Origin of the sequence: Kitasatospora sp. NPDC057595 (genome assembly GCF_042800875.1) — a bacterium.
In the GTDB taxonomy this organism is placed as follows: Bacteria; Actinomycetota; Actinomycetes; order Streptomycetales; family Streptomycetaceae; genus Kitasatospora.
On the sequence record NZ_JBHVGL010000003.1, the window covers coordinates 287,513 to 402,855 of the forward strand.

A 115,343-nucleotide genomic window follows, 5' to 3' on the forward strand; every position below is an offset into this window, starting at 1 on the left:
GGATTGGCCCAGGCCATCGAGCAGTTGAAGACCGAACTCCAGCAGGCCATCACGGCCAATGAGCCCGGGTCCCTCCAGTTCCCGGTGAAGGGCGTGGAGATCGAGCTGCAGGTCGGCGTCACCAAGGAGGGCGGCGCGAACGGCGGCATCAAGCTTCACGTGCTGTCGCTCGGCGCCTCCGGCAAGTACGCGAAGGAGTCCGTCCAGACGGTCAAGCTGTCGCTCGGCGCGCCGGTCACGGCGACCGGGGAGCCCGTCAAGGTCTCCGAGCGGGCCAAGACGCTGCCCAAGTGAGCAGACGGCACACGTGAGCTCTCCGAGTTTTCAGCCGCTCTATGTCGAGACCGCGCAGTACGACGGCGAGTTCTGGGTCCTGGGGTCCGGCTATCTGATCGGCGGCCCGTGGGTCCTGACGTGCAGCCACAACCTGACGTCCGGGGACGTCATGGTCCGCGGCTACGAGGCTTCCGACGAGTCCGGCTGGTCTCCTGATGCGGCGCCGAAGCACACCTGGCAGGCGTCCGTGGAGCTGTCCTGCGATCCGGACGTCATCGACCTGGCCCTGCTGAAGCTCAAGGACGGGCCGGCCGGGATCCCGCGCGCCCGCTTCGCGCGGCTACCGCGCAACCAGGTCGTCCGCCATGCCCGGAGCATAGGCTTCCCGCACTACGGGCAGACGCGGGACGACCAGGGCGAGCAGGTGAGGACCCGGGTGCATCTGTACGGGGACATTCCGACCGAGGACTCCAGGGACAGCGGTCTGCTGACGTTCAACGTGGAGAAGCCGCCGAGGTACCTCCCGGAGGGCTCGCGCTACAGCGGCATGTCGGGTGCCGCGGTCACCGTGGGCGGGCAGGTGGTCGGCGTGGTCCGCCAGGACGCCAAGCGTGATGCCTGGGCCCTCTCGATCGTGCCGATCACCAGCCTGGGCGCGCTGGACTCGGAGACGCTGGGTCGTTGGCAGGAGGTTCTGGGCGAGGAACTCGGCACCCTCACCACGGTGGAGAGTCCGCCCGAGGACAGGCCGGTGCCCGCACCCCGGGTCCCATCGAACCGGCTTCCCCTCGCTCCGCCCGGCACGTCCGCGACAGTGCTCGTGGTGCCGGACTTCGCGATCCTCACCCGTCCCGACAGCGCCGAGGTCTTCGAGAGCATGCTCGCCGACCTGCTCAGGCTGAGGGACACCTACGGCTACCTCAAGCCCCAGGTGCTGCTGATACCCGGAGGGCTGGTGCACGAGCCGTCGACCGAGGCGTACCGCGCGGGGAGCCTGGCGCTGAGCCGACTCCTGACGGCCCTCGAACTGACGCCGGACCAGCTCGTCGTCGCGCCAGGGCCCAACGACGCCTGGTTCATGCCGGACGGGGAGAAGCGCTGGGACGACCTGATCGGCATGCTCAACGGCCTCGGCGCCGTGCCGGCACCCGACCGGCTCACCCGGGAGCGTCCCTGGGCCTGGCGGGAGTTCGCCGCGCAACGGATGGCCATTGCCGTGCTCAACTCCGGCATGTCCCGACGGGGTGAGCTCCGGGCCCGGCTCGGCCGGCCCCAGCTCGACGACCTGGCCGAGCGGGCCAGGCTCCGGCGGGCGGAGGGCTGGCTCTGCGTGGGCCTGGTCCACGGCTCGCCCGCGCACCCCGAGACCGAACGCATCGTCGACTCGGACCTGTTCGGCGAGCTCCTCGGCCCCCACCTCCATCTGGTCGTGCACGGCAGCCCACGGCCCTATCCGCACCGCTTCGACCATCTGGGTTCCCTGCCGGTGATCGGCGCCAGCGGCTACTCCACCGGCGGCTACCAGATCCTGGACCTCGGGCCCAACCCCACTCTCTGGGCACGCGTGTACAACCCCAACCGCGAGGAGTGGACCGGCGACACCGATGTCGGCGTCGAACCGCACCAGTGGTCACGTCGGCTCTGGTGAACCGGGTGTCGCCCGTCGCAGGTCTACTCCTCGTCGGGTTCCCGTGCGGCCGAGTACAGTCGGTTGAGGGCCCGCAGCCGGAAGTTGATCCCCAGCGTCCGGTCGGCGCTGACCTCGGCCAGCTCCTCCTGAACCGCGGCGGCCAGGCTGGGTTCCAGGGCCACCAGACGCAGGGCGATGTCGACCTGGGCCTCGCTACGGGACGCGAACAGCCGGCTGACGGTCGCCGCCCCCGTCTTGTCGTTGCGCAACTGGTCCCTCAGCAGGCCGAAGTTCTTCCGGTAGAGCAGATCGACCCGGTTCAGCAGTGCCGTGCGAAGGCGTCCCCACCCGCTCTCCGGCCCGTCCTCGGGCTCCAGCGCCGCGGTCATGTCGATGAACTGCTGCCAGCGCAGCAGTTCATTGATCTTCTCGGTCGAGGAGGAGCCCCTTCCGCCGATCCCCCCGAAGGATTCGGTTTCGACGTCCTTGATCCGGGTGAGCGTACCGTCGGCGTAGTAGCGCTCGATGCTGGAGAGCCGGTCCCGCGCGGCCTCGCCCAGTGGGACGGGGATGCGGGTATCCGGCCCGAACCGGTTCTGGAGGATCACGTCGACCGACAGCTCGCCGCGTGCGAGCCGGTCCCAGTCGAGGTTGACGGTCGGCTTGAGCGTCGTCCCGGTGAAGTCGGCGACGAGTGTGAGCGAGGCGCCCAGCTCCGACTCGATGCCCTGCTCCAGCTCCGCACCCACCTCCTCCTCGGTCACCGGCGCCGACGGCTCCGCCTCCGGTTGTCCCGCCGGTCGTTCGGGGACGGGAAACCGGTCCGCGCTCCGGTCATTCATCACCGTCCTCCTGGCTCTCCGGCGGCTGAACGGGCGGGCGGGGCCTGATCTTCATCGCGAAGTCCGTCTCGCGCAACTTCGGGACGATGACGAAGTCCTCGTCATCGTGCCCGATCCGCCCGATTCCGGTCGCCGCTTCGAGGTACCGGTCGACCACGTTGTTCCACGTGTCGTCCAGCTCCGTCGCCGAGACCACCCGGCGCTCCGAGCGTGGGTGCGCCGACTGCACGATGTCAAGCACCAGTGTCTCAAGCGCCTCCTCCTCGAAGCCGGGGGGAACCGCGTGCCCCGACGCCTCCGGTTCCGCGATGTCTCTCGCGAACCTGTCGAGGGAGGCGCTGTCGGCCGACAGGTCGTTCTGGTCGAGGCTGTCACCGAGCCACAGCTTGACGTTCTGGTAGCGGCGGAAGTGGGACTGCGCGAACACGCCCTCACCACGCCACTGTTCACTCGCCCACTGCGACATCCAGGTCGGGCAGAACAGCGTCAGACGGCAGCTGCTCCTGCGTCGGCACTCCTCCACCCAGAGCTCGGCCGCGTTCTCCAGCAGTGTGCGCCAGGAATCGTCGCCCTCGGCCGGCAACTCGCCGGTGTAGCAACCGATCACATGCTGCTCGACGGGTCCGGCGAGCTGAGCCGTCAGGGCGATCAGCAGGTCTCGGAGATGTCCGCCCTCCTTCCGCACGGTCACCCCGCCGCCTACGGCCAGCTCGCGATCCAGCCACTCCGCGGCGCTCCGACGCACCTGCTCGCTCTCCACACCCACGATCCTGATCTCGCGCTGCTCCTGGTGCCTGGCGAGATCGTCCAGCTCGGCCCGGGCCAGCATCGGCTGGACCGGGGAGCTGCGCGGGCGCCACAGGGCACCCGTCCCGCGGCCGTGGGTGGCGGCCACGGAGCCGAGCAGCGGCATCGAGGCCTGGTTGAAGGCGTCGGCGACCCTCTCGAACCAACCCCCGTTCGCCATGACGCGGACTTCCTCGTCTCCCTCGGCCTCCTCGTACTCGAACAGCGGATTGGCCTGGAAGTCGTCGAAGACCGTGTGCCGTCCGATGCGGTGAACGGTGAGATCGTGCGTATCGGGGACCATCCAGTGCAGCGGCGCGTTCTTGCTGCACCATCCCCAGCAGTAGACGTCCCGGTAGTCCTTCAGGTACTCCTTGAGCTCCGACTCCATGTCCGTGATCCGCGTCTTCAGCCTGCGAAGGTCCTCCGACTGCGACTTCTTCAGACTGTTCCAGTAGTCGGTGAGCAGCGCCGCGCCGATGTCGACGAAGAGCGGCCTCGACCTGCCGCCGCGACGGAAGGCCGAGCGGATGGACTCCCGGGAGTGGGTCTCCAACGAGATCTGCTCGAGGTCGTCCACACCGTTCTGCAGGGTACTGAACAGCCTCAGGCCGGGATCACCCGCGATCACACAGCTCAGCCGGCCGGAATTGAGCAGGCCGGCGACAACCTGGATCGCCCTGAGATCGAGGTTGCCGACGGGCGCGGTGATGCTCCTGGCGAAGTCCAGCGCATCACTCACCAGGGCGTTCCGGTTGGTCAATCCGGCCACGGGGCCTGCGATACTGGCGTAGCTGTCGCCCGCCAGGGTCTCCGTCAACCCGAGGTGGTTGGGATGTCCGAGCAGCCGGGCGGTGCCGTCGAAGCCCAGGATGAGCACGCCACGGTGGGTCCTGTCGGTCAGCAGGTAGGCGATCAGCTCACTGATTCCGTCCACCGGTTCACCCGCCCAGCTGCCGGAGGAGCGAGAGGTCCAGCGAGGGCGCCTCGGTCCAGGCGTCCAGGGGCACCACACCGTTCTGCCGTTCGGCGGACAGCGGATCGAGGTACGGCCCGTACCTGCGGTCCAGATCGGTGGCCATCGTGTCCTGGCCGATCCTCTTGAGCGCGGCCCGCGACTCCCGGACCCACTGCTGCAGGTGCATCCGGCCCTGTCCCTTCTTCTCCTCGTCGAGGGCGCGCATCAGCGCCTCCTGACCGAGTACGGCGTCCGCGCCACCGTCCGCGCCACCGTCCACGCCGACGAGCAGGTTGTCGACGGCCCGTGAGACGGACTTCTGGATGTCACCCGGAGTCAGGCCGTGCGAGTGCCGGGCCAGGGCCGGGATGTCGATGTCGGGCGAGCACAGCCGTTGGGCGACCCGGGCGAGGTGGATCCGGAAGATCTCCACGCGTGTCGACTCGTTCGGCAGTTCCACCGGGATCACCCGGTCGAAGCGGCGCAGCAGCGCGAGGTCCACCGACCACAGGCGGTTGGTGCAGCCGAAGAAGAGCAGCGCGGCGTTCTGCTCCTTGAGCCGGTCCACCTGCTGCAGGAAGTGGCCGGCGAACTCCTGGCGGAAGTCCTGGCTGATGGACTCCCGGTTCATGCCGAGCCCGTCGATCTCGTCGCAGAACAGCAGGGAGGGCTGCGCGTTCAGGGCCCGGTCGAACGCCTCGGCCAGTCTGGACTCGCTCTCGCCGACGTACTTGCCGTAGATCTCCTCCATGCGCAGGCGGAACAGCGGCAGCTCCCGTCCGTGCCGACGGCGGTACTCCCCGGCGAACGCGCGCACGACGTAGGTCTTGCCACAGCCGGAGGGACCGAAGAGCAGCAGGGAGCGGGTGGCCGGCTGGCCGAACTCGGCGAGCCGGCGTCGTGTCTCCCCCGCGTCGGGGTCGCCGAGGTAGACGTCGAAGATCTTGCGCAGCTCGGAGCTGAAGGAATCCGCTCCGTCGATGCCGCCCACGGTGTCGAAGGCCGGCTCCTGCGAGGCCGGGCCGACCGCGCCCGCGTCACGCGGTCGCGCGGCGGGGAGCGTGGCCGGGAGGCGGGGGTGGTCGGGTACGAGGCCGGCGAGCAGCTGGAGATCGGCCAGCGAGCGGGCGGAGTCGCCGGCGAGCTGCCACCGGTGGGCCCTGGCCGCGAGGACCTCGGCGCGCAGGCCGTCGCGGACGACGGCGGGCAGCGTGGAGACCTCCAGCATCCGGTCGAGACGGTCGCAGAGGCCGGTGTCGGCCTCTTCCGCTCCCCGGCCCGACTCGACGTCCCCGAGCAGGCCGTGCAGGGTTTCCGCCAACCGCCGGCGGACCTCCGTCTGCTGGGTACTGCGGCCGAAGGCCATGAGGAGGTAGCGGACCGCTTCCTCGGGCTCGCCCTGTCTGAGGGCGACTTCCGCGCGCAGCGCCGCGGCGTCGGAGGCGGCGCCGTTGATCTCCAGTGCCCGGTCCAGGTCCGCGGCCACCAGCTCCAGGACCTCCTCGTCCAAGTCCTCCTCGTCCTGCATGAACACGTATGCCCGGGCGTAGTAGGGCTCCCACGCCGAACCGTCCTCGATGATCGCCTCGGTGAAGGACTGCATGGCCAGGACCGGGTCGCCCGAGTCGAGGGCCGCCAGACCTTCCTCGTACGCTTCGCTCGACTCGCTCATGCCGCTCCCCAACCCGCCGGCTCCGTGGGCCAGACGACGAACCTCGGGCCCTGTTCCCTGCCTTCGGACATCCTGAAGTGTGCTGCGCCGCCGAGTCCGGGCGGATCGGCGGACAGGCTGTGAAGTCGGGCTCCTGCCGCGATCTCCAGGAGCCCGACGCGCTCGCGGGGAAGCGCGCCGACCAGCAGCTCGTCGAAGCCCCGGACCGCACCGAGCGCGGCGGCGGTCGGCTCGACGGCCGAGGCGACCAGCGCGTGCCGCCCCGGCCGGACCAGCGCTGCCGGCAGGTCCGCCTCCACCGCCGCGTCGACCAGCACGCAGACGCCGGGCGGACTGCCGAACCGCTGTGCGTCGCCGCGCCCCCACAGCCGGGACGGCCGAGGGCGGTCGCCGCCGCTGCCGCTCCCCGCCGGGGACGACGGTTCGGGAGAGGGCGCGCGCTCCTCCGCGGCCTTGGCCGCTTCGATGATCTCCCTGTCCAGTGCTTCCTCGCGGCGCTTGAAGGCGAGCGGAGTGGACATGAAGTCCTCGTCCGCGCTGCCCGGGGACGGCGGGTCCGCGGGCCGGTCGGCGTCCGCCAGCAGGGTCTCGGCGCAGAGGGCGAGCTGGAGCGTCGCGGTGAGCCGATCACCCACCGGGACCTCCAGACACGCCGCCATGCCCGCCCCCGGGACCGGCCGGGGCGGAGTCGCCCAGGCCAAGGACAAGGCCCGGGCCACGGCGCGCACCGCGAGCTCCACCCGCTCGACCAGGAACACGGCGCGGCGCAGGTCCAGTGCCCTGTCGTAGCGCAGGCCGGCGGCGCTGTCGACGGCGGCGCAGGCGAACTCGCGGACCTTCTCCGCCGAATCCCTCCACACCGACCGGGTGCTGTCCTCCAGCGCCTCGACGACCGGATCCAGGCAGGCCGCGGCGGCCGGATCCGCGCACGGCGGCAGTCCGTCGGCCAGCACCGTCCGGACCGTCGCACGCAGTGCGGCGGACCGTGCGATCTCGCCGGGCCAGGGCCGGTCGGCGCCGCGCCTGCCGGTCATGTCCAGCCGGTGCCACCGGTCGTTGACGCCCGCTTCGACCGAGCGCTCGGGCCGCACCAGCAGGACCGTCCAGCCGGCCGCGGCCAGGTGGGCTCCGACCCGGGCCGGTACCCGCCCCTCGAAGGGCGGCCCGAGGAGAAGGACCCTGCTGCCCTCCCCGACCCGCAGCGCGGCCTGTCCACCGCCGTCGGTCATCCCGATCGGTACGTCGACCCGGGGCGCGGCCGACGAGGGCCGGGGGGCGCCGCCGCGGGCCGGCGGCCGGGCCGGTCGCAGGGGGCGGCCTCCGGTCCGGTCCACGGCGCCGATCGCCACCCGCCGCGGGCGTCCGCCCAGGACCGGACCTCGGGAGTCCGGCCGGAGGGGCACCTTGGGTGTCCGGAACCAGCCGCTCTCCCGGGCGGCCCAGGCCACCTGCCGCCGCAGCGCGTTGTGGTGCGTGCCGAGCGGGACGGCACCGAGATTCCCGAGGAAGTCGGGCACGAATCCGGCGGAGTCGTTCTCCAGGAGCCAGGCCACCAGCCGGAGCCCACCGTCGAACACGGCGAACTCGCCGTCGGCGGACCGCGGGTCCAGGGTGACGTCCTTGAGGAAGCCGAGCTCCCGCGCGGCCTCCGCGAGCACCTCCTCGTCCCGGCTCAGCTCCCGCTCGCTCCGCTCCGGGACCCGGTCGGTTCCCACGGCGAGGCGGAAGCACGCGTAGGCTCCCGGCCGGTCCCCCGCGCGCTGCAGGCTGAGGCCGGCCAGGACGAGCAACTCCCGTCGATGGGTGTTCCGTACCGCGATCCCGCGGGCCGCGATGTCCAGCAGCACCTGTTCGACCACGATCCGCGGCTCGCCGAGATAGTGGAAGGCGTGGGCCAGCCAGGCGGTGAACTCCCCCTCGGCCCGGGGCAGTCCCCAGGCGATGCGCGACAGCGGCAGGGTCCGGTTCTGCCAGGGCTCCAGCGGTGCGTCACCGAGGATCGCGTTCAGGCGCCTGAGGTCGGCGTCGGCGTCCCGGGGGCCGATCGGCCAGGGCGAGGCCTGCCGCGGGGGCGGTTCGCCCTCCGCGCAGATGCGCGCTTCGAGCCGGACCAGCGCGGCGATGTCCTCCCACGCCACCGCTCCGTCCGTCCTGAGTTCACGGGCGTGCCGGGCGCACCTCAGCGCGAGCCCCGGCGACCCGCACGCGTACCAGGCGTCCGCGAGCGACCGCCACCACGCCAGGTCCGTCCGGCGGTCGTCCTCCAGCACCCGCTCCAGCGTGGGCAGGTGCGCGGCGAGGTCGGGGTGCGACGGCTCCACGCCCTGCGCGGACGCGGTCGGCGCGGGCGGAGCGGCCCAGCCCATGGTGTCGGTGAACGCCTCCGCGAGCCGGCCGAGGCGGGCCCCGGCCGGTTCCCCGGTGCGCGGGTCAGCCACGGTGGAGGACCCCTTCGGTCTGCAGGTAGACCTTTCCGGAGCCGTCGCCGCTCAGCCCGGTGATGCGGTCCTCCTCGTCCTCGCACACGACGTGGTGGACCAGTTCGAGGGTGTGGAGATCGAAGAGGCACAGTTCGCGCGCTCCCCCGTCGTCGAACAGCACGTGCCATCCCAGACCGCTGACAGCGGCCTGGACGACCGGCTTCCCGTTCCACGGCCGTGGGAGCTCGGCGGCGGCCGAGGGGGCCCAGCCGTCCTCCACCGCCTTCCAGGTCCGCAGCGTCCCCTCCTCGTTCGCGAGGAGCACGGGGGGCGCGAGCGGGCCTCCCAAGCCGTTGTCGCCGACGAAGACGCTTCCGCGGCCGGGCAGCGGCCCGGACGCGCGAGCGGCGAGGAGGATCTTTCCCTCGGACCCGACGGTGCACTCGTACCGGTACCAGGTCGTGGCGGAGCGCAGCCAGAGCCCGCCCTCGACCGCCACGATCTGCTCCGGGGCGCCGTCCGTGTCGGGCAGGTCGGCACCGCTCACCTCGAAGCTGAGGTCGCCCTTGCGCAGGGCGGCGGTGTCGATGACGGGGAACCGGATCAGGCCCGACCCGGTCAGCACCCAGACGTGGCCGTCCGGCGCGTGGGCGACACAGACCGGGGGCGACTCGGCGCGCACCGAGAAGGTGAAGAGCGAGGTCAGGTCCAGTCGTTGCAGCTTGTGCTTGTCGAGGGAGTAGGCGCAGTAGTCCGTGCCACCGATCGAGATCAGGCCGCGCAGCCCGGGCGCCCTGGCGAGCGGTGTCAGGACGTCCGACGGCCGCCTGAACCGGGCCAGTCGGCGCTCGAACTCCTCCAGGTCCGTGACGGCCCGGGGATCGGCGGACACCGCCTTCGCCGCGCGGACCAGGAACCGCACCGTCGCCAGGCCGGATTCCTCCGCCCGGTCCTCGGCGAGCTCGTGGAACAGGCGGGCGACCGCGCCGTCCGCCGGCATGCCGAGTAGGGGCAGCAGGTCCGCGAGCGCGGGCGGGCCGTCCTGCTGCTCCCGCAGTCCGCAGGAGGCCAGGTACCTCTTCTGCGCCGACGCCGGATCGCCTCCCGTGGCGACCGCGAGCTCGTAGTCGCTGATCTCGACGAGCTCCGCGCCGCGCATCCGCCAGAACCCGGCCGACCGGCCGCGCGAGCCGATCGAGGCCACGCAGGAGACGTACCACGGTTCGGGGAAGTGGTCCTGGTGCAGACGGTGGTCCAGGTCCGACATGAAGGGGTCGCCGAAGGTGTGCGAGTGGTACCAGCCGACCACGTACTGGTCCGGCCGCTTCTCCAGCCGTTCGAAGATCGCCCGGATGGACCGCTGGTCGAACTCGAAGTGCGAGGCGCTGCTGTCCCGGCTGGGCATCGCGACATAGTCGTCGACCTCGACCAGGTAGCGGTCGCCGGTGCGGTAGTGCCGCCCCACCAGGACGCCCCCGATCTCCTTGGTCGGGCTGGCACCGGCCTGCATGCGGATGCCGTTGAGCATCCGCTCGCGCACCACCAGGCGCAGGCCCGGCCCGGCCTCCAGGAACCGGGCCAGCGGCGGTGGGTTGTCCTGCGGCAGCTCCCGCCGCACCGGTGAGATCGTGAAGCCCGACTCGTCGACGCTCATCGGGCATCGGCCGCCTGGCCGGCCCGGGCCTGCCGGGTCATGACGAGCGTGTGGTGCGGCTGCACCCCGGCGCCGGCCAGTGTCTCGGTCTCGTTGAGGAAGCGGTCGCCCTCGCGCCACAGCAGCCGGTAGGGCACGCGCCTGCCGTTGTCGTCCTGCTCCCGGAAGGGCATGCCGGGGGTGGCGATCAGCTTGACGATGATCGACTGGACGAGCACGGTGTCGGGCAGTTCGAGGTCCCACTGTTCGGTGACCATCGTGGTGGCGAGGACGACGGGGATCGGGTTCTGCGCGGTCATGGCTGGCACCTCACGGGGTGTCCGGTGAGTCCGGGAATCGGTTGGGGGTGATGTCGAAATCGAGGTCCGCGTCGGCCAGGGACAGGGGCTGGGCCCAGGCCGGAGGCCGGTTCTCCCCGATCACCTCGTCGAGTTTCTTGCGCAGCGAGGGGTTGGTCGCGACCGCGGCGATCTCCGTTCCGGCCAACGTGCTGTAGCGGCAGACGGCGGTGAGGCAGAGCAGGAACTCCTCCAGGGACAGGCTTCCCGCCGGGATCTCGGCCTGCACCACGACGCAGTCGCCGATCAGCACGAACCGGGCGCGGTAGCTCAGCACGTTCCACTGCGAGACGAGTTGGAGGACGGACTCGCGTTGCGCGTGGTCGAGGCTCCGCTGCAGCAGCGCGCGCACGACGATCCAGTGCCGGCCGAGGACGACCTCGATGCCGACGGCGTAGAAGTAGGCCGGAACCGGGCAGCGGTAGGAGGTGACCACCTGGTTCGGGCCGGTCACCTTGTACGACCACTCGATGGCGTCGAAGTACCCGGAGATGGTGTCAGTCGTCGTCACGGTCCCCCGCCGCGTCCGGCCCGGCGCTGGTCCGGGCGGTGATCTCGAAGTCCAGGTCCCTGAGCGGCCGGGTGTCCACCGGGATGCCGGGATTCTCCTCGTCGAGCCTGACCACGAGCCAGAGGCTCGCCTTCACGTCCAGCGGATCGTAGATGTTGAAGGACTTGTACTGGATCAGATTGCAGATCTCCACGCAGAACTCGGCGACCGAGATCCCCGGGTACCAGATGTCCCCGGTGCAGATGTGCGGAGGTTTGAAGTTCGGGTGGAAGATCGGCGTTCGCCACACCACGGTCGGGGGGAACTTGGGAAAGCCCGCGCCCAGGGTGATGTCGAACTCGTGCCGGTCGGTCTCGTCCACCCGGTCGTTCCACCGCATCAGCCCGCGGCAGGTCAGGGTGACGCTGTACTGGGTGGGCGGCACACCCGTGCTGGTGAAGCTCAGCATCGAGCTGGAGGCGGCGAGGCTCTTCATCTCCTCGAACTCGCTCTGCAGCCGCCGGTCGCGCGGGCTCATCACCACGGCGAGCCTCCTTCCGGTGCGTCGGATCCCGCGGCTTCGGATCCCGCGGCGTCGGGCAGCGGTCCGCGGGTTCCCGACAGCTCGAACGTCACCACGGCGCCCTCGGCCCGCAGTTCGAGCCACGTCCACGGCGGAACGCCCATCTCCGCCGGCGACAGGTCGATCCACGGCTCGCCCCCCTCCACGTGCGCGGCGAACAGCGGGATCACATCCGCGTCGCAGTGCGGACAGACCGGCGGACCGTCCGCCGCGTGGGCCCGCATCACCTGCTCGGAGCGCCCGCAGACCGGACACTCCCAGCTCAGCAGCAGCCGGGCCGGGAGCTGGAGCACGCCCTCCGGCAGGCGGGCGGAGGTGCGGCAGTGCGCGAGCACCTTCCGCCAGCTGTCCCCGGCGTCGGGCCCGGCGGCCGCGTCCGGCGCGGCCGGCTCCCGGTGCAGGACGCAGTCGGGATCGATCGGCAGCGCGTGGTTCCAGAACCGGCCGTTGGCCATGTCGATCCGGAGCTCGCGGCCGAGCGCCGACCGCTGGTCGTGCCGGTCCCGGTGCAGGTACTTCAGCGCCTCCTGCACCATCAGCGCCGCGACGGCCGAGGTGAGCGTCGGCGTGGTCGGGACCCCGCCCTCGGCGAGCGCGCGCCGCTCGTAGGCCAGGCAGGACTGACGGAGCGCCAGCTCCTCGACGTCGGCCGAGCTGAGGCCGCAGGCGAAGCAGGGCTGCGGCGCGTCGGCCGTGTCGGGGCCGAAGAGCTGGACCGTGCCCTCCCACGTGGTGAGCCCGCCGTCGATCATGAGTCGGCCGGCCTGCCGGGCGAGCTGGCTCAACGCGACCCGCCCGCCCAGGTTGTCCAGGCAGCCGAAGACCACGTCCGACCGCTGGACGAGCCCGGCCCCGAGCAGCAGGCGCAGGTCCCCGTCGAGCCCGAGGACCCGGCAGTCCGGATTGAGCCGCCCCGCGGCCGCGGCGAGGGCCGGAGCCTTGGGCCTGCCGACGTCGGCCTGCCCGAAGAACACCGACCTGCTCAGGTTGCTCTCCTCGACGGTGTCGAAGTCGACGACCACGACCTCCCCCCACCCGAGCATCACGAGGTTCTTGACCACCTCGTTGCCCAGGGCCCCCGCGCCGGCGACGACACAGCGCGCTCCGCGGACCCGGGCGGCGTCCCACCACTCGATCTGTTCCAACCGCTCATACCGGCCGGGCGCCACGATCGGTCACCCCCTTGTCCGGCTCCGACGGGCTGTATGAACAACCGCGGGAATAGCACCGGTCCCGATCAAGGAATTTCCAGCAGTCGTCGCAATACGCACCACCGCAGAGCGGACACTGCACGACGCCGCCTCCCGCGGTCAGCCGCGTCCGGCACTGCTGGCATTTCGACCCGACCAACCGCGAGCCCGCGGCGAGAATGACACGCTGAACCTCATGGAATACGACCGTGTGACCCGCGAAATAGAGTTCGTCGCCATGGTGCAGCACCGCGAGGAAAACCGGCTTCACGGACCCCCGGACGACTTCCAGCCGCACCGGGAGAACGACCGAGGCGCCGGACTCGGTCCGCCCCAGCCAGACCCCGGATTCCTGGGCCGTCGGCGGATTGTTCTGTGCATGCTGGAGCGAGTCGCTCCGAAGAAAAACGTAATGCCCTCGATCGGGAAAAGGCACGACCCACTCACCGAAATCCAGACGTGGAATCGGAAGGGAGTCCCTGTCCATGCCGCCCCCTCACCCTCGGTGCCGGACGGGACCCGGTCAGGCTAGCACCCTGCCCCATGAAAATGACCAGGCACGGAGAAAATACGATCGCTTCGACAGACATACCGGGGCCCGTGGAACATCGCTGCCCCGGTGCGGGAGTCGTTCTCCCATACCGGGGCAGCGATGCTCCACGGGACCGTCACGCGCGAGCGGCGCCGGCACCGGCTCTCTCGTCGAGGGGAATGATGCGGCTCTCGGCCGTGCCGATGAGCGGGGTCTCGGAGTACACGTCAAGTTGCCCGGTCATGGGCCCGATCCCGATCCGGTGCACGGTGGTGATGCCGATGGTGCTCACCGTCGCGCTGTGCCCGTTCAGGTTGACCGACGGCACCAGCAGGGAGAACGACGTCGATCCGCGGTCGATGCTCGTCTCGATCGTCACGCTCACCACCCGGCCGAGCGCGCTCTCGACCACGCTCACCTCGTCACCGCGGAAGACGTGGGACCTCGTCGGGTCGGCGTACTCGAAGGAGCTCAGGCCGCCCGCTCCGAGCGGCATCCAGACGACGTGGATCGGGGCGTGGTGCCCGTGGGAGGAGTGGAACTGGTAGTAGTCCGGCTCGGTCACGGCTTCTCCGTCTCGGTTGGCGATCCCCCCACCTGACACCCCAGCCTCCGCCGGGTCCGCCGCCGGTCCCCCGAGGGCGCGCGCGCTTGGACCGAACGTGCGACACGGGCTCGTCCGAAGGCAGGCAGCGGTCCCCGCCGGCCGGCGTCGGTGCCTCAGGGCCGAGCGGTGTCGACGAGGGTGTCGAAGACCAGCCCGCTGGAGCCCTCGCCGCGACCGACGCCCCGTCGGGCGCCGAGCCAGACGGAGACGCTGCCGTCGTACCAGCGGGTGCGGTGGTAGGCGAGGGCGAGCGTGGTTCCGGTCGGAGGCACCTCCTCCTCGTTGACGAAGTAGGGGTTTCCCGCGTCGATGCCCTCCCTGAGCAGACTGGTGTGCGGCCGGACCGGTTTGCCGTCGATCACGCTGGGCATGGCGGCGCGCTGCAACCGGATGGCCCGGTCGCCGCCGGGGACGTGCACCGCGAGGAAGGGCACCCAGTTCTCGGGGACGACGCTCATCGCCTGGTAGCCGATCGGCGCGCGGGGAGCGTCGGCGGCCGGGGCGGGCACGAAGCGCCGGCGGTGCTGGAGGATCTGCGCCACGACCTCGCTGCCCCGGCGGGCCTCGCCGGTGGGCAGCGGGACGGTCTTCTCCACGCCCCAGACCATGTTGGCGTTCTCGTCGCGGATCAGCGCGATCTCTTCCAACGGCGCCCCCTCGGCCACCTTCGGTACGGTCGGGGGGAGGAAGAGGCTCAGGTCGGCGGGAACGTCGGCGGTGCCGATCGTGTCCAGGGTGTACATCGACCAGCGCTGCCAGTCCTCGTCCTGGCCCGCCCCCGCCGGGCTGATCCACTGCCGCTGCCCGAACACGTCGGTGACCGCCAGTCCCCGGATCGACGCGAGCACTCCGGCCGGGAGGTCGCAGGGCAGCTGGTACCAGTCGTTGCTGTAGACGAGCGCGAATTCGAGGAAGACGAGCTTCGCCAGGTCGGTGCTGTCCGGCTGGACACCGGCGAAGTTGGTACGGCCGTCCTCCACCGCCCACCAGCGGGGCAGGGGCATGCCCGAGTACCGGACCGGCGCCGGGAACACGGTGCGGTTGAGGGGCGCCGGCGGCGGAGCCGTCCCGCCGAGCGGGGCACCCGGGTCGACGGAGAACGCGTGCCAGTCCAGGTGGCCACCGGGGAACTCCTGTGCGGTCAGGACCTTCTCGGTGCCGGTCGGAGCGGCGGAGATCGAGAACCGGTGTTCGAGCCTGGTGGCGTCCCAGGTCGCGTCGCCGCCGGGCTGGTCGAACAGGTCGTCGAACCAGGCGACAAGACGGACACCCAGGCCGTCCAGTTGCGCACGTGCCGGCCCCGAGGCGGAGATGCCGTCCGAGGCCTTGCCGTTGTCCACCTTGATGTGCCGGTAGAGCGCGTACCCGTCCATCCGGCGGCCGGCGACCGCCTGCAGGGTGGACCACACCTGAGGGTCGGACGTGCGCGGGGTGTCGGCGTCCACTCCCGGATCGGGCAGGGCGATCGGGTACTTGGCGATGTAGGTCTTGCGCAGCTGCTTGAGGCCGAGCTGCGGGCCGAGGAGCTTCATCCAGCGCCGTCCGATGGCCAGGCGCAGGTCGAAGGAGATCGGATCCGGGCCGAACGCGAACGGCAGGGCCCGGCGCTCGGCCACCACCTCCAGCGGCCGGTCGGTGGGCAGGGCCTCGGCCGCACCGGACCCCGGCCGGAACCTGGACGGCACGGAGGTGGCCACCGAGTAGGTCGCGGTGACGGGCGACCCGGCGTCGGTGCCCCGGAACTCACCGAGCTGCCATTGGCGCGTCAGCATCCAGAGCGGGTCGCGGACCTCCGCACGCAGCGCACGCTCGAACGACGTGGTGCGCGGGCGGCCCTCCAGGCGGTTCCAGAGTCCGACGGTGGGGAACAGCCGCTGGTCGAGCGCGGCGCGGAGGTCCTCGATACGGGTGGGCTCAGGCATCGGCTTTTCCTCGCAGGTTGGCGGTTGCGAGATCGGTGCTGATCGTGATCGGCCGCCGGGTCGCCGACATCACCGTCGCGGGCAGGAGTTGTGCGTAGGCGGTGGTGTCCAGGTGCGCGGGCTCGACGGCGCGGGTCTTCGCCAGGTCGAGGGTCTCGCCGACGGCGCCGAGCAGGTCGTCGGCGCTCCAGTTGCCCGTCCGCTGCGGTGGGGTGACGAGGAGCATGGCCTGCGGCGGCTCCGCGTCCGGGCCGTTGTAGTGGAACGCGATCCCGGTGGTCTCCTGCTGGGCCGGGACGACTTCGGTCCATTCGTCGAGCAGCAGCCCGCAGTGCCGGTTGACGCCCAGCAGCGGCTCGGGAGCGTAGTGGGCGGTGAAGAGCACCCGGTCCTCGGTGATCCGGGTGCCCGCCGCGAACTCCATGCCCAGCCAGTGGTCGTTCGGGCGGTAGGGCAGCTGGACGGGCACCAGCTCGGGTTCCTGCCATCCGAGGAGGTCGCCGAGCAGCCCGCCCGGACCGCGCAGGGCGTCGGCGACGAACACGGCCTGTTCCCACAACCGCGGCTTCTCGCGCACCCGGGCGATGCCGTGCACCCAGTCGTCGACCGGAAAGTCGCGCCGGAAGTCCTGGACCAGATGGCTCAGCAGCTGGTCCTTGTCGATGCGGGCCTTCTTCCAGTCCGTCTGGAGCTGGTCCGGCGCGGTGAACTCGGGCACCACGAGGAAGTCGCGGCCGAGCATCGCCTGCAGCGCGTCGGTCGCGGCCCGCACCCGGTCGGGGGCGGTCAGGGCCTGGTCGTACGCGGCCAGGGCCTTGTCGGCTGCGGCGAGCCTGCTGGTCACCTCGGTGAGCAGGGAACCGGCCCGGTCCAGCAGATCCCTGGCGAAGCCGACGATCCGGTCCTGGAAGGGCGTCAGGTCGAGGCCCGCCGGGTCGAACGCGCTCAGCGGCAGGAGAGCGGCCACGTCCGCGAGCAGCGCGCTGAGCGTGGTGTCCGTCGTCCTGGCGACGGCGCGCAGCGCCAGGAGGCGCGAGTTGAAGGCGGCGCGCTCCCCGCCGACGATCGCGCGCAGCTGCCCGGGCTGGGCGGGACGAGGGGTGGTGGGCTTGGTGGTGAGCCGCCATTCCGCCTGCTGGAGCAGCCCGAACCGCCGGTCGACCGTGGCCGAGGAGGGGAGCTGGTCGTACGCGGCGATCAGGGCGTCGGCGGCCGCCAGCGAGGCGGCCATGCGGTCCGCGGTCGCCGCGACGGCCGTCAGCACGTCGCCGAACACGGCTCCGCGCCACAGGACCGCCTCGCCCCAGCCGCTGCGCGGCATGCCGAAGCCCCCTGCCGTCCGGGCCAGGTTCGCGTAGCCGGTCAGGAAGGTGTCGATGCCCGTGACGAGGGCGGCCCGGTCGGGCTTGGCGGGCGCGTCGGGAAAACGGGGGGCCAGCGAGGCGACATAGGAAGCGGTGTCCTGGCGCAGCTGGTCGAGGACGGCGCGAACCGCCGCCGGCCGGCCCCGGTCCAGGGTGACGGCGTCGTCCGTGGTCCGGTCGACCGGCTGTCCGGCGGCGCCCGGGACCAGGTCCGTCGGCCGCAGCGGACGTGACCGGGTCAGCAGCGAGCGCAGTGCGCCGACCAGGGGCGACACCTCGAAGAAGGTCAGTTTGCCGGTGATCCGCTCGGTGTGGCGGATCACCAGCTTCGCATCGGGTCGTGGCCGCTCCTGGGCCACGACCACGGCGACGATCCGGTCGTCCAGGTCGGTGAGCGCCGCGTCGTCCGTCGGCTGGACGCCCCACAGCATGTCGAGGGGCTGGAGCCCGAGGTCGGCCTGGGTGACCACCCGGAGGCGGTGGGCCCCGGTGACCGGGTCCTGCCATTCCACGGTGGTGGCCACGTCCGTCGCGGACGGCAGCATCGTGGGCAGCCAGGCGTTGACCGCCGGCTCCCCCAGCGCCCGTGGAGCGGTGCCGGGGAGCACCACCGGACCGAGCCCGTGGCTCAGGCCGGGAGTGAACATCAGGCCCAGCCGGTGGGTGAGGGTGACGCCGCTGCGCGGGGTGCGGACCACGGCCGGATCGGGCGGGAAGCCCTCCTTGGCGTAGGCGTCGAGGGTCGCCGACGCCCGTTCGGGGTTTCCCCGGAGCGTCTGGTGGGTGGCTTCGGCGACGGCGAGGTCGGACACCGCGTCATGGAGGTCGAGCAGGTGCTGCACTTCGGCGTTCATCGCCTGCTGCTCGGGGTCGGTCGCGGTGGGCAGGTTCGCGACGCCGAAGGGGTACTCGGGGTGGGCGGGTTCCCGGGTCGCGGCGCGGACGAGCGCCAGTCCGTCGACGACGTTCCGTGCCTCGACCAGTTCGACCGGAGTGCCCGGCGCGGCGGTCGAGAGCTTTCCGGAGCGCAGCGGGAACGCCCCGCGCAGCGCCGGCAGGAACTTGTCCAGTTCGACCTCGGGGTGCCCCTCGTGCAGGCCCCGTTCGAACCGGTAGCCCAGCATCGCGCCCAGCGACTGGCCCTGCCGGAGCCCGTCCAGCAGGGTGAGCGCGACCCGGACGCGGTCGGAGCTGAGGTTGACGGCGAAGCAGCCGGGGTTCCCGGGCGAGCCGTTGGCGAGGTAGCCGGCCCGCAGGACGGCCGCGGTGGTCGCCTGGGCGGGCGACGGAGCGTGCACGTAACCGCCGTTCCCGGGATCCTGCAGCAGCGGGCTGGACCCGCTCGGGGTGAACAGCGCGCCGAGACTGCCCGTCAGGTGGACGGGGGTGAGGGCCGCGGTGGCGGGTCTGACCTCCTCCAGCCATCCGTAGGCACCGAGGTGCAGCCCGGGACGGGCCGGGGAGGTGCCGTCGGCTCCGTACCGCAGTTCGGCCAGGCGTTCGTTGACCAGGCCGAGCCGCCAGGCGTCCAGCCGGTAGGTCGCGCAGTCCAGGTGCTCGGCCAGCACGCGTTCCAGCCGGGCGGTGGGCACGTCGGCGAGCAGCCGGAGGGCGGCGGTCTGCTCGGCCAGCTGCCGGGCCGCGGGATGGGTGGCCAGCACATCCGGAATGAAGTCGACGACGAGCTTCGACGGGTCATGGGTGATGGCGGGGTCGGGAGCGTACAGCTTCCGGTACCGGCTCTCGCTGGGCTGGGGCGGCTGGGTGTCGCGGATGTGGATGAACAGCGGGTCGGCGGCCGACAGCGTCTCGCCCGCCGCGGCGGCCAGCCCGCGCGCGGTCTGCTCCCAGCCGAGCAGCACCGCGTGCCGCAGCAGCAGGTAGAGCACGGCCGCCGGGGGCCGGTCGTCGGTGAAGCCCTTCTCCAGACGGACGGCCTCCAGGTCGCGCGCCGCGTTGTCGGCGAGCCACTGCAGGTAGTTGCGCCCGTCGGGCACGTACGACCGGATCGTCCTGCTCTCGGACAGCGGCTGGTCGTCGACGAGGGGACCGAGCAGCGGGTACTGCTCCTCGGTGAACAGGCGGCGGACGATGGCCGGGTCGACGGCGGGCTGTCCGGGCGGGGCCAGCCGGTGCAGGAGGGCGAGGATCGGCTGCGGCATGCCGAGCCGGTCCAGCGCCGGCAGCACCCGCGGGCCGTTGCTGCCGAGGTTCTCGCGGTTGTAGATGTCCTCGACGCTCTGCGCGTAGCGCTGGTGGTACTCGGCCGAGGTGGGGTGCAGGGCGAGGATGTCCAGCAGCAGCTGGTGCGGATCGGCCGCCGGTGTCCCGGGCGGGGTGTGCTTGCCCAGGTACGACACCTGGGCGGCGGCGTTCCTCCAGTCGACGGCGGCCGCGGACAGCAGGGCGCCCAGCGCCCGGCGGTGGGTGGCGGTCTGGGGCCAGGTCAGCCGGGAGAAGACGGTCGTCGGCAGGATGCCGTACGGCTGGCGTCCGATCCTGACCGCGGGAATCGGGCCGCGTCCGGAGACGTAGCGGACGAAGAAGTCCCGGGTGTCGCTCACCGTACGGTCCGGAACCGTCGGATACAGCATGGTCTGCAGATAGGAACCCCAGGTGGCGGGCCACAGCGCGAGGTTCGCGGCCCGGGCCTCGCGCTGGTCGGTGCCGTCCGCACCCGCCACGCCGGTCATCACGGCGGGGTCGAGGCCGAGGAGTTCGGCGAACCACCGGCCGTCCGTCCTGGTCGTCCAGTCGTCGGCCGCCGCCGCGGCCGTGGGGGCGGACGCGGCACGCAGCACCGCGGCGGACACCGCGCGCGGGTCCTGTCCCGCGGGTGTCTCCTCGCTGTTGTTGGTCGGGGTGCCCTGCGGCAGCAGACTGAAGCCGGCCTGGCTGCGCAGCTGGCGCGTCAGCAGGTCGGCGAAGTCGGTGGCGGTCTGTCCGGCGGTGCTGTTCACCCGCAGACCGAGGACGACGAGCCGTTCGACGCCGCCCCGGAAGCTGTCCTGCAGCGGCACCCGCACCGCCATGCCGACGCCGACCGCCGTGTCGAAGTCGGTCAGCCAGCGCAGCGCGGCGGGGACGGTCAGCACCCCGGTCTGCTCGTCGACCTTCGGCTTGTCGGCGGAGCCGGGGTCCGGTCCGACGTCCAGCGTGGCCGGCACCGGCGCACCGGTGACGGAGAACACCTGGGCGGCGCCGACGTACCCGGTCACGGTGAACCGGTCGGGCAGCAGCCGGGCCCGGGGGGCCTGGGTCCAGGAACGCGACGACACGTCCGTGGCGGCGGGAGGCGGCAGTACGAGGAAGGCCACCAGGACGCTGTTCCCGGTCGCCGTCGACGCGCCGTCGATGCCGACCGGCCGGCTGGCGCGGACGGCGTCCGCGCGGGCGGCTCCCACCGCCGCCAGCAGCGCCGCGTCGGCCGCGGCGATCTTGGCCCGGTCCCCGTGGGCCTGCCACACGGCGGTCCAGTACGTGGTGGTGGGCTGCCGGTCGGCCGCCGCCACGGGCTGCGGGGTGACGAGCACCAGAACGGCGGTGCCGGGGTCCACGCCGGTGGGCTGTTCGGTCGGGTTGGCGGGGCGCCGGTTCTGCAGCAGCCAGTTCGCCCGCCCCGCCGGCACCCTCGCCGTCAGCTCCTGCCACGCGGCCTGTTCGGCGGGCGCGTTGCCGCCGGCCCGCCACAGCGCGGTCCAGTAGGCGTCGACCGCGCCGATCTCCGCCTGGGTGGGCAGGGGCTCGAAGGACTCCACCGACCATTCGTCGGGGAAGATCCGGACGAGCAGCTCGGCGGCGGTGAAGCGGGTCTCGATGCGCACCGGTCCGAGCAGGACCGGGAAGTCGTCGCTGAGCGGCAGGGCCGCGGTCGGGTGGAGGGTGGTCACGGCAGCATCTCCTGTGCGTGCACGGCCATCAGGACCGGTGCCCGGAAGAGGACGTAGGCGATGTCGGCGGAGCTCAGTCCCGCGTGCCACAGCGGCAGGGACAGGTCCTCGGTGTGCTGGTCGTGCTTCTCGGGGTCGTCCTCCGGGTGGGCGAACTCGCGCAGGACGACGGGCACGGTGCTCCCGTCGAGCCGGACGAACCCGGTGGACGCGGGGTCGATGTCCGGCCAGGAGAGGTCGTTCCAGACCTCGACCCGGGGCGGGGTCGCGTCGGGTTCGACGTCCGCGCCGAACCGGGGCTCCCCCGGTCGTTCCTTGATGACGAAGAACCAGCCCGCGCTGCCGGGTGGTTCGGCTCCCTTGGCCTCCGTGGCGGTGAGGTCGAAGCCGAGCAGGTAGATGTCCGGCTCGATCTTCGCCTCGTACAGCGGAAGCCGGATCTCGTCGTGCGAGGGGTTCGCCTCGTCGACCAGGTCGACGGGCAGGCGTTCCTTCCGGGGGTCGGGCTGTCCGTCGGTGAGTTCCCAGCGGGCGCGGTGGGCGTAGATCGCCGCGTTGGGGTACTTCTTCAGCAGCTCGCCGCGGATGACCAGCACCAGCTCGTTCGCCTGGACGCCCGTCTCGCGGTTGTTGTGCTCGCCGAGCTTGGACTCCTGCGTCCAGGTGGCGACCGGCGGGACGTCGTACAGCCGTTCGCGCCGTTCGCCGGCGCTCTCGCCCGGCAGGGCGGGCGCCGCGCGGACGTCCCAGAACTGGCGGAAGGGCGTGCCCCGCTGGTCGGTGGGGTACTCGCGCCAGAGCAGCTCGTTGGCCATCTCGTGGTTGAGCCCGACCAGGTAGGCCTCGATGAACTCCTGATCCGTCTCCAGCAGGGTGATCGAGTTGGGCGGGACCAGGTTGATGTTCGGCATGAACAGGTCCACCGACATGTCGAGCAGCGCCCGGTACATCGGCATGTCCAGGACCGGGTACGCCATGGCCTCGAGGAACTGCTCGGCGAAGGGCGCCAGTCGCCCGGGCAGCCGGACGGAGCTGAGCAGGCTCCGCGGCACGGTGTCGTCCGGCCGCAGTCCGGCCAGGGTCGCCGCCGTGGTGCCGAGGACGTCCAGCGGGCGGCGTGCGCCGTCCTGGCCGCCCAACTGGGCGTCCGAGTAGCCCTGGTAGATCTCGTGCAGCGCCTGCTTGAAGGACTGCGCCTCGGGGCTGTCCGCACCGCCCGGGGAGGGGATGAAGGTGTCCCCGGGGAGCGTCAGGACGAAGTCGTGGCTCGTCGGCAGCTGGTCCACCGGGTCGGTCGGGGCCGCGGCCGCGGCGACGGCCGGGGTGGGGTGGAGCACCTGGTCGAGCCGGGTGGGCGTGATCACGGCGGCCGGCCGCACCTTGGGGGGCGCCGCCGTGACACCTCCGGTGTCCGCGTCCATCCTGACGATCAGGTCGTGCGGCGACCGGTCCGCGGTGAACGGCAGCCCGCGCACCAGCCGTGATCCGGGCCGGGCGATGCGGCGCATCGGCGCGGACACCGGGGCGGTGGAGACCCGGCTCTCCGAGAAGTGGAAGCCGACGGCGAGCTGTTCGGCCGCGCCCGCCGACCGTCCGCTCGCCGTCGCCGCCTGCTGGGTGGTCGTGACGACCCGGGAATGGGCCGGCGCGGTCAGCGTGAGCGCCCTCCCCGACGCGGGAACCGCGGTGAGGGCGGCGGCCGGGGGGTCCAGGTGCTTGTTCTGCAGCACCGTGCTCACTTCGCGGGCCAACTGTGCCGCCCGGATGCGCGCGTTGGCGGCCAGGACGTCGCCGACCTGGGCCCAGGCGGCCTGCATGAACTCCTCCTGCCGCTTCTGCACCACCTGGGCGCCGAGGCCGGCCGCCACCCGGAACCTGGGGTCGAGGTTGAGCCGGTGCACCCAGTTGCGCTGGTTGGCGGCCGGGCTGCCGTCGCGTTCGGTCAGCAGCCGGGAGGCCGGCGCGTGCCAGCGTCCGTACAGCGGCGGGGTGACCACCGGATCGGCGGCGCCGACGGGCGGCGCCGCGAGCGTGGTCGCCAGGGCTCCGTGGGCGGCGGCCGGGGTCCGGGTGAGGTAGTCGTCGGCCAGGTTGATCAGACCGGCCAGAGCCTGCTGGAACGGGTGCGGATAGTGGAATCCGAGCCGCTGGAGATCGTCCCAGGTGTCGTAGTCGTCGCTCGGACGGTCCGGCTGCCGCAACGCGCCGCCGAGCTTGAGCACGCCGCCGAGCACCGTCGGCACGGTGATGCCGGGCAGTCCGGGCCCCGCCGACCGGTGCACGTCGAGGTCCCGGCGGCCGACCCGGGGGTCCAGTTCGGGAACGGGGTCCAGCAGACGGACCAGGTACTCGAAGTCGCCCGCGCTGCCCGTGGAGAAGAACCAGCGGTGGTAGTACGGCAGCTGCCCCGGAGCCTGCTGGCCGTTGTAGCCCTTCCCCCAGCTGGGGTGGAGCGCGCCCGGTGCGGCGGCCGGGTCGAGACCGAGGCCGGCCAGGCGTCCGGTCTCGAAGGCGGGTACGAGGAAGGCGTGATAGGCGGTGTCCGGAGTCAGCCGACGTGGACACAGCAGCCGGGCGCACGCGTGGTCGGCGTTGGTGCGCAGCACCTGGGCGAGCGCGGGCAGCACACTGCCCATGTCCTCGGACACCACGGGTGAGTCGAGCGATCCGTTGACGTGGACGTGCCCCCAGGCGCCCAGCTGGTCGGACGGCGGCAGGGCGCTCGGGTTGCTCACGGCGATGTACGGCAGTGGCCGGCCGGCGGCCCTGCCGTCGGTGAACTCGGCGCCGTCGGTGGAGCGGGAGTCCGGCCCCGCGGCGAGCACGACCAGCGCCAGCCAGGGCAGCAGCCGGCGTGTGGTGGCGTCGGGGGCGGCGGGGCTGTAGCGCCAGGGGAAGTCCTCGTCCTGGAACTCGATGTGCGCCAGGTAGTTGGGTTCCATGTTGGTGATCCAGGACCGCGGCTCGGTGCGCGAGACGGCGCGCGGATCGATCCCGATGACGTCGCCGGGACCGTAGATCTGCACGGTGCGCTGCACGTCACGGCTGAGCGGCCCCGCGCCGGTGCCGTCCTCCGCGGTGACCCGCAGCGCGACCGGAACGCTCGCCCGGGCGGCGGTCCCCGGGTCGGTGGTGATCCTGGTGGCGATGCCGGCCCGGAGCCAGGGCAGGAACGTGTAGGCGTTGTCCGTCACGGGCTGACCGCCGCGGCCACGTCGAAGAACTCCGCCTTGACGGTCAGCTCCTGGACAGCGGGGTCGGCCGCGGCCTGTCCGGAGCGCACGACGCCCCCGGCGACCAGCACCAGGGTGTCCGACAGCGGTGCGGCGGCGAACGCGAACCGGCCCGTGCCGAGCCCCGCCGCGGCGCTCCAGCCGCGGGTCGTCGCGTCGAAGAGGGCGGCGCTCGCAAAGCCGACGTCGTCGCCCACGCCGTCGCCGCCTCCCACCACCAGGACCTGCGTCCCCCCGAGCGGAACGGCGCGGTGCAGGGCACGACCGCCGGGCATGTCCGGTACCGCGGTCCACGTTCCGGTGTCCTGGCTGTAGAGCTCCGCCCCGGCCCGGCTGAACGGGTCGAAGGTGCCGTCGCCGGGACCGCCCGGCGCCCGTCCACCGGTGACGAGCACCGCGGCTCCCGCGGAGAGCGCGGTGGCCTGGTGCTCGGCGCGGGGGGCGAGGAGGGCGCCGGTCGGGCTCCAGGTGGCGGCGGCGGGGTCGAAGAGTTCGCAGTACGCCAGTGCGGTGTCCTCGTCACGGGCCGTGGGCAGGGTGCCGCCGGAGACCAGCACCCGGCCGTTGGCCAGCACGACGGCCGGGTGCCCGCTGCGGGCGTCGGTCATCGGCGCCGTCTCCGTCCACGTACCGGTGGCCGGGTCGAACAGCTCGGCGGAGGCCAGGGCCTTGACCGACTGGGCGGAGCGGATCGTCGTCCCGCCGGCGACGAGCACCTTGTCGCCCACGAGGGCGGCGCTGTGTCCCCAGCGCGCGGTGTGCATGCTCCCGGTGCTGGTCCAGGTGCCGGCGACGGGGTCGTAGATCTCCGCCGCGGCCAGGCCCGGCGCCGGGAACTGGGCCGTTCCGCTGATGCCTCCCGCGACCAGCACCTTGCCGTCGGACAGCCGGGTCGCGGTGTGCAGCCGACGGGGTGTCTGCAGACTTCCGGTGGCGGTCCAGGCCTTGGTGGTGTGGTCGTAGACGGCGGCCCGGGCGAGCGCCGCGGCCGATCCGTCGGAGCCGCCCATGACGAGGACCTTCGTGCCGGTCAGCACGATCGCGTTGTCATGTCGGCCGTACCAGCCTGCGGCCGCGGGCAGGTCGCCGGTGGCCGTCCACTTCCCGGTCGCCGCCGCGAGGGTACTGGTCATGGGCGCGAACCCCTTCGTCGTCGATGCGTGCCTGTCGATGCGTTCCGGTCGATGCGTTCCGGTCGATGCGTTCCGGTCGCCGTGTTCCGGTCGATGCGTTCACGGGGTGAAGATCTCGGCGGTGTCCGTCAGGACATCCGCGCCGCCGGGTGCCGCCGTGCCGGCGAGGACGCGGCCACCGGTGGTGAGGACCCGTCCGTCGGAGAGCGCCAGGGCGGTGAAGTCCCAGCGGCCGGCGGCCAGTCCGCCGGTCGGGGACCAGGTGTCCGCGGCGGGGTCGTAGGTGACGGTGCCGCGGAATCCCGCGTGGTCGCCCGGTGCGCCGGTCCCGCCGAGGACGAGCACCTTGCCGGTGGACAGCAGGACGGCCCGGTGCCGGCTGCGCCCGCCGGGCATGGGCGAGACGGTGGTCCACTGGCCGGTGGTGGGGTCGTAGAGCTCGGCGGTGGCCAGGCTGCCGGCGCGGTACCGGCCGTGGGGACGGCCGGTGGGGGTGTCACCGCCGGTGACCAGGACCCGGCCGTCGGGCAGCAGGGTCGCCTGGTGGCCGACGCGTGCGGTGGTGAGGCTGCCCGTGGGCTTCCAGGTGCCGGCGGCGGGATCGTACAGCTCGCAGTAGGCGAGGGCCGCGGGCCCGCGGCCGGTGGACACCGTGCCCCCGACGACCAGGACGGAGCCGTTCCTCAGTGCCACCGCCCGGTGCCCGGTGCGGGCGTCCGTCATCGGCCCGGCGGCGCTCCAGGTGCCGGCGGTGGGGTCGAACAGCTCGGCGGAGGCCAGGGCGACGGGTTCCGCTCCACGGGCACCGGTGCCGCCCGCGGCCAGGACGCGCCCGGAGGCGAGGGCCGTGACGGAGTGCCCGTACCGAGCGGTCGTCATGGCCCCGGGGAGCGTCGACCAGGTCCCGGCGACGGGGTCGTAGCCCTCGGCGGACTTCAGGGCCGCGCCGTCCGGGCCGATCCCGCCGACGGCCAGGACGCCGCCGCTGCCCAGCCGGACCAGGCCGTGCCGCCGACGGCCGGTGCGCAGCCGGTCCGCCTGGGTCCAGGTGCCGCTGACCGGGTCGAACAGGAGGCTGTCGGTCCGAGCGCCCCCGGTCTCGTCCGTGCCGCCGGCCAGCAGGACCCGGCCCGTCGCCAGCAGGACGGCGGTGTCCGTGCCCGTGTCGGCCGCGAGGGCCGTCGGGACGTTCGCCGCGCCGGTCCATCCGCCGGGGGTGGCCGGAGTGCCCACCGTCTCCGACTGGGGGATGACGTGCAGGGTGCCCTGGCGGCGCGGGTCGGCGTCCTCCATCGCGGCGAGCGCGTCGGTCGCGGCGGCCTGGCTGAGGAAACTGGCCGGGGCGTCGGCGAAGGCGGGCGTGCCGGGCGAGAACGCCGTCCGGTTGTTGCGCCGGTACGCGACGGCGTAGCGCGGCCCGGTCACCCGCAGGACGTCGTCGGCGAACGGCTGGCGCAGGGTGGCCTCGTGCTGGGAGAGCGCGGAGCGGCCGGTGCTGCTGCCGCCGAGGAGCTGCTGGAACACGGCCGGGCTGGCCGCGTACAGCCGCTTGGCCGCCGCCGGCGCGGGCGGGTCCGGGATGCGTGTCCGGCCCTCGGCCCGGAGGGTCGCGGGGCGGCGCCTGCTGTCGATCACGATCATCTCGTACCGGGCGCTGCGGCGGGCGGCGCGGGCGGAGGCGAGCGTCCCCTGGAGGGGGGTCAGCTCCAGCCCGGCGTCCTGGTCCTCGTAGGCGGGGCGGCTCAGCTTCGCCGCGTCGTCCATGTCCTGGAACTGGGCCATGGCGAACCGGTCGGTGGTGGTCGAGGCCTGCGTCAGACCGCTGTCCGGGGCCGGTGCGACATTGAAGCGGTGTCCGGTGAGCGGCCGTTGGGCCCCGACCCGGTCCACGCGCACGTGCAGCGGGATCACGCGCTGCCGGATGAACAGCGTGCCGAGCGGGTGCAGGACCAGGCCCTCCGCGGCGGGCAGGGTGCGCAGATTGACCAGTGCCTGGCTGCCGCCGCTGGGCAGCTCGGTCCGCCAGCCCTCCACCTTGCCGATCTCGTCGCCGAGCAGGGCGAGGGCGTCGACCGGGGGGAGCGTGGGGTTGTGGCTGTCGCCCCAGGTCAGGTCGAAGTTCGCGGAGATCTCGAAGAAGAGCAGCGAGATCGATCCGCGACCGTGGGCCCGCCAGGGCGCCGGGCCCTCCAGCTGGAACCGGAGGTGCACGCCGAAGACACCGACGCCGAAGGCCTTCAGCGTGAGGTCGGCCGCGATGTCGATGGTGAAGGCGAACGGGGAGAACCGGAACAGGGCGTCGAAGGCGAGGTGCCCCTGGAGCCCGAAGTCGTCGAAGCCCAGGACGAGTTCCGCCTGGGCTCCGAACTGCACGCTGTTGCTGGTGACCGCGAAGTAGCCGCTGACCCGGATGAGGGCGGTGGGCGTGTGGATGATGTCGACCGCGATGCGCGGCGGGACCGGGAAGGGCAGCGGAGGCGGTCGGAACGACGGATGGAAACCGCCGACGGACAGGACGAAGTCTCCCCCGCCCCAGCCGATGAGCAGGCCCATCCCGCCCTCGATGGTCATGATCAGGATGCGCGATTCGAACAACTGGGCGTAGAACCAGAGCCGTTGCTTGTCGAACTCGATCGCTCCGACGAAGTTGACCTGGAGGACGAGGAGGGGCAGGTCCTCGGCGGGCAGGCTGCAGCGCAGGACGCCGACGATGGCGATGTTCCCGGGGATCTCGACGATGACGCCGACGGAGACGCTGATCAGGGTGGGAGTGCCCCAGCCGATCTTCGCCATCGGCCCGACCAGGAACGTCCCCTCCTGAGGGGGGAAGAAGGCCCGCAGGTCGCTGAGGATGCGCGGCGCGTTGGCCACCACGTCCTTGGGGAACATCACCGACTCGATGGCGCCGGTGCGGACGCCCTCCGTGAGCGCGGTCAGGTTCATCCCCCGGTTCAGGCCGAGCAGCCCGCCGACCGCGAGCAGGGTGAACCCGTACCCCAGTTGCAGGCCGATGCCGCCGAACTCGGCCGTCAGCACCAGCAGCAGGGAGAAGCCCGGAGTTCCGTCGGGCATCCGGGTCGAGAGGAGTCCGATCGCCTTGACGTCGATGAACCCGGCCAGGCGCAGGGCCAGCGTCCCAGCGTACTCGTGGCGGTCCGCGTCGTAGCCCAGGAAGCCGCCGCCGCTGACGAACTGGAGGTCCAGCGCGAGGCCGACACCCGTCGGGGGCCGGAAGTCCGGGCGGATGTCGACCGGCCCCAGGTTGCCCTTGCCGAGCGGGGCGAGGACCACGGGGATGTCGGTGCCCAGGCCCTGGACGACGGCCGAGACGGGGCCGAGGCTCCCCTTCACGTCGGCGGTCAGGCCGAGGGCGAAGGTGCCGTCCTTGATGCCCAGGGTCAGGGTGAGCGCGCTGAGGTCGACCGGGCCCAGCCCGATGTGGGAGGCCAGCTGCACCTCCAGGCCGCCGCTGCCCTCGAAGCGCAGGCCGTCGGCCGCCGTGAACCGGGCACCCAGCTCGAAGGCGCTCTCGATGCGCACGTCCTTCAGCAGGGTCGCGAGGAAGCCGTCGCTGTCGTCGCCGAGGGTGATGAGGACCTTGCCGCGCTGGAGCTGGAGGCCGAGGCCGATGTCGAGGCCGCCGTCCGGCCGGGCCCGCAGCCGCACGGTGGAGTCGACCTGTTCGACCGACACCCTGCTGCCGCCGGGGAGCGACACCAGCAGCAGCGGGTCGTCCGGGTCGCGGCGGTAGCTGTGGACGACCTCCGCCGTCGCCGAGACGGTCGCACCCGGCGGGGGCTCGACCGCCGACGCACCGGGCCGCAGGACGAGGGTGGTTCCCGCCGCCACGTCCGCGTCCAGGCTGACGGTGAGCGTCCAGGCCCCGCCGGACTGTTCCAGCGTGCCCTTGGCCAGGCCGGCCGGCAGCGCGAGGGCGATGCCGTGCGGCTGGACGTCGGTGCGCGGCACGAGGACCGCGAACACCAGGTCGAGCGCCGGCGGCGTGGTGGTGGTGTCCAGGAGCGAGGGCAGCCCCGCCTGGGCGGCCAGCCGGTCGAGCACCGTGAGGATCTTCAGCCCGTCGAAGCCCGGCGTGCCCCAGTCGTACAGCGCGCCCAGCTGCGCCAGGGGGTTCTGCAGCCAGCCCCCGAGGCGCTCCAGGTGCAGGGTGTTCTCGGTGAAGAACGGCTTCTGCGGATCGAACAGGCCGGTGTTGTGGTCGGTGCGCACCAGGACACCGGAGAATTCGAGGAGCTCGTCGACGCCCTGGCCGCCCTCCAGGTGCTTGACGAGCAGCAGGTTGAACAGCCGCTCCGGCAGGTTCGGGAGGATCTGGTCGGCGCCCGGCAGGTTCAGCGCGGCCAGCGCGGACTTGAGCCCGTCGAATCCGGAGACGATCGTGTTGACCTGCCCGCCGATCTGGACGAGCTGCTGCAGGACGTCGCCCCACTTCTCCGCGGCGACGGCGACCTGCAGGGTGTCGAGCAGCTCGCCCAGGAATCCGACGGCGCCGGTGGTGGTGCCCAGGGTCGGCGCGAGGGCGGCCGCCTGCGCGTCGGTCAGCGGCAGGCCGACGTCCGCGAAGAACTCCCGGGCGCCCTGCTGGCTCAGGCCGGTCAGCGGGGACAGCAGCGTGCCGAGCTGGCCGACCAGGATCTCCAGCGTGCCGCGCCGGCCGGTCATGACCGGCCTCCCGGCCGGGCGAGCGCCGCGGGCACGTCGTGCAGGGTGTCCACCGACAGCAGCGCCCCGATCACCGGCCGCCCGTAGCGCTCCAGGTCCCGGCGGAGCGGCGGGGTGGCGTACTGGATGAGCAACGGCAGCATGCCGTCGACCAGTTGGGCACGGCTGACGCCGTTGATGCGGTCGGGAACGGGGTGCCCGGGATGCTCGGCGCCCCGCACGCAGTGGTGGTAGAAGGCGGGTCCCTGCAGGGCGTGCCAGACCGCGGCCACCTGGCGCACCGAGGTCAGCAGCCGTCGCACCTCCTTCTGGTGCTGCGGGATCTTGCCCAGCAGGAGCCGGCCGAGCACGCTGGTGCGCAGTTGCCCGCGCAGCTCCTCCGCGGTGCGTCGCCGGGCCAGTTCGGCAGCGGTCGCCGGCCCCCGCAGCAGGAGGGGCGACGGACTTCCGGCGCTGGGGACCGTGCCCGACCAGCCCTGGTCCGCCGCCGGGATCGACAGCTGGAGGAAGCTGAGAACCTTGGCGATGGGGGTGGCGATCGCGAGGTTGCCGATGCTGGCGAACTCGATGGCGCTGCGGTCGAGCTTGAAGAACTCGTCGATCGGGCCGGCACGGATGATCATGGCGATGATCATGTTGTCGTGGTTGATCACCATGCTGCCCGAGTCGCCGCCCTCGAAGGTCAGCTCCTCGCCGTTGCGATAGCTGTCGTTCAACGACTGGCCGGGAACGGGGCTCGGCCTGGGCAGGATCAGGAACTGGTTCACGTTCGCCTTCGAGCCCGCCCCGTGGTCTCTGGCGTCGGAGATCCCGACCGTGAAGACGAGCTCGTCAGGATCGTCCTGCGTGGCCTTGTGGCTGAGCATCGTGCCGAACTTCAGCCGGCCGTTGACGGCGTTGTAGATCCGCACGTACTGCTGGTCGCTCGGCAACGTACCTGTTTGAGGCCCCGGGACGATGCCGTGCCCGTCGGTGACAGCGCCCTTGAGGGGAATGGTGGTCGTCGAGCCGCCGAGGTCGACCTGCCAGGCGTTGTGGAACTTCACTCCGGGGTCGAGTCTCGCCGTCGCGCAGTCGTACTCGCTGGCATGGCCGTTCACCGCGGTTCCCATGACCCGGACCTTCGCCGGAATCCAGTTGAAGCCGCCGGTCCAGGTGCCGTCGTGGTACCCGCCCACCCATTCGTTGTTCTCGGCGGGCTGGGCCTTGACGCTCCGGTCGTAGACGGGCGTGCCGATCCGAACGCCGTTGGAACAGCACTTGCTGTACTTGGGTGTGTAGACGGCGAGGTCGTCGATGATCCTGAAGCCCGGGAACAGGACATGGGAGCAGGTCAGCAGGACGGTCTTGCCGCTGCTGTCCTGCGCGAAGCAGCCGAGGGTGCCCTCGCCCTCGTTGTGATTGGTCTCGATGCTCGCGCCGGCCGTGACGAAGGGCGCGTCGGCGGTCCGGACGCTCGCGCGGGCGGTCACGACGTGCGTGGGCAGACCGAGAACCGTGGCCGGCACTCCGTCGCGGGCCGCGTCCTGGCTCTCTCGCGCATAGACCCGCCAGACGAGCGCGGTGCTGTCGGTGTCCGCCACCCCGAGACCCACGCCCTCCACCTCGGGGAGCGTGCTCAGGGCCTCCCTGACCTGGGGCAGCAGCTGCCGCCAGTCGGTCGCGGTGGCGGTGGCGGTCGCGGTGGCGGATGTCATACCGGCTCCTCCCGTCGTGGTGCGTCCTGGGCGGCGGCGCCGGGTGGCAACGCCCCCACGGGATCGACGCCGAGTCGGTTCAGCAAGGGTTCCGCCGGGCAGGCGACGCCGTCACCGACGGCCGTGGCGCCCCACAGCAGGCCGAGCACGCGCCCCCGGTCGTCCAGGAGCGGGGCGCCCGAGTCGCCCGGCGCCGAGAACGCCCGGCTCGGATCGCGGGACGCGACCAGCAGCTGTCCCGGCGCCGTCCATTCCCGCCCGTCGATGAACGGGCGGTCCGGGTAGGCGACATCGAGCACCGTGCCCCGCGTCAGACCCGTCGCCGCGCCCCTCTTGTGCGCCGCGGCGCCGGGTTCGGCCCGCCCGGCCGCGGTGGGCCACGCACCCGCGAGGGCGTCGTTCAGCCATGCGGGCCGGTTCGGCGCGTCGTCCAGTTCGACGAGCGCGCCGTCCACGTAGCAGGCCTCTCCGGCGAACTCCACCAGCCCCAGGTGCCCGCGCCGGGCGCGCCCGAGCGGGGCCGGCTCGACGGGACCGGCCGGGTCTGCGGGGTCGGCCGAGAGGGGCAGGGCCCACACGGTGTCGCCCTCCTCCGCCCCGGCCCCGTAGACGACGTGATGGCTCGCCAGGAGGTACGTGACGCCCCGGCTGTCGCGGACCAGGACACCGGCGACGCCCGGCACCCCGCGCGCGTTCACGATCCGTACGGCCGCCGGAGGCGTGGAGTCCGCGAGCTCCAGGAGGTCGAGGAGGGATGTGGTGCGTCCGGCGAGGTCGAGCACCCGGTCCTGGTGCGCGGCGATGTCGGCGCGCAGGGACGCGCTGCCCTCGGCCAGAAGCACGTCCCTCATCGCGAGCAGCGCCTGCAGCGGACTGACGCCGTCGATCGCCGTGGGCAACGGCCATCGCGGCTGGTCGGCGGTGTTCAGCGCGTGGTTGACGAAGGCGGGCCCCTTGCAGCGGTGCCAGGTCACCATCACCCGGCGGTTGTGGTGCACCAGCCGACGCACCTCGTGCATGTGCCGGCGGACCAGTGCTCCGAGCCGGGCCCCGAGTTCGCTGCCCTCCACCGCCGCCCAGGCGCTGCGGACGGCCGACCAGTCCACGGGCCGTGCGCGGGTGATGGCCGTGCCGGGTGCGGCGACCGGGCGGCCCGCGGAGCTCAGCGCGGCCGGGAGCAGTTCCACCTGCCGGAGCCTGAACACCGGGTCGATGAAGAGGCAGTGGGACAGGCCGGTCAGGATGTCCACCGGCGCGGACTGCCCCACCACGTAGATCTGCTTGGTGACTCCGCTGGTGAGAAGGCCGACGACCTTGCCGTTGCTGTCGACGATCGGCGCGCCCGAGTCGCCCGGTTCGGAGAACTGTGCGCTCTTGACGACCACCGTGGGCGTGTCGGTGGAACCCCCGGGCTTGGCATCCACTCCCGGACCGCTGAGATCCGCCGCGATGGAGGCCGGGGTACTGGTGGGGTCGTCGGTCTTGTACCGATTCATGTCCAGCTTGTACTCATGGACCGACTGACCCGCGGACGCCGCCACCTGGACCTCGAACAGCCAGGCCTGCCCGTCGACCACGGCGTCGCCGACCTTTTCCTTGATCGGCACCTTCCGCAGAGCGGCGATCGTGCCCGCGGTGAGGCCGGTCTTCGCGCCGTACTTCCGCACCGCGATCTGGCGTGCCGCCGGCAGGGGTCCGTCGGTCGGTTCGGCGGCGGAGAGCGACCATTCGGAGACGAGGTCACGGACCCCGGAGATCTTCCCGATCTTCGGCACGTCGTTCGACGCCGCCGCGTCGCTGCCCAGCTCGACCAGCGCGGCGTCCACGGCGAAGTCGACCTGGCCGATCGTGATCTTGTTCTGGATCGCCTTGGACACGAGCTGCAGCATCGTGCCGCCCACGACGTTCCCGATCGGCTTGCTGCATTCGAAGCCGCAGCAGGTGCTCAACTCGGGCGAGTACACCAGGTTGACATCCGCCGCCGTCGTATCCCCCGGAGCCAGGCCGAGCACGTGGCCGCAGGTAAGGACATAACGGCCCGCTCCCCCGGTCCTGCGGACGATCAGTCCGGCGGAGCCGGTGTCGAGCGCGCCCGCCTTGCCCCGCGTCACCCGATCGCCCGCGTGAACGCTGGGCGAGCTGGAGTGCGGCACCGCGCGTTCGCAGAGTCGGCCGCCCGGACGGCCGCACCTGCACGGGGGCGTGCATGGGTTCATCGACGCCCTCGCAGAGTGCTGGACCGGTCACACGTCGTGACCGCCATTGCACCGCCCGACCGCCGCGCCGCACAAGCGCCTGTCCGGGTGAAGCCGCGGGACGCCGGCCGGCCCCGGTGACGCACCGGCCCGTTCGGCGGCAGGTCCGCGCGGTCAGGTCGCGGCGGCGCGGCGGGCGGCCAGGTCGTCCAGGATGGCGGCCGTGGCGGTGGCGCCGAAGCGTGAGGCTCCGGCCTCGACCATCTCCAGCAGCAGGTCGAGGGTGCGCACGCCGCCGGCGGCCTTGACCTTCATCCGGGGTGGCACGTTGGCCCGCATCAGCCGGATGTCCTCCACCGTCGCGCCGGACGGGGCGAAGCCGGTGGACGTCTTCACGTAGTCGGCGCCGGCCTGGTCGCTCAGCCGGCAGGCCCGGATCTTCTCGTCGGTGGTGAGGTAGGCGTTCTCGAAGATCACCTTCACCAGGGCCCGGGCCTCCCGGGCGGCCTGGACGACGGCGTGGATGTCCTCGGCCACGGTGCCGTCCTCGCCACCGCGCAGGCGCCCGATGCAGAGCACCATGTCGAGTTCATGGGCACCGTCCGCCAGTGCCGCCCGGGCTTCGGCCACCTTGACGGCGGTGAGCGAGGCGCCGTGCGGGAAGCCGACGACGGTGCCGACGAGCACTCCGGTGTCGGAGAGCTCCTTGGCGGCCCTGGCCACGTCGACCGGCTTCACACAGACCGAGGCCACGTCGTAGCGGGCGGCGAGTGCGCAGCCTTCGAGCAGATCTTGCGTGGTCAGCTCGGGCCGCAGCAGCGAGTGATCGATCATCTTCGCGACGTCGTGAACGTCGACATCGGTGTGGTCCACAGGACTGTCCCGGATGTGTGCGCAGCGGATGTTCATCGGGCATCGGCGCGCGGCCCGATCGCTTGACCGGTCGGGTCGCACCGCCGTGGGACACCTCGGAGAGGTCGACAGGGCAACGGGCCTCACGGGGCACCTCGCCTCCAACGTAACAAGTGCCGACGGCCGCCACCAGCGGAAACGACCCCGCCTCGGCTCAAACCGCCGCGTTCGGAATTCACCCGTTCGGACAGCCCGGCGCGCCCTTCGTTGACCCGGCTGGAAGCATCGGCAGCGATTCCCGATTCCGCCGACGTCACCGCACCCGGTTTCCGGCACCCGGGAAACCCACGCCCGAGCCTGGGCCCGCCCCGGTCCTGACGTCGCCGCTCACGAACCCACCCGCCGTTTGGAGGGCTGCCGTGTTCGCCTATCAGATGAACGCACCCGGCGAACTCGCCCGCACCGCCGTTCCCGACCCGGTCTGCGGGCCCGACGAAATCGTGCTGCACACCGAGGCCGTCTCGATCTGCTCCACGGACGTCTCGTACTTCCGCGGCCACATCACCCCCGAATCGTGGCCCATCGTTCCGGGGCACGAGTACGTCGGCCGGGTCGTCGACGTGGGGCGCCGGCTCGCGGGCGACGTGCGGACCGGTGACCGCATCGCCTACTGGGGACAGACCGACTTCGACGGGATGGCCGAGTACCGCTTGCTCCGGCCGCTCTTCGCGGGCCGGCCCGAGCTGGAGACCGCCTGGTACACCAAGCGCAACTTCTACGACGCCGCCCAGGCCGCGGTCGTCGCCATACCGGCCGACGTCCCCACCGACCTGGCGTCCGTGGTCGAGCCCCTCACCTCGGTGCTCCGCTCGATCCTGCTCAATCCCTGCCGCCCCGGTGACGTCTGCGTGGTCCTGGGCTGCGGCCCGAGCGCGCTGCTGGCCGTCCAGGTCCTGAACGCGTACCTGGGGGCCGGCTCGGTGACGGTGCTGGACCGCAGCGACCCGCGGCTGGCCACCGCCCTGGTGCACGGCGCGTCGTCCGCCTTCAACACCGAGACCCAGGCGGCCGAGCTCGACGCGTTCGTCCACGAGCACCACGACCAGTACGCGGACTACGTCTTCGACGCGCTGCCGCACATCGACTCCTCCGCGACGACGACCGGCAAGGACATCCGCGAACTGGCCATGGGACTGCTCCGGCCGGGCGGGACGTACGTCATCTTCGGCGCGACCTCCGTCCCGCAGCGCATCAGCACCTGGCTGATCCTCGCCAAGGGTCTGCAACTGCGCTCCACCCCGTTCGACGTGCGCCTGTTCTCCATGTCCCGGTCCGCCAACGTCATGAACGTCGCGTTGCGCATGCTCAGGACCGGCCTCGTGGACGCCCGGCCGTTGATCACCGACCGGGTCGCCCTGAGCGACGCGGGCGATGTGCGGCGGGTGTTCCTGGAGTACGGCGCCGGCCCGTCGATGAAGACGTCCATGCTCGCCCCCGAGCTCCTGCGACAGTGCCGGGAACGGCAGTCGGACCCCCTTGGCCTGCGGGCCACGGTCCCCGAACGGCCGCGGACGAAGGAGTCGACATGACGAACTGGGGTTTCCTCGGCGCGGGTTCGATCGCCAACTCCAGCCTCGCGCCGGCGGTGCACGCGGACCCCGGCGCCACCCTGCACTCGGTGGCGTCGAGCAGCCCCGAACGGGCCCGCGCGCTGGGCCCGCGCAAGGCCTATTCCTCCTACGAGGCGCTGCTCCGCGACTCCGACGTGGACGTCGTCTACATCGCCCTCCACAACAGCGCCCACTGCGGCTGGACCGAGGCGGCCCTGCGCGCCGGCAAGCACGTCGTCTGCGAGAAGCCCCTGGGGCTGTCCGCCACCGAGGTCGACACCATGGTCCGCGCCGCCGCCGACACCGGCCGGCTGCTCGTCGAAGCGGCCTGGAACCGCTGGCACCCGCGGACCCGCGACCTGGAGTCCATGATCGCGAGCGGCACCATCGGCACCGTCACCGGCGTCACGGCGCGGTTCGACGGTCTGGCGCCGTCCCCGGGGAACTACCGCCGCGACCCCGCCCTGGGTGGCGGCGCCCTCCTGGACGTCGGCTACTACGCCGTGTCCGCCACCCTGGCCGCCTTCGGCTGGCTGGCCCCCAAGGTGGTGTGGGCGAAGCAGGACCGCTGGGACATCGGCTCGGCGGACCGCGAGTCGTCATGCCTGCTGGAGTTCCCCGGCGGCGGTGTCGCCGAGATCCACTGCTCGCTGAACGGTTCCCACGCCGAGGAGTTCACCGTCACCGGGGCGACCGGCGAGCTCGGGCTGTCGGCACCGGCCTTCTGCGCGGCCACGGCCCCCGCCGTGCTCACCGGCGCCGGCCGGCCGCCCCGCACCTACCCGGCCCTCGACCCGTACCGCTTCATGGTCCGGGCCGTGGAGAAGGCCGTCACGGGGCGCCCCGGATACCTCGTCCCCCTCGCGGAGTCCCGGCTCATCGCCTCCACCATCGACGCCGTCAGGAGCCACTGCCTCGCGGGGTCCGACCAGGCGGACGGCTGACGGCTTCTCGCCGGGCCCGCGGGCGCGCGTCGGACGGACGCTCGTTCAGGAGTCCGCCGGCAGGTGCAGGGCGGAGTCGGCCGGCCCCTGGGTGAACCGGGTGAAGCGGACGCGCAGGCCGTCCCGCTCGGGTGAGCAGCAGAAGGGGCCGGCCGTCGCGGGGGCGTCCGGGGCCAGCGGCGCCAACCGGACCAGCTGCCAGGGGCCGCTCCCGGAGCGGGCGCGGATCGTCACGGCGTCCCCGCTGCGGCTGGCGCGCACGGTCACCTCCTGTCCCCGCCAGTCGGGAACCGGAGCCAGCGACCAGTCCGAGACACCCCGGGTGACGACCGCCCCCACGTGCGGGACGCCGTCGTTCATCTCGACCCCGGCCTTGATCCACGTCCCGGCGTCGACGCGGATCATCAGACCGGCCTGGTCGTACAGCGTGTCGAAGTCCGCGACGAAGGTCACCTCGGTCGCGCCGCCCTGCGGAAATCCACTGAGCAGGGCGTGCCCGTCATCGCGGACGAACCCGTAGCCGGTGGTGCGCCAGAAGTCGCTGCGTCGACGCGCGGTGACGACAAGACCGCTGCCGTCGGCCTCCGTGCGCTCGGGCTGGTTGAGCCAGGTGGCCTCGTGCCAGTCGACTGCGTGTTGTGGCTGCTGCATGGACTGCCCTTCCGATCCCCGCCCTCGGCCGTCTCCGGCCCGCCGACCTGCGGCGGAGCCGATGGCTCGGCAGAGAATGGCTGAAATTGTGTCCTTATGGTGTGAATATGCCACTGGCACGTTCAATGCGGCGAATCCGACATTACCCTTCCGAGTCGGACATGCCACCAGTCGCGGCATTCCGGTCGGCACGCGGTGGCCCCGCCCCACCGCGCCGTTCCCTCCCCGAACCCTCCGAAGGAGCCCCAGTGCCGGGTATCGACGAGTGCCTGACCCAGGCGATGGAGATCGCCGGGGCGCGCGCCGCGAGTCTGATCGACTGGAGCAGCGGGCTCGCCCTGGGCAGTGCCGGGGTCAGTCCGACCGGCGACCACGACACCACGGCGGCCGAGGCAACCGACCTGGTACGGGCGGCCATTGAGGCCGCGACCTTCACCGCGGGGGAGGACCGCGAGGCGCCGATGCAGGACATCATCCTGACCGCCGACCACAGTTACCACCTGCTCTGCTTCATCGACACCGTCTTCGACAGCCGGCTCGTGCTGCACCTCTGGCTCGACCGCTCCGAGGGCAACCTCGCCGGTGCCCGCTTCCGTCTCCAGGCGCTCACCAAGGACCTGGTGCTCGGATGACGGACACCGTCGCGAGCGACCTTCGGGCCGGTGCGGCGGTCGAACGGCTCGCCGGTGAACGCGCGACCGGCGCGCTGCGCGGCCCGGGCGGCGCCGTCTACCTCGTCGACGGCCTGGTCTCCCACGCCGAATCCGACCGTGCCCCCGACCTGGCCACCCTGCTCACCGCCTCCGGCCGACTCAGCCGTGCCGCCTGGCTGAAGGCGATCCACCGGTTCGGCGCGGACGCCCGGGTCGGCGAGGCACTGGTCGAACAGGGCCGGCTGACCCGCGGTGAGCTCGAACTCTGCCACCTCGGCGCGCTCTACGACGCCGCCTGCTTCCTGCTCGACTCCCCTGCGCCACCGGCCTCCTGGACCTTCACACCGGGGGTGCGGCACTGGCTCGGCCCGGTGGCCGCGGTCGGCGCCCACCGGCTGCGCCGGGAGGCCGAACGCCGGCGGCACCTGCTGGACCGGATCCTGCCCTCGGCCCTGTTCGACACCGCGCCGCTGTGCCGGGCGCCCGCGAACGCCGGGGCGGCCGGAGCGGTGCAGGCCGCCCCGGCCGCCGCCCTCGGACGCCACGCCCGCCGGGTCCGCCCGCCGACCCGGCGGCAGTGCGAGCTGCTCGACCACGCGGACGGCCGGACGACCCCTGCGGAGCTGGCCCGGCTGCTCGGCCGCTCCGGGTTCGCGACCACCGCGGACGTCCGTCGGCTCGCCGCCGCCGGCCTGTTGACCGGGGCCGCTCCGGTCCCGGTCCCGGTCCCGGCGGGTACGGTCCCGGCCGGTACGGGGTCGGCGGGTACGGGGTCGGCCGGCGAGCCTCCGGACGGCGCGGCCGACGGAGTGTCGACGCCGAGGACCCCCGGCGGCCTGCTCCGGCGCCTGCCGGGTGCGGCGCTCTCCGCCCTCGGCGGCGCCGCGACCGGCCCGGCCCCGGTTCCACTCCCGTCCACCCTCCCGGACATCACGCTGCTGATCCGGGTCCGCACCCTTCTGGAGGCCCGACTGTGAACCATGCTCCGCCCGCGACCCCGCCCTCACGGCCATGAGGCGGACGCTCATCAAGCAGCGTGCCGGAAGGAGACAACTGATCGCCTTGGAGACCGAACTGCTGACCGAACTCCGCGCCCTCAGGCAGCGGGTGCCGCATCTCGCGGGCGGCCTGGTCGCCAGTGCGGACGGCCTGCTGATCGCCCACGACACCCACGGGGCCGAACCCTCGGGCCTGGCGGCGATGAGTGCCGCCTCGCTCGGCCTGGCCCACCGGCTCGCCGACAGCACCGGACAGGGCGAGTTCCGGGAGTCGCTGGTCCGCGGCGAGCACGGCTACGTCGCCATCTACGCGGCCGGCGGCAGCTGCGTGCTCACCGTCCTCGCCCACCCGGAGGCCAACGTCGGCCGCCTGCACCTGGAGGCCCGCCGCTCCGCCCGGCGCATCGCCGAGCTGCTGAACGACACAACCGCTTCCGACTGATTCCTTCCGATTCACGACCAATCACTACCGACCACTACCGACCACTACCGACCCGCGACCGAATCCCCCCGATTCTCGTCCGACCACCTGGAGACACCACCATGACCGACGCCGCAGGCGCGCTGAAGCAGGCCATGACCACGATCGAGGGCGCCATCGGCGCGGCCCTGGTCGACTACAACAGCGGCATGGCGCTGGCCACCCTCGACGGCCCCGGCGGCCTCGACCTCAACGTGGCCGCCGCCGGGAACACCGACGTGGTCCGGGCCAAGATGCGCACCATGGACATGCTGGGCCTCACCGACGGGATCGACGACATCCTCATCACCCTCACCACCCAGTACCACCTGATCCGCCCGCTCACCGACCACAGCGGCAAGGGCCTGTTCCTCTACCTGGCGCTGGACAAGAACCGGGCCAACCTGGCGATGGCCCGCCACCAGCTCACCAGGATCGAGGCGGACCTGGAGGTCTGACCCTCCTTCAGTCCCCTCCAGCCGGGCGGCGGACTCGCCCTGGTCACCGACGGCGACCAGGGCGGGTCCGCCGCCCCGGCGTCAGCCGCGCAGGTCGGCCAGCCAGGCCTCGACCTCGTCGGAGCGGCGGGGGAGGCCGATCGAGAGGTTCTCGCTGCCGTCCTCGGTGACCAGGAGGTCGTCCTCGATCCGCACGCCGATGCCGCGGTACTCCCGCGGCACCGTCAGATCGTTCTCCTGGAAGTAGAGGCCCGGCTCCACGGTGAGGACCATGCCCGGCTTCAGCAGGCCGTCGACGTGCTCCTCGGTGCGGGAGTGGGCGCAGTCGTGGACGTCGAGCCCCAGCATGTGGCCGGTGCCGGCCAGGGTGAAGCGGCGGTGCAGGCCCAGCTCGTAGACCTTGTCGGCGGTGAGGTCGCCGAACAGGCCCCAGGAGGTGAGGTGTTCGGCGAGCTCGCGCTGGGCGGCGTGGTGGAAGTCGCGGAAGTTCGCGCCGGGCCTCACCGCCGCGATGCCCGCCTCCTGCGCCGCGTACACGGCGTCGTAGACCTTCCGCTGCACGTCGGTGAAGCGGCCGGAGACCGGCAGGGTGCGGGTCACGTCGGCGGTGTACAGCTGGTTGGTCTCCACGCCGGCGTCCAGCAGCAGCAGGTCGCCCGGGCGGGCCCGGCCGGTGTTGCGGACCCAGTGCAGGGTGGTGGCGTGCGGGCCGGCCGCGGCGATGGTGCTGTAGCCGACGTCGTTGCCCTCGATCCGGGCCCGGAGGAAGAAGGTGCCCTCGATCAGCCGCTCGGCCGTCTCGGCGTCGGCGGCGAGCACGCGCACCACGTCCTCGAAGCCGCGGGCGGTCGCCGCACAGGCGAAGCGCAGCTCGGCGATCTCCCACGCGTCCTTGACCAGGCGCAGCCCGGACAGGAAGACCTCGAACTCCGCGTCCCGCTCGGCCGTGCCCTTGTCCCGCAGGGCCTTCTCCACGCCCGCGTCGTGGCCGCGCAGCACCCGGAGGGGCCCGGCGGCCGCGGCCAGATCGGCGCGCACGGTGCGCACGTCCCGGCAGGGCAGGCCGAGCAGCTGCTCGCTCTCGGCCAGGCTGTCGCGGCGGCCGTCCCACAGCTCGCCGTGGCCGTCCAGCCAGAACTCACCGTTGTCGGTCCGGGACCGGCCGCGCAGGTAGACCACGGCCCGGTGGCCGCTCTCCCCGGTGGGCTCCAGCACCAGCACGCCGTCCTGGCCGTGGTCGCCGGTCAGGTAGGCGTAGTCGGAGGACGGGCGGAACGGGTAGTCGGCGTCGTTGGACCGCACCTTGGGGTTGCCGGAGGGGACCACCAGCAGCTCGCCCGGGAAGGCGGCGGACAGCGCGGCGCGCCGGCGTTCGGTGTACGGGGCCTGCGCTATCGGCTCCAGACCGTGGCGCTCGGTGTCGGCCCAGCCCTGCTTCATGTTCTCGGCGAGTTCCTCGCTCACCCCGCGGGTGAGACCGTTCTTCCGGTACTTGACGGGCTCGGTGGGCTCGGTCACTGCGGACTCTCCAGGGAGGGTGGGGTGGATCGGCGCGCCGTCGCGCCGATCCACCGGGTACGTAACAAGCGTTTTGTACCGTATATCGAACACGAGCCCAGGAGAAGGGGTCGGGCGTGCCCGAGGCGCCAGGGGCGAACCCCTGGCGCCTCGTCGTTCCTCGTAGTTCCTCGTCGTGCCTCGTAATTCCTCGTCGTGCCTAGAACACCGCGCCGTGTCAGGCGTTCGTCAGGGCCAGCTGGTCCGCGACGACCACCCCGTCGTGCAGGACCGTACGGTCGGTGCCGCGGTCCATGACGGCGCTGGCCGGGGTCTCGCCGTCGACCAGCAGGAGGGAGGCGCGATCGCCGACCGCGAGGCCGGGCCGGTCCGTGCTTCCCGTCAGACGGGGCACCTCGTGGCTCATGATCGAGGCCCCGCCGAGGGTCGCGACCGCCAGGGACATCTCGATCAGGTCGTCGCGCCGGAAGTTGTTGACGAAGGCCAGCTGCCAGGTGCGGTCGAGCATGTCGCAGTTGCCGTAGGGGCTCCAGTAGTCACGCTGGCCGTCCTCGCCGAGGCCGATCCGCACGCCCGCCTCGACCAGGTCCACCAGCGACAGGTGCCCGCGGCCGGACGGTGCCACGGTGGCCATGGCGATGTCGAGTTCGGCGAACTCGTCGATGATGCGGCGGCTGACGGACTCGCTGACCGAGCCGAGTTCGTAGGCGTGCGACATCGTGACCTTGCCCTGCATGCCGAGGGCCCGGGTCCGTTCGATGATCAGGTCGGTGGAGAACACACCCAGCTCACCGGGCTCGTGCAAGTGGATGTCGACCTCGACCTGGTACTTCTCGGCCAGGCCGAACACGATGTCGAGGTGCTTCTTGGGGTCGCGGTCCAGGGTGCAGGGATCGATGCCGCCCATGACCTCCGCGCCCGCCTTCAGCGAGGCCTCCAGGTAGTCGACGGTACCCTCCTCGCGCAGGATGCCGGCCTGCGGGAAGGTCATGATCTGGACGTCGGCCAGGCCCGCGAACTTCTCCTTCGCGGCCACCACGGCCTCGAACTTCTCCAGCTTGCAGTCCACGTCGACCTGCGCGTACGAGCGCACGCGCGTCGTCCCGCGGGCGATCATCCGCTCCAGCGTGCCGGCGACGCGTTCATTGAGCGGGATCTCGGCCGAACGCCAGTTGTCCCGGTCGTTCATCGTCATCGTCCACACGCCCGGGCCGCCGGTGTGCGGCCGGAACGGCAGGCCGATCCTGGTCGAGTCGAGGTGGACGTGCACGTCGCTGAACGACGGCAGCAACAGCCTGCCGCGGCCCTCGACCACCTCCCCCGCCGGACGGGCCGCGGGGTCGTGCGGGCGGATCCCGGCGATGCGGGAGCCGTCGAGTTCCACGTCGCTGGGCTCGCCGCCCCAGGGGCGGGCGTTACGGATCAGCACGGTTGTCGTCACCTCTCTGTTGTCAGTTCTCTGTGATGTGGTGGCAGGCGATGGCGCCGTCCGGCACGCGGTCGGCGCACAGGCCGGCGCGTTCCGGGTCGAGGCGTGCCCGCAGGTGGCAGCGCGAGCGGAACACGCAGCCGGAGGGAGGGTCGGTGGGGCTGGGCAGGTCACCGGTCAGCCGGATGCGTCCGCTGCGGTCCGCGTCCGGGTCCGCCTGCGGGACGGCCGACAACAGCGCCTGGGTGTAGGGGTGCCGGGGAGCGTCGAACACCTCGCGGGTGTCCCCGTGCTCCATGATCCGGCCCAGGTACATCACGGCGGTGCGGTGCGCGAAGTGCTTGACGACGGACAGGTCGTGCGCGATGAACACGTAGGCGACACCGGTGTCCCGCTGGATGTCCTCCAGGAGGTTGATCACCTGGGCCTGCACGGAGACGTCCAGGGCGGAGACCGGTTCGTCGCAGATGATCAGCCGCGGCCCCAGGGCGAGTGCCCGGGCGATGCCCACGCGCTGCTTCTGGCCGCCGGAGAACTCGTGCGGGAAACGGTTGTAGTGGTCGGGGCGCAGTCCGACCCGGTCCATCAGGTCCCGCACCGCGGCCTTGACGCCCCCGCGCGGGGTGATCCGCTGGGCCAGCAGCGGGGCGGCGATCGCGCTGCCCACGGACTGGCGCGGGTTGAGCGAGGAGGACGGGTTCTGGAAGACCATCTGCACCTGCCGCCGGTACTCCTGCAGGTCGGCACGGCGCAGTTCGGAGATCTCCCGGCCGTCCAGCCGGATGCTGCCGGAGGTGGGCTGCAGGAGCCGCATGAGCATGCGGCCGGTGGTGGACTTGCCGCAGCCCGACTCCCCCACCAGGCCGAGGGTCTGGCCGGCGTCGACCGAGAAGCTGACGCGGTCGACGGCCCTGACGCCGCCGCCGGACCGGAAGGGGCGGAAACCGCTGGAGCGGACCGGGAAGTGCTTGGTCAGGTCGGTCACCTGGAGCAGCGGCGTCATCGGGCCACCTCTCGGGCCGGTTGCGGGTGGGTCAGGTGGCAGCGCGACGGGTGCGCCCCGGGGCCGGTCAGGTCCGGCCGGCGGGTGTGGCAGGCGCCGTCGGGCACGAGGCGGGTGTGCGGGCACCGGTCGGCGAACAGGCAGCCCTCGGGCAGGGCCAGCAGCGAGGGAGGGAAGCCCGGGATCGGGCGGAGCCGCTCTCCGGCGCCGGTCAGCGACGGCATCGAGTCCAGCAGGCCCTGGGTGTAGGGGTGCCGGGGCGCCCGGAACAGGTCGGCGACGGTGGCCCGCTCCACGCAGAGCCCGCCGTACATCACCACGACCTGGTGGCACACCTCGGCGACCACACCGAGGTCGTGGGTCACCAGGATCACCGAGGTCCCGGTCTCGGCCTGCAACTCACCGAGCAGGTCGAGGATCTGCGCCTGCACGGTCACGTCCAGCGCGGTCGTGGGTTCGTCGGCGATCAGCAGTTCCGGTTCGCAGACCAGGGCCATCGCGATCATCGCGCGCTGCCGCATGCCGCCGGAGAACTCGTGCGGATAGGCGGCGTAGCGCCTCCTGGGGTCGGGGATGCCGACCCGGCCGAGCATGTCGACGGCGACGGCCGCCGCGGCCTTCCTGCTCACGGTGTTGTGCACCCGGTAGGCCTCGGCGATCTGCACGCCGACCGGGTGGAAGGGGTGCATCGCGGACAACGGGTCCTGGAAGATCATCGCGATCTTCTTGCCCCGGTAGGCGCGCATCTGCGCCTCGGTGAGCGCGTTGAGGTCCTGCCCGTCGAGCAGGATCTGCCCGGTGACGGCGGCCGAGGTGTCCTTGAGCAGGCCCATCAGCGCCTGGCTGGTGACGGTCTTGCCGGAGCCGGACTCGCCGACGATGCCGACGGTCTCCCCGCGCGTCAGCGTCAGGTCCATGCCGTTGACCGCGTGGACCAGTCCGTCGTCGGTCGGGAAGGTCACCCGCAGATCGCGGATGTCCAGCAGGGGCGCGGCGTGTGGTGTGGTCATCAGACAGCCCTCACTCGCGGGTCAATGACGGCGTAGACGGCGTCGACCACCACATTGGAGACGATGATGAAAAACGCGGCGACCATCGTGATGGCCATGATCACCGGCAGGTCGCCCGACTGCGCGGCGTGCACCGCGGTGAATCCGACCCCGGGGACGGAGAAGATCTGCTCGGTGAGGACGGCGCCGCCGAGCAGCAGGCCGATGTCCAGCCCGAGCATGGTGACGACGGGCGTGAGGCCGGCCCGCGCGCCGTGCCGCAGGACGATGCCGGGCCGGGCCAGGCCCTTGGCGCGGGCCGTGCGCATGAAGTCCTCGCCGAAGGTCTCCAGCATGCTGCTCCGGGTGACCCGGATGTACTGCGCGCTGAACAGCACGGCCAGCGCCACCCACGGCAGCAGGTAGTTGAGGACCCAGGCCCACGGGCCGGCGGCGCCGAACGGCGAGGAGATGGCGTTGGTGGTGAACGGCAGCACGTGCAGAGTGCTGACGAAGACCAGCAGCAGCAACAGTCCGGTCACCGGGATGGGCAGGGACACCCCGACCGAGGCGGCGCCCACGATCAGCTTGTCGGTGAACCGGCCCTTGCGCAGCGCGGCGAGCAGCCCCAGGCCCACGCCGACCACGGTCCACAGCACGATCGCGCCGCCCGCCACCGACAGGGTGTACGGCAGGGCCCGCCCGAGGACGGCCGTGACGTCCTCGTTGGTCTGGAACGACTTGCCGAGGCAGGGCCACTGGCACAGGGTCTCGGTGCCGGGGGCGCCGATCATCCGGCCGTGCAGCAGGCCGGACATGTAGTCGACGTACTGGGTGAGGAACGGCTTGTCCATCCCGAGGGCGACCCGGGCCTCGGCCACCCGGGCCGGCGTGCACTCCTGGCCGCAGGCCGCCGCGGCCGGATCGGCGGGACCGAGTTGGAACAGGCTGAACGTGACGAAGCTGATGACGAGCAGCAGGGCGATCATCGCGGCGGAGCGCCGCAGCAGGAATCCGGTCATGGGCGTGGCCTGTCGGCTCGCAGGGAACTCACCGTGGTACCTCTCAGGGGCGGCGGAAGCGGGTGGTCGCGTCGGGCGGTGGGGTCGTCAGTGCTCGACGCCGACGGTCGACAGGTCGATGCCGCCGAAGAAGTAGCCGACCTGCGCGCCGCGGATCTTGGAGCCGACGACGCTGTTGGTGAAGTTGCGCACGAGCGGGACCAGCGGGTAGTCCTGCATGGCGCGGTCGAACAGGGTCGCCCACTTCTTGCCCAGCTCCTCGCTGGTCCCGTTGGTGCCCCGCAGCTCGTACATGGCCCGGGAGATCTCCGGGTTGTAGTAGCGCGGGATGTTGGAGAAGCCGTAGGTCGTGCCGTCCACGCTCGGGCCCAGGTTCGGGTCGATCGTGGTGCGCACCGAGCCGCTGTCGGCGCCGCCGCACCAGCCGCTGCGGGCGATGTCGGGCATCTGCTCGCCGGCCAGGGTCGTGAAGTAGTTGGCCGCCGGAATGGGCCGCAGCTCCAGGTCGATGCCGATCTGCTTGAGGTTCTGCTGCAGCGTCGTGCCGATGTTCTTGTAGCGGGGGCTGCTGTCGGCGTAGCCGTACACCAGCTTCTTCGGGAAGGTCCTGCCCTCCAGCAGCTTCTTGGCCTCGTCCGGCTTCGGCTTGCCGGACGGGTCCAGGTCGCTGTGCTGCTCGACGAAGCCGCGCTGCGCCGGGTTGATGTAGGACTGGGCGAGCGCGCCGAACCGGCTGCCGCCGTACTGCAGGTGCATGGCGCTGCGGTCCATGGACAGCGCGATGGCCTTGCGGACCTGCGGGTCCTCGATCGTCGTGGTGTTGAGGTCCAGGACGTCGGTGCAGCCGAGCAGGCCGGACGCGGTGCGCTTCTTCACCTCGGGCGTGTTGAGCTGCGCGGCGTCGGACACCTGGAGGCCGCCGTTGCTGTCCAGGGTGAGGGCCGTCGGGTCGGAGTCGGCGATCAGCTGCTGGCTGATGGTGGCCTGCGCGGTGGAGAGGGTGAAGGTGAAGGTGTCCGGCAGGGCCGGCCGGTTGGGGTCGGTGGCCGGGTCCCACTGCTCGTTGCGGACGAGCTGCAGCGAACGGCCGCGCTGGTACGACTTGATCTTGTACGGGCCGGAGGAGACGGGGTGGTTGGTGTAGTCGAGCCTGGTGTCCGCGCCGCTGGGCACCGGCGCCGTGTTCGACCGGGAGACCAGCGCCGGGAACTCGGCGAAGGGCTGCTTGAGGTGGAAGACGATCGTGCGGTCGTCCGGGGTGTCGATGCCCTTGAAGTCGGCGCCGTTGTAGGGGCCCTTGTAGGTGTCGTCGGCGAGCGCGGAGTTCAGCTCCTGCGGCGCCTGGGTGTAGACGTCGCGGGCGTAGGTGCGCTCGACGCCGTACTTGATGTCCTTGCTGGTGATCGGCGTGCCGTCCTCGAACTTCAGCCCCTCGCGCAGGGTGTACGTCCAGGTCAGGCCGTCCTCGGAGTGCGTGCCGAGGTCGGTGGCGAGGTCCGGCACGATCGTGGGCGGCGCTCCCGCCGTCTCCTTGGCCATGGTCAGCGTGCGGTAGTACAGCTGGCCCACGTTGGCGGTCTGCACGTAGTTGCTGTTGCCGGGGTCCAGCGTCTGGAAGTCCGTGGACATCAGGACGTTGACGTTGCCGCCCTTGGTGTCGAAGCCCTTGCCGACGAACACGGGGTCGAAGGTGCCGGCCGCCGCGCCCGCGGCGGCGCCGGAGCCGGGCGCGGGCTTGCTGCCGCTGCAGGCGGTCAGGGCCATCGCGGTGGTCAGGGTCAGGGCAATCGCGGCTGCGATACGTCGCTGCACAGCGTCTCCTCGGGGAGGGTGGGGGTGGGAGGGACGTCGAACGCTTCGAAGGGGGCCGAAGCGCGGGGGTGGTTCAGTGGCGGGAGGACTTGGGGTCCAGCGCGTCACGGACGGCGTCGCCGAGCAGGTTGAAGGCCAGCACCGTGATCACGAGCGCGCCCGCCGGGACGGCCAGGAACCAGGGATCGGAGAGGTACCAGTTGCCGGCCTGGGCCGCGTTGAGGATCTGTCCCCACGACGGGGTCGGGTCCTTGACGCCGACGCCCAGGAAGGACAGGGCCGCCTCCGCGGTGATGTTGGTGGGGATCAGCATGGTCGCGTAGACCAGCACGACGCCCATCACATTGGGGATGATCTGCCGGAAGATGATGCTGCGCCGGGAGGCTCCGTAGGAGCGGGCGGCCTCCACGAACTCCTGCTCCCGGAGCGACAGCACCTGTCCCCGCACCACGCGGGCCAGGTACGCCCAGCCGAAGAAGCCCAGGATGATCACCAGTGAGGCGACCGGCAGCAGGCTTCCGGAGTCGAGCGCGGTGCCGCCGAGGCGGGACTGCAGGATCGGGGTCAGCGACAGGACGAGCAGCAGGTGCGGGAAGGCCAGGAACAGGTCCATCACCCGGCTGATCACCATGTCGACCTTGCCGCCGAAGTATCCGGCGGCGGCTCCGATCACGGTGCCGAGGAAGACCGACACCATCGTCGACAGCAGCGCGATGACCAGCGAGATCCGGGCACCGTAGGCCATGCGCGCGAAGATGTCGCGGCCCAGGCCCGGTTCGAGGCCCAGCCAGTGGTCCGCGGACGGGAAGCGGTAGTACGTCAGCGGCAGGCCGGGGGTGTCGAGCTCGTCGAGGTGGTCGGGCCCGGTCAGGGAGGTGTACGGGTCCTGGCCCTCGATGGCGGTCAGCAGCGGGGCCAGGATCGCGAACAGCATGATCAGGGCCACGACGACCAGCGCGCCGACGGCGATGCGGCTGCGCCGGATCCGCAGCCACGCCGTACCGAGGAGGGTACGCGCGCCGGCCGGCTCCGCGGAGGGGCCCGAGGGTGTCGTGGCGGGCGGCGGGGAGAGCGTGGCCACCTGTTCGCCGGTGGGCTCCGACGCGTCGGCGGGGGGCGTCCGGCTCGGCGGCACATGCGGATCCAACACGTCGGTCCTCCGGCGCTTGGGGGTGGGGGGGGTGACCCGGACGGTATACCGAAATCAGGATTCGCCACCAGACCCGACACGCCCGAAATATCTCGCCAAGTATCGGGCGAAGCCGCCACCCGTCGCTCGCACGACCACTCATATGCACTCTCACCTGCGAATATTCCCTGACGTGCGGCACCCCTCGGCGCGCCGGAGGGCGTCGCAGCGCAGGTCACGATCGCGGCGCGAACGCCGACCCCTTCCCCATTTGGTATGCCAGCCTCTAGGTTGTCCGCATCCAACAGCTCCCTGGAGGTCACATGCGCACGCGTTGGCGCGCCCGTCACGTACTCGCCCACCAGAACGGCGGCCACGCGCTGCTGCGCGACGGGGAGGTGGTGTGGGAGGACGACGTCATCGTCCATGTCGGCCGGGGCTACGCGGGTCCCGTCGACGTCGATCTGGACCTCGGCGACTCGCTCGTCATGCCCGGTCTGATCGACCTGGACGCGCTCACCGACATCGACCACCTCGTCCTCGACTCCTGGCAGGGCCCCGGCCTGAACGGCGCGTTGCAGTGGTCCCGGGACTACTTCGACCACCGCCGCCACGACGTCCTCACCTCCGACGAGCGGCGCACCGTCCGCGAGTTCGCCCTCGCGCAGCTGGCCCTGCACGGCATCACCACCTACATGCCGATCGCCTCCGAGGTGCACAGCTCCTGGGCCGAGCCGTACGACGAACTCGTGGCGATGGCCGAGACCTCGCGCCGCATCGGGCTGCGCGGCTACCTCGGGCCCGCCTACCGCTCCGGCGTCAACGTGGCCCTGCCGGAGGGCGGCCGGGAGGTGGCCTTCGACGAGGAGCGGGGCCGCGCCGGCCTGGACGACGCCGTCCGCTTCCTCGACCATCTCGACCGGCTCGCGGACCCGCTGCTCACCGGCGTCCTGCTGCCGTGCCGCATCGAGACCCTGACCGCGGAGCTGCTCCGCGAGACGGCGGCCGTCGCCCTGCGCCGCGATGTCCTCGTGCGGCTGCACGCCCTGCAGGGCACCGTGGAACGCGAACTGATCGAGCGCCTGCACGGCATGACGCCCATCCAACTCATCGAGGACAGCGGCCTGTTCGAGACCCGGCTGCTCATCCCGCACAGCGTGGTCCTCGACCGCCATCCGGACGTGCACGGCGAGGACCGCGGCGATCTGGACCGGCTGGCCCGGGCCGGGGTGTCCGTCGTGCACTGCCCGCTGACCTCGCTGCGGTACGGCTCGGTCCTGCACTCCTTCGGCGCCTACCGGGACGCCGGCGTCAACCTCTGTCTCGGCACCGACTCCTTCCCGCCCGACCTGGTCCGCGGCATGGACACCGGCGTGCAGCTCGCGAAGCTCGTCGACGGACGGTTCGACGCGGCCCCCGCCGAGCACTACGTCGAGGCCGCGACCCTCGGTGGCGCGCGTGCGCTGGGCCGCGCCGACCTGGGGCGGCTCGAACCCGGCGCCCAGGCCGACCTCGTCGCCTTCGACCTCGGCGACATCCGCGACGGCGTCCAGGACGACCCCGTGCGCACCTTCCTGCTCAGTGGCACCGCCCGGCAGGCGACCCATTCCGTCGTCGCGGGCCGGCCGGTCCTGGTGGACCGCGCGCTGCCCGGCGTCGACCTCCCGGCCCTCAAGCAGCAGGCCCAGCACCTCTTCGATAGGATGCGGGCGGCCTACAGCGAACGTGACGTCATGCGCCGGGACACCGATACCCTCTTCCCACCCACCTTCCCCGACTTCCGGATCCAGGCATGAGCGAAGAACCCCCCACCTCGACACACGTGGACCGCGCCGAGGCGTTCATCCGTGCCGGGATCCACTCGGGCGACTATCCGCAGGGAACCCGGCTGCGCGAGCGCGAACTCTCCGAGTCCCTCGGCGTCTCCCGCATCCCGGTGCGCGAGGCACTCGTGCGGCTCGCGGCGGAGGGCCTCGTCGTCACCGAACCGCGGCGCGGTGCCACCGTGCGCCGGCTCACCCTCAGGGACGTCGACGAACTGTTCGACCTGCGGCTGAGCCTGGAGGTGTTCGCGGCGGGCCGCGCCACCGAACGGTGCGCCCAGGGGTACGACGATCCCACGCTGCAGCAGATCATGGACCGGGCCGAGGACGCGACACGGCGCGGCGACGCCGCCGACATCGCCGCCGCGAACACCGCCTTCCATGCCGAGATCATCACCATGACCGGCAACCGGCTGCTGCAGGCCTCCCTCCAGCCCTCCCTCGGCCTGATGCACTGGCTGTTCCGCCTCACCTCCACCGAGGCCGGCCCGCGGCTGCACTGCGAGGAGCACCGGGAGATCTGCCGCGTCATCTACTCCGGCCGGCCCAAGCTCGCCGAAGCGCTGGCCTACGCGCACATCGACGTCCGCCGCGAACCGGTGCTGCAGGCGCTCTCGGAGGTCCTCCCGCCCGGATAGGACCGGCCGCCGGTGACGTCGGTTCCGGTGCCGGGCGCTCCGGGGCCGACGTCACCGGCCGCCGGCCGCCCGGCACCGGTCACCAGGTGACGGGGAGCGCGTGGAGGCCGTAGACCTCGTTGTTGACCCGGTAGGGCACCTCCTCGACCGGACACGCGAGCGCGAGACCGGGCAGCCGCCGCAGGAGCGCGGGCAGCGCGATCCGCAGTTCGGCGCGGGCCAGGGTCGAGCCGAGGCAGCGGTGCGGACCGTGCCCGAAGGTCACGTGCGACACGGGTTTGCGTTCGATGTCCAGGAGGTCCATCCCGACGCCGAGCACCGGGTCCCGGTTGGCCACCGGCAGCTGGCACACCACCTGGTCACCGGCCTTGATCGGCACGCCGCCGATCTCGGTGTCCCGCCGCGCGGTCCGGGCCAGCGCGGTGCTGGACACCGACAGGTACCGCAACAGCTCCTCCACGGCGCCGTCGATCAGCGGATCGCCCTCGGCCGCGTTGCGCAGCCGGTCGGCCTGTTCCGGGTGCGACAGCAGGGCGAGCACGCCCAGGCCGATCGTATTGGACACGGTGACGTGACCGGCGAGCAGCAACAGCTCGCAGACACCGACCAGTTCGGAGTCCGACACCGCGTCACCGTGCTCCCGGACGAGCATGCCGATCATCCCGTCGTCCGGGCTGCGCCGCTTCTCCGCCACCAGGGAGGCCGTGTACGCGCGTGACTCCCGGCCGGCCGCGAGCCGCTCCTCGATGGGGAGTCCGAGGTCCAGCGTGGTGCGGGACCAGCGGTGGAACGCCCCCTGGTCGGGGTCGGGGACGCCGAGCATCCCGCAGATCACCCCGAGCGGCAGCGGCAGGGCGAAGTCGTCCATCAGGTCCGCCGCGGAACCCCGCGACTCCATGGTGTCGACCAGCTCGCCGGCCAGGGTGCGGATCATCGGCTCCAGTGCGCGGATCCGCCTCCCGGTGAACTCCGGCGTCAGGACGTGGCGCAGCCGGGTGTGCTCCGGCGGGTCCATGTTGAGCAGCTCGTCGGGCAGGACCGGGCTGCGCTCGGGGTCGTACATCGCGAACGTCTCCTGGTCGGCGAGTACCCGCCGCACATCGGTGTGCCGGGTGACCAGCCAGTACTCACCGACCCGGTGCAGCCAGAAGTCCCGGACCCGCCGGACCGCGTCCCCGCGTTGGACCTCCCCCAGCTCCGAGCCCGGGTGGAGCCCGTCGCGGCGGTAGAAGATCGAGATCGGCGGCACTTCCTGCTCGCTCATGGGACCTCCCGTGATCACCCGATGTCCCCTCCCGATACCCAGGTACCCGTGCCGCCGCGCACTCCGGCCGCGATCCCGTGGCAGCGCGCAGGAGCGCGGCGCCCTCCGGCGTGCCCCGTCCCCGCGCCGGAGCCGCCCCCCTGCTCTCCCCACCTCCGGGCCACCGGCCTCGGCCTCGGCCTGGTGCGGGCGATGCTCCGCCGCAGCGGCATCTGGTGCCGGCTGCAGGACGGAGACCGGCCGGTTCTTCGTCCATGTCGGCGAGGATCACGACTTGTACGTCGGCAGCACGGCCCCCTGCCCCGGCGCACTCGACCGCTGCCGCGAACTCGGCCTGGTCAGCGAGCGGATCGACGCCTCACCCCACGACCCGGCGTTCGACCGTCCCGGGCTACAGCCGCTCGGGTGTCCCGATGCCGAGCAGGTCCATGCCCTGGCGGAGGGTCCGGCCGGTGAGTTCGCAGAGCAGCAGCCGGGTCTCCATGACCTCGCGGCCGGGGGCCTTGAGGACGGGGCAGTGCTCGTAGAACGTGGTGTACGCCGCCGCGAGGCTGTGCAGGTAGGCGCAGAGGCGGTGGGGCTCGAAGGTCTCGGCGACGAGGTCGACGGTGGCGCCGAACTCGTCGAGGAGCAGCCCGAGGGCGCGTTCGGCCGGCTCCAGGGCCACGTCCCGGTGGGCGTTCGGGGTGACGGCCTCGGGGGCCTTGCGCAGGATGGAGCGGATGCGGGCGTAGGCGTACTGGAGGTAGGTTCCGGTGTCGCCGGTGAGGGAGACCATGCGGTCGGCGTCGAAGACGTAGTCGCGGGTGCGGGAGGTCGACAGGTCGGCGTACTTGACCGCGCCGATGCCGACCTGCTTGGCCCGGTCTTCGAGTTCCCCGGCGGCGAGCTGGGGGCTCTTCTCGGCGACGACGGTACGGGCGCGGTCGACGGCCTCGTCGAGGAGGTCCATGAGGCGGACGGTCTCGCCGGAGCGGGTCTTGAAGGGCTTGCCGTCCTTGCCGAGGACGGTGCCGAAGCCGAGGTGCCGGGCGCGGACGCCGTCGGGGAGCCAGCCGGCGCGGCGGGCGGTCTCGAAGACCATCTCGAAGTGCAGGGCCTGGCGGCTGTCGACGACGTAGAGCAACTGGTCGGCGCCGAGCACGCCGACGCGGTCGCGGATGGCGGCGAGGTCGGTGGTGGCGTAGCCGTAGCCGCCGTCGCTCTTCTGGACGATGAGCGGGGTCGGTTCGCCGTCGGGGCCCTTGATGTCGTCGAAGAAGACGCAGAGGGCTCCGTCCGAGCGGACGGCGACGCCGGAGGCTTCGAGGTCGGCGCACACCTCGGCGAGCATCGGGTTGTAGTGGCTCTCGCCGACCGCGTCGGCGTCTTCGAGGAGGACGCCGAGGCGGGCGTAGACGGCTTCGAAGTAGACCTTCGACTCGTCGACCATGCCCTGCCAGGACGCGACGGTCTCGGCGTGGCCGGCCTGCAGCTCGACGACGCGCCGGCGGGCGCGGTCGGCGAAGTCGGCGTCGCCGTCGAACTTGGCGCGCGACGCCTTGTACAGGCGGTTGAGCCGGGACATCGACGGGCCGGAGCCGTCCGGCTCGGTGCCTTCGTCGAGTTCGGCGGGGTGCTCGACGAGGTACTGGATGAGCATGCCGAACTGGGTGCCCCAGTCGCCGAGGTGGTTGCGCCGGACGACCCTCTCGCCGCTGAACTCCAGAGTGCGCACGAGCGCGTCCCCGATGATCGTGGAGCGCAGGTGGCCGACGTGCATCTCCTTGGCGATGTTCGGCTGGCTGTAGTCGATCACCGTGACGCCGGCCTCGGCGTTGCCGCCGACACCGAGCCGGGCATCGGCCGCGCGGGCGGCCAGCCGGTCGAGGATGGCGGCGTCGGTGACGGTGACGTTGACGAAACCGGGCCCCGAGACCTCCAGCCTCGCGATCACCTGGTCGGCGTCGAGCTTCTCCAGCACGCGGGCGGCGACCTCGCGGGGGTGGGTCCGCAGCGGCTTGGCCAGGCCGAGGATGCCGTTCGCCTGGAAGTCGGCGCGGTCGCTTCGTCGCAGCCGGGGGTCACTGTCCGTGGCGTCGGGGAACGCGGCGGAGATCGCCTGCGCGAAGCGCTCGTGCAGCGTGTCGGCGATGGAGAGGACCGTAGGCATGGAGAGAGGGACCACTTCCGTGAGGGGCGGATCTGCGGATCAGCCGCAGGCGTCGCACAGCGCCGCACCGTCGACCGGTGGACGCCGTGTGCTGATCATCCCATGACCACCGCACGGAAGAGCTCGAATTATCCCCGCCGCGATACGACGCGCGCCCTCAAGGAGCCGCTTGCGACGAGCTCTTGATGTTCCATCATCGCAGGAGGAGAGCTGTCCGAGGGGGAGGTGCCGGCGAGGTGCCGCGGGACCGCGGACGGGGCCCGGACCCGCGTCGGCTGCCGGGAGGGCCGGTCGGTGATCGCGAAGCGGACCGGCCGTGGGTGGCCGGTCCGCTTCGGCGGGCCCCGCGGCTCGCGGCCGGGCGCCGGGCCCGGTCAGCCCAGGCCGTTGACCCGCTTGTACTCCAGGGCGTAGCCGAGCTTGCCGGGCTTGGCGTCGGAGTACGGCTTGCTCAGCTTGTCGAACTCGCCCTTGGTGTCCGGCTTGCCGGCGTTCCACTGGTCGAGCGCGCCCAGGTCGGCGGCGGTGAAGCCGCTGTCGACGACGGTGGCCTTGGGCAGCGCGGTCATCGTCCGGGTCAGGCTCCTGACGGTGGCCAGGTAGTTGCCGAGGTCGTTGCGGTCCCAGCCGGACAGGTCGACCGGCTTGGCGTCCCGGACCCAGCTGCCCCAGTAGAACTCCTGGAACGGCAGGGAGTTCTGGGTGTAGCCGATGTCGCGGCCGAAGTAGAGCAGGCTGCGGTACTTGTCGTCGCTGAAGTTGGCCAGGCCGACACCGGTCGGCAGCTTGTTCACCTTGACCCGGTCGCCCTCGGGGCCGCGCAGGTAGACCCACTTGTTGGCCTGCATCCGGTCCCAGAAGTCCTGCCGGGTGAGGCTGCTGTAGTTGGCCAGCACCCGCAGCCGGACGTGCAGGTCCGCGCCGCCGTCCGGGGTCTCGTAGAAGGAGGTGAGGGTGTGGTGCCCGTCGGTGAGGAACGGCTCGCCGTGCGGGCCGATGACGACCGTCTTCATGGCCGCCACGCTGTCGGCCGTCTCGGCGCCGACGGGGAGCTTGCAGGTGAAGGAGGACGGGTCGTCCAGGCGGGCGCCGGGCTGGGCCGTCGCCACGTCGACCCGGCCGTCGGCCTCGCACCAGTCGCCGAACTTCTTGTTGATCGCGTCCTTGCCGAGGGTGTAGCGGCCGAGCTTGTAGTACACCTCGTCGTAGCCCAGCGCGGGCTGGGTGGGGTGCACGTCGCCGATGCGGACGTCGAGCAGCTCACCGGGCTCGGCGCACAGGTACTGCGTGAACGGCGTGGAGCGGTTGTCGTGCCCGCACAGCGGCGGCCGGGCGCCCGGCGCGCCGGGAGCAGCGTACGCGGTCGGCGCCGACACGACCACCGCGACGGCGACGGCTCCGAGGGCCGCGGCACGGCGGGACGGGGGGATGGAACGCATGGCACTCCTCGCATCAGGGGCGGACAGGCCCGTGAGCGTGGCAGCGCCCGGCCAACGCCGGGCCTCCTGACCGCGACGTCCAGGAGAACCTCGGTCAACGATCGTGCCGGCGACGGCGCGCGAGCGTCACGGGCTGCTCTCGGCCGCGACGAAGGTGTACGCGCCGAGTTCGAGGAACAGGGCGTCCTGGAGCCCGGGCACGCCGGTGAGGGGGACGGCGAGCCGCAGCTCGCGCGGTCCGGCGTTGGTGGTCACCGGGTTGTAGGCCCGCAGCACGATCCGGGCGTCGCACGGGAGCGGCTGGTCGAACCGGACCACGACCGTGACCGTGCCGGAGTAGTTGGCGGGCAGCAGGACGGAGCGCGTGTAGCCCTCGTCGGTGCCCGGCGAGTAGATCTGCGCCGTCAGGCTGAACGGGGCCTGCTGGTCGGTGTTGGAGAAGGTCGCGGTGCCGCCGGGCAGGTCGGTGCCGGAGACCCCGAAGACGAATCGCGTCGGGGTGTTGTTCAGGTTGCAGACGGCCAGCTCGGAGAGGACGTAGCTGGTCCGCTGACACGGGATGACGTCGATGTTGCGCCAGCCGACGTTGGGGTTGTACCTGACCCAGTTCAGGTAGTCGACGAGCGAGCCGAAGGTGGGCAGGGTGGCGGACATCGGGTGGGCGGGCGTGTCCACGGTGGTGATCGTGCAGTAGTGGCCCGGCGGGTTCCGGCTCGGCCAGACGAACGCGGACCTGCTGACGCAGATCTGTCCGGGAGGGATCTCCCGGGAGCCGCCGCGGACGGTGAACGGCACGGTGGTGCCGCCGCCCTCGGCGTTGATCGGGGTCCACGCCCGCGGGTCCAGCAGCAGTCCCCCGGGGGCGTAGTAGAGCCTGACGTTGCCGGAGCTCGGGCAGCCGGTCCTCAGGTTCTTCCCCCGGACGTAGATGCGGTTGAGCCTCCCGTACACGATGGGGTGGCTGATTCCGAGGTCGGGGCCGTCGTAACTCGACTCCAGCAGCGGGAAGTCGAGGATGTCGCTGCCGAAGGGGATGATGTCCGGGGACTCCCAGACGGGGTCGGCGGTGGGGGTCTGTCCCACGTCCTGGAAGTTGTCCCGGACCAGGATGTCGTTCCAGTTGGCGGCGGCGTTCACGGTTCCTCCCGAGTGGACGGTGCGTGCCGGCTGTGCGTGCCGGGTGTGCGCTCGGTGCGCCGGTGCGGTCTTCCGGTCTATTCCGGGAAAGGCGTCCTTCGGACCGCCGCAGGAGGCGGCAGGCCCTCATCGGCGGCCGCGGTGACGGCCGCCGGACAGGTCGGTGAGTCGGTCCTGTGGTACCGGGAGGGCGAATGCGCCCGTTCCGAACGTCCCGGTACGGAAAAATGTATCGGGCCCGAACCACCGGCCCAATAGGCCGGACGAGTGAATGCCCGCCATGTTCCTTTATCGGCAGGGAGGTTGGGGTTGTGCGCCCCGATGCGAGCGCCGGTCCGACGGACCGTCGGACCGGCGCTCGGGATGCCTTCCCCGCGGTTCAGCCGTCGAGCAGCTCGGCGAGGACCTCGGCCGGCTCGGCGGTGGAACCGTGGGTGAAGGCCAGCAGCTCACGGGCGCGCACGGCCGCGTCGGCGACCAGCCGCTCCAGCGGGTCGGCCCCGACGCCGCCCGCGGAGGCGTCCTGCCGGACGGGCGGTCCGGGCAGCGGCGGCAGCTCGGGCAGCGCCGCCGGCTCGCGGCCGAACACCTCCTCGGCCGGCGTGCCGTCCGGCAGCCGCACCGCGTCGGCCCGTACCTCCTCCGTCACATCGTCGGCGTCGACGCCGTCGGTGTCCTCGTTCCCGAATCCGCCGACGATCGCCTGCACCAGCAGGGCGGACCGGGCTTCCTCCCGCGCCTCCCGCGGGCCGCGCCCCCGCAGCAGGAGCAGCAGCACGGTGTCCTCGTCCAGCAGCCAGGACACCTGGTAGCAGAGCGCCGCCGCGTGCTCGCAGGGGTGGGCGAAGGCGTCGCAGTCGCACTCCGCGTCCAGGTCGCCGTAACCGGGCAGCAGCCGGACCCGGGCGTCCTCGGCGGCCTCCAGCAGGTCGGGCGGCAGTTCACCGGCGAGCAGTTTCTCGATGACGCCCGGCCGTTCGGCGGCCTTCTCCCAGAGCGACTCCCAGTCGCCCTCGTCGAGTTCCTCCAGGGTGAGCAGCGTCCTGAACGGGGCGCCGTCCTCGTGGCCGGTGGTGGAGACGCGCCCGGGACTGACCGTGATCGGCCCGAGCCGGCCGGTCCGCGCGTAGGCCCGGCCCTTCTTCAGCGTCTCCTCGTCCAGGGCGGTGTCCTCCAGCGCGTCCGCCCAGGCCCTGCCCCACCAGGACCGGCCGCGTGACCGGCCGCCCCGGCGTGCGGCGAAGGCCGGGAAGCCCCGCGCGACCGTCCCGTCCCCGCCCGTCCCGTCCCCGCCCGTCCCGTCGCCGCTCATCCCGCACTCCTCAGTTCGACCAGGTGGGCCAGCTCTTCGTTGCTCAGCCGCGTCAGCGCCTGCTCCCCGGCGCCCAGTACGGCGTCCGCCAGGCCCTTCTTCGCTTCGAGCAGCGCGGCGATGCGGTCCTCGACCGTGCCCTCGGCGATCATCCGGTGCACCTGGACGGGGCGCGACTGCCCGATGCGGTGGGCGCGGTCGGTGGCCTGGGCCTCCACCGCCGGGTTCCACCACCGGTCGTAGTGCACGACGTGGTCGGCGCGGGTGAGGTTGAGTCCGGTGCCGGCGGCCTTGAGGGACAGCAGGAAGACGGGCACCTCGCCGTCCTGGAACCGGCGGACCATCTCCTCCCGGCGTGCCACCGGGGTGCCGCCGTGCAGCAGCAGGGTGGGGACGCCGCGTTCGCGCAGATGCGCCTCCAACAGCCGTGCCATGGTGACGTACTGGGTGAACACCAGGGCGGCTCCGCCCTCGGAGAGAATGGTGTCCAGCAGTTCGTCGAGCAGTTCCAGCTTGCCGGAACGGCCGGCCAGCCGGGCGCCGTCCGCCTCCTTGAGGAACTGCGCGGGGTGGTTGCAGATCTGCTTCAGACCGGTGAGCAGCTTGAGCACCAGTCCGCCCCGGGCGATGCCCTCGGTGGCCTCGATCCGTGCCATGACCTCGCGGACCTGGGTCTCGTACAGGGTCCGCTGCTCGGGGGTGAGGGGGACCGGGCGGTCCGTCTCGGTCTTCGGCGGGAGTTCGGGGGCGATGCCCGGGTCCGACTTCCTGCGGCGGAGCAGGAACGGCCGGACCAGTTCGGCCAGTCGCCGTGCGGTGGGGCCGTACTCCCCCTCCTCCCCCGGCGGCGGTCCGGACTGCGCGCGTTCGGCGCGTTCGGCCTCCACCGCGGCGATCCAGCGGCTGCGGAAGCGGCCGTGTCCGCCGAGGAGCCCGGGGGTGGTCCAGTCGAGGACGGCCCAGAGCTCGGAGAGGTTGTTCTCGACCGGCGTGCCCGTCAGGGCGATCCTGGCGCCGGCGGGGATCAGCCGCAGCGCCTTCGCGGTGTCGGAGTGCGGGTTCTTGACGTGCTGGGCCTCATCGGCGACGACCGTGCTCCAGCGGTGCGCGCCGAGCCGCCCGGCGTCCAGGCGCATGGTGCCGTAGGTGGTCAGGACGAAGCCCGAGTCGGCGCCCTCCAGGGTGCGGTCGGGGCCGTGGTAGCGGCGCACGGGCGTGCCGGGGGCGAACCTGGCGACCTCGCGCTGCCAGTTGCCCAACAGCGAGGCGGGGCAGACGACGAGGGTGGGGCCGGCGCTGTCCGGGCGCTCCTGGCGCAGCAGGTGCAGTGCGATCAGCTGGACGGTCTTGCCCAGGCCCATGTCGTCGGCGAGGCAGCCGCCGAGACCGAGCGAGGTGAGGCGGTCCAGCCAGCGCAGGCCGCGCAGCTGGTAGTCGCGCAGGGTGGCCGCGAGCGCGTCCGGCTGCTCGACGGCTTCGGTGCCGCCGTCGGGTTCGGCCAGGCGTCGGCGCAGGGCGAGCAGCCAGGCGCTGGACGCGACCCGCACCTGCGTGCCGCCGATCTCGGTGTACCCGGTGAGGGCGGCGGCGAGCGCCTCGACGGCGGTGAGCGGTCGGAGGTCGCGTTCGCGGGCCTTGCGGGCGGTGTCGGCGTCGATGAGCACCCACTGGCCGCGCAGCCGGGCCACCGGCCGGTCGGCGACGGCGGCGGCGGCGACCTCGGCCGTCTCCTGCTCGGTGAGGGTCTCCCCGTCGAGTTCGAGCCGCCGGCGCAGGTCGACCATGCCGTCACCGCCGAAGAAGGACCGCAGGTCGGTGGGCGGTGTCCGCTCGCCGCCGAGGACGGCACGGGTGGTGAAGGAGCGGACGGCGCCCTCGGGCCGGATCAGCTCGACGCCGTGGGCGGCGAGCCGGTCGGCGGTGTCGCCGAGCAGGTCCTGGACCTCGCGGTCGGTGAGGTCCAGGGCGGAGGGCACCGGCAGCAGGCGGGTGAGGGGCTGCCAGACCTCGGCGGCCCGCCGTACGGCGAGCGCGGTGTCGGCCCGGGCGCGAGGTCCGAACCCGGCCGTCCCGACCGCGGCGAACAGCTCGTCGGCATCGACGGCGAGGGTCGGGTCGGCCAGGCTGGACACCCGGGGCACCAGGCGCAGGGCGGGCCGCTCGCCCTCGCCGGCGGGCACCAGGTCCAGGCGCAGCGTCAGCCGTACGCCCGAGTCGAGGCCGGCCGAGAGCTGCTCGGCCCAGGCGCGGAGCTGGGGGACGTGCTGGGGTTCGACGGCGGCGAAGGCCCGGCGGCCGGTCGCGGCGGGGGCGGCGGTGCGCGGCAGGGTGTCGGCGACCGCGTCGACGAAGGAGCGGAGCAGGGCGGTGGCGTCGGGCAGCAGCAGCGGGCCGCCGGGCGGGACGGGCAGGGGCAGCGCGAGCGCCTCGGCCGGTGCCGCCGCGGCCAGTTCGCGGATGCGCCGGACGTCCTCCGGGGCGAGCGGGCCGACGCGCCAGGTGTCGTAGCCGGTGGCGGAGACACCGGGGAGCAGCCGTTCGCGGGCGGCGAGGTGCAGGCCGAGGGCGGTGGCGGCGCCCCAGTAGGCGGCGGACGGGCTGGGGGCGGCCGCCGTGGATCCGTCGGTGGCCGCCTCGGTGTGGAGTCGGCGGGCCAGGGTGAGGGCGGGCAGCGCCTCGGCGACGGTCAGGCGCAGGACCGGGCGGCGGCGGACCGCGAGGGTGCCGCCGTCGGCGGTGACCAGCTCGGCTTCGCCGGGTTCGCCGGGTTCACCGGGTTCACCGGGTTCACCGGGTTCACCGAAGGGCGGCCCCGCGGCGGAGCCGGGACCGGGACCGGGACCGGGACCGGCCGGATCGTCGGGGTACCGGTACACGAGCCTTCCGGTGCGCCCCGGATCGCCCGGCTCGAAGGCCACCGCGCACTGCGCCAGCAGCTCGGCCCGCTCACGCGACATCCACGCCATCTGTTCCGCCCCTGGTTCGTCGTCGAGTCAACTTCCGCGGCCCGCGCGTGGACACCCCTAGTGAGGGTCCTCGGGATGCGGCCCGGTGGCGTACGGGTTCGGCTCGCCCTCCGTGAGCACCCCCACGAACGGTTCGCCCTCCCCCGCGAAGGTGTAGGCACCGCCCTCGATCCGCCCGATCAGGCCGTGGGTCCACTCCGCCTCGCTGTCGGCCGAGTGCACCCACATGTTCATGATTTCGCCGATGTGCCCGAGCTGTTCGGGACCGTCCTGCGGCACGTAGTACTCGGTGACCTCGGCCCGCCACCGTTCGAGCCCCGCGATCCGCTCCTTGAGGAGTGCGACGGCCTCGGCCCGCGGCAGGTCGACGATGAACCCGAGGGCGGCCGAGAGCATGTCCCGCTTCTGGTCGTACGAGGTCAGGGCCTCGCGCAGCAGACCGAGGTACTCCGCGGTGCCCGCGTCGGTGATCTCGTACTCGACCCGGGGCGGACCGCCGACGGCGCTCGGGGCGACCTCGTGCGCGACGAGGAGTCCCTGCTTCGCCATCTGCTTGAGCGCGTGGTAGATCGAGCCCGGTTTGGCGGTGGACCACTCGTGGGCTCCCCAGTACTCCAGGTCGTTGCGCACCTGGTAGCCGTGCGCGCGTCCGTGCTGACGGACCGCGCCGAGAACCAGTAGCCGGATCGCGGACATGAGCGGCTCCTTCCTCATCCTGCTCGTGGGAGCCCAGGCTAATCAAATTTGACCAGTCATGCGAAACAGGCTACCTTCCCCGAGCTAGTCAAGTTTGATTACTGGCGGAGGGGAACGCTTTGACCGACCACTCGACCGACCACGACCCGACGATCGTGGTCGAGGGACTGCGGAAGAGGTACGGCGACAAGCAGGCACTCGACGGTCTCGATCTCACCGTCCGCGGGGGAACCGTCCAGGGGATCCTCGGGCCGAACGGCGCCGGCAAGACCACGGCCGTCCGCATCATGTCCACGCTGCTGCGCCCCGACGAGGGCCGGGTGGAGGTGGCGGGGATCGACGCCGTGACCCGCCCCGACGAGGTCCGTGCGCGGATCGGACTGCTGGGCCAGTACGCCGCCGTCGACGAGGAGCTGAGCGGCCGGCAGAACCTGGAGATGTTCGGCCGCCTCCACCACCTGGGCGCGCGCCGCGCGACCGCCCGGGCCGAGGAGCTGCTCACCCGGTTCGGGCTCACCGACACCGGAACGAAGGCCGTCAAGCGGTACAGCGGCGGGATGCGGCGGCGGCTCGACCTGGCCGCCTCCCTCATCTCCGAGCCGCGGGTGCTCTTCCTGGACGAGCCCACCACCGGGCTCGACCCGCGCGGCCGCACGGAGGTGTGGAACGCGGTGCGCTCGCTGGTCGACGGCGGCACGACCGTACTGCTGACCACGCAGTACCTGGAGGAGGCCGATCAGCTGGCCGACCGGATCGCGGTGATCGACCGCGGGAAGGTCATCGCCCAGGGCACGGCGGACGAGCTGAAGACCAGGACGGGCGGCGACCGGATCGACGTCGTCCTGCACGACGCCGGCCAGCTCGCCAGGGCGGCCTCGCTGCTGCCCGGGGAGGCGAGCGTGGACGAGGACCGCCGGCTGGTCAGCGCCCCGGTCGGCGACCGGATGGCGGCGCTGACGGAGACCGTACGGGCCCTGGAGTCGGCCGGAATCGTGGCGGAGGACATCGCGGTGCGGCGGCCGACGCTCGACGAGGTCTTCCTGCACCTGACGGGCCCGACAGACCTGACGAAGGCGGAGGCGGAGGCGGAATGAGCACGGTCCGGACCATGAAGGCGCCGCACGGCACGGCGACCGCCGGCGGCACGGGCGCGGGTCTGCGCCGGGCCGCCGCCGACTCCTGGACGATGACCAGGCGCGAGCTGGCCCACTGGGCGCGGCAGCCCGTGCAGGTGGTCGTCGGGCTGGTCTTCCCGGTGATGATGCTGCTGATGTTCCGCTACCTGATCGGCGGCGGCCGGGGCGTCGAGGGGGACTTCAAGGACTACCTGGTGCCCGGCATGCTCACCATGACGATGGCCTTCGGCCTGGAGGCCACGATGCTCTCCGTCACCCAGGACCTGGGCAAGGGGATCGTCGACCGGTTCCGCTCGATGCCGATGGCGTCCGGTGCGGTCCTGGTCGGGCGCAGCGTCGCGGACATGCTGCAGTCGACGGTCGGGCTGATCGCGATGATCGCGGTCGGCTACGCGATCGGCTGGCGCTGGCACGGCGGTTTCGCCTCCTTCCTGGGCGCGGTGGGACTGCTGTTGCTGCTGCGGTTCGCGATGGTGTGGATCGGCATCCACCTGGCCATGGTCGCGGGCCGGCCGGAGCTGGTGCAGGCGGTGCAGATCCTGGTCTGGCCGGTCGGCTTCCTCTCGAACGCCATCGCCTCCCCGGAGTCGATGCCGTCCTGGCTGGGCGCGGTCGTGGAGTGGAACCCGATGTCGGCGACGGCCACAGCGGTGCGCGGCCTGTTCGGCAACCCGGGCGCGACCGGTGACTCCTGGGCCGCGACAAACGCGGAACTGCTCGCGGTGGCGTGGCCGACGGCCCTGGTCGCGACCTTCCTCCCGCTCGCGGTCAGCCGCTTCAGGGGCCTCAGCCGCTAGCGGAGGCTCCCTCGATCCGCGGTGCGGCCGGCTTCCCGGCCCACCGCGGACCGGGCGGGCGAGCACGGAGCGCCACGCCCTGAGGTTGACTTGCGCCGATCACAAGTTGAAGAATTCTTCACATTTGCAGATACCGCATTCTTCTATCAAGAGGTTCGGTGCGACCGGCCGCCGCGGCGGCCGCCCCGGGGAGGGCGACGATGAGCGACGTGTTCGACGAGGAACTGCGTGAGCAGCTGGCCGAGGCCCGCCAACTGCGGGACCAGGCAAGGGAGTCGGGCGACGAGGACGGCTTCCAGGCGTACGCGGGGCGGGTGGCGCACCTGCTGCGGATCGCCTCCCAGCACGACATCACCGTGGAGCACGGCGCGGACGAGGCGGAAGGGGACTGGACCGGAAGGGCCACCGACGCCCCCTCGTGACGGGATCGCCCGCCCCGGCGTCGGCTCCGGGGCGGGCGATCGGCGGCAGGCGCTTCCGGCTACCCGTCGCATTGCAGATCTTAGCAGTTGCTAATATTGGAAAGTAAGACAACGGGACCGGAGTGGAAGGGGTGGCGGTGGACATGCAGTGGGACCTCGAACGCGCCGGTGACATCGGCATCATGAGGCTGTCCGGGTTCCTCGGCGAGAACGTGGTGCACCGCTTCACCGGCGCCGTCGACTGGACCGGCGCGCGCTGCTCCGGGGCCGTCGTCATCGACCTCGCCGCGCTCCAGGGCTGGAACGGCGACGGTGAGGCCGCGATCGTCAACGCCGCCGGCCGCCTCGGCCCCGACCACGGCCTGCTGGCCGTGTGCGGCCTCGGCGAGCGGGCCGCACCCCTGCTCGCCACCGCCCACGGCCTGGGCCTGCTGCGGCTGTTCCCCGACACCGACACCGCGCTGGCCGCCCTCACCCCGCGCTGACCAGGCGGTTCGCGGCGTTGCTACAGTCTGGAGCGATGATGCCCAGCCCAGCCGACACCCGACGCGGGCGGTGAATCCGATGACCACCGACACCCCGCGCCAGCCCTCCGTCACGGCCGCACCGCTCTACCAGCACAAGGCCGAGTTCTTCAAGACCCTCGGCCACCCCGTGCGCATCCGCGTCCTGGAACTGCTCAGCGAACGCGAGCACGCCGTCGCCGAACTGCTCCCGGAGGTCGGCGTCGAGGCGGCGCACCTCTCCCAGCAGCTCGCCATCCTGCGCCGCACCGGCGTCGTGGCCTCCCGACGCGAGGGCACCTCCGTCGTCTACCGGCTCACCAGCCCCGAGATCGGCGAACTCCTGACCGTCGCCAGGTCCATCCTCGCCACCCTGCTGACCGACCGCGCCGAACTCCTCGACGACCTGCGCCCGGACGCCGGCCCCGCGTCCGACGGCTGACCCCGTCGGCGGGCCGCCCGGCAGGTCGGACGTGCTGTCGGCCAGGTGGCCGGGCGGCCGAGCCGCCACGCCCTCCTCGGGGGACGGCACCCCTGGCGACGCGTCACCGCACTCCCGGACGGCGGTCGGTCATGCCCGGCACACCCAGTCCTCACCAATCAACGATCCTTCAAACAGCAGGAGAACAACCCGTCGCGGCTGGGAATTGGCGAGCGATGTTCAAAGGTTGATGTAGAATCATAGGCGTAAGGAGGCCTTGGGGCTGATGCTGAAGGCGTCGGCGGCCTCCCACCGGCAGGGGGAAAGACCGTCATGAACTACCACCTCGACACCGCGCGGGCCATCATCAACGAGCGGATGCGGGAGGCCGAGCAGCACCGCCTCGCCCACGCGCTCTACCTGAAGAACCGCGCCGAGGCCAAGTCCCGTCGGGCGCGTCTGCTCCTCGCCCGCCTCGGCGGCTGAGCACCGCGACCGCAGGCCGTCGACCCGGAAGCCGCACCACCGCGACCGCCGCTCTCCCCGGGGAGCACCGGCAGGTCAGCCGGGGTAGCCGTCGATCCGGTCGACGTGGGAGAGCACAGCACCGGCACCGTCCTCGGCCGCCATCAGCGCACCGACGGCGGCCGCGCTTCGGCGGACCGGCTCCGCCAGCGCCGCCGTGATCGCGGCGGCGAGGCGCTCGGCGGTGAGATCGGCGAACGGCACGGGCTCCGGGGCGACTCCCAACCGGTGCAGCCGTTCCGCCCAGAACGGCTGGTCGACCATGACCGGCACCGGCACGGCGGGAACGCCGGCCCGTAGCGCGGCGCCCGTGGTACCCGCTCCGGCGTGATGCACGACGGCGGCCGTCCGCGGGAACAGCCAGTCGTGCGGCAGGTCCCCGACGGACAGAACGTCGTCACCCGCCGCCTTCAGCCCGGCCCACCCGGCCTGGACCACCGCGCGCACGCCCGCCCGACGCACCGCCTCCGTCACCAGCTCACCGAGCCGCTCACCCTCCCCCGGCGCCATGCTGCCGAAACCGACGAACACCGGTGCCGGACCGGCCTGGAGGAAGTCGACCAGTTCAGCGGGAGGCTGCCAGTCCAGCGGCCGGGCGGGCCACCAGAAGCCCGCCACCTCGACCGGGGCCGGCCAGTCCGCCGGGCGCGGCAGCAGCAGCGGACTGTAACCGTGGACGACCGGACGGGTGTGTCCGAGCGGTTCCGGCGGCGTCGTGCCGGGCAGGCCGAGACGCTCGCGCATCCGGGCCACCGCACCCGAGAACAGCCCTTCCGCACTCCGGAGCCGCTCCCGGCCGACCGCCAGGTTCTCCTCCGGCCCGAGGTCCCCGGCGACGCCGGGGCCGGGCAGCGGGAACTCCGTGGTGGCGAAGGCCGGCGTGAGGTACGTGCCGAGGACGGGCACGCCGTGGGCCTCCCCCGCCGTCCGGCTGAGCGACGACGGGGCGAAGGCGGTGAGCAGCAGGTCCTCCCCGCCCGCCACGGCGTCCGCCACACCGTCGGCGAGCCCGTCCACGAAGGCGGTCATCAGCGCGCGGGTCTCCTCCCGCGACGTCGCGCGGGCCCTGGCGCGGATCAGCTCCTCCGGGTCCCCCGGCAGCGGCCGGTACTCCAGCCCGCACCCCTCGATCAGCGTCTCGAAGGTCGGATGGGCGACGACGGCGACCCGGTGCCCGGCGTCCGCCAGGCGTCGGCCCAGGCCCGTGAACGGCGCGACGTCCCCGCGGGAACCGGTGGTGACGATCAGGATCCGCATGGGGGTGATTCTCCATGCCGGGCCGGTGCGTCGGGAACCCGGGCCGGCGGCCGGCAGGGGCGCGGGCCGCGCGGCCGGGGGCGCGTCGCGGACGCGGGCCGATCCACGCGACGCGCCCCAGGACAACGGAGCCGTCCCACGGGACGATGGAAGCACCCCCGGGCTCCGGCGGGGACGGCCGTGGGCGCGGGTCCGACGACGGCCCCCGGCGGGCGCGGGAGCGGCCGAGCGGGGACGACGGGAGTGAGTGCGATGTCCGATGGCGCAGACGCCGGCCACCGCGCGCTGGTCGACGAGCTCGCCGCGCTGGTGGGACTGGCGCACACCGCGCTCGGCGGTGTGACGGCCGTCCTCATGGAGCCGGACGACGGCGAGGACGGGATCGCGATCGCGGAGAAGGCCCTGGGCGAGCTGCTGGCCCGGGTCGAGGAGGACGCCGCCGCGACGCCCGGCGGGCGGGCCGGGGTCGTCGTGGGCGTCCACGTGGGGTGCGAGGTCGAGGCGCTCGCGCAGCTGACCCGGCGGTTGCTGGAGGCGGCGTGGGCCCGCCAGGAGCGGGGGGCGTTCGTCGAGCGGCTGCGGGACCCGCTGCGCGGGCTCGCCGGTGCGGCGCTGGACCTGGTCGCACGGTCCGCCGGCGTCCTGCGGTCCGGGGCGGCCGAGGGCGTCGCGGACGTGCTGAGCGAGCTGCACGAGGTCGGACAGCGGCAGCGGCTGCTGTACGGGCTACTGCTGCGCGAGGACGTCCGCGAGGACTCCCGAGAGGAGGCGACGGACCCGGTCGACGTCACCGACCTCGTCCTGCTGGCCTGCTGCTACCAGCAGTGCGCCGACCGTGCCGGGGCGATCGCCCGCCACGCCGTGCTCTTCGCGCAGGCCGGTCCCTGAGGGCCGGGTGCCGCTCCCGGCCGGTTCCGTTTGCCCCGGCCGTTCACCCGGCCGGATACTCGTGCGCGGGGCCACTCGCGCACGGAACGCCGCACGGCAGGGCGGAGGGAACCGGTCATGGCAGCCAGGGGCTGGCAGTTCTGGGTGGACCGGGGCGGGACCTTCACCGACGTGGTCGCGCTGGCGCCGGACGGCCGTCTGCTCACCCACAAGCTGCTCTCCCACGACCCGGCGCTCGACCGCGACCCCGCCGTGGCCGGGATCCGGGCCCTCCTGCCGCCCGGGGCGGACATCGACTCGGTCCGGATGGGCACCACGGTGGCCACCAACGCCCTGCTGGAGCGCACCGGCGAGCCGACCGTCCTGGTCATCACGCGCGGCTTCGCGGACGCGCTGCGGATCGGCTACCAGAACCGGCCGCTGATCTTCGCCCGTGAGATCGTGCTGCCCGAGCCGCTGTACAGCCGCGTTGTCGAGGTGGACGAGCGGATCGCCGCCGACGGCCGGGTACTGCGCCCGCCCGACCTCGACCGGCTCGCGGAGGAGCTGCGCGACTGCCGGCGCGCGGGCCTGCGCTCCGTCGCCGTGGTCTGCCTGCACAGCTGTCTGCACCCCGCCCACGAGCGCGAGATCGGCCGGCTCGCCGAGCGGCTCGGCTTCGACCAGGTGTCACTGTCCAGCGAGGCGAGCCCGCTGATGAAACTGGTGCCGCGCGGGGACACCGCGGTGGTCGACGCCTACCTCGACCCGGGGCTGCGCCGCTACGTGGGCCAGGTGGCGGACCAACTGGCCGGTGTCCGGCTGATGTTCATGCAGTCCAACGGCGGGCTCGCCGAGGCCGGCCACTTCCGGGGCAAGGACGCGATCCTGTCCGGCCCGGCCGGCGGCATCATCGGCATGGTGCGGATGTCGGAACTCGCCGGCCACGGGCGGGTGATCGGCTTCGACATGGGCGGCACCTCCACCGACGTCTCGCACTTCGCGGGCGAGTACGAGCGGGTGGTGACCACCCAGGTCGCCGGGGTGCGGCTGCGGGCCCCGATGCTGGCGATCCACACCGTCGCCGCGGGCGGCGGCTCGGTGCTCCGCTTCGACGGTGAACGCCTGCGGGTCGGCCCGGACTCGGCCGGTGCCTTCCCCGGCCCCGCCTGCTACCGCAACGGCGGGCCGCTGACCGTCACCGACGCCAACCTGCTGCTCGGCCGGATCCAGGCCGAGCACTTCCCCCGGGTCTTCGGACCGGACGGCGACCGGCCGCTCGACCGCGGCCCGACCGAACGCCGGTTCGCCGAACTGGCCGGGGAGATCGGCGACCGCACCGCCGAGGAGGTGGCCGACGGGTTCCTGCGGATCGCGGTCGGCAACATCGCCAATGCGATCAAGCGCATCTCCGTCCAGCAGGGCCACGACATCACCCGGTACACACTGACCACCTTCGGCGGCGCGGGCGGCCAGGTCGCCTGTCCGGTGGCCGAGGCACTGGGCGTGCGCACCGTGCTCGTCCCGCCGATGGCCGGGGTGCTGTCCGCCCTCGGCATCGGCCTGGCCGACACCACCGTCCTGCGCGAGCGGGCCGTCGAACGGCCCCTGGCCGAGGAGGAGATGGGCGCCGTACGGGCCCTCGCCGACGAGCTGGCGCGCGCGGCCCTCGACGAACTGCTCGACCAGGGCGTGCCCCGGGAGCGGATCCGGCTGACCCACCGGGTCCGGCTGCGCTACCAGGGCACCGACAGCACCATCGGCGTCCCGCTGGGCGAACCGGCCGGCATGCGGGCCGAGTTCGAGGAGCGGCACCGGGCCACCTACTCCTTCCTGATGGACCGCCCGCTCACCGTCGAGGCCCTCGCCGTCGAAGGCACCGGCCTGACCGAGCGGCCCGTGCTCGACACCCTCTCCCCCGCGCCGGCCCCGGCGGGGCCCGTCACCGTCGCCCTGTACACCGGCGGCCGCTGGCACCGGGTCCCGCTGCTGGAGCGCGAGTCGATGCGGGCGCAGGACACCGTCACCGGCCCGGCGGTGATCGCCGAGGCCAACGCCACCACCGTGGTGGACGCCGGGTGGCGGGCGACCGTCACCGCGGCCGGGCACCTGCTGGTCGAACAGGTCGGGGCCACCGCCGAGGAGAGCGTCCCGACCCGCGCCGACCCGGTCCTGCTGGAGGTCTTCAACAACCTCTTCATGGCCATCGCCCAGCAGATGGGCGCCCGGCTGGAGTCCACCGCGCAGTCGGTCAACATCAAGGAGCGGCTGGACTTCTCCTGCGCGCTCTTCGACCCGGACGGCAACCTCGTCGCCAACGCCCCGCACATCCCGGTCCACCTCGGCTCGATGGGCACCACCGTCAAGGAGGTCCTCCGCCGGCAGGGTCCCCGGATGCGCCCGGGCGACGCCTACGCCGTCAACGACCCGTACCACGGCGGCACCCACCTGCCCGACGTCACCGTGGTGACCCCGGTCTTCGACCCGGACGGCCGCGACATCCTGTTCCTCGTCGCCTCCCGCGGCCACCACGCCGAGATCGGCGGCATCTCCCCCGGCTCGATGCCCGCCAACAGCCGTGAGATCCACGAGGAGGGCGTGCTCTTCGACAACTGGCCACTGGTGGTGGACGGACGACTGCGCGAGCGGGAGACCCGGCGGCTGCTCACCGACCCGCCGCACCCCTCCCGCGACCCGGACACCAACCTCGCGGACCTGCGCGCCCAGATCGCCGCCAACCGCAAGGGCGTCGACGAGGTCAACGCGATGATCGAGCACTTCGGCCTCGACGTCGTCCAGGCCTACATGCGGCACGTCCAGGACAACGCCGAGCAGGCGGTGCGGCGCGCCGTCGACGGCCTCACCGACGGCAGCTGCCGCTACCGGACCGACTCCGGCGCCGTGATCGCCGTCTCGGTGCGCGTCGACCGCCGGGAGCGCCGCGCCACCATCGACTTCGCCGGGACGTCCCCCCAGCTCGCGGGCAACCTCAACGCGCCCTCCGCCGTCGTCACCGCCGCCGTGCTCTACGTCTTCCGCACCCTCGTCGCCGACGACATCCCGCTCAACGACGGCTGCCTGCGCCCGCTGCGGATCCTCGTGCCGCCCGGCTCGATGCTCGCCCCCGCGTACCCGGCCGCCGTCGCCGCCGGCAACGTCGAGACCTCGCAGGCCATCGTCGGCGCGCTCTACGGCGCGCTCGGCGTCCAGGCCGAGGGCTCCGGCACGATGAACAATCTGACCTTCGGCAACGCGGAGCACCAGTACTACGAGACCATCGCCTCCGGCTCCGGCGCCGGGCCGGCCTTCGACGGGGCGGACGCCGTCCAGACCCACATGACCAACTCCCGCCTCACCGACCCGGAGGTCCTGGAGTGGCGGTACCCCGTTCTCGTCGAGGAGTTCGCCGTACGCCCCGGCAGCGGCGGGGGCGGGCGCCGGCACGGCGGCAACGGCGTGCTCCGGCGGCTGAGGTTCCGCGAGGCGATGACGATCAGCGTCCTCTCCGGCCACCGCCGCGTCCCGCCGTACGGCCTCGCCGGCGGCCTTCCCGGCGCGCTCGGCGCCAACCGCGTGCTGCGCCACGACGGAACCGTGGAGGAGGTGCCCGGCTGCGGCAGCGCCGAGCTCGCGGCCGGTGACGCCGTGGAGATCCTCACCCCCGGCGGCGGCGGGTTCGGGCCGCTCCCCGGACCGCACGACGGGGGCCGGACCACCGGGACCGGTGAGGCCGCACCCCGGGGAACGGGCGCAGGCGACCGGAGACGGCCATGACCACGGCCGGCACGGTCCCGGCGGACACTCCACCGGCGTGGGAACTCCCCCGTCACCTCACCGCCGCTGGGTCCAGAGCGGTTCCACCCGCTCCCAGGCGGGCTCCCAGCTCCGCTCCGCCCGCCGGTCCAGGGCGCGGTGGCACACCGTGTAGCCGATCAGGACGAAGGAGCCGAGAGCGAGCGCGGCGCCGAGACCGAGGAGTCCGGCCTCCGTGGCGATCGCGGTGGTGTCGCGGGCCCCGGCGGCCGGGACGCCGGCGTCGTCCAGGTAGATGGGCACCGCCGTTCCGGCGGCCGTCCCGACCGTCACCTGGATGGTGCCCTCGCCCGGTCCGTCGGGGTGGCTCCACCGGGCGAGGGCGTGCGCCCTGGCGTTGCCGGACCAGAGGTAGTCCGACACCGCCGGCCCGGTGGTCGTCGCCACGACGGCGTGCCGGTGGCGCGCCGTCTCCCGCTCGGCGCGGGCCTCGACTCGGTACACCAGCACGGAGAGCGCCGCGCTCAGGACGAGCAGCGCGGCGAGGACGGGCGGCAGCGCGAGGACCAGACGGCTGCGGGCCCGATCGACCGGGCGGCGCAGCGGGTTGTGGTCCCGGCCGGAGGCGCGGCGGAGCCGGGTGCGGAGCGGCGGGTGCACGGCCGGGTGCTGCTGCGCGGTCATGGCGCGCCTCCTCGGGGCGGGGTGTGCGGTTCGTCGGCGTCGCCCCCAGTCTTTCGGCGCGGCGGGCGCGGTCCCAGGGTCCGCCGGGCCCGCCGCCCGGGCCCTCCGGCCCCTGCGCGGAGGGACCGATGGTGGTGCCATGGAAGTGCGGACGCGATCGGGACCCGCGACGACCGGGGACCGCGGCGTCGTCCGCCGAGGAGAGGTGACAGCCATGCACACCGTGATCGTGTACGAGAGCATGTACGGCAACACCCGCGAGGTCGCCGAGGCCATCGCCGAGGGCGTGCACGGCGCCGCCCCCGCCGCGGCCGTCGACTGCCTCCCGGTGGCCGAGGCCACCGCCGAGCTGACCCGGTCCGCCGACCTGCTCGTGGTCGGCGGACCGACCCACATGCACGGCATGTCCTCCGGACTGAGCCGCCGGATGGCCGCCGCGGCGGAGGCGAGGAAGGAGGGCCACGAGGAGACCGCCCGGGAGGCCCGCGAGACCGCCGAGGGCGAGGGCCTGCGTTCCTGGTTCCGCCATCTGCCCGACACCGAGCACGGCACCCACGCGGCGGCCTTCGACACCCGGGGCGCCGGCTCGGGCAGCGGCGGCGCCGCCCCCGGCATCGCCCACCGTCTCGAACACCACCACTACGACGTCGTCGCCGAGCCCGAGGGCTTCGTCGTCGAAGGCGTCGACGGCCCGCTCCGGGCGGGCGAACTGGACCGCGCCCGCGCCTGGGGCGCCGCCCTCGTCCAGCGACGAACCGTGTTCGAAAGGACGGAACCGCGATGAGCACGCACACCACCGCGACACCGCTGCGCACCAAGCGCTGGACCCTGCGGCTCGACCTCTTCGAGGAGGGCGACGTCACCAACGTCCATGCCGTGCTCGACACCGGTGACAACACCCTGCACAGCCGTACCACCGCCCACCGCAACCCGCACGACCCGCCGGTTCCGGAGATCGGCGACGAGTACGCGGCCGCCCGGGCCCTGATCGACCTCGGGCAGCAGCTGCTGCGCGCCGGCCGCACCGACGCCGCGGCCAACGAGCACGACGCCGGCTGACCCCGCGCTCCCCGCCACCCGCCGGACCCGTCCGGGCGGCCCGGGACCACCGGCCCTACGGCGGGGGCCCATCGGTTCTTCCGGACGCGGCGCGGCAGTTGGTTGACTCCGGTACGGGCACGGCACCGCGCCGACCGGAGGACCGGTCGCGCCCGGGCCGCGAGACGACGGAACTCCCAGGAGGTTGTGGTGGGCGCGACGGCAACAGCGGTCGGGCACGGCGTGGTCCGATCGGTCACCCGCGATCCGCGGGCCCGCACCACGGTGGTGCGGCTGAGCGGCGAACTGGACATGCTCACCGCATCCGGCCTCGTCCCGGAACTCCTGGGACTCGCGGACGAGAACGACCGGGAGCTCGTGCTGGACCTGTCCGGCGTCAGCTTCTGCGACAGCTCGGGGGCGAACGCCTTCCTGCAGCTGAACCGGCGTCTGTCGAAGGGCACCCGGCTGTTCCTGCGCGGCGTCTCCCGGCAGCCCGCGAAGGTGCTGCGGCTGCTCGGCCTGTACCGGTCCGTGCCCTGCGAGTTCGCGCAGCCCGCCCACCCCTGAGCCCGCCCGCCCCGTCCGGCCTTCCCGCTACGGCACTCCGGACTCCGGCTGCCTGCCGCCCACGCTCGCCCATGGCCTCCGGACAGGAGCAGCCGGCGCGATGGGCCGCCACAACCGGACCGGGCCGAAGAGGCCCGTGAGCTCGCCGAGGAGCCGGAGGCCGACCCGCTCCAGGCCCACCTGCGCGACGAGCTCGGCCAGAGCGAACAGACCGCCGCCGAACTGACCGGCGCGGGGGCCGAGACCGCTACGGTGTGCCCGGCGGCTGACGAACGAACGGGCGCCACCCCGCTTGCCGTGGGGTGGCGCCCGTGTCGTCGCCGCGTCGTCGCCGCGTCGGCGCCGCGTCGTGCGCGGTCACCGGCTCCGGTGGTTACAGGATGACGTCGAAGACCGACGTCCAGCCGGTGCCGACCAGTGTGCGGCCGCTCGGGATGAAGTCGTACATGTCACCGTTCTGGGTGATGCCGACCGCCTCCGCCGCGCCGTCGTTGTTGAAGTCGCTGACGAACGGGTTCCACTCCCCGGGCCAGAAGCCGTTGCCCCAGAAGTAACGCGGGCCGAAGCTGGTGCTCTGGGCGTCGCTGGTGTTCGGGAAGATGTAGAGGTCACCGCCGTCGGTGCGGCCGATGATGTCGGGCTTGAAGTCGCCGTTGACGTCCGCGATCCGGATGGTGATCCAGTTGGCGGGCCACCAGCCGTTGCCGATGAAGAAGCGGTTGCCGAGGGTGGAGGTACCGGTGCCGCCGGTGCCCGGGTAGACCCAGAGCTCGCCGCCGCTGTCGCGGGCGACGACGTCGGTCTTCCCGTCTCCGGTGACGTCGCCGAACGCCAGCGTGGTGTAGCCGCCCCAGCCGGTGCCGATCAGCGTCCGGGCGCCGACCGTGCTGGTGCCGGAGTTGCCGGTCCCGGAGTAGAGCCACATGTCGCCCTCGCGGGTGAGGCCGATGATGTCGGTGTGCCCGTCGTTGTTGAGGTCGGTGGCGTAGACGTTGGTCCAGTACTCGCGCCACCAGCCGTTGCCGGCGAAGTACCGGCCGCCGAAGGTGGAGGTGCCGGAGCCGCCGGTGCCGGGGTAGACCCAGACGTCGCCGTTGGCGTCGCGGGTGAGGATGTCGGTCCTGCCGTCCGCGTTGAAGTCGGGCCGGCCCTGGGTGTTGCTGGTCCACTGACCCTGGCCGACGGCGTTGTAGATCACCAGGACGCCGTGTTCGAGCAGCATCGCGTAGGAGTTGGGCTTGCCGTGGGTGCGGGAGCTCCAGAGCGCCTTGGAGCCGTCGGCGCTGTAGACGACCAGGTTGCCGTCGGCCTGCATCCGGGCGAACGCGTTGGGGTTGCCACCGGTGTTGGAGGCCCAGAAGAGCTTGCCGGCCTTGGTCAGCACGAGGTTGCCGTCGGCCTGCATGGTGAGCTTGGCGGTTCCGGTGGCGTACTCCTGGCCGGAGGTCAGATTGGTACCGGAGGGGATCCGGGCGCCGACCACGCCGTCGATGGCCCAGCCTCCGGAGAACGTCCAGACGACCCCGGCCGAGGCCTGGCCCCACCAGGCGAACAGGGTGTTGTCGGCCTTGCGCGCCCACAGGTCGGGGACGCCGTCGCCGCTGATGTCGCCGACCGAGCCGACGGTGGGCCAGAGCTCCTTGGTGACGCCGTAGCCGACCTTGACGCGGTCCTTGGTGCCCCAGGTGGCCAGGTCGATGACGCCGTTGGCGTCCTTGCTGCCGAAGGTGCGCAGGATGTCGCCGTTGGTCTCGTCGCGCAGCCAGAGGTCCGGGACACCGTCCCCGTTGAGGTCACCGGGGGCGATCACGGTGAACTTGTCCCAGTCGTCACCGCCGACCAGGACCGGGTCGGAGTTGTCCAGGTAGTCGTCGCGCGAACCGTAGTAGGCCCAGAGAAGCTTGCCGTCGCGCACCAGCAGGTCGGGGATCTTGTCGCCGTTGAGGTCCCCGGGCGACAGGATCTGGGCATTGGCGTTCTGCCAGTGGTCGTTGCCGGCCGGACAGGTGCCCTCGGGATCGGCGACCGGGCAGTAGACCTTGAGCTCCTGCTTCCTCTTGCCGAAGTTGACGGTCGCGGTGCCCAGGCCGTTGTTGGGGTAGGTCCACAGCTTGCGGCGCTTGTCGACGCTGTCGTACTCCAGGGTGACGAGGTCGTTGTAGCCGTCCTCGCCCCAGTCGCCGGAGTAGGTGATCCGCGGGTCGGTGAAGGACAGGCCGCCGTTGGTGGCGGAGGAGAACTGGCCGTTGCCCTGGCCCGCGTAGGTGAGCAGGGTGCCGTTGGAGTCGACGCTCCAGATGTCCTTGTGGCCGTCGCCGTTGAGGTCGTACGGCTCGTCGCGGTCCTGCGAGCGGCCGGCGTAGAAGAGGTAGGTCGCGGTGTCGGAGCGGTTGCCGGCGGCGTCCTGGCTGAAGGCGTGCACGAAGTGCGGGCCCACGCCGGAGGGCTTGAGCGAGATCTTCGCGGTGCCGCCGGCGGCGGGGGCGTCCACCGTCTTCACCGACTGGTCCCAGTCGGTGAAGTAGCCGTACCGCACGACGTCGTCGACGCCGTTGGAGGCGATGGTGAAGTCACCGGGGTTGCGGGCTTTGCCGGTGCCGGCGGGCCAGCCGTTGTCGCCGTTGGGGAAGGCCGAGGAGTCGATCTTCGGGGCCCTGGCGGGGCGGGTGCGGTCGACGGTGAAGCGGCAGGTGGTGCTCCAGCCGGAGTACTCGCTCTGGTCGTAGGCCCGGACCTGCCAGGTGTAGTCGCCGGTGGGCAGTTCGGCGTCGGGGACGACCAGGGTGGAGACGCGGCCCTTGAGCGCGGGGATCCACTTGTCGGCGACCAGGGAGCCGCCGCGGAAGATCTGGAACTGGGCGGAGAGGTTGCCCGCGTTGGGGTCGTCGACGAGCGCGTAGAGGCTGACCGTGGTGTTGCCGATCAGGCCGCCGGTGGCGCAGTCGGTGCGCGGGTTGGTGCCCAGGCCCGAGGGGGTCAGCGGCGGGTCGTTGTATTTGGTCTCCAGGTACGCCGACTTGGAGTCGAACTTCTTCCAGCCGAAGGTGTCGCCCTCGTTCTCCGCGTACAGGCCGAGGGTGATGTTGGGGTCACCGGCGGCGGCGACCCGCTGCATCTTCCAGGTGACGTCCCATTCGAGGTTCCCGCCCGGGCAGCTGCCGGAGTTCCAGCCCTTGGCGTCGTTGACGGTCCCCAGCCAGTCGATCTTGCCGGGCTGCTTCTCCCAGGTGGTGTCCTTGTCGATGCCGCCGGTGTGCCACAGCTGGACCGGGCGGGCCTGGCAGGACCAGGACCAGACGTTGTTGATCCGGAAGGTGGAGCTGATCACCTTGCGGCCCTTGATGTTGCTGGTGTCCAGCTGGAAGAACGACCGGGACAGGCCGTTGGTCTCGTTCTCGTAGCCGACCCGGGCCACCTCGTTGGCGTTCCAGAAGCTCATCCTCGGGTACTTCTTGTAGACCCGGGTCCAGTTCTGGCGCCCGCCCCACGCCCAGGACGGGTCGATGTACACCGGGTACTTGGTGTCCGCGGCCGTCAGCAGCGCCTGGTCCGGCGTGATCTGCAGGGTGTTGCCGCTGACCGAGGTCGGCATGACCGCGTCCTTGGCACCGACTGGCTGCTCGAACCCGGCCGCCGGGTCACCCGCACCGCCGCCGACCGCCGGGGCGAAGCCCTCCGCGCCCGGGGCGGCGGCGGACCTGGCGGGCCCGGTGGCGGGCGGGGCGCTGCTGATGGTGGTGGAGTCCCACATCATCGGCGGGGGGCTGGTGAACACCGGACGCCCCGCCGGGTCGGTGGCCCGCACCGCGCCGGTGGCCGCGTCGGTGGCCACCGTCACCCCGACCGTGGACATCGTGTACTTCAGCGTCGCCAGCTCCGGGTTGGCCGCCGCCTGCGCGGTCTTGACGACCACCAGCTGGGAGAAGCCCTCGACCTCCGCCTTCAGCTGCACGTCGACACCCGGCAGCACCTCGGCGTAGGTGGCGACATTGCCGGCCAGGGTGGGCTTGGGCAGCGGCTTCGGCCAGGACAGCGACAGCGTGCGCCCGTCCTTCACACCGGTCAGCAGCGGGCCGGTGCCGCCGCCGGAGAACGCCACGGTCACCGACGCGGCCTTCGGCCTGACCGAACCGTCGGCCGCGAACTGCAGCGTCGGGTCGGTGGCCACCCAGGCGCCGCCGCGCAGCACGCGCACCGGGGTCCCGTAGTGACGCACCGAGAAGGTGCCGTCGGGGTTGGCCCAGGTGTCCGAGCGCTCGGTCCGGGCGGTGACGAGCTCGGCGGGGGCGTTGGTGGACTTGGCCTGCTGGAGGGCCTTCTCCTCGGGGCTGACCGAACCGTCGTCGTCGGACGGGTTCACGGCGACGCCGGGAGCAGCCGGGGCGGTCGGGGCGGTCGGGCCGGCCGGCAGGGCTCGGGCGACGGAGGGCGGCACGACGGCGAGGCCGACCGTGAGCCCTCCCACCAGGCCCAGGGCTATCGCCCCGGTCGGACGCAAACCACTGCGCCCGTTCCTACGGGAAAGGATGGTCACACTGCTTCCTTCACGATGAGTGCTTTTACCGAAAGCGGTAGGACTCTATACCCCGCCGCGAAGCGCCCCCTCGGCTCTTTCACATCGCCTTCATCTTCGTGATGCAAAGTCAACTTCACTCCACTCCAACCGCACTGACGGCCAGATGGGGAACGCGCCACAGATCCTGACGAATGATCGCACACGGGACATTACGCCCATCATTTTCCCAGGTGAGCCCAAGAAATCCGCGGTGAGGCCTTGTTAGCCTTCGTCGACTCATTCAGAATCATCGGAGGGACGAGTGAGGCATTTCGTCGTCCGTTGGCTGGCGACCGCAGTCGTGGCCACGGCATTGACATCGGCGCTGCCAGGTGCAGCGTCAGCCGCTGAGAAGAGCGGCAGGGGGCCGGATCTGCCGGCCCTTCAGCAGATCCGGCCGGTGCCCGTGAAGACGGCACCGGTCGGCGGGGAAAAGCAGGCCGGTCTGGCCTCGACCGCCACGGAGAAGACCCCCGAGACGGTGTGGCCCGGCCCCGGTGCGATATCCGTCGAATCGGCATCCGGTTCGGACAAGTCGCTTGCGGCAAACGTTGATTCGCGCGCGAAGGCACTACTTTCGGGACAGCCGAAGAGCGTCGAGGTCACCGTCGCCGACCGGCAGCACACCCGTGCCGCCGGAATCGACGGCGTGCTGTTCTCGCTCACGGCGGCGGACCGGGCGCCCGAGGGCGACAAGGTCAAGGTCACGCTCGACTACTCGGCCTTCGCCAAGGCCTACGGCGGTGACTGGGCGTCACGACTGAGGCTGGTCCGGCTCCCCGAGTGCGCCCTCACCACCCCGGACAGCCCGGAGTGCCGTACGCCGGTCCCGCTGGAGTCGGTCAACGAGCCCGCCAGGGGCGCCGTCTCGGCGAGCGTGGACGCCCCCGCCGCCCGCCCGGCCGAGGCGAAGGGCTTCTCGCTCGCCGCCGCCTCCGGCCCGGCCGGTGGCCCGACGGTGCTCGCGGCGCTCGCCGACGCCGCCGGTCCCACCGGCGACTACAAGGCCACCCAGCTCCAGGCCTCCGGCTCCTGGTCGGCCGGCGGCTCCACCGGAACCTTCACCTGGGCCTACCCGATGGCGGCGCCCCCGGTGCCCGGCGGCCTGCAGCCCGCCGTCTCGCTCGGCTACTCCTCGCAGGCCGTCGACGGGCGCAGCAGCGCCTCCAACAACCAGGCCGGCTGGCTGGGTGACGGCTGGTCGTACGAGCCGGGCTTCATCGAGCGGCGCTACAAGCCGTGCGACGACGACAAGACCGGCGGCACCAACACCGCCAAGGTCGGCGACCTGTGCTGGTTCAACGACAACGCCGTCCTCAACCTCGGCGGCAAGAACACCGAGCTGGTGTACGAGGCCGGCAAGGGTTGGCACCCGGCCGCGGACAGCGGCGAGAAGGTCGAGAAGCTGACCGGCGCCGCCAACGGCGACAACGACGGCGAGCACTGGAAGATCACCTCGACCGACGGCACCCAGTACTTCTTCGGTCTGAACCGCCTGCCGGGCTTCCAGCCGGGATCGGCGGAGACCAGGTCGACCTGGACGGTGCCGGTGTTCGGCAACCAGTCCGGCGAGCCCTGCTACAACGCGTCCTTCGCCAATGCCTGGTGCCAGCAGGCCTGGCGCTGGCAGCTGGACTACGTGGTCGACGCCCGCGGCAACGCGATGGCGTACTACTGGAACACCGAGACCAACAACTACGCCCGCAACTGGAGCACGACGACCGGCAAGGGCACCGCGACCCCGTACGTGCGCGGCGGCTGGCTCGACCGTGTCGAGTACGGCCTGCGCGCGGACACCGTGTACTCCGCCAAGCCGATGGGCGTCGTCAAGTTCGACGTCGACGAGCGCTGCCTGGCCGACTGCGGCACCTTCGACGAGGCCCACGCCAAGAACTGGCCGGACGTCCCGTTCGACCTGTACTGCGCGGACGGCGCGGACTGCAAGTCCAACGCCTCCCCCACCTTCTGGTCCCGCAAGCGCCTGGTCACCGTCACCGCCAGGGCCCTGACCGGCGGCACCCACAAGGACGTCGACAGCTGGAGCCTGAAGCAGGGCTTCCCGCCCTCCGGTGACGGCCTCTCCACCCCGATGTGGCTCTCCTCCGTCACCCGCACCGGCTGGACCGGCGGCAAGCTGGAGCTGCCCCCGGTCACCTTCGACGGCGAGCAGATGGCCAACCGGGTCGACCGGACCGGCGACGGCCTCGCGCCCTTCGTCCGGCTGCGGATGTCGCAGATCACCAGCGAGACCGGCGGCACCACCGGCGTCTACTACTCCCAGCCCGGCTGCACCGCGACCAGCCTGCCGGCCGCGAACGGCTCGAACACCAGCCGCTGCTACCCCGTCAAACGACGCGAGGGCAGCACGGTGAAGGACGACTGGTTCAACAGCTACGTCGTCGAGAAGGTCGTCGAGGGCGACAACCTCGCCGAGACCCCGGACAAGGTCACCGAGTACTCCTACCCCGACGGCGCCGCCTGGGCGATGAACGAGGACGAGCTCACCAACGCCGACGAGCGCACCTTCTCCGTCGCCCGCGGCTACGGCCGCGTCCAGACCCGTACCGGCGCGGGCTACGACGCCCGGACCCTCACCGAGACCCGCTACTTCCGCGGCATCGACGGGGCGGCGGTCAAGGACTCGGCCGGCGAGGCCGTCACCGACCGTCCCGAGTTCGCCGGCCAGCTGCGCGAGCGGGCCGTCTACAACGGGGACGGCGGCGCGCTGGTCTCGGCGACCTCGTACACGCCGTGGATCTCCACCGCCACCGCGACCCGCAACCGCGCCGGGCTGCCGGCGCTCACCGCCCGCTTCAGCGGCGTCCAGAAGGAGCAGACCCGCACCGCGGTCACCGGCGGCGAGCGCCGCACCTCGCTGTCGCGCACCTTCGACGAGTACGGCCTGCTGTCCACCCTCAGTGAGCTCGGCGACGAGTCCAGGAGCGGTGACGAGCGGTGCACCACGACGACGTACGCCCGCAACACGGGCACCTGGATGCTGAACAGGCCGAGCCGGGTGGAGCTCGTCGGCGCGGCCTGCGGCGCGCCGGTCAACCGGCCGGCGGACGTCATCACCGACACCCAGACCCTCTACGACAACACCACCACCGTCGGCGCCGCGCCCACCGCCGGCCTGGCCACCGAGAGCCGCGGCATCAACGGGGCGGGCAACGGCTACGACACCCTCTCCCGCACCGGCTACGACGCCTACGGCCGCGTCGTCTCGGCCACCGACACCTACGGCAGGACCACGACGACCGCCTACACCCCGGCCGCCGGGGAGGTCGCGGCCTCCTCCGTGGTCACCAACCCGCTCGGCCACACGACCACCACCGGCTACGAGCCGCTGCGCGGCCAGGCGCTGACGATCTCGGACCCCAACGCCAAGGTGACCACCAGCCGCTTCGACGCGCTCGGCCGGCTCACCGGCGTCTGGCTGCCCACCCGCTCGGCCGCCACCTACCCCGACTCACCGAACTACGGGTTCGACTACCAGGTGCGCAACAACGGCCCGGTCGTGGTGACCACCCGCACCCTGCAGTTCGACTCCACCTACGAGACCTCGTACGCGATCTACGACGGCCTGATGCGCTCCCGCCAGACCCAGCGCACCTCGCCCGACCGCACGGGACGCCTCGTCACCGAGCAGTTCTACGACAGCCGCGGCCTGGCCTGGCGCGACTCCGGCTCGTACTACGCCGACGGCGCCGCCGAGGGCGTGCTGGTGACCGGGCAGGAGCTGAAGTACCCGTCCTCGACCGACACCCTCTACGACGGCGCCGCCCGGCCGACCGCCGTCATCGGCAAGCGGTTCGGCGACGAGACCAAGCGCACCACGACCACCTACCACGGTGACGGCATCACGGTCGTCCCGCCCAAGGGCGGCACCGCCAAGACCAACCTCGCCGACGCCCGCGGCAACGTGGTCGAGATGAAGGAGTACACCAACGAGGAGCGCACCGCGAGCCAGTCGGTGCTCTACCGCTACGACCAGCGCGGCCAGGTCGTCGAGATGACCGACCCGGTCGGCAACGTCTGGCGCTACGGTTACGACAGCCGCGGCCGGCAGGTCAGGGTCGAGGACCCGGACAAGGGCACCTCCGAGCTGACCGTCGACGTCGGCGGACGTGTCACCGACGTCAAGGACGCCCGCGGCGTGGTGCTGCACACCGACTACGACGCGCTCGGCCGCACCACCGCCGTCAAGCAGGGTGCCACCAAGCTCGCCGAGTGGACGTACGACACCGCGGCCAAGGGCAAGCCCGACACCAGCACCCGCTACGTGAACGGCGCCGCCTACGTCTCGGCGGTGACCTCGTACAACGCCCTCTACCAGCCGGTCAACACCCAGCTGACCGTCCCGTCCGCGGAGGGCCAGCTCGCCAACACCTACAAGTGGACGACGTCCTACTACCCCAACACCGGCCAGCCGATGTGGACCCAGCAGCCCGCGCTCGGCGGACTGCCGGCGGAGCGGGTCGTCCACTCCTACACCCCGACCACCGGACTGCCCGTCAGCACGTACGCCGGCGGCGCCCCGATCGTCTCGGTCAGCACCTACGACCACTACGGCCGGACCCTGCGCGACGAGTACGGCGCGTTCGGTTCGCACCTGTGGGCCTCGTACGAGTACGACGAGCACACCGGTAGCCTGCTGCGCGCCGTGAGCGACCGCGAGGCCGCCCCGCAGCGCATCGACGACACCCACTACACCTACGACGCCGTCGGCAACGTGACCAGCACCTCGACCCGTTCCGGTCAGGACGCGCCGGTCGCGACCGACACCCAGTGCGTCATCACCGACTCGCTGCGCCGGATCACCCAGGCCTGGACCGCGACCGACAACTGCGCCGCCGCGCCGTCGGCGAGCACGGTCGGCGGCCCGGACGCCTACTGGACCAGCTTCGGCTACGACGGCGTCGGCAACCGCCGCAGCGAGACCCGGCACGGCCTCGGCGGCGCCGCGGACACCGTGCGCACCTACACCCCGGTCCAGGGCAAGCCCAACGCCCTCGCCGAGGTCACCCAGACCGGCCCCGGCGGCACCGTCAAGGAGAGCTACTCCTACGACGTCACCGGCAACACCACCGGCCGCACGATCGGCTCCGCCCCCGCCCAGACCCTGGAGTGGGACCAGCAGGGCCACCTGGCCAAGCTGACCGGCACCGGGACGGACAACACGTACGTCTACGACGCCGACGGCGGGCGGCTGGTGCGCAGGGACTCCACCGGCACCACGCTCTACCTGCCCGGCGGCAACGAGCTGAAGCTCGCGCCCGGCGCCACCACGCCGGTCGGCACCCGCTACTACAGCCACGGCGGCAGGACCGCGGCCGTGCGCACGGCGGGCAAGCTGTCCTTCGTGCTCGCGGACCAGCACGGCACCGCGACCGTCCACGTCGACTCGGCCACCCAGGCCGTCACCCGGCGCAAGACGACCCTGTTCGGCGCCGAGCGCGGCACCGCACCCGGCAGCGGCTGGCTCGGCGACCACGGCTTCCTGGGCGGCACCCGGGACGGCGACACCGGCCTGACCCACCTCGGGGCCCGCGAGTACGACCCCAACACCGGCCGGTTCATCAGCGTCGACCCGCAGATGGACACCACCGCCTCCCAGGAGATGGGCGCCTACACCTACGCCAACAACAACCCGCTGACCACCAGCGACCCGTCCGGCGAGGCGCTGCCCGAGTGCTACTCCGGCCAGTACACCTGCACCAACAAGGGCACCCAGCCGGTCGACTACGGCAGCAACTACCTCAACATCACCCGCAACCAGGGCGGCACCCCGGCCCCCGAGTACTGCGCCACCCACGACTGCTCCCCGCCGCCGCCGACCCCGCCGACGCCGCGCAGCAACTCCAAGGGCAACCTGACCAAGGACGAGCGCAAGGCGCGGGCCAACCACCTCGGCGACCAGGACCAGAAGAAGGTCGAGTACCGGGCGGTGACGGAGGAGCAGCGCAAGGAGATGAACCGCTCCTTCAGCTTCACCATGAACGACGCGGAGCTGTCGCTCTGCTGGGACAACAAGTCCGACTGCACCGTCTACGTCGCCGAGAGCATGTGGGCCATGAGGGAGAACCAGTACAAGGAAGGCGGCCAGGGCGGAGCCGAGGCGAACGCCTACCGGCACGTGCTGTGGCAGGCGAGTCTCACCGCGCGGCTCGGCCGGGAGAAGGCGGAGAAGTGGGCGGCCGCCCACGAGGCCTACTACCCGCCGGAGGAGGAGACCGACCACCGGGTCGACCTGCTGAACAACGAGTTCGCCCAGGCACTCGGTGAACGCGCGGCCCGCGAGGCGAACGGCAACAAGGCCGTGACCGTCCTCCTCATCAAGCGCGGTGCCCGCGAGTACCTGGAGTCCGACTCGTACGCCCGCAAGAGCGACCTGGAGTAGCATCCGCCGCGGTGGACCACACCGCCGCTTGTTCGACCGGGGTGCCCGCCGGAAACGCCACGAGGCCGGCCCGGCGGGCACCTCCCTTCGCCCGAGATTCCCCGGAGACTTCGTTCATGACCGCATCACTCGCGCCGCGCCGGGACGACCCGGGACCCACCGCCTGGCGGCTGCGCATCTGGGGGCGGCTGATCTGCGCGGGCCTGGCCGTCGGGGGCGGCTGGGGCGCCGTGATCACCGTCCTCGGTTACAGCTTCGTGCTCATCCCGATCGGCGCCGTGCTGGGAGCCGCCGTGACCACCTCCATCGCCATCCTGACGGCGATGCTGCTGGCCTGGCTCCCCGACCGCGCCGCGCTCAGCTCCTGGAGCGCGCCGCTCACCGGTGCGGCCCTCGCCTGCGCCGCGCAGTTCTACATCATCGGCATCGTCATCGACGAGCCGCAGGCCTTCCTGGACCCGCGGATCGCGGCGATCACGGCGACCACCGCCGCACTGGTCGCGGCCGGCTTCCTCTGGGCCGTGCGCGGCGCCCGCCGCTGAGGGCCCGGTCCGGCGATCGGGCGCCGTCACCACGCAGGTCGACGGCCCAACGGCGACTACGCCCTCGGCCGTTGGTCGGGCTGGATGGACACCGAGGCCCCGGGGGCGGCCGGCCCGATCGACCCGGCCACCACCCTGGCGGTGGCCGGCATCCGAACCGGCTCCGGACGTGCCGCCGCCCCCGACGAGCGTCTTTCGTCGGGGGCGGCGGCACACCTCGGCGGGCACCCGGCGGGGCAGCACGCCCGGCACGCGCCGACGCCGGCCGCCACCGTCCGCTACGGCTCGCCGGTGAGGTCGCGGACCAGGGTGCTGCTGACCTGGGGCAGCTCGCCGTACTCGGGGTCGTCGCCGTCGACCGGGAGCTGATGGATCACGGCCGCGATGCGGGGCGGCAGCCGCACGTCGAGGCCGTGGTGGCAGCGGGCCAGTATGTCGGCGAGCACCCTGGTCGGCAGCAGGGCGCGCGGGGCGTCCAGCACCCGCTGCGGGGGGCGGGGCAGGGTGGCCATCGCCTCCGCCTGCTGGCGCCAGACCTCGGCGTCCAGGAACTCCCCCAGGCTGCGGTGCAGCAGGCTCAGGAAGGACGCCGCGGTGTAGGAGCCGCCGCCGGCCGCGAACTGCCACCAGAACTGGGCGCCGTCGCGGTGGTCCGCGACGTACAGCAGCGCGCCGAGCACCAGGGCGCCCTCGGGCTGGATCCGCTCACCGTTGACCAGCAGGCTCAGGGAGGCCGCGGCGGAGGGCATCGCCAGGACCAGGGAGGCGGCGAGGTCGAGTTCGTGGGCCGCCTGCTTGTGCTCGGAGGACATCGGGCTCGGCGCGGTCAGTAGCCGTTCCCAGGAGACCCCGGCACCCCCCGGCTGCGGCCGCGGGGCCCGGGCGGGCGTGTGGACGCCGGTCGCGTTCGGGTGCAGGGCCCGGTCGTGCTCGGTGCTCACCGACCCTCCCCGCGCCGGCCGCCGAGCGCCGCGGCCAGCCGGTCGAGGGCCTGGCGCACGGTCGAGCGGACGCTGGCCTCGGTCGTCCCCAGGTAGCTGGCGATCTGGTCGTCCGGCAGGCCGAGCAGGTAGCGCAGCACGATCACGTCGTGGCGCCGCTCGGACAGCCGGCGCAGCGCGGCGTACAGCTGTTCGTGGCTGCCCTCGGTCTCCAGCAGGTGCTGCGCCCGCTCGGCGGCGGTCCGCACCGACTGGACCCACCCGGGGACGTGCGTCTGGGTGGGCAGCGGCTCGCCGTTCATCATCAGCTCCGCCAGACAGGCCCCGATCTCCTCCTTGAGGATCGCCCAGGCGTGGAAGGGCGGGATCTGCTCGCGCAGGATGCGTGGCCACTCCTGCCACACCCGGGCCTTGGCGATCTCCACCACCGTGTGCGCGACGGCGTCGTCGCGCAGACGCGCGCGGGCGAACCCGGTCCAGGCCCTGCCGTGCGTGTCGCAGAACGCGTCGAACGTCAGGCGGTCCCGGTCGCCGACCACCCAGTCGCTCTCGGTCAAGTCCCAATCCTCCCCTGCGGCACCCCGGCCGGACGGCGCCCGGTGCGGGCCGCCGGCCTCGGGTGAAACCCTACGGGCCTTCGCGGTGACAGCGGGAACTCGCTTCCCCGGTAGGCACATTAAGGCGTATTGGGTGGCGAGATGTTAAATCGCAACAAGAGGTTTGAAGATCAGACATATGGTGAGGCGACCGCGGGGCGAACGTCGCGCGAACATACCCGGAGCGAACCGCTGCGCGACCCGATTCGGTTATCCTGCTCCACACTTGTGGCACCGTCGACGCCCCGCGCGGGGGCGTTCCGACGACCTGGCAGGGGGAGCGCATGACCGACGGCACGGGCCGGACCGACGACGTGGAGGTCAGCCTCGACATCCATCTGGCGCACTCCGCGCGGATGTACGACTACTACCTCGGCGGAACGACCAACTTCCCCGCCGACCGGGAGGCCGCCGGCCGGGCGCTGGCGGTCTTCCCCTACGCCCGCTCCGCTGCCCGCGCCAACCGCGCCTTCATGCGCCGCTCGACCAGGCTGCTCGCCGAGGCCGGCATCCGCCAGTTCCTCGACATCGGCACCGGCATCCCGACCTCTCCGAACCTGCACGAGGTCGCGCAGGCGGTCTCGCCGGACGCCAAGGTCGTGTACGCCGACAACGACCCGATCGTGCTGCTGCACGCCCAGGCCCTGCTGCGCGGCACCGAGCAGGGCGTCACCGCCTACGTCCAGGCGGACGTGCGCGAGCCCGGCGCGCTGCTGGACTCGGCCCGGGAGGTCCTGGACTTCACCCGGCCGATAGCGCTCAGCATGAACGCCCTGCTGCACTTCGTCCCGTCCGAGGCCCACCGGATCACCGAGGGCCTCAAGGAGCAGCTGCCCGGCGGCTCGGCGCTGGTGATCAGCCACCTCACCCAGGACTTCGCGGCCGAGGAGACCGAGCGGCTGATCCAGGTCTACACGGCCGCCGGCACCGCGGTCGCGGCCCTGACCCGGGACGAGTTCGGCGAGTTCTTCACCGGCTGGGACCTCATGACGCCGGGTGTCGTCGCCACCCAGCGCTGGCACCCGACGCCCGAGGACGAGGCCGAGCCCGTCACGGACGCCGAGGCCTCCTGCTACGGGGCCGTCGCGATACGCCCCTGAGCCGCGCTCCCCCGACTGCCGCGCTTCCCCGGCCATCGCGGGGCTCAGCCCACCGCGGGCGCGGGGGTGGGATCAGCGGTGGGTGTCGGCCCAGGCGCGGATCCGGTCCGCGATCGCCCCGGAGTCCCGGACCCAGCGGAAGTGGTCCGGCCGCCGGCCCGCGTCACCGGCGTGGTGGTCCCGGTCCAGCCGGGCGGACGGGATCTTCGCGCAGAGCCGGTCCACGGCCGACACCGGGGCCAGGTCGTCGCCCGCCACCGAGAGCGCCAGCACCGGCAGGCTGAGCTCCGCCAGCAGGGTCTCGTAGTCCCGGTCGGCCCCGGCGGGCTCGAACCGGCCGGTGCGGCAGATCCGGGCCCAGTCGCGCATCAGGACCGCCGACTGGCGCCCGGCGAAGCCCAGCCGGTCCCCCGGCCAGTGGCCGACCGCGGCGGCCACCGCCGCGGTGAGGTGGGTGGCGGCCAGGACGCGCGGGCCGTGCAGGCCGGGGAAGCCGCGGTGGTCGACCGAGCCCGTCGCGACCAGCGCCACACCGGCGACCGCCTCCGGGTGGGCCGCCGCGTGCAGCAGCGAGACCTGCCCGCCGAGGCTGTGGCCGACCGAGTACACCGGCAGCGCGCCGAACCGGGTGCGGGCGGCGCGCAGCACGGCGGGCCAGTCGAGGGTGGCGAGTTCGTGGTAGCCGTGCCGCGCCGAGCGGTCGGCCCGGGGCCCGCTCGCGCCCTGCCCGCGCAGGTCGGCGCAGACCACGCCGAATCCGGTGCGGGCGAGTTCGGCGCAGAACGCCTCGTAGTGGGCGGCCCGCACGCCGAGCGCGGGCCACAGCACGGCCACCGCGCTCGGCGCCCGGTCGGGCACGGTGACGGTCGCGGCCAGGGTGGCGGGCCGGCCGGGGACCGGGACCGTCAGCCGCTCGACCGTGGTCATCCGGCGGCTCCGAGCAGCATGTGCTCCAGCCGGGACTGCCGGGTCTCGTGCGACCAGCTCTCGGCGGTGGCCAGCCGCTCCTGCGGGGTGGTGTCCAGCAGCAGCCGGTCCTGCCAGACCTGGTACCCGGCGGCCAGGGCCGCGTGCTCCTCCATCCCCCGCTGGAAGAGCGTCTCGCGGCGCATCAGCATCTCCTGCATCGGCAGCCGCTGCCACAGCTCGTAGCCGCGGCCGATCACGTCGAGCAGCCGCTGCCGCTCCCCCGGGTGCTCGGTCAGCAGCCGGCGGATCACGGCGCTGCCCACGGTGAGGTGGCGGATCTCGTCGACGTTGGCGGCCCGTTCGATCAGCGCGGCGGCCGGGTCGAAGCAGCGCCACTTGCGTTCGCTCAGCTCCGCCGCCGGGGCGAGCACACCCTCCACCAGCACGGTGAGCACCAGGACACCGCCGTAGAAGTCCGCGTTGTCGCGGAGCACGCCGAGGCCGAACTCCTCCAGCGGGTCGAGCACGGCCGCGCGGTCCGCTCCGGCGACCCGCTGGACGGTGGCGGCGAGTTCGCCGGCCGGCACGCCGAGGCGCAGCAGGTGGTCGCGGAAGGCGCGGGAGTGCCGGGCCTCGTCGATGAGCTGGGTGGAGAAGAACTCCAGGCAGCTCTCGTCGGGGGCGTGGAAGACCAGCTGGGTCAGCGCCCTGGTCGCCTTGGACTCGGCGAGGTGGCGGAAGGCGAACTCCGCGACCAGGGCGTCGCGCAGCGGCCCGGGGGTGAGCACCGCGGGGGTCGGCCCGGGGTCGGGGACGGTGCCGTCGCGCAGCTGGCGCAGCATGCCGCCGGCGACGTGGTCGAACCAGTACCGCAGGTCGCACTGCTCCGGGGTGAGTTCGAGGTCGCGGGCGCCTTCGAGGACGCCGGGGGCGGACCTGAGGTCGACCTCCGCGGGGAGGTCCGGGATCGTTTCGGTGGTCATGGTGGCTCCAGGTCAGGTCAGCATGAGGAGAGTTGACTTCGCGTCAGATGGCGCGGGTGGCCCGCATCAGGTTCCACACCGCGGTGGGTGAGACGCCGCCCTCGAAGGCCGCGTACTCCGGTTCGATCACCTGCGGGTCCCACTTGAGCTTGAAGGCCTCCTGGCTGCGCGCCGGGTAGACCGCCCGGCCGTGCTCCGCCAGCAGGCGAACGACGCGGGCCAGGGTGCGGCCGGCCGCCGGGGGGTCGTGCTCGGCCGCGAGGCCGGCGAACGGGGTGAGGCCGAGGTGCAGCCAGCCGGCGCCCTCGGACTGGAACCGGGTGAGCGCGGTGAGGTTGATCAGCTCGACCGTACCCACCGGGCTGTCGGGCCGGCGCCGGGTGAGGTCGTAGAGCCAGCCGGGGCGGGCGCCGTACGCCGGGGAGTAGCTGATGTACCCGAGGGTGCGCCCCTCGCGCCGGGCGACGAAGGTGCGCCGCCAGGGCGCTCCGGGGCCGCCCCGTTCGCCGATCAGGAACCGCAGTTCCTTGACGTGCCGCCCCTTGTCCCGCAGCCAGGCGGCGTCGATGGCGGACAGCTCCGGGTCCTCGCCCTCGCCCTGGGCCAGCTCGGTGACGGTCACGCCCTCCCGGCGGGCCCGGGCGGTGTTCTGCCGGACCTTGGCGAGCGCCCGGCCCCGGGTGGTGAAGGCGCCCAGGTCGATCGCGTAGGTGCTGCCGATCTGGTTCACGGCGAAGCCCTGTCCGACGTACAACGGGATGTCGACGGCCCGGAGTTGGGCGACGGTCAGCCGGGCCGGGACGGCCGCCCGGAACTCGGCGAGCAGCGCCGCCCGGTGCTGCGGCGGCGCGAACGGGCCGCCGAACTGGATGGCGTGCCGGCCTCGGAGGGTGTAGGCGATGAGGCCCCGGTCGCCGCCGCCGTGGTGGTGCCGGGTGCCGGAGTTCAGGGCGAGGAAGCCGCTGGGGTGGTCGGCGTGGCGGCGCAGGGTCTCGGCGGCGTCGACCCGGGGGACGGCCGGGGTGGTCACACCCGCTCCTTCGGCCTGGAAGGCCGGTCGAACCTCCGGGGGCCGCCGGCGAGTTGATCGTCGAACTCGACGAAGGCCGGGTGCGGGGAGGGCTCGAACGGCACGCTGAACGGCTTGAGGAAGTTGCCGAGCAGCCCGCGGTCGCCGCAGAGGTGGAGCGGGATGGCGAGCAGGGCCCACTCCGGCTCGACCAGCCAGGCCCAGAGCGCGGCGACGGCGCCGGCGGTGAGGGCGCTGTGCATGGTGTTGTACAGCACGTAGTAGGCGCGGTGGATCCGTCCGCCCTTGGCCCGGTGGTGGGCGAGCGCCCCGGGCAGGTAGCCGATGAGGTCGATGTAGCCGAACAGCGCGAGGGCGGGCAGCCAGCGCACCTCGTCCCAGTGGTAGAGCAGCAGCCCGGCGCAGATCAGCAGGCCGGTGAGGTACTCCGCGCGCAGCAGGCGGTAGGTGACCCGCGACTCGAAGCGGTTGGCGGCGTCCATCAGGCCTCCGTCCGGGCCGGACCGGCGCCGAGCAGGCCCTCCAGGATGCCCAGGATGTTCTCCCGCAGCACCCGTTCGGCGACCGGGTCGATGATGCCGGCCAGGCTGGGGAGTCCGAAGTCGAACTCGGCCCTGAAGCGGACCGCGCAGCCCTCGCCCTCCTCCCGCACCTGCCACTGGCCGGTGAAGGTGTCGAAGTCCCCGGTGGTCTGCTCGAAGGAGATCAGCCGGCGCGCGTCGTCGAAGGTGTCGGCCTCCGACCAGCTGAGCACGCCGTTGCGGAAGTCCACCTCCCAGTCGCTGTGCAGCGGTTCGGTCCGCGGCCCGGGGTGGACGGTCACCTGCCGGACGGCCTCGACGAGCGAGGGGTAGCGGGCGAAGTCACCGATCCGGGCGTACGCGTCGTCGGGTGCCACGCTGTCGTAGCGGACGTCCAGGTCCACGGTTCTCATGGGTCGTCACCTTCACTTCTCTGGAGAGGGCTACTGCACGGAGGACTACTGCGCGGAGGGGCGGGACGGGTCGGGCAGCCGGGTGGCGAGCGCGCGGGCGGCGGCGGTGACGGCGGCCTCCAGCCGCTCCAGCTCGTGCTCCTCCAGCACGGCGGGCGGGGTGAAGCGGGCCACCGTGTGGGCGTTCAGGGAGTGGTTGACCACCACCCCCTGGTCCAGCAGTTCGAGGATGAACTCCCCCACCAGGCCGGCGTCGTGGAACTCGACGCCGATCAGCAGCCCGCGGCCGCGGATGTCGGCGACCAGGTGCGGGCAGTGCTCGCCGAGCACCCGGGTCAGCATGGTGAGCAGCCGGCCGCCGAGCGTGTGCGAGCGGCCGACCAGGTCCTCCTCCTCGATCAGTTCGACCGCGGCACGGGCGGCGGCCATCGCGATCGGGGCGGCGGAGAAGGTCGAGGTGTGCAGGAAGGGGTCGCGGTCGAAGGCGGCGAACGCCGCGGGGGTGGCGATGGCGGCCGCGACCGGGACGACGCCGCCGCTGAGCGCCTTGCCGACCAGCAGGACGTCGGGCACGACCTGCTCGCGGTCGGCGCCCCACATGGTGCCGAGCCGGCCCAGGCCGGTCATCACCTCGTCCAGGACGAGGAAGGCGCCGGTCCGGCGGCACAGCCGCTCGACCTGCTTGAGGTAGCCGTCCGGCGGGATCACCACGCCCGCCTCGCCCTGCACCGGTTCGAGGATCACGCAGGCATCGGAGGCGTCCGGGCCGAGGGCCGCGGCCAGCGCGTCGATGTCGCCGTACGGGACGTGGGCGGTGTCCGGCAGCAGCGGCCGGAACGGGTCCTGGTAGAGCGGCTTCGCGGTGGCGGAGAGGGCGCCGAGCGTCTTGCCGTGGAAGCCGTCGACCATCGAGACCAGCCTCCGGTGGCCGGCGCTGCGGGCCAGCTTGATGCCGGTCTCCACCGCCTCGGCGCCGGAGCCGCAGAAGTGCACCCGCTCCAGGCCGGGCGGTGCGACCCGGGCCAGGGCGGCGGCGGCGTGGGCGGCGGAGGGCTCCAGCAGCAGCCGGGTGGACAGCGGGTGGGTGCGCAGCTGGTGCTCGACGGCGGCGACCACCTTCGGGTGGCAGGCGCCGGCCAGGAAGACGCCGTAGCCGCCGCAGTTGAGGTACGCGCGACCGTCCGTGGTGCGGACCACGGAGCCGGAGGAGGACGCCTCGACCTGGCCGCCGAACATCTCGCCGAGCTTGCCGCGGCCCCGGCTGAGGTGGGCCCGGTAGAGCGCGGCGATGCCGGCCGGGTCGTGCGGGGCCGGTGCCGTGGTTTCGAGCGCCTGGGTCACTGCCCGGGTCCTTCCTGGGGTCGGGGGGGGGTGGCGACGTGCGCCCGGCCGGTCGACGGGGGATGCGCCGACCGGGCGCACGTGCCGATCTGGGTCAGGACAGCAGCAGCGGCTGTCCCGCGTGGTGGTCCAGCAGGGCCTGTGCGCTGCTGGACCGGGAGGGCGGGTGGAAGGCCAGGGCCCGGCTGACCGCGAGCAGGTAGCCGACCTCCGAGGAGCCGATGTAGGCCATGCCGCCGAGCAGTTCGGCGGCCCGGTCGGCGGCCTCCACCAGCAGGTCCTGGGCGGCGTAGCGGGCGGTGAGCACGGCGGCCAGCTCGTCGTGGCCGACCTCGCCGGACTCGGCGGCCCGGGCCTGGTTCTCCACCACCGCGATGGCGGCCTCCAGCTTGGTGGCCAGGGCCGCCCGGTCGGTGGTGCTGCCCCGGCCCTCGTCCAGCGCCCGCTCGACCAGCCGGGCGACCGCGCCGGTGTAGGCCGCGGTCACCAGCAGCTCGAACCAGACGAAGCCGACGGTCTGCAGGGTGTCGAGTCCGCCGCCCAGCTCCTGCTTGGGCTTGAGCATCAGCTCGGGTGCCACCTCGACGTCCACCAGCCGGACCTCGTCGCTCTCGGCCCCGGCCAGGAAGCCGCTGGACCAGAACGGGTGCCGGGTGATCCCGGGCGAGGTGGCCGGGATCAGCGCGACGCCCAGTTCGGTGCCGCCGTCCGGCAGCGGGACCGCCACGCTCGCGGTGAGCAGGTCCATCGAACGGGACAGGCTGCACGGCTTCTTGGCGCCGGTGACCAGGTAGCCGGCCTCGACCTGACGGGCCGTCATGGTCGCGCTGAGGATGCCCTGTCCGGCGCGCCCCTCGGCGAAGCCGGAGGCCACCAGCAGCCGGTCCCGGGCGATGCCCTCGATCAGCAGCCACTCCAGACCGGTCGCGTCCGCCGAACCGAGCAGCGCGACCAGGCTGGCCACCGAGAAGTTGTGCATGGTCGCGGCCACCGCGAGCGAGGGCGACAGCGCCCCGATCGCCCGGGTCGCCCGGACCGCCTCCAGCGGGCCGGCGCCGCCGCCGCTGTAGTCGGTCGGCACCAGCAGGCCCGGGCCGCCGGCCCGGCGGAAGGCGTCCAGGCCGGGGCTCTCGGCCGACTCCAGGACCTCCAGCGGGACGTCGGCGAGCGCGTCGCGCAGTCCGGGCAGGAACGTGTCGCAGGCCTCGCGGGCCAGCTCCATCGAGCGGATCATTCGGCCGCCTCCCGGGCCGGAACGAGCGCCTCGAACGCGGCCTCGACCGGCCGGATCCCGTCGGCCACGCTGACACCCTGCAGGCGCGAGGTGCGCAGGATCGGGAAGTTGGCCTCGCCGCCGGGCCCGCCGGTCAGGCCGTTGCCGCCGTGGGTGGGCAGCAGCGGCAGGAAGCCGATGTGCGAGTCGTTCACCTTGATCAGGCCTCCGTTGGTGACGCCGGCGACGAACCGGTCCACCACCCGCGCGTCCCGGGCCCAGAGCGAGTTGCGCAGCCCGTAGGCATTGGCGTTGGTGAACTCGATGACGGACTCCAGCAGTTCGTCGTCCGGGGCGTCCTCGGGGACGACCACGGGCAGCAACGGGAAGAAGGTCTCGTGCCGGACGGCGTCCAGGTCGTTCGCCGCCTTCAGCCCGTCCACCCGCAGCAGGGTGGGTTCCAGGAACAGCCCGATCGGGTCGGGCCGGCCGTCGACGTCCACCCGCTCGCCGCCGCACAGCAGTCGGGCGCCGCCGGCCACGGCCTGCTCCAGCACCTCGAAGAAGGAGTCGGCGCGCAGCACCGGCGAGAGCAGCACCCCCTCGTCCTCGGGGAAGCCGGGCCGGATCTCGGCCACCCGGGCCCGCAGCCGTTCGATCAGCCGGTCGGCGATCCGCGGGTGGACCACCGCGCGGTTGGGCACCATGCAGATCTGGCCGGAGCCGTAGAAGGCCTCGGCGAGCGCCTCGGCCGCCAGGTCCGGGTCGGCGTCGTGCCAGACCACGGCGGTGTCGTTGCCGGCCAGCTCCAGCACCGGCTTCTTGCCGCGGGCCACGCACTCGGCGCCGAACGCGATGCCCTTCTCGCTGCCGCCGAAGTACATGATGTCGTCGACCAGCGGGCTGTCCAGCCAGTGCCGCAGGGTCTGCCGGGCGTCGGCGCAGACCGCGTTGAGCACTCCGGCCGGCGCGCCGACGCGCTCCAGCGCGGGGACCACCAGCCGGTGCAGCGCGTGCAGCACGCCGAGCGGCGCGCTCACCGGCGCCCGGACCACCAGGGCGTTGCCGGCGGCCAGGGCCCAGACCCCGAGCATCGAGTTGGCCACCGAGGCGTTCTGCGGCGGGTTGAGGCAGACCACGCCGTCCGCGACCCGTCGGACGGTCATCCGGCGGGGCCCGATGACGGCCTGGTGCTCCATCTGGCCCCGGCACCACTCCCGGGTCTCCTCGCCGGTGTTGGCCAGCCAGCCGGTCAGCTCCCAGCGGGCCAGCGTGCGCGGGTGGCCCTCGGCGACCATCAGATCGACGATCTCGTCGAAGTGCTCCACGACCAGGGCGCGGAACTCCTCGACCAGCCGCATCCGGGCGGCCAGCGGGAAGGCCCGCCACTCGCGGGCCGCCGTCGAGGCGGCGACCAGCGCGGCGTCCAGGTCGTGGCCGTCGGCGAGCGAGCAGCGGCCCACCACCTGCTCGGGGGCGTCGGCCGGGGCGATCCGGCCCTTCTCCAGGCCGCGCTTGAGCGCCAGCGACCCGAAGAAGTCGCGCACCATCGCGGAGGACCGCAGGGTGTACACCCAGTCGGTGCCAGGGCGGTCCTGCCCCGCGATGTAGGAACCGTAACTCAGCATCGCGTCACTCCTGTTCTTCGTCGCTTTTTTCTTCGTCGCTTTTTCCGTCGACTCCGGCCGCGGCAGGACTGTGCCGGACAACCGTGGACTCCCTGCGCGGGGGGCCTCCGGACGCTCCGGTCCGGGCGGGCCGCGGGGACACCGCGCCGTTCGGATCGGGAGGCCGATTCCTCCAGAACGATCCGTCTCGTCCTACGGTAGAGTCTGCCTGTCCCCCCGTCAACAACCTGCAAGTCAGGGAGGTTTGCGTGAACCGACAGTGGTCGGTCGAGGAAAGCATGCTGATCGGGGCCCGCCCCGAAGTGGTCTACCGGGCCGTCAGCGACATCCGCCGGATGGGTGAGTGGAGCCCCGAGTGCAAGGCGGTGCTGGCCCGGCGCGGGCCGGCCGCCGCGGGCTCGCCGTTCATCGGGTTCAACCGGCGCGGCGTGGCGGTGTGGTTCACCACCTGCCGGGTCACCCGGGCCGAGGAGGGCCGGGAGTTCGCCTTCCGAGTCGGCGTATTCGGCCTGCCGGTGGCCAGTTGGGGGTACCGGTTCGAGCCGGCCCCGGACGGCGGCACGACGGTCACCGAGTACTGGCGGGACTTGAGGAAGGGGCCCGGCGCCCGGCTCACCGAGCTGCTCGGGCTGGTCTTCACCGCCACCCGCCCGATCGACCGGGCGCGGATCAACCGCCAGGGCATGCGCACCACGCTGGAGCGGCTCAAGCGCGCGGTCGAGCGCGGCTAGGAGGGTTCCGGGAACGGGCCGCGCCGTACTGGACGGCGCGGCCCGGGTGTCACTCGGAGCGCAGGTAGGGCGAGTTCAGCGTGCCGTCGACCAGCCGCTCGACGTCCGCCTCGGAGAAGGTCTCGTCGAAGAACAGGCAGCGGAACAGCATCACGCCCGCCCAGCTGTCGAGCACCAGCGAGACGTCCGTGTCCGGCGGCAGGTCGCCGCGCTCGATCGCCCGCTCCAGGGCCTGCGTCGAGCGGTTCTTGCGCTCGCCGACGAGGTTGTCCCGCAGCACGTTCTCGAACTCGGAGCTGGCCGCCGTGTCGGCGATCAGACCGGGCAGCACCGCACGGACCTCACGCAGGCCGAACAGCCTGGCCAGCGTGTTGGCCGCGGCGAGCATCTCCGCCCGGCTGTCGCCCAGGTCGGCCGTCGGCACCTCGGGGAAGGAGTCGCGCAGGGCGTCCAGCACCAGCGACGGCTTGTTGGGCCAGGTGCGGTAGATCGTCGCCTTGCCGACCCCGGCGTTGGCGGCCACCCCGCCGATCGTCAGCTTGGCGTAGCCCTGGGCGACGAGCATCTGGTGGGTGACGGACAGGATCCGCCGACGGGCCTCCAGGTCCCGCATGGCCGCCCCGGAGGCGCCGTCCACGCGTGTCAGCGTGCGCTTGGTACCCACTGCTTCTCAATCCCCTGGCGTCGGAAGTGACTTGCGGCGTACGGACGTGGCCGGTATCAGATAAGAACGAGTCGGACCGTTCTATCACGACTGCGCCGCGCCGGGCCACCTCGTCCGCGGCGCGCCGGGGTGCGGCGGGGTGCGCCGGGGTGCGCCGGGCTTCGGCGGGGTGCGCGCACCGCCGTGCCCGCACCCCACCGCGCCGGCCCCGGGCGCCGGCCTCAGGCGCCGCGCCCGTCCAGCACCGCCTGGAAGGCGGCGGCCAGCCTCGGCACCAGCGCCAGGTCGGTGAACATGGTGTAGTGGTTGCCGGGCACCGGGACGACCGACATCTCGCCGTCGACGTGGGAGCGCCAGTAGTCCTTGCTCAGCAGCTTGATCCGCAGCACCGCCACCTCCTCCTCCGGGTGCGGCTGCTCGGCGTCGAAGACCACCACCGGTCCGCTGACCTTCCCGTCCGGGTAGTACCCCTTGAGGGCCTCGTGGTTGCGGCGCCAGATCCGCACGAACCGCAGGAACTCCTCCTCCCCGGCGGGCAGCCAGTCGGGACGGGTCCTGAGCACCTCGGCCACCTCGGCCATGCTGCGCGGCGGAGCGGCGTCGCGCCGGATGCCGGCGTCCGGCATCACCGAGGCGATCATCTGCGGCAGCGCGACCAGGAACTCCTGCTCGGTCAGGGACTCGCCGACGTACGCCTCCGGCGGGTGGGCGTCGAACAGGTACAGCCCGGAGACCCCCTCGCCGGCCCGCTGCAGCTGCAGGGCGACCTCGAAGGCGAGGTTGCCGCCGAAGGAGTAGCCCGCGAGCCGGTACGGCCCGTGCGGCTGCACCGCCCGCATCCGCTCGATGTACAGCGCGGCCAGCTGCCGGATGGTGACCGGTCCGTCGCCGAGCTCGCGGGGATAGGCGAACGCGGTCAGCGGGCCGTCGAAGTCCAGGTGCTCGGCCAGCCGGAAGTAGCAGAAGTTGGTGCCGCCGGCCGGGTAGATCAGGAACAGGTGCGGGCCCTCGCCCTCGCGCACCCTGACCATGGCGGAGTACTCGGCCGTGCCGTGGACCAGCTCCGTGAGGTACTCGGCGATCCCGCCGGGGGTGCGGCGGTCCGCGAACGCCTCGAAGTCGACCTCCACGTGGTAGCGCTGCGACAGCAGGCTGGCCGCGTCGACGGCGGTGAGCGAGTCGCCGCCGAGGTCGAAGAAGTCGTCGTCGGGGCCGATCCCGTCGATGCCCAGCAGCTGCTGCAGCACGGCGACGACCTCCGCCAGCAGCTCCCCGGTGTCGGCCCCCGGCGCGGCCGGCGTCGCGGCCGGGGCCGGAGCCGGGGCGGCCTCGCGGGGCGCCGGCTCGATCCAGTGGCTGCGCGGTTCGAGCGGGTAGCCCGGCAGGACGGTCTTCACCGCCGCGCCGAGGTCGCCGAGCAGCTCCGGCGCGACGCTGCCGCCGGCCACGAAGTCCCGGGCCGCCGGGTGGTCGCCGGCCCGCCCGCCGCCGGCCAGGAACGCGTCCAGTCCGGCCAGCGCCTCGTCCAGGGAACCGGCGACCAGCGCCAGGCGCTCCGTCCAGTGGGTGCGGCCGGTGCCGAGCGTGAGGGCGAGGTCGTCCAGGCGCGGCCGGGCCTGCTCCAGGTGGCCGCGCAGCCGCTCGGCCTGGCGGACCAGCGCCTCGGGGCCGCGGGCGGACAGCAGCAGCAGGTACGGCTCCCCCGCCGGCTCGCGGCGGCGCTCCGCCGCGACGTGCCGGCCCAGGACGCAGTGCCCGTTGGTGCCGCCGAGTCCGAACGAGCTGACCGCGGCGGCCGTGATCGGCTCGGCCGGCAGGTGCTTGTCGGTGTGCACCACGTAGCGCGAACGCTCCAGCGGGATCAGCGGGTTGACCGCGGAGAAGTTGATCTGCGGGGGCACCGTCTGGTGGTGCAGCACCAGCGCGGTCTTGATCAGGCCCACGATGCCGGCCGCCGCGTCCAGGTGCCCGAGGTTGGCCTTGACGCTGCCCAGCGCGCACTCCCGGGTGCCGTCGTGCGCCATCGACAGCGCCCGGATCTCGATCGGGTCGCCGATCGCGGTACCGGTGCCGTGCGCCTCGACGTAGCCGATCTCGTCCGCCGGGGTGCCGGCCGCGGCCAGTGCGGCGCTGACGGCGCGGGCCTGGCCGCGCACGCCCGGCGCGGTGAAGCCGATCTTGTCCGAGCCGTCGTTGGTCACCGCGCTGCCGCGGACCACCGCGTAGATCCGGTCCCGGTCGGCGAGGGCGTCCGCGAGCCGCTTGAGCACGACCACACCGGCCCCGTTGCCCCGCACGGTGCCGCCCGCCGCCGCGTCGAACGGCCGGCAGTGGCCGTCGGGGGAGGCGATGCCGCCCTCCTTGTGCAGGTAGCCGGAGTGTTGCGGCACGGTGATGCTCACCCCGCCGGCCAGCGCGACGTCGCACTCGCCGCCGCGCAGCGCGGCCGCCGCCTGGTGCAGCGCCACCAGCGAGCTGGAGCAGGCGGACTGGACGGTCTGGCTGGGCCCGGTGAGCCCCAGCTTGTAGGACACCCGGGTGGCCAGGAAGTCCTTGTCGTTGCCGATCAGCACGGGGTAGCTGAGCTCGGTCGGCGCACCGTTCGGGGCGCCCTCCTGCTCGTCGCGCAGGATGTTGTTGAGCAGGTAGGTGCTCATGCTGGAGGAGGCGAACACCCCGATCGTGGCGTCGCCGGAGCGCGGCACCGTCCCGGCGTCCTCCAGGGCGCGCCAGCAGGTCTCCAGGAAGACGCGGTGCTGCGGGTCGGTCACCCGCGCCTCCTGCGGGGTGTAGCCGAAGAAGTCCGCGTCGAAGCGGTCGACGTCCTCCAGCGGGACGCCCCGGGCCACGTAGCCCGGCTGGGCCCGCAGCCGCTCGTCGACGCCGGCCGCGGCCAACTCCTCGTCGGTGAAATCGCGCACGGCGCTGACGCCGTCCACCAGGTTCTGCCAGAACTCGTCCACCGTGCGCGCACCGGGCAGGCGCACCGCCATGCCGACGATGGCCACGGGCTCCGCGGGATTGGCGGCAGTCATGTCGTTGCTACGCTCCTTGGTCATGCCGCACCACCGGCGGCGAGGGTCAACAGCTCCAGGTGGGAGGCCAGTTCACGCACGGTCGTGTGCATGAACAGGTCGATCATCTCCAGGCCCGGCACGTCCTGGGCGAGCCGGCGGTGCACCTGGAGCACCTGTACCGAGCTGCCGCCGACGTCGAAGAACCGGTCGTCGGCGGTGAATTCGGAGAAGCCGAGGACCTCCCGCCAGACCCGGGCGACCCGGACGATCGCGGGGGTCGCCGCGCCGTCCGCCTCGGCGAAGGACAGCCGGGTGTCCGGCTCGGGCTCGGACCACGGCAGCGCGGCCGCGTCGACCTTGCCGTTGACGGTCAGCGGCAGCGTCGCCAGCTCGACGTAGCGCGCGGGCAGCATGTAGCCCGGCACCAGGTCCTTCATCGCCGCGCGGATCCGCTGGTCGTCCGCCTCCGGCCGGCGCACCACGAACCCGACCAGCTGCGGCTCCGCCGCCCGCTCGTCCAGCAGGACGGCGCAGTCGGTGACGCCGGGCACCGCGCGCAGCGCCGTCTCGACCTCGCCCAGCTCGATCCGGTACCCGCGCAGCTGGACCTGCTGGTCCATCCGGCCCAGGTAGACCAGGTTGCCGTCGGCGAGCACCCGGCCGAGGTCGCCCGAGCGGTAGAACCGCCCTTGCTCGCCGGGGAGTTCGACGAAGCGCTCGGCGGTGAGCTCCGGCTGTCCGAGGTAGCCCAGCGACACCCCGGCGCCGGACACCAGGATCTCGCCGGGGACGCCGACCGGGACCGGCGCCAGGTGCTGGTCGACCACCCGGATCGCCAGGTCCGCCAGCGGCTTGCCGATGATGCTGGGGCGGCGCTCGGCGATGTCCTCGGGCGTCACCCGGTAGGACGTCACATGGACCGTGGTCTCGGTGATGCCGTACATGTTCACCAGCTCCGCCCGCGGGCCCAGCAGCTCGACCCAGCGCGCCAGGCTGTCGAACTGCAGCGCCTCGCCGCCGAAGACCACGTAGCGGACCCGGATCCGGTCCACGTGGCGCTCGTCCAGCGCCCCGCTGAGCCGGCGGAAGGCGGAGGGCGTCTGGTTGAGCACCGTGACGCCGGTCTCCGCGAGGAAGTCGGCGAACCGGTCGGGCGACTTCCGTTCGGCCTCGGAGGGGACGACCAGGCGGCCGCCGTAGAGCAGCGCGCCGTACATCTCCCAGACCGCGAAGTCGAAGGCGTACGAGTGGAAGAGGCACCAGGTGTCGTCGGCCGTGAAGCGGAACTCCCGGTCGGCGGCGCCGAACAGCCGCAGTACGTTGGCGTGGGTGACCTGGACGCCCTTGGGCTTGCCGGTCGACCCGGAGGTGAAGATCACGTAGGCGGGCCGCTGCCGCAGGTCGAGCGCCGGCAGCGCCGTCCCCGGCAGGTCCGCGGCGGCGCGCAGCAGTTCGTCCAGCGGGATCCGGGCGTCGTGGCCGATCCCGGTGAAGACCTCCGGACCGCAGATCAGCGGCAGCCGCGCGAACCGGCCGATGATGTGGCGCACCCGTGCCTCGGGCGCCGCCGGGTCGAGCGGCACGTACGTCTTGCCGGCCTTCAGCACGCCGAGCAGCACCGCGATGAGGTCGCAGCCGCGGTCCATCGCGACGGCCACGTGGTCGGCGGGCACGGTCGCCCGCAGCCGGCGGGCGATCCGGTTGGCCCGCTCGTCCAGTTCGCGGTAGCTCAGCCGCTCGGCGCCGTACTCGACCGCGGTGCGGTCCGGGTACTGGGCGGCCCGCTGCTCGAAGACGGCCTGGAGGGAGGGCGCGGTCGGGACCGGGAGGTGCCGGTTGACCAGGGCGTCGATGGCCCGGGCGCGGTCCGGGGAGACGCCGCGCACCTCGGCGAGGTCGACGTCCCGGCCGACGGCCACCGAGTCCAGCAGGGTCAGCAGGGTGGCCGTCGGGTCGCCGGCCGCCAGGGCGTCGGTGTGCGCGAGGTGGTAGCCGTAGCCGTCGCCGAGGTCCTCGACCCGGGCGACGAGCGGGTAGACCAGGTCGCGGCGGTGCAGTTCGAGGCTCTCGGCCGTCCAGTCGGCGATCTGGAAGGCCAGCGCCTGGCGGTAGTAGGTGAAGGAACTGCTCGGTGTGTGGCGTCCGGCCCGGACCCCGGGGATGACCTCGTCGGCGTTCGCCGTCAGGTCGAAGCCCTCGTGCCGGATCATCGAGCCCATCCGCTGCTCGACGTCCCGGCACAGGTCGCCGAAGGTGGCGTAGGCGTCGAGGTCCACCGCGAGCGGCAGGGTGTTGACGAAGTAGCCGTACGCGAGGCGCCGGCGCTCGTCCCCGCCTCTGCGGTTGCCCAGCGGGATGGCCGTGGTGACGGTGCGGCTCGCGCTCAGGGTGCCGAGCAGCAGCAGGTGCACACCGAGGAAGAAGCTGAACTTGCGCACCCCGAGCTCGGCGACCGTCTTGTCGATCGCGGCGTTCAGCTCGGCGTCCAGCGGCAGCCACAGGTGCGCGCCCTCCAGGATCCCCTCGGCGTTGCGGCCGGCCTCCAGCTCCTCCAGCGCGAGCGCGGAGAGGCCGCCCAGCATCGAGCCGAAGAACTCCTTCGCGGCGGGGTCCCGGGTGTCGCCGTCCGGGAAGTCCAGCGGGCTGAGCTCGACGCCGGCCGGCCGCGCGGAGGGGTCCCGGTAGAGGCGCTCGATCTCCGGGCCGACGTTGTAGAAGGCGAAGGCGTCGCAGATCAGGTGCGACATCCGGATGGTCAGGAAGGTGGCCTGGTCGTCCTCGACCAGCGTGTAGTCGTACAGCGGCCAGCGGTCGACGGGGATCTGCCGGCGGGCCTCCCCCGACATCCGCTCCCGGACGCGCTCGGTGGCGTCGCCCGCGCAGCGGGTGAGCGGCACCCGGTAGCGGCGCTCCGGGTCGTACACCGCCCTGACCTCGCCGTCGCGCTCCGCGAACACCGTGTTGAACGCGACGTTGGCGTTGAGGAACGCCTCGACCGCTCCGCGCAGGCGCTCGGAGTCGATGTCGCCGGTCATCCGGAAGGCGAACGTCAGATCGTACGAGGTGTCGCGGGGATGAACTTTTCCGTGCAGATAGAGCTTTCGCTGAGCGGCCGTGAGAGCGCGTACCGTCTCGGGCATTTCTGACATCCCCCATGAGTGGCTTGCTGATTGCCGCGGAGGCTCGGTCCCGGCGATCTGGATATGCCGAACAAGGCATTGACGAAAATCTCGCGACACGGCGTCCGATTGCCCGCTGTGCGGGTGCCGTGACTCTCCGCAGACATCGCTGTCGGGGTTCGGTGCCCGCCACCCCGTCCGGCAGTGAAGAAGAACCTGCAGGTCGGGCGCGATGCCGCCGGGCGGCGGAGCATTCCAGAACGGATCGACTCGACCCACAGTAGGCCCGGCCCGGGTGCCCGTCAAGGAACCGCCGCCTCCGTTTACGCATCCCTGATAACCCGAATCGCGTTCTTCGGCCAGTTTCTGAGGCCTCGTCGGGCGCGGCATCCGGAACCCTTGAAATGGCCTGCCCGCTGACTACCATTGGGCGGCGACGCACCAGAATCAAGGGGGATCGGTGAAGGTCCGACAGCAGGAATCCGCCAGGTCTTCTCGCGCAGGGGAGAACGGGGGGGAGCGGTCCGGCGGGGACGACCGGCCCGGGCTCTCCGCCGTGGAACTCGTACCGGTGGGCGCACTGCTGCCCGCCGATTCACCGCGCAGCGCCGGCGAGGACCCGCACCACACCCAACTGCTCGCCCAGTCCGGGGCGGTGCTGCCGCCGATCACCGTGCACCGCGGCTCGATGCGCGTGGTGGACGGCATGCACCGCCTGCGCGCGACCGTCGCGCGCGGCGAGGACCTGATCCGGGTGCGCTTCTTCGAGGGGACCGCGTGCGAGGCCTTCCTGCTCGCCGTGCGCGAGAACACGGCGCACGGCCTGCCGCTGTCCCTGAGCGACCGCGCGGCCGCCGCGTCCCGCATCATCCGCTCGCACGGGACCTGGGCGGACCGGGCGATCGCCGAGACGACCGGCCTGTCCGCCAGGACGGTGCGGGAGATCCGCCGGGTCACGCTCGACGAGGCCGACCAGCCGGCCGTACGGCTGGGCCGGGACGGGCGGACCCGCCCGCTCAACAGCGCCCGGGGGCGGGTGCTCGCCGGTCGGCTGATCGCCGAGATGCCCACCGCCTCACTGCGGCAGATCGCGGAGCTGGCCGGCATCTCCCCCGGCACCGTCCGGGACGTCCGCGCCCGCATCGACCGCGGCGAGGATCCGGTGCCGCCGTCGATGACCGGAAGCACCCGCAGGAGCAGCGGCGCTGACTCGTCGTCAGCGCCGCACGCGGCCGAACGGGACGCGCATCGCGGGCCCGCCGGCCGGGCCGAACGGGAGCCCGAGCGGGAGCCCGGGCGCGAGCACCCGCCGATCGCGGAGCAGCGGCAGGTCGGGGAGCAGCGGCCACCCGCGGAGCAGCCGCCGGCCGCCGAGCCGGCCCGCGACCAGGGAGCGCTGCTCGCCCTGCTGGCGAAGGACCCCTCGCTCAAGTATGCGGAGAACGGCCGTCTCCTGCTACGCCTGCTCAGCGCCACCTCGCTGCCCCCGCAGTACTGGCGGGAGCTGATGAACGCCGTCCCCGGCCACTCCCTCCCGCTGGTCAGCCAGGCCGCCAGGGCCTGCGCCGAGACCTGGGCGGAGTTCGCCGACCGGCTCGACGGCCGGACCTGAGCGACCGTCACCGGCCACCGCCGTGCAACTGCCGCAGAACCCGCGGTTGCACAGCGCGCGGGCCGAGGGTGCGCGGCGCGCGGTCGGGCGGCTATCGTCACCAGTGCCTTCACCGCACCGCGGGTCAGCGGGCTTCCACACCCCTGAAGCGACCCGGTCCGGGAGGCTCGTTCGGCGCCGCGCGGCAGGACCCAGGGTCCTCCGGACCGTGGTCGACCACCCTGCCCGCCCGCCGCCGACGCATTCCTGCCGGCGGTCCGCACCTGCCCGACGCCACTGCCTCGGGGACGAAGCCCGTCACGGACCGTCGTCGACCACGACGGTCCCGGGCGCGCCGCGGCCACCCTTCGCGGCGCCCCGTCCCCGGCCTCCCATCCCACAGAAATCGGGGAACCCGACATGAACCTTCTGGAATCCACAGCGCCGGTGACCACACGGACCGGACTGACCCACCCGGTCGGCATCCTCGGCACCGGCCTGCACGTGCCGCGGACCGTGGTCACCAACGAGGACCTCACCCGCACCCTGGACACCTCCGACGAGTGGATCACCTCCCGCACCGGCATCAGGGAGCGGCGCTTCCTGGAGGAGGGCCGCGTCACCTCCGACATGGCCATCGAGGCCGGCCGCCAGGCGCTCGCCCGGGCCGGGGTCGACGCCTCGGAGCTGGACGCCATCGTGGTCGCCACGTTCACGCCCGACCAGCCGCTGCCCTCCACCGCGATGATCATCGGGGAGGCGCTCGGCGCCCGCCGCGCGATGCCGCTCGACCTCACCCAGTCGGCCTGCTCCGGCGGCATCTACGCCCTGCTCACCGCCGCGCACCTGCTGCAGAACACCAACTACCGGTACGTCCTGGTCATCGGCGCCGACGCCGGCTCGCGCGGCACCGACCCTCAGGAGCGCACCACCCGGGTCTTCCTCGGCGACGCCGCGGGCGCCGCCCTGCTCGGCCGCACACCGGCCGGGTTCGGCCTGCTGGGCTGGGACACCGACGGCGAGCTCTCCTACGAGGTGGAGATCACCGCCGGCGGCTCGCGGCTGCCCACCAGCCCGGAGACCGTCGAGGCGCGCTCCCAGTACCTCAAGATGAACGGCAAGGCCGTGTGGAACATGGCCACCGAGAAGCTCCCGGAGAGCATCCGCCGCACCGCCCTCCACGCCGGGGTCGAGCTGGACGAGGTCCAGCACATCCTGCTGCACCAGGCCAACCTCAACATCATCAACGAGGCCGCCAAGGCCCTCGGGGTCTCCGCCGACCGGGTGCCGACCACCGTCCAGCGGTTCGGCAACACCGCCGCCGCCAGCGTGTTCACCGTGCTGCACGAGACCATCGAGAACCGGGCGCGCCACGGCGACCTGCTGATCATGTCCGCGATCGGCGCGGGCTTCCTCTGGGGCTCGGCCTGCTTCCGGCACTTCGACCCGTTCGGTGAGGCGTAACGTGCTCGCGGTGGTCGCCAAGAGCGCCGACCGGGCCGACCCGCTGGCCGGACTGCACGTCGGCGACTGGCCGGCGCCCCGGGCGGAGGGCGACTGGACGACCGTCACGGTCCGCGCCGCCTCGCTCAACCAGCACGACCTGTGGACGCTGCGCGGCGTGGGCCCGGGTGCCCGGCAACTGCCCGTCGTCCTGGGGTCCGACGCGGCCGGCGTCGACGAGGACGGCAACGAGGTGATCATCCACCCGGTGGTCGGCGACCCCGCCGCCGGCCACGGGGACGAGACGCTCGACCCGGCCCGGACCCTGCTCGGCGACGAGCACGACGGCACGTTCGCCGAGCGGGTGGCCGTACCGCGCCGCAATCTCGTCCCCAAGCCGGCGGGCCTGTCGTTCGAGGAGGCCGCCTGCCTTCCCGGTGCCTGGCTGACCGCGTACCGGATGCTCTTCAAGCGGTCCGGGGTCCGGCCGGGCGGGACGGTGCTGGTGCAGGGTGCCGGCGGCGGGGTGTCGACGGCGCTGATCGCGCTCGGCTCCGCCGCCGGCTACCGGATGTGGGTGACCGGGCGGAGCGAGGAACGCCGTGAGCGCGCGCTGCGGCTCGGCGCCGAGGGCGCCTTCGCGGCCGGAGCCCGCCTGCCCGACCGGGTCGACGCGGTGATGGAGACGGTGGGCGAGGCCACCTGGGCCCACTCGCTGCGCAGCGTGCGCCCCGGCGGCCGGGTGGTGGTCAGCGGCGCGACGACCGGGGCGATGCCGCCCGCCGATCTGGCGCACGTCTTCTTCCGGCAGCTGACGATCGTCGGCTCCACCCTGGGCACCCGCGAGGAACTGGTGGAGCTGGCCGCGTTCTGCACCGCGCACCGGCTGGCCCCGGTGGTCGACCGGGTGCTGCCGCTGAGCCGGGCCCGGGAGGGCTTCCAGGCGCTGGCGGACGGCGCGGTGTTCGGCAAGGTCGTCTTCGATGCGTCCCGATGACCGGCCACCCCTGCCCTGGGCCGACTGATCGTCAGTCTGTGCTGCCGTTGGAGGATTCGAGGAGCCGTGCCCGGCCGGAAGCGTCCGGGCACGGCTCCCCCTTCTCAGCGCGGGCCCATCCGCATGGCGCCGTCGATCCTGATGGTCTCGCCGTTGAGCATCGGGTTCGCCACGATGTGCAGCGCCAGGGCCGCGAACTCGTCCGGGTCGCCGAGCCGCGCGGGATGCGGGACCTGGTCGCCGACCGAGGACTTCGCCTCCGCGGACAGCGCGCTGAGCATGGGGGTGTCGAACACCCCCGGCGCGACGGTGACCACCCGGATCTTCAGCGGCGCGAGGTCCCGGGCGGCCGGCAGGGTCAGGCCCACCAGCCCGCTCTTGGCGGCGGCGTACCCGGCCTGGCCCACCTGCCCGTCGAATGCCGCGATCGAGGCGGTATTGACGACGACCCCGCGTTCCCCGTCCGATTCCGCGTTCCGGGACATCCGGTCGGCGGCCAGCCGGAGCAGATTGAACGCGCCCACCAGATTGACCGTGACCATCCGCTGGAACTCCGCGAGCGGATAGGGGCCGCTTTTCCCGACGATTTTCACGGCATTCGTCGCACCCGCGCAATTCACCACCACCCGCAGCGGGCCGAGCGCCTCGGCGACGTCCAGCGCGCCCGCCAGCTCCGCCTCGCCGGTGATGTCGGCCGCCGCGAAGACCGCCCGATCGCCCAGTTCACGGGCCACCTGCGGGCCCCGCGCACCAGGCCGGCCGACGATGACCACCCGGGCGCCGGCCGCCACCAGCCGCCGGGCCGTGGCCAGCCCCAGGCCCGAAGTGCCCCCGGCGACCAGGGCGACGCTCTCTGCGATCTGCACGCTGCTGCTTCCTCTCCCGAATTCCGGTTCGCACGCTCTCGTGACGCGACGACCTGACGGCGCGTCGGTGTCCGATGGTAATTGCGAATCCGGCCGGAATCCCTTTGCACAGCGTTTGATCAATCCGTCCGAATCGACCGGAGCGGTCGCATCCGGACCCGTCCCCACTCCCCCGAAGGAAAGGTGCCTCATGTTCCGTCAGACCCGCGAGCCCGGCCTCTGGACCGCCGGCCCCGACGACGGCCGCCCGCTGGTGCTCGTGCACGGCATCCGGCTGTCCGCGCACATGTGGCTGCCGGTCGCCGACCGGCTGGCCGACCGGTACCGGATCACCGCGTGCGACCTGCCGGGCCACGGCGCCCTGGACGACCGCCCGTTCACCCTCGAAGGAACGGTCGAGCGGATCGCGGCCGCCGTCGCCGAGGCGACCCGCTCCACCGGCCGCCGTCCGGTCGTCGCCGGGAGCTCGCTCGGCGGCTTCGCCGCCCTCGCCTACGGTGCCTCGGAACACGGCGGCGCGGTGGGCCTGTTCGCGCACGGCGCCACGCTCCGGACCGACGGTCCGCTGCTGCTCCCGCACCGGGCCGCCGCCCTGGTCCAGCGCGGGCTCGGCGAACGGTGGTCGCTCCGGCTCAACCGGGCCGCCCTGCGGCGCCGACTGCCGGCGGAGAGCTACCGGGCGATCATGGCGGGCGGACTGTCGGAGCGCGGGTTCGGCAAGGCGATCGCCGTGATCTCCCGCACGGACATGCTGTCGACGATCTCCCGCGTCCGCACTCCGCTGATCCTCGCCAACGGCCTCGGCGACCCGCTGTTCCGGCTCCAGGAGCGGCGCTTCCTGGACCGCGTCCGCGGTGCCGGCACCCCGGCGCGGCTGGTGCACGTCCCGGGGCCGCACCTGCTCCCGCTGACCGACCCCGACGTGTTCGGCCGCGTCCTCGACCGAGGGTGCGCCGAGCTGGCGGCGGCGGAGGAGCCGGGCGCGTGAACCCGGCTCAGGCCCCGTTCACGCCTCGGTCGCGCCGTCCGCGCCGCCCGCGCCGCCTGCGCCGTCCACGCCGGCGATGTAGGCCGCGATGTCGGCGATGTCCCGGGCGGCGACCGGCACCGGTACGGAGGGGGCCATGATGTGACTGATCGTCAGCCGGACGGCGGCGTCGACCATCAGCCGCCGCCGCTCCGGAGCCACCTGCGGCCACGCCCGGTCGACGTAGCCGGCGATCAGCGCGTAGGTGCAGTCGAAGACGCTCTCGGAGCGCGTCGTGAGCGGCGTCAGAAGCGCCCGGTCCCCGCCGACCGCGCTGCTGACCGCCCCGTTCAGCAGCGGGTTCCCGGCCGCGAACCGCAGGGCGAACCCCACCCCCTCGGCGGCGCTCTCCCGCAGGTCGTCCGGGTGCTTGCTCAACTCGTCGACGATGCCGCCCAGGAAGCGCTCGATCTCCCGCGCGACGAGTTCCTCCCCCACCGCGTCCAGGGAGGGGAAGTGGTCGTGCACCACCGCCCGGCCGACCTCGGCCGCCTTGGCGATGTGCGTCAACCGCAGCTTGGCCCAGCCGTGTTCGACCACCAGGTCGTAGGCCGCGTCGAGCAGCTGATTCCGAAGCGGCGAGCGGGCGGTGTCAGTCACGTCTTCCATAGCGCCCTCACGCTAAGGCATGGGCCACGGCCGTGACGACTCCACCCGGTCACGAGCGCACGACAACGGCAACTGCGCCGGAGCGAAGGGCGCATGTGCCCGGCGCGGGCGGCCCGGCCGAGGATTTGCGGAGCAGGCAATTCCACAATCCCAGATAATAAGCAAAGTAATACAATTACCCTCCCCCATAAAAGCCTTGACGAATAGCCCGCCCCCTATGAAACTGGGCCTGCCGTCAACGCACCAGGAACGCCCGGGGCGCCATTTTCCCCGAGTCTCTTGATGCACGAAGGGAACGGAGGGGGAATTGCCGACGACACCGACCTACCCCGGCGTCTACATCGAAGAGCTTCCCAGTGGCGTCCGCACCATCGCCGCGGTGAGCACCTCGGTGACCGCCTTCGTCGGGGCCACCCGGCGCGGCCCGCTCGACCAGCCCGTCACCGTCACGAGCTTCGCGGACTTCGAGCGCCGTTTCGGCGGGCTCGCGAGCCAGAGCCCGGTCAGCTACGCCGTCCAGCAGTTCTTCCTCAACGGCGGCTCGATCGGGGTCGTGGTGCGGGTCGCGGCGGCCGGCACCGGCGGCGCGGCGGTCGTCACGCTCGACTCGACGCAGACCTCCACCGCCACCCCGGCCCTGGAGGTCACGGCCGTCGAACCGGGCGCCTGGGGCGCGGCGCTGCGGGTCGCCGTGGACTACCGGACGCCGACCCCGGCCGACACCTTCAACCTCCAGGTCCTGGACACCTCCGGCGCCGTCCAGGAGTCCTTCGCGGACCTGTCGGTCCGGGCCGCCGACCCCCGGTTCGCCGAGACGGTGGTGAACGACGGCTCGGCGGTCGTCCGGGTCAAGGTCCTGGCGGAGAGCCGGCCGGACCCGGTGGGCACCGTCTCCAAGCCCTTCGCGGCCACCCTGCCGGACCTCACCCACCCGATCCAGGTCAAGATCGGCGACGTCTCGCGCACCGTCACCATCCACGACCCGGCCGCGGACGGCCCCGCACCCACCAGCGTCACCGAACTCGCCCTGCTGCTGGAGCGCAAGCTTCGCGCCCTGCCCGACGCCCCGGGCCGGCGGGCCTTCGCGGGCACCCGGGTGAGCGTGTTCGGCCGGCGGCTCCAGGTCGTCGCCGGCTCCACCGACCCGGCCGACGTGGTCCGCTTCCTCGGCGAGGCCGCCAACAACCTGGGGCTGGAGGGCTCGGTCAGCCCGCCGGTCCTCGCCCTCACCGGCGGGCTGGACGGCGCACCCCCCGGCCTGACCGACCTGATCGGCAGCGAGGCCGCCAAGACCGGCATCCAGGCCCTGCGCGACGTCCAGGACGTCAACCTGCTGGTACTGCCGGAACTCGCCGGGTACGCCGACGTGGACGACGCGGTCACGGTCGTCTCGGCCGCCCAGGCGCTCTGCGTGGAGAAGCGGATGTTCCTGATCGTCGACTCCCCGCAGGCGTGGACGACGCTGGACGCCGCCCGGGCCGGGCTGTCCGCCTTCGACTCGGTGCGCAGCGACCACGCGGCGCTGTACTTCCCGCACCTGGAGCTGGTCGATCCGCTCACCGGCCGGCTGCGTGCCTTCCCGCCCTCGGGCACCATCGCCGGCGTGATGGCGCGCACCGACGGCCAGCGGGGAGTGTGGAAGGCCCCGGCGGGCACCGAGGCCGGTCTGCCCGGGGTGCGCGCGCTGACCGTTCCGCTGACCGACCGGGAGAACGGCCTGCTGAACCCGCTCGCGGTGAACTGCCTGCGGACCTTCCCGGTGGTGGGCCCGGTGGCGTGGGGCGCCCGGACGATGGCCGGGGCCGACGTGCTCGGCTCGCAGTGGAAGTACGTCCCGGTGCGGCGCCTCGCGCTGATGCTGGAGGAGAGCCTCTACCGGGGCACCAAGTGGGTGGTGTTCGAACCCAACGACGAGCGGCTGTGGGCCCAGATCCGGCTGAACGTGGGCGCGTTCCTGCACTCGCTGTTCCAGCAGGGCGCGTTCCAGGGCACGTCCGCGCGCTCGGCCTATTTCGTCAAGTGCGACCGGGACACCACCACGCAGGACGACATCAATCGCGGTGTGGTGAACGTCGTGGTCGGATTCGCGCCGCTCAAACCCGCGGAATTCGTGATCGTCAAGATCGAGCAGCTCGCCGGACAGTTCGAGGTTTAGGATCTCCATGGTCGAGTTCACCGTCAATCCGCATCGCTTCGATCCGTACAAGAACTTCAAATTCCTGGTCGTGTGGGACGGCCGGATCGTCGCCGGCATCAGCAAGGTCAGTCCGCTCAAGCGCACCACCGAGGTGGTGAAGCACCGCAGCGGGGGCGATTCGAGCGCGCCGCGGAAGTCGCCGGGCCGCACCGACTTCGAGGCGGTCACCCTGGAGCGCGGTGTCACCCACGACCCGGAGTTCGACCGCTGGGCCAACAAGGTCTGGATGGTCGGCGCGGGCCGCGGGGCGGAGGTCTCGCTGCGGGACTTCCGCAAGGACCTGGTGATCCAGGTGCTCAACGAGGCCGGTCAGGTGGCGGTCGCCCACAAGCTGTACCGCGCCTGGCCGAGCGAGTACCAGGTGCTCGGCGAACTCGACGCCAACGCCAACGCGGTGGCGATCCAGAGCCTCAAGCTGGAGGTGGAGGGCTGGGAGCGGGACGAGGAGACGCCCGAACCGGAAGAGCCGTCGTTCCAGCAACCGGCCTGAGCGGCGGTCCGGCTCATGGAACTCATCGGGCAGGCGGCCCTGTTGGCCGCCTGGGAGGCCGGGCAGACGGTCGGCCGCACCGGGCGGGCCCTGCTGCTGCACACCGTCGCCCGGCCCGGCGCCGGGGCGGAGGAACTGCTGGCCGTACCGCTCGGCGAGCGGGACGCCGAACTGTTCGGACTGCGCACCGAGCTGTTCGGCGACCAGCTCACCATGCGGCTCGGCTGCCCGGGCTGCTCGGAGGAGATGGAGTTCACCTTCGACGCCGGATGGGTGGCCGGTGCCGCGCGGCCGGCGCCCGGGCCGCTGCGGGTGGAGCTGGACGGCTGGCGGGTCGGCTTCCGGCCGGCCACCCCCGCCGACCTGGCCGCCGCCGAGCAGGCCCCGGCCGGCCGGGCCAGGGCCGTGCTGCTGGAGCGGTGCGTGCTGACCGCCGAGCACGGCGGGGAGCCGGTGGCGGCGCGGCAGCTCCCCGAGCCGGTGCAGCGGCGGATGGCCGAGGCCGCTGCCGCCGCCGACCCCTGCGCGGACGTGCGGCTGAACCTCGGCTGCCCCGAGTGCGGGCGGCAGACCCTCGCCGAACTGGACATCGCCTCCTACCTCTGGGAGGAGCTGGACGACTGGGCCCGGGCCACCCTGCTCGACGTCCATCTGCTGGCCACCGCCTACGGCTGGAGCGAGCCGGAGATCCTCGCGCTCAGCCCGCTGCGGCGCCGCTACTACCTGGAGCTGTGTGCAGATGCCTGACCACTTCGACCGCCTGGTGGCCAAGGGCGCCCCGGGCCGGGACCACGCCGGGGCCGAGGCTGGAGCCGGGGCCGGAGCCGGCGTGCGGGTACGGCCGCGCCTGCTGGGGCCTTACGAACGGATCGAGACGCTCGGACCGGCGCTGCCGGGCGCGGACGGGGAGCCGGTCGCCCCGGGCCTGCCGGACGGGCGGCCCGCTCCCGCGCCGCTCCCCCGGTCCGCGACACCGCGTCCGGCTCCGGTCGGGGAAACGCCCACGGCAGCGGTCGGCGCCGACCGCCCGGCCGCCGCGCCCGCCCTTCCGCTGCCGCGCACACCGCTGCTGCTCGCGCCGCCGATCGCCCCCGCCACCGCGCGGGCCGACGGGCCACCGCCACGGGCGGAGACCGCCCGCCCGGCGGCCCCGGCAGCGGTCACCGCGGTGCCCGTCGCCGCACCGCACCGCACGGTCGCGGCCGAGCCGCCGGCCGGGGCGCCGCCCGCACCCGGACGGCCCGCCGTCGCGCCGGCGTCCGGACGGCGGGCCGCCGCGGTCGCCGCCCCGGGACACGCGTCCGGGAACGGAGCCGGCGCCCGCCCTCGGCCGCGGCCGATCGAACGGGTGGTGCGGGTGCGGATCGGGCGGGTCGAGGTCAGGGCCGCCGAACGCG

86 protein-coding genes (2 of these 86 running past the window's edge) are annotated in these 115,343 nt (G+C 72.7%); 33 read left to right on the forward strand and 53 right to left on the reverse strand.

Annotated elements, in window-relative coordinates:
- Positions 1 to 294 carry the 3' portion of a trypco2 family protein gene (locus tag ACFU9E_RS07525; protein WP_380678956.1) on the forward strand. It extends 12 nt beyond the left edge of the window, so 294 of the gene's 306 nt are visible here — the last part of the coding sequence; its start codon lies off the left edge, out of view; the stop codon is at positions 292 to 294.
- A 13-nt stretch (positions 295 to 307) separates the two neighbouring features.
- On the forward strand, positions 308 to 1,924 hold the full coding sequence (locus ACFU9E_RS07530) for a trypsin-like peptidase domain-containing protein (RefSeq protein WP_380678953.1): 1,617 nt from the start codon (positions 308 to 310) through the stop codon (positions 1,922 to 1,924).
- A 23-nt stretch (positions 1,925 to 1,947) separates the two neighbouring features.
- On the opposite strand, the gene ACFU9E_RS07535 is transcribed toward ACFU9E_RS07530, so the two are convergent.
- The 19 genes from ACFU9E_RS07535 to deoC all read right to left on the reverse strand — a co-directional run bounded on the left by ACFU9E_RS07535 (position 1,948) and on the right by deoC (position 34,968).
- Positions 1,948 to 2,670 (reverse strand): hypothetical protein, encoded by a 723-nt coding sequence (locus tag ACFU9E_RS07535; protein ID WP_380678950.1) that lies wholly within the window; start codon positions 2,668 to 2,670, stop codon positions 1,948 to 1,950.
- Positions 2,671 to 2,740: 70 nt separating this feature from the next.
- A complete protein-coding gene (locus ACFU9E_RS07540) occupies positions 2,741 to 4,471 on the reverse strand; it encodes a hypothetical protein (protein ID WP_380678947.1) in 1,731 nt (576 codons plus the stop codon).
- Positions 4,472 to 4,475: 4 nt separating this feature from the next.
- Positions 4,476 to 6,164 carry an AAA family ATPase gene (locus ACFU9E_RS07545; RefSeq protein ID WP_380678944.1) on the reverse strand — a complete coding sequence of 563 codons (1,689 nt, stop codon included), beginning with the start codon at positions 6,162 to 6,164 and terminating at the stop codon, positions 4,476 to 4,478.
- Entirely contained in the window at positions 6,161 to 8,602 is a 2,442-nt protein-coding gene (locus ACFU9E_RS07550) for a hypothetical protein (protein ID WP_380678941.1), read from the reverse strand. The genes ACFU9E_RS07545 and ACFU9E_RS07550 overlap by 4 nt, the downstream gene beginning before the upstream one ends.
- Entirely contained in the window at positions 8,595 to 10,238 is a 1,644-nt protein-coding gene (locus tag ACFU9E_RS07555) for a Mov34/MPN/PAD-1 family protein (protein ID WP_380678938.1), read from the reverse strand. Before ACFU9E_RS07555 ends, ACFU9E_RS07550 begins: the two co-directional genes overlap by 8 nt.
- A complete protein-coding gene (locus tag ACFU9E_RS07560; protein WP_380678935.1) occupies positions 10,235 to 10,537 on the reverse strand; it encodes a hypothetical protein in 303 nt (100 codons plus the stop codon). The genes ACFU9E_RS07555 and ACFU9E_RS07560 overlap by 4 nt, the downstream gene beginning before the upstream one ends.
- Before the next feature lie 10 nt (positions 10,538 to 10,547).
- Entirely contained in the window at positions 10,548 to 11,087 is a 540-nt protein-coding gene (locus ACFU9E_RS07565) for a hypothetical protein (protein ID WP_355366247.1), read from the reverse strand.
- Positions 11,074 to 11,610 carry a hypothetical protein gene (locus ACFU9E_RS07570; protein WP_380678932.1) on the reverse strand — a complete coding sequence of 179 codons (537 nt, stop codon included), beginning with the start codon at positions 11,608 to 11,610 and terminating at the stop codon, positions 11,074 to 11,076. The genes ACFU9E_RS07565 and ACFU9E_RS07570 overlap by 14 nt, the downstream gene beginning before the upstream one ends.
- Entirely contained in the window at positions 11,604 to 12,794 is a 1,191-nt protein-coding gene (locus ACFU9E_RS07575) for a ThiF family adenylyltransferase (RefSeq protein WP_380678929.1), read from the reverse strand. The genes ACFU9E_RS07570 and ACFU9E_RS07575 overlap by 7 nt, the downstream gene beginning before the upstream one ends.
- A 4-nt stretch (positions 12,795 to 12,798) precedes the next feature.
- Complete coding sequence (locus tag ACFU9E_RS07580) at positions 12,799 to 13,326, reverse strand: hypothetical protein (RefSeq protein ID WP_380678926.1); 528 nt, start codon at positions 13,324 to 13,326, stop codon at positions 12,799 to 12,801.
- Positions 13,327 to 13,507: 181 nt separating this feature from the next.
- Positions 13,508 to 13,936 carry a hypothetical protein gene (locus tag ACFU9E_RS07585; RefSeq protein ID WP_380678923.1) on the reverse strand — a complete coding sequence of 143 codons (429 nt, stop codon included), beginning with the start codon at positions 13,934 to 13,936 and terminating at the stop codon, positions 13,508 to 13,510.
- A 155-nt stretch (positions 13,937 to 14,091) separates the two neighbouring features.
- Positions 14,092 to 15,900, reverse strand: coding sequence for a hypothetical protein (locus tag ACFU9E_RS07590; protein ID WP_380678920.1), 1,809 nt, complete (start codon positions 15,898 to 15,900; stop codon positions 14,092 to 14,094).
- Positions 15,893 to 21,154: a hypothetical protein gene (locus tag ACFU9E_RS07595; RefSeq protein WP_380678917.1), complete on the reverse strand. Its 5,262-nt coding sequence runs from the start codon at positions 21,152 to 21,154 to the stop codon at positions 15,893 to 15,895. Before ACFU9E_RS07595 ends, ACFU9E_RS07590 begins: the two co-directional genes overlap by 8 nt.
- The gene (locus ACFU9E_RS07600; protein ID WP_380678914.1) at positions 21,151 to 24,348 is read right to left on the reverse strand and encodes a hypothetical protein; all 3,198 of its coding nucleotides are present in this window, start codon (positions 24,346 to 24,348) and stop codon (positions 21,151 to 21,153) included. Before ACFU9E_RS07600 ends, ACFU9E_RS07595 begins: the two co-directional genes overlap by 4 nt.
- Positions 24,345 to 25,520, reverse strand: coding sequence for a kelch repeat-containing protein (locus ACFU9E_RS07605; RefSeq protein WP_380678911.1), 1,176 nt, complete (start codon positions 25,518 to 25,520; stop codon positions 24,345 to 24,347). Before ACFU9E_RS07605 ends, ACFU9E_RS07600 begins: the two co-directional genes overlap by 4 nt.
- 99 nt (positions 25,521 to 25,619) lie before the next feature.
- Positions 25,620 to 30,203 carry a DUF6603 domain-containing protein gene (locus tag ACFU9E_RS07610; protein ID WP_380678908.1) on the reverse strand — a complete coding sequence of 1,528 codons (4,584 nt, stop codon included), beginning with the start codon at positions 30,201 to 30,203 and terminating at the stop codon, positions 25,620 to 25,622.
- The gene (locus ACFU9E_RS07615) at positions 30,200 to 31,900 is read right to left on the reverse strand and encodes a hypothetical protein (RefSeq protein ID WP_380678905.1); all 1,701 of its coding nucleotides are present in this window, start codon (positions 31,898 to 31,900) and stop codon (positions 30,200 to 30,202) included. Before ACFU9E_RS07615 ends, ACFU9E_RS07610 begins: the two co-directional genes overlap by 4 nt.
- Entirely contained in the window at positions 31,897 to 34,011 is a 2,115-nt protein-coding gene (locus tag ACFU9E_RS07620; protein WP_380678902.1) for a hypothetical protein, read from the reverse strand. Before ACFU9E_RS07620 ends, ACFU9E_RS07615 begins: the two co-directional genes overlap by 4 nt.
- 258 nt (positions 34,012 to 34,269) lie before the next feature.
- The gene (deoC, locus tag ACFU9E_RS07625; RefSeq protein ID WP_380678899.1) at positions 34,270 to 34,968 is read right to left on the reverse strand and encodes a deoxyribose-phosphate aldolase; all 699 of its coding nucleotides are present in this window, start codon (positions 34,966 to 34,968) and stop codon (positions 34,270 to 34,272) included.
- A gap of 398 nt (positions 34,969 to 35,366) precedes the next feature.
- Here deoC and ACFU9E_RS07630 point away from each other — a divergent pair, with 398 nt between their 5' ends.
- Together ACFU9E_RS07630 and ACFU9E_RS07635 are read left to right on the forward strand one after the other, a co-directional pair.
- Complete coding sequence (locus tag ACFU9E_RS07630) at positions 35,367 to 36,536, forward strand: zinc-binding dehydrogenase (RefSeq protein ID WP_380678896.1); 1,170 nt, start codon at positions 35,367 to 35,369, stop codon at positions 36,534 to 36,536.
- On the forward strand, positions 36,533 to 37,501 hold the full coding sequence (locus ACFU9E_RS07635) for a Gfo/Idh/MocA family protein (RefSeq protein WP_380678893.1): 969 nt from the start codon (positions 36,533 to 36,535) through the stop codon (positions 37,499 to 37,501). The genes ACFU9E_RS07630 and ACFU9E_RS07635 overlap by 4 nt, the downstream gene beginning before the upstream one ends.
- A 45-nt stretch (positions 37,502 to 37,546) precedes the next feature.
- On the opposite strand, the gene ACFU9E_RS07640 is transcribed toward ACFU9E_RS07635, so the two are convergent.
- A complete protein-coding gene (locus ACFU9E_RS07640) occupies positions 37,547 to 38,152 on the reverse strand; it encodes a DUF1349 domain-containing protein (RefSeq protein ID WP_380678890.1) in 606 nt (201 codons plus the stop codon).
- A 248-nt stretch (positions 38,153 to 38,400) separates the two neighbouring features.
- On the opposite strand from ACFU9E_RS07640, the gene ACFU9E_RS07645 reads away from it, so the two are divergent.
- The 4 genes from ACFU9E_RS07645 to ACFU9E_RS07660 all read left to right on the forward strand — a co-directional run bounded on the left by ACFU9E_RS07645 (position 38,401) and on the right by ACFU9E_RS07660 (position 40,721).
- Complete coding sequence (locus ACFU9E_RS07645) at positions 38,401 to 38,784, forward strand: hypothetical protein (RefSeq protein WP_380678887.1); 384 nt, start codon at positions 38,401 to 38,403, stop codon at positions 38,782 to 38,784.
- On the forward strand, positions 38,781 to 39,782 hold the full coding sequence (locus ACFU9E_RS07650; RefSeq protein WP_380678884.1) for a hypothetical protein: 1,002 nt from the start codon (positions 38,781 to 38,783) through the stop codon (positions 39,780 to 39,782). Before ACFU9E_RS07645 ends, ACFU9E_RS07650 begins: the two co-directional genes overlap by 4 nt.
- Positions 39,783 to 39,816: 34 nt before the next feature.
- Positions 39,817 to 40,245, forward strand: coding sequence for a roadblock/LC7 domain-containing protein (locus tag ACFU9E_RS07655; RefSeq protein WP_380678881.1), 429 nt, complete (start codon positions 39,817 to 39,819; stop codon positions 40,243 to 40,245).
- Between the two features lie 101 nt (positions 40,246 to 40,346).
- The gene (locus tag ACFU9E_RS07660) at positions 40,347 to 40,721 is read left to right on the forward strand and encodes a hypothetical protein (protein WP_380678878.1); all 375 of its coding nucleotides are present in this window, start codon (positions 40,347 to 40,349) and stop codon (positions 40,719 to 40,721) included.
- A gap of 81 nt (positions 40,722 to 40,802) precedes the next feature.
- On the opposite strand, the gene ACFU9E_RS07665 is transcribed toward ACFU9E_RS07660, so the two are convergent.
- From ACFU9E_RS07665 to ACFU9E_RS07695, 7 genes are all read right to left on the reverse strand, one after another.
- Complete coding sequence (locus ACFU9E_RS07665) at positions 40,803 to 42,239, reverse strand: aminopeptidase P family protein (protein ID WP_380678875.1); 1,437 nt, start codon at positions 42,237 to 42,239, stop codon at positions 40,803 to 40,805.
- A gap of 217 nt (positions 42,240 to 42,456) precedes the next feature.
- Positions 42,457 to 43,668 (reverse strand): amidohydrolase family protein, encoded by a 1,212-nt coding sequence (locus ACFU9E_RS07670; protein WP_380685444.1) that lies wholly within the window; start codon positions 43,666 to 43,668, stop codon positions 42,457 to 42,459.
- 22 nt (positions 43,669 to 43,690) lie between these two features.
- Complete coding sequence (locus ACFU9E_RS07675) at positions 43,691 to 44,671, reverse strand: ABC transporter ATP-binding protein (RefSeq protein ID WP_380685446.1); 981 nt, start codon at positions 44,669 to 44,671, stop codon at positions 43,691 to 43,693.
- Positions 44,668 to 45,681, reverse strand: coding sequence for an ABC transporter ATP-binding protein (locus ACFU9E_RS07680; RefSeq protein WP_380685448.1), 1,014 nt, complete (start codon positions 45,679 to 45,681; stop codon positions 44,668 to 44,670). The genes ACFU9E_RS07675 and ACFU9E_RS07680 overlap by 4 nt, the downstream gene beginning before the upstream one ends.
- A complete protein-coding gene (locus ACFU9E_RS07685) occupies positions 45,681 to 46,682 on the reverse strand; it encodes an ABC transporter permease (protein WP_380685450.1) in 1,002 nt (333 codons plus the stop codon). Before ACFU9E_RS07685 ends, ACFU9E_RS07680 begins: the two co-directional genes overlap by 1 nt.
- An 87-nt stretch (positions 46,683 to 46,769) precedes the next feature.
- A complete protein-coding gene (locus tag ACFU9E_RS07690; RefSeq protein WP_380685452.1) occupies positions 46,770 to 48,494 on the reverse strand; it encodes an ABC transporter substrate-binding protein in 1,725 nt (574 codons plus the stop codon).
- Between the two features lie 73 nt (positions 48,495 to 48,567).
- Positions 48,568 to 49,629, reverse strand: coding sequence for an ABC transporter permease (locus ACFU9E_RS07695; RefSeq protein WP_380685459.1), 1,062 nt, complete (start codon positions 49,627 to 49,629; stop codon positions 48,568 to 48,570).
- Between the two features lie 317 nt (positions 49,630 to 49,946).
- Here ACFU9E_RS07695 and ACFU9E_RS07700 point away from each other — a divergent pair, with 317 nt between their 5' ends.
- Together ACFU9E_RS07700 and ACFU9E_RS07705 are read left to right on the forward strand one after the other, a co-directional pair.
- Positions 49,947 to 51,419 carry a chlorohydrolase family protein gene (locus tag ACFU9E_RS07700; RefSeq protein ID WP_380685454.1) on the forward strand — a complete coding sequence of 491 codons (1,473 nt, stop codon included), beginning with the start codon at positions 49,947 to 49,949 and terminating at the stop codon, positions 51,417 to 51,419.
- Entirely contained in the window at positions 51,416 to 52,084 is a 669-nt protein-coding gene (locus tag ACFU9E_RS07705; protein ID WP_380685457.1) for a GntR family transcriptional regulator, read from the forward strand. Before ACFU9E_RS07700 ends, ACFU9E_RS07705 begins: the two co-directional genes overlap by 4 nt.
- Positions 52,085 to 52,163: 79 nt before the next feature.
- Here the strand turns inward: ACFU9E_RS07705 and ACFU9E_RS07710 are convergent, their stop codons facing one another.
- The 7 genes from ACFU9E_RS07710 to ACFU9E_RS07740 all read right to left on the reverse strand — a co-directional run bounded on the left by ACFU9E_RS07710 (position 52,164) and on the right by ACFU9E_RS07740 (position 63,050).
- Positions 52,164 to 53,348 (reverse strand): cytochrome P450, encoded by a 1,185-nt coding sequence (locus ACFU9E_RS07710; RefSeq protein ID WP_380689409.1) that lies wholly within the window; start codon positions 53,346 to 53,348, stop codon positions 52,164 to 52,166.
- A gap of 391 nt (positions 53,349 to 53,739) precedes the next feature.
- On the reverse strand, positions 53,740 to 55,500 hold the full coding sequence (gene argS / locus ACFU9E_RS07715) for an arginine--tRNA ligase (protein WP_380689412.1): 1,761 nt from the start codon (positions 55,498 to 55,500) through the stop codon (positions 53,740 to 53,742).
- 374 nt (positions 55,501 to 55,874) lie between these two features.
- Positions 55,875 to 56,939 (reverse strand): ParB/Srx family N-terminal domain-containing protein, encoded by a 1,065-nt coding sequence (locus tag ACFU9E_RS07720; RefSeq protein WP_380689940.1) that lies wholly within the window; start codon positions 56,937 to 56,939, stop codon positions 55,875 to 55,877.
- A 126-nt stretch (positions 56,940 to 57,065) separates the two neighbouring features.
- Positions 57,066 to 58,076, reverse strand: coding sequence for a hypothetical protein (locus tag ACFU9E_RS07725; RefSeq protein ID WP_380689938.1), 1,011 nt, complete (start codon positions 58,074 to 58,076; stop codon positions 57,066 to 57,068).
- Between the two features lie 379 nt (positions 58,077 to 58,455).
- On the reverse strand, positions 58,456 to 59,388 hold the full coding sequence (locus tag ACFU9E_RS07730) for an SWIM zinc finger family protein (RefSeq protein ID WP_380687398.1): 933 nt from the start codon (positions 59,386 to 59,388) through the stop codon (positions 58,456 to 58,458).
- Positions 59,385 to 62,354, reverse strand: a complete 2,970-nt coding sequence (locus ACFU9E_RS07735; protein WP_380687396.1) for a DEAD/DEAH box helicase — start codon at positions 62,352 to 62,354, stop codon at positions 59,385 to 59,387. The genes ACFU9E_RS07730 and ACFU9E_RS07735 overlap by 4 nt, the downstream gene beginning before the upstream one ends.
- 57 nt (positions 62,355 to 62,411) lie before the next feature.
- Positions 62,412 to 63,050 carry a PadR family transcriptional regulator gene (locus ACFU9E_RS07740; RefSeq protein ID WP_380687394.1) on the reverse strand — a complete coding sequence of 213 codons (639 nt, stop codon included), beginning with the start codon at positions 63,048 to 63,050 and terminating at the stop codon, positions 62,412 to 62,414.
- Positions 63,051 to 63,169: 119 nt separating this feature from the next.
- Between ACFU9E_RS07740 and ACFU9E_RS07745 the strand changes: the two genes are divergently transcribed.
- From ACFU9E_RS07745 to ACFU9E_RS07770, 6 genes are all read left to right on the forward strand, one after another.
- The gene (locus tag ACFU9E_RS07745) at positions 63,170 to 64,144 is read left to right on the forward strand and encodes an ATP-binding cassette domain-containing protein (RefSeq protein ID WP_380687391.1); all 975 of its coding nucleotides are present in this window, start codon (positions 63,170 to 63,172) and stop codon (positions 64,142 to 64,144) included.
- A 14-nt stretch (positions 64,145 to 64,158) separates the two neighbouring features.
- Complete coding sequence (locus ACFU9E_RS07750) at positions 64,159 to 64,983, forward strand: ABC transporter permease (protein ID WP_380687400.1); 825 nt, start codon at positions 64,159 to 64,161, stop codon at positions 64,981 to 64,983.
- 200 nt (positions 64,984 to 65,183) lie between these two features.
- On the forward strand, positions 65,184 to 65,405 hold the full coding sequence (locus tag ACFU9E_RS07755; RefSeq protein ID WP_380687389.1) for a hypothetical protein: 222 nt from the start codon (positions 65,184 to 65,186) through the stop codon (positions 65,403 to 65,405).
- A 137-nt stretch (positions 65,406 to 65,542) separates the two neighbouring features.
- The gene (locus ACFU9E_RS07760; RefSeq protein ID WP_380682697.1) at positions 65,543 to 65,890 is read left to right on the forward strand and encodes a hypothetical protein; all 348 of its coding nucleotides are present in this window, start codon (positions 65,543 to 65,545) and stop codon (positions 65,888 to 65,890) included.
- A gap of 79 nt (positions 65,891 to 65,969) precedes the next feature.
- Positions 65,970 to 66,350 (forward strand): ArsR/SmtB family transcription factor, encoded by a 381-nt coding sequence (locus ACFU9E_RS07765; protein WP_380682696.1) that lies wholly within the window; start codon positions 65,970 to 65,972, stop codon positions 66,348 to 66,350.
- Positions 66,351 to 66,662: 312 nt separating this feature from the next.
- Positions 66,663 to 66,815 carry a hypothetical protein gene (locus ACFU9E_RS07770; protein ID WP_350550125.1) on the forward strand — a complete coding sequence of 51 codons (153 nt, stop codon included), beginning with the start codon at positions 66,663 to 66,665 and terminating at the stop codon, positions 66,813 to 66,815.
- A 75-nt stretch (positions 66,816 to 66,890) separates the two neighbouring features.
- Here the strand turns inward: ACFU9E_RS07770 and ACFU9E_RS07775 are convergent, their stop codons facing one another.
- A complete protein-coding gene (locus tag ACFU9E_RS07775; RefSeq protein ID WP_380682695.1) occupies positions 66,891 to 68,111 on the reverse strand; it encodes a glycosyltransferase in 1,221 nt (406 codons plus the stop codon).
- Positions 68,112 to 68,363: 252 nt separating this feature from the next.
- On the opposite strand from ACFU9E_RS07775, the gene ACFU9E_RS07780 reads away from it, so the two are divergent.
- Together ACFU9E_RS07780 and ACFU9E_RS07785 are read left to right on the forward strand one after the other, a co-directional pair.
- Positions 68,364 to 68,999: a hypothetical protein gene (locus ACFU9E_RS07780; RefSeq protein ID WP_380682694.1), complete on the forward strand. Its 636-nt coding sequence runs from the start codon at positions 68,364 to 68,366 to the stop codon at positions 68,997 to 68,999.
- A 117-nt stretch (positions 69,000 to 69,116) separates the two neighbouring features.
- Positions 69,117 to 72,752, forward strand: coding sequence for a hydantoinase B/oxoprolinase family protein (locus ACFU9E_RS07785; protein WP_380682693.1), 3,636 nt, complete (start codon positions 69,117 to 69,119; stop codon positions 72,750 to 72,752).
- A gap of 57 nt (positions 72,753 to 72,809) precedes the next feature.
- Here the strand turns inward: ACFU9E_RS07785 and ACFU9E_RS07790 are convergent, their stop codons facing one another.
- Positions 72,810 to 73,415, reverse strand: coding sequence for a hypothetical protein (locus ACFU9E_RS07790; protein ID WP_380682692.1), 606 nt, complete (start codon positions 73,413 to 73,415; stop codon positions 72,810 to 72,812).
- Positions 73,416 to 73,629: 214 nt separating this feature from the next.
- Here ACFU9E_RS07790 and ACFU9E_RS07795 point away from each other — a divergent pair, with 214 nt between their 5' ends.
- From ACFU9E_RS07795 to ACFU9E_RS07805, 3 genes are all read left to right on the forward strand, one after another.
- Positions 73,630 to 74,199 carry a flavodoxin family protein gene (locus tag ACFU9E_RS07795; protein WP_380682691.1) on the forward strand — a complete coding sequence of 190 codons (570 nt, stop codon included), beginning with the start codon at positions 73,630 to 73,632 and terminating at the stop codon, positions 74,197 to 74,199.
- Positions 74,196 to 74,474: a dsRBD fold-containing protein gene (locus ACFU9E_RS07800; RefSeq protein WP_380682690.1), complete on the forward strand. Its 279-nt coding sequence runs from the start codon at positions 74,196 to 74,198 to the stop codon at positions 74,472 to 74,474. Before ACFU9E_RS07795 ends, ACFU9E_RS07800 begins: the two co-directional genes overlap by 4 nt.
- A gap of 189 nt (positions 74,475 to 74,663) precedes the next feature.
- The gene (locus ACFU9E_RS07805) at positions 74,664 to 75,023 is read left to right on the forward strand and encodes an STAS domain-containing protein (protein WP_380682689.1); all 360 of its coding nucleotides are present in this window, start codon (positions 74,664 to 74,666) and stop codon (positions 75,021 to 75,023) included.
- Between the two features lie 373 nt (positions 75,024 to 75,396).
- Here ACFU9E_RS07805 and ACFU9E_RS07810 read toward each other — a convergent pair whose 3' ends face one another.
- Both ACFU9E_RS07810 and ACFU9E_RS07815 read right to left on the reverse strand, forming a co-directional pair.
- Positions 75,397 to 79,557, reverse strand: a complete 4,161-nt coding sequence (locus ACFU9E_RS07810; RefSeq protein ID WP_380682688.1) for an FG-GAP-like repeat-containing protein — start codon at positions 79,555 to 79,557, stop codon at positions 75,397 to 75,399.
- A 405-nt stretch (positions 79,558 to 79,962) separates the two neighbouring features.
- The gene (locus ACFU9E_RS07815; protein WP_380682687.1) at positions 79,963 to 80,244 is read right to left on the reverse strand and encodes a hypothetical protein; all 282 of its coding nucleotides are present in this window, start codon (positions 80,242 to 80,244) and stop codon (positions 79,963 to 79,965) included.
- Between ACFU9E_RS07815 and ACFU9E_RS07820 the strand changes: the two genes are divergently transcribed.
- Together ACFU9E_RS07820 and ACFU9E_RS07825 are read left to right on the forward strand one after the other, a co-directional pair.
- Complete coding sequence (locus ACFU9E_RS07820; protein ID WP_380682686.1) at positions 80,228 to 85,978, forward strand: RHS repeat-associated core domain-containing protein; 5,751 nt, start codon at positions 80,228 to 80,230, stop codon at positions 85,976 to 85,978. The two genes, ACFU9E_RS07815 and ACFU9E_RS07820, sit on opposite strands and share 17 nt — an antisense overlap.
- Positions 85,979 to 86,094: 116 nt before the next feature.
- The gene (locus ACFU9E_RS07825; protein WP_380682685.1) at positions 86,095 to 86,520 is read left to right on the forward strand and encodes a hypothetical protein; all 426 of its coding nucleotides are present in this window, start codon (positions 86,095 to 86,097) and stop codon (positions 86,518 to 86,520) included.
- 278 nt (positions 86,521 to 86,798) lie between these two features.
- Here ACFU9E_RS07825 and ACFU9E_RS07830 read toward each other — a convergent pair whose 3' ends face one another.
- Both ACFU9E_RS07830 and ACFU9E_RS07835 read right to left on the reverse strand, forming a co-directional pair.
- The gene (locus ACFU9E_RS07830) at positions 86,799 to 87,461 is read right to left on the reverse strand and encodes a hypothetical protein (protein WP_380684953.1); all 663 of its coding nucleotides are present in this window, start codon (positions 87,459 to 87,461) and stop codon (positions 86,799 to 86,801) included.
- Positions 87,458 to 88,018 (reverse strand): RNA polymerase sigma factor, encoded by a 561-nt coding sequence (locus ACFU9E_RS07835; protein WP_380684954.1) that lies wholly within the window; start codon positions 88,016 to 88,018, stop codon positions 87,458 to 87,460. The genes ACFU9E_RS07830 and ACFU9E_RS07835 overlap by 4 nt, the downstream gene beginning before the upstream one ends.
- 323 nt (positions 88,019 to 88,341) lie before the next feature.
- On the opposite strand from ACFU9E_RS07835, the gene ACFU9E_RS07840 reads away from it, so the two are divergent.
- Positions 88,342 to 89,157 carry an SAM-dependent methyltransferase gene (locus ACFU9E_RS07840; RefSeq protein WP_380684955.1) on the forward strand — a complete coding sequence of 272 codons (816 nt, stop codon included), beginning with the start codon at positions 88,342 to 88,344 and terminating at the stop codon, positions 89,155 to 89,157.
- Between the two features lie 72 nt (positions 89,158 to 89,229).
- Here ACFU9E_RS07840 and ACFU9E_RS07845 read toward each other — a convergent pair whose 3' ends face one another.
- From ACFU9E_RS07845 to ACFU9E_RS07880, 8 genes are all read right to left on the reverse strand, one after another.
- Entirely contained in the window at positions 89,230 to 90,084 is an 855-nt protein-coding gene (locus ACFU9E_RS07845; RefSeq protein WP_380684956.1) for an alpha/beta fold hydrolase, read from the reverse strand.
- Entirely contained in the window at positions 90,081 to 91,049 is a 969-nt protein-coding gene (locus tag ACFU9E_RS07850) for a VlmB-like protein (protein ID WP_380684957.1), read from the reverse strand. Before ACFU9E_RS07850 ends, ACFU9E_RS07845 begins: the two co-directional genes overlap by 4 nt.
- Before the next feature lie 43 nt (positions 91,050 to 91,092).
- The gene (locus ACFU9E_RS07855; RefSeq protein ID WP_380684958.1) at positions 91,093 to 92,079 is read right to left on the reverse strand and encodes a bifunctional lysylphosphatidylglycerol flippase/synthetase MprF; all 987 of its coding nucleotides are present in this window, start codon (positions 92,077 to 92,079) and stop codon (positions 91,093 to 91,095) included.
- Positions 92,076 to 92,561 carry a hypothetical protein gene (locus ACFU9E_RS07860; protein WP_380684959.1) on the reverse strand — a complete coding sequence of 162 codons (486 nt, stop codon included), beginning with the start codon at positions 92,559 to 92,561 and terminating at the stop codon, positions 92,076 to 92,078. Before ACFU9E_RS07860 ends, ACFU9E_RS07855 begins: the two co-directional genes overlap by 4 nt.
- Positions 92,561 to 93,013, reverse strand: coding sequence for a type II toxin-antitoxin system RatA family toxin (locus tag ACFU9E_RS07865; protein ID WP_380684960.1), 453 nt, complete (start codon positions 93,011 to 93,013; stop codon positions 92,561 to 92,563). The genes ACFU9E_RS07860 and ACFU9E_RS07865 overlap by 1 nt, the downstream gene beginning before the upstream one ends.
- Positions 93,014 to 93,058: 45 nt before the next feature.
- Positions 93,059 to 94,354 carry an aspartate aminotransferase family protein gene (locus ACFU9E_RS07870; protein ID WP_380684961.1) on the reverse strand — a complete coding sequence of 432 codons (1,296 nt, stop codon included), beginning with the start codon at positions 94,352 to 94,354 and terminating at the stop codon, positions 93,059 to 93,061.
- A 94-nt stretch (positions 94,355 to 94,448) separates the two neighbouring features.
- Entirely contained in the window at positions 94,449 to 95,588 is a 1,140-nt protein-coding gene (locus ACFU9E_RS07875) for an acyl-CoA dehydrogenase family protein (RefSeq protein WP_380684962.1), read from the reverse strand.
- Positions 95,585 to 97,195: an aldehyde dehydrogenase family protein gene (locus ACFU9E_RS07880; protein ID WP_380684963.1), complete on the reverse strand. Its 1,611-nt coding sequence runs from the start codon at positions 97,193 to 97,195 to the stop codon at positions 95,585 to 95,587. Before ACFU9E_RS07880 ends, ACFU9E_RS07875 begins: the two co-directional genes overlap by 4 nt.
- Before the next feature lie 248 nt (positions 97,196 to 97,443).
- Between ACFU9E_RS07880 and ACFU9E_RS07885 the strand changes: the two genes are divergently transcribed.
- Complete coding sequence (locus ACFU9E_RS07885; protein ID WP_380684964.1) at positions 97,444 to 97,926, forward strand: SRPBCC family protein; 483 nt, start codon at positions 97,444 to 97,446, stop codon at positions 97,924 to 97,926.
- A gap of 49 nt (positions 97,927 to 97,975) precedes the next feature.
- Here the strand turns inward: ACFU9E_RS07885 and ACFU9E_RS07890 are convergent, their stop codons facing one another.
- The 3 genes from ACFU9E_RS07890 to ACFU9E_RS07900 form a co-directional block, all read right to left on the reverse strand.
- A complete protein-coding gene (locus tag ACFU9E_RS07890; protein WP_355363277.1) occupies positions 97,976 to 98,563 on the reverse strand; it encodes a TetR/AcrR family transcriptional regulator in 588 nt (195 codons plus the stop codon).
- A gap of 248 nt (positions 98,564 to 98,811) precedes the next feature.
- The gene (locus ACFU9E_RS07895) at positions 98,812 to 101,649 is read right to left on the reverse strand and encodes a beta-ketoacyl synthase N-terminal-like domain-containing protein (protein WP_380685100.1); all 2,838 of its coding nucleotides are present in this window, start codon (positions 101,647 to 101,649) and stop codon (positions 98,812 to 98,814) included.
- A complete protein-coding gene (locus ACFU9E_RS07900; RefSeq protein ID WP_380714842.1) occupies positions 101,646 to 105,116 on the reverse strand; it encodes an amino acid adenylation domain-containing protein in 3,471 nt (1,156 codons plus the stop codon). Before ACFU9E_RS07900 ends, ACFU9E_RS07895 begins: the two co-directional genes overlap by 4 nt.
- Before the next feature lie 166 nt (positions 105,117 to 105,282).
- On the opposite strand from ACFU9E_RS07900, the gene ACFU9E_RS07905 reads away from it, so the two are divergent.
- The 3 genes from ACFU9E_RS07905 (at position 105,283) to ACFU9E_RS07915 (ending at position 108,757) form a co-directional block, all read left to right on the forward strand.
- Complete coding sequence (locus ACFU9E_RS07905; RefSeq protein ID WP_380685098.1) at positions 105,283 to 106,338, forward strand: hypothetical protein; 1,056 nt, start codon at positions 105,283 to 105,285, stop codon at positions 106,336 to 106,338.
- A gap of 399 nt (positions 106,339 to 106,737) precedes the next feature.
- On the forward strand, positions 106,738 to 107,781 hold the full coding sequence (locus ACFU9E_RS07910) for a 3-oxoacyl-ACP synthase III family protein (protein ID WP_380685097.1): 1,044 nt from the start codon (positions 106,738 to 106,740) through the stop codon (positions 107,779 to 107,781).
- A gap of 1 nt (position 107,782) precedes the next feature.
- Positions 107,783 to 108,757, forward strand: a complete 975-nt coding sequence (locus ACFU9E_RS07915) for a zinc-binding dehydrogenase (protein WP_380685101.1) — start codon at positions 107,783 to 107,785, stop codon at positions 108,755 to 108,757.
- A gap of 104 nt (positions 108,758 to 108,861) precedes the next feature.
- Here ACFU9E_RS07915 and ACFU9E_RS07920 read toward each other — a convergent pair whose 3' ends face one another.
- Positions 108,862 to 109,623: an SDR family NAD(P)-dependent oxidoreductase gene (locus tag ACFU9E_RS07920; RefSeq protein ID WP_380687867.1), complete on the reverse strand. Its 762-nt coding sequence runs from the start codon at positions 109,621 to 109,623 to the stop codon at positions 108,862 to 108,864.
- Between the two features lie 190 nt (positions 109,624 to 109,813).
- On the opposite strand from ACFU9E_RS07920, the gene ACFU9E_RS07925 reads away from it, so the two are divergent.
- Positions 109,814 to 110,611, forward strand: coding sequence for an alpha/beta fold hydrolase (locus ACFU9E_RS07925; RefSeq protein WP_380687869.1), 798 nt, complete (start codon positions 109,814 to 109,816; stop codon positions 110,609 to 110,611).
- 18 nt (positions 110,612 to 110,629) lie between these two features.
- On the opposite strand, the gene ACFU9E_RS07930 is transcribed toward ACFU9E_RS07925, so the two are convergent.
- On the reverse strand, positions 110,630 to 111,259 hold the full coding sequence (locus ACFU9E_RS07930; RefSeq protein WP_380714843.1) for a TetR family transcriptional regulator: 630 nt from the start codon (positions 111,257 to 111,259) through the stop codon (positions 110,630 to 110,632).
- A 307-nt stretch (positions 111,260 to 111,566) separates the two neighbouring features.
- On the opposite strand from ACFU9E_RS07930, the gene ACFU9E_RS07935 reads away from it, so the two are divergent.
- The 4 genes in view from ACFU9E_RS07935 to ACFU9E_RS07950 are tightly spaced (at most 15 nt apart) and all read left to right on the forward strand, a layout consistent with a single transcriptional unit that may run on beyond the window.
- Positions 111,567 to 113,414: a phage tail sheath family protein gene (locus ACFU9E_RS07935; RefSeq protein ID WP_380687873.1), complete on the forward strand. Its 1,848-nt coding sequence runs from the start codon at positions 111,567 to 111,569 to the stop codon at positions 113,412 to 113,414.
- Positions 113,415 to 113,421: 7 nt separating this feature from the next.
- Positions 113,422 to 113,946 carry a phage tail protein gene (locus ACFU9E_RS07940; protein WP_355363257.1) on the forward strand — a complete coding sequence of 175 codons (525 nt, stop codon included), beginning with the start codon at positions 113,422 to 113,424 and terminating at the stop codon, positions 113,944 to 113,946.
- A 15-nt stretch (positions 113,947 to 113,961) separates the two neighbouring features.
- The gene (locus ACFU9E_RS07945) at positions 113,962 to 114,693 is read left to right on the forward strand and encodes a hypothetical protein (RefSeq protein WP_380687875.1); all 732 of its coding nucleotides are present in this window, start codon (positions 113,962 to 113,964) and stop codon (positions 114,691 to 114,693) included.
- On the forward strand, positions 114,686 to 115,343 hold the 5' portion of the coding sequence (locus ACFU9E_RS07950) for a hypothetical protein (RefSeq protein ID WP_380714845.1). It continues 86 nt past the right edge of the window; the window shows 658 of its 744 coding nt (coding positions 1-658); its start codon is at positions 114,686 to 114,688; its stop codon lies off the right edge, out of view. Before ACFU9E_RS07945 ends, ACFU9E_RS07950 begins: the two co-directional genes overlap by 8 nt.

Excerpts from the sequence above, each read along its gene's own strand:
- ACFU9E_RS07590 (WP_380678920.1), bottom strand. The coding sequence starts at position 15,900 with ATGCCTGAGCCCACCCGTATCGAGGACCTCCGCGCCGCGCTCGACCAG.
- ACFU9E_RS07580 (WP_380678926.1), bottom strand. The coding sequence starts at position 13,326 with ATGGACAGGGACTCCCTTCCGATTCCACGTCTGGATTTCGGTGAGTGG.
- ACFU9E_RS07785 (WP_380682693.1), top strand. The coding sequence starts at position 69,117 with ATGGCAGCCAGGGGCTGGCAGTTCTGGGTGGACCGGGGCGGGACCTTC.
- ACFU9E_RS07710 (WP_380689409.1), bottom strand. The coding sequence starts at position 53,348 with ATGAGCGAGCAGGAAGTGCCGCCGATCTCGATCTTCTACCGCCGCGAC.
- ACFU9E_RS07825 (WP_380682685.1), top strand. The coding sequence starts at position 86,095 with ATGACCGCATCACTCGCGCCGCGCCGGGACGACCCGGGACCCACCGCC.
- ACFU9E_RS07770 (WP_350550125.1), top strand. The coding sequence starts at position 66,663 with ATGAACTACCACCTCGACACCGCGCGGGCCATCATCAACGAGCGGATG.
- argS (WP_380689412.1), bottom strand. The coding sequence starts at position 55,500 with ATGCCTACGGTCCTCTCCATCGCCGACACGCTGCACGAGCGCTTCGCG.
- ACFU9E_RS07865 (WP_380684960.1), bottom strand. The coding sequence starts at position 93,013 with ATGAGAACCGTGGACCTGGACGTCCGCTACGACAGCGTGGCACCCGAC.
- ACFU9E_RS07555 (WP_380678938.1), bottom strand. The coding sequence starts at position 10,238 with ATGAGCGTCGACGAGTCGGGCTTCACGATCTCACCGGTGCGGCGGGAG.
- ACFU9E_RS07750 (WP_380687400.1), top strand. The coding sequence starts at position 64,159 with ATGAAGGCGCCGCACGGCACGGCGACCGCCGGCGGCACGGGCGCGGGT.
- ACFU9E_RS07720 (WP_380689940.1), bottom strand. The coding sequence starts at position 56,939 with ATGCGTTCCATCCCCCCGTCCCGCCGTGCCGCGGCCCTCGGAGCCGTC.
- ACFU9E_RS07765 (WP_380682696.1), top strand. The coding sequence starts at position 65,970 with ATGACCACCGACACCCCGCGCCAGCCCTCCGTCACGGCCGCACCGCTC.
- ACFU9E_RS07875 (WP_380684962.1), bottom strand. The coding sequence starts at position 95,588 with ATGATCCGCTCGATGGAGCTGGCCCGCGAGGCCTGCGACACGTTCCTG.
- ACFU9E_RS07640 (WP_380678890.1), bottom strand. The coding sequence starts at position 38,152 with ATGCAGCAGCCACAACACGCAGTCGACTGGCACGAGGCCACCTGGCTC.
- ACFU9E_RS07660 (WP_380678878.1), top strand. The coding sequence starts at position 40,347 with ATGACCGACGCCGCAGGCGCGCTGAAGCAGGCCATGACCACGATCGAG.
- ACFU9E_RS07845 (WP_380684956.1), bottom strand. The coding sequence starts at position 90,084 with ATGACCACGGTCGAGCGGCTGACGGTCCCGGTCCCCGGCCGGCCCGCC.
- ACFU9E_RS07615 (WP_380678905.1), bottom strand. The coding sequence starts at position 31,900 with ATGACATCCGCCACCGCGACCGCCACCGCCACCGCGACCGACTGGCGG.
- ACFU9E_RS07910 (WP_380685097.1), top strand. The coding sequence starts at position 106,738 with ATGAACCTTCTGGAATCCACAGCGCCGGTGACCACACGGACCGGACTG.
- ACFU9E_RS07730 (WP_380687398.1), bottom strand. The coding sequence starts at position 59,388 with ATGAGCGGCGACGGGACGGGCGGGGACGGGACGGGCGGGGACGGGACG.
- ACFU9E_RS07880 (WP_380684963.1), bottom strand. The coding sequence starts at position 97,195 with ATGCTGAGTTACGGTTCCTACATCGCGGGGCAGGACCGCCCTGGCACC.
- ACFU9E_RS07685 (WP_380685450.1), bottom strand. The coding sequence starts at position 46,682 with ATGACCGGATTCCTGCTGCGGCGCTCCGCCGCGATGATCGCCCTGCTG.
- ACFU9E_RS07840 (WP_380684955.1), top strand. The coding sequence starts at position 88,342 with ATGACCGACGGCACGGGCCGGACCGACGACGTGGAGGTCAGCCTCGAC.
- ACFU9E_RS07740 (WP_380687394.1), bottom strand. The coding sequence starts at position 63,050 with ATGTCCGCGATCCGGCTACTGGTTCTCGGCGCGGTCCGTCAGCACGGA.
- ACFU9E_RS07635 (WP_380678893.1), top strand. The coding sequence starts at position 36,533 with ATGACGAACTGGGGTTTCCTCGGCGCGGGTTCGATCGCCAACTCCAGC.
- ACFU9E_RS07545 (WP_380678944.1), bottom strand. The coding sequence starts at position 6,164 with ATGAGCGAGTCGAGCGAAGCGTACGAGGAAGGTCTGGCGGCCCTCGAC.
- ACFU9E_RS07850 (WP_380684957.1), bottom strand. The coding sequence starts at position 91,049 with ATGACCACCGAAACGATCCCGGACCTCCCCGCGGAGGTCGACCTCAGG.
- ACFU9E_RS07560 (WP_380678935.1), bottom strand. The coding sequence starts at position 10,537 with ATGACCGCGCAGAACCCGATCCCCGTCGTCCTCGCCACCACGATGGTC.
- ACFU9E_RS07610 (WP_380678908.1), bottom strand. The coding sequence starts at position 30,203 with ATGACCGGCCGGCGCGGCACGCTGGAGATCCTGGTCGGCCAGCTCGGC.
- ACFU9E_RS07925 (WP_380687869.1), top strand. The coding sequence starts at position 109,814 with ATGTTCCGTCAGACCCGCGAGCCCGGCCTCTGGACCGCCGGCCCCGAC.
- ACFU9E_RS07945 (WP_380687875.1), top strand. The coding sequence starts at position 113,962 with ATGGAACTCATCGGGCAGGCGGCCCTGTTGGCCGCCTGGGAGGCCGGG.
- ACFU9E_RS07790 (WP_380682692.1), bottom strand. The coding sequence starts at position 73,415 with ATGACCGCGCAGCAGCACCCGGCCGTGCACCCGCCGCTCCGCACCCGG.
- ACFU9E_RS07675 (WP_380685446.1), bottom strand. The coding sequence starts at position 44,671 with ATGACGCCGCTGCTCCAGGTGACCGACCTGACCAAGCACTTCCCGGTC.
- ACFU9E_RS07775 (WP_380682695.1), bottom strand. The coding sequence starts at position 68,111 with ATGCGGATCCTGATCGTCACCACCGGTTCCCGCGGGGACGTCGCGCCG.
- ACFU9E_RS07795 (WP_380682691.1), top strand. The coding sequence starts at position 73,630 with ATGCACACCGTGATCGTGTACGAGAGCATGTACGGCAACACCCGCGAG.
- ACFU9E_RS07780 (WP_380682694.1), top strand. The coding sequence starts at position 68,364 with ATGTCCGATGGCGCAGACGCCGGCCACCGCGCGCTGGTCGACGAGCTC.
- ACFU9E_RS07680 (WP_380685448.1), bottom strand. The coding sequence starts at position 45,681 with ATGACCACACCACACGCCGCGCCCCTGCTGGACATCCGCGATCTGCGG.
- ACFU9E_RS07900 (WP_380714842.1), bottom strand. The coding sequence starts at position 105,116 with ATGCCGCGCCCGACGAGGCCTCAGAAACTGGCCGAAGAACGCGATTCG.
- ACFU9E_RS07605 (WP_380678911.1), bottom strand. The coding sequence starts at position 25,520 with ATGACCAGTACCCTCGCGGCGGCGACCGGGAAGTGGACGGCCACCGGC.
- ACFU9E_RS07930 (WP_380714843.1), bottom strand. The coding sequence starts at position 111,259 with ATGGAAGACGTGACTGACACCGCCCGCTCGCCGCTTCGGAATCAGCTG.
- ACFU9E_RS07940 (WP_355363257.1), top strand. The coding sequence starts at position 113,422 with ATGGTCGAGTTCACCGTCAATCCGCATCGCTTCGATCCGTACAAGAAC.
- ACFU9E_RS07705 (WP_380685457.1), top strand. The coding sequence starts at position 51,416 with ATGAGCGAAGAACCCCCCACCTCGACACACGTGGACCGCGCCGAGGCG.
- ACFU9E_RS07895 (WP_380685100.1), bottom strand. The coding sequence starts at position 101,649 with ATGACCAAGGAGCGTAGCAACGACATGACTGCCGCCAATCCCGCGGAG.
- ACFU9E_RS07860 (WP_380684959.1), bottom strand. The coding sequence starts at position 92,561 with ATGGACGCCGCCAACCGCTTCGAGTCGCGGGTCACCTACCGCCTGCTG.
- ACFU9E_RS07650 (WP_380678884.1), top strand. The coding sequence starts at position 38,781 with ATGACGGACACCGTCGCGAGCGACCTTCGGGCCGGTGCGGCGGTCGAA.
- ACFU9E_RS07655 (WP_380678881.1), top strand. The coding sequence starts at position 39,817 with ATGAGGCGGACGCTCATCAAGCAGCGTGCCGGAAGGAGACAACTGATC.
- ACFU9E_RS07800 (WP_380682690.1), top strand. The coding sequence starts at position 74,196 with ATGAGCACGCACACCACCGCGACACCGCTGCGCACCAAGCGCTGGACC.
- ACFU9E_RS07735 (WP_380687396.1), bottom strand. The coding sequence starts at position 62,354 with ATGGCGTGGATGTCGCGTGAGCGGGCCGAGCTGCTGGCGCAGTGCGCG.
- ACFU9E_RS07700 (WP_380685454.1), top strand. The coding sequence starts at position 49,947 with ATGCGCACGCGTTGGCGCGCCCGTCACGTACTCGCCCACCAGAACGGC.
- ACFU9E_RS07755 (WP_380687389.1), top strand. The coding sequence starts at position 65,184 with ATGAGCGACGTGTTCGACGAGGAACTGCGTGAGCAGCTGGCCGAGGCC.